This window comes from Grimontia sp. SpTr1 (assembly GCF_947387585.1).
Lineage (GTDB): Bacteria > Pseudomonadota > Gammaproteobacteria > Enterobacterales > Vibrionaceae > Enterovibrio > Enterovibrio indicus.
In genome coordinates this window covers 1-115,343 of the sequence record NZ_CANDOD010000004.1, presented here as the reverse complement: position 1 = coordinate 115,343, position 115,343 = coordinate 1, and the positions used below count along the sequence as shown (strand labels likewise).

Below are 115,343 nucleotides of genomic sequence, written 5' to 3'. Positions count from 1 at the left end.
GGATAATGATCAGGTTGTCGGGTTTATCGCACATGATGATGAAGAGATCGCGTGGTTGTACGTTGATCCCACAGCTTATCGTCGTGGTGTCGGCAAAGCATTGGTCAATGCCGTGATTGGCTCACCTGCACGTACTTTCTCAATTGAAGTGTTAAAAGGGAATATTACTGCGCTAAATTTCTATCAATCTGTTGGGTTTATTGAAACAGGTATCGCCAGCGGCCGCATGCCAGGTAATGAAAAGTTCCATGTCACTGTCCATACATTGGATAACGCGAAATCTACCTAACGTGCCAAAAACAAAGCCCGGATAACCGGGCTTTGTTTGGATTAGCAATCAGTCTTGGTATTCAGTCTGATCTTCAGGGCGTAGTTTTAGCTGCACACCCATCAGGAAATTACGCAGGATCTGGTCTTTACACTGACGGTAGTGTTTATTGTCAGGCTTGCGGAAAAAAGCACTCAGTTCATGCTTGCTTAAGCGGAAGTTCGCCAGTTCCAGGATCTCCAAAATATCTTCCGCTTTCAGGTTCAGCGCAATACGCAGCTTCTGAAACACCATGTTGTTGCTCAGATGGGCATCAGGCTGAGGTTGTTCACCGTCGCGTTTACCGCGTTTTAGGTTGATCAAACCGTTCAGAAAAGAAGAAAGCTCGATGCTGTTCATTTGCACGAACGCTTCGTCTTCATCTCTTTTCATCCAAGCCGCCACTTGTTCAAGCGTCACGGTTACATCAGCCAGCGCGAAAATTTCCACAACTTCTTTGTCTTTAAAGTCGAAGGTATAGCGAATGCGGCGCAAGATATCATTATTGGTCAAAGCAGATCCTAGTCTTAGGTGGTCCGGCGTAATCAACACGATTTACCGGAGAGGCGGGGGAGTCTATCAGAGTTCCAGGCTTGCACCTAAGGGAATCATCCCGCGTACAACCCCTGTTTTACAGGAAAAAAAGAGAGCCCAAGTGACCTTGGACTCTCGTTCTTTTGAATCAGTGTCTTGCGACGTTTGAAGGCCTAGATGTAGTAAGCTTCAACCGTGCCTTTCAGTGTGATCAGCAATGGCTGGCCACGACGATCCAGTGCTTTAGGTGAAGGAATTTTGATCCAACCTTCGCTGATGCAGTACTCCTCAACATCAGTACGCTCTTTACCGTTGAAGCGAATGCCGATGTCGTGCTGGAAGCATTCTTCCACAAAGTGTGGGCTACGTGGGTTACCAGAAAGGTGGTCTGGCAGCGCTGGCTTTGAAGTTGTGTCGTTCATTATATTGACCTGATGTCATTTGAAAGTGCGCCATTGTAGAACATAGATGGGCTCTAGCTCAATCGGCATCATTGCACTGATTTCATGTCGCCGAAAATGAATGGTTTGCATCGTGATGGCTGGATCTATTCAATCCAGCACCAACTCTAAGTCGACGAAACTACGTGTTTTACAGAGGCTATCGAGGATCTCTTTCCGTACTATCACCAAATCATCGCTTTTGTGTTTAAACACTTCCGCGGTGAAGCACACGATGATGAGGTAACTACTGCCGACTTTCATCGCCAGTAGTTCTTTGCATTGAATGTCCCTTGCGCTGAGCAGCTGACGAATGGTTGTATCGATTTCACGCTGCTCATCTTCATCTTTAAGGCTACCACCCATTAACTCATGAAACGCGCACCGTATTAGATCAGCAGGCTGTGGCATCATCGCTATCCCCAGCAGCACCACAACAATGGCATCTCCAATGTAATGCAGAAAACCCCACGCCCCCTGAATATCCACGAAGATAATGGCAATCAGCGCAATACCAATTGCCGCAGAAAGTACGCCATCCACCAGCGAAGACTTTGCCTCCGCATCCAGTAACATACTGTTGTATTGCACTTTTTTGTTTTCATTTCGGTAGTAAAACGCCAGTCCCAGACATATCGCCACCATGGCCAGGGTATAAATCATGATCGGCCCTATCACTAGCGGAGGCGTCGGCTCCCCTTCTATGTAGCCAAAGATTTTGCCAATGTTGGTTGTGATAGAAGAGAGCAACACACCAAGGATCATGATGCCTTTGAACAGGGTATACATGGACTCGCCAGCAAATTTTCCAAAAGGAAAGTCGTCCGTCACCAGCGCTTTAACGCGGGTCAGGCGAAGGGCAACAATTGAAGAAAGAAAAAGGATAAAAGAAAGGTTACCGTCCAGTAGCAACGCTTCAGAGCCTGAGAGGTAATAGGTCACCCATCCTGAAAATGCCATCACCAAATTAGCCATAATACTGACTTTCAGTGCCCTTTCTTCAGTGACAATCAACGCAGTGTCTTTCATAAGTGTCCGCCCTATCGACTCACTTCTTTGCATCCTTCATCAGTTGTAGTTGCCGAGGGTGGTATTTTCCGTCTGGTAAGTGAGCCAGAAGACAGGTTTGTTCTTGCGATGAATCTTTGGGTAGTTTTGATGCGGGGTTAACGGCTTTGACAATGAGAGATGTTGATTAAGTCTCCACCAAAACTCTTACCAAGAAAGCCCAAGATAAGGAGTCAGGAAGGTTTCAACCTCATCCCGTGCGAGACCAACCTCAACATGCACGCCACCCTGCTGCAACATCGCAATACCCGCGCCATTGTTTCGCCGATCTGGGTCGAGTAGCGAAACGACCACTTTGCCTATCCCTGAATTCAACAAGGTTTCGGCACACGCTGGCGTTCTGCCAATAAACGAGCAGGGTTCAAGTGTGACGTATGCTGTTACCGTTTTAATATCGATATTTGAACTGAGCTTCCCGAGTGCTTCCACTTCCGCATGATGGCCGCCAATAGGTTGTGTAAACCCTTCCGCAACAATATCGCCATTGGCGACAAGGACGCAGCCCACAGGAGGGTTGGGTTGGCAATAAGGCAGTGCATTTTTTGACACATCGAGCGCTCTAAGCATGAATCGCTTTTCGTCTATCACGTCCTGTTTCCTGCTTCTTTTCCCGTTGGAATGATCATCTCCGTCGACGCGCCTGACGTTCCTCGTTGAAAATGACACTGCCCCCCCAATCTCTTTACGCGTGATTGAATAGACGCCAGTCCATACCCGTGATCACTGTCATCTTGTTCTTCACTGCATTTTCCGTCGTCTGTAATCTGAATATGTAGTGAATTTGATTCCATTTGGCAACAGAACATCACTCTGGTCGCGTCCTTTGCATGTTTGATCGTGTTGGTTATAAGCTCCTGAAAAACACGCAGTAAGTCCAGCTTTTGTTGGGCGCTCAAGTGCATTTCTTCGTCACAGATATCAAGGCTCCACGCTAAGTCGATACCAGAGGCCTCCAAGACGGGCTCGATGCGTGAGCGCCACTGACCAAGGAGCACGGTAAACTGGGTTTCAAACAACGGGTTCCGGCTATCAAGAATCAGTCTGAGGTCATTGAGACATTGCTGCGCTTTGAGTTGGAGATCTTCCCGGCCAACGCTCTTCACTCTTAGCAAGGTGATCAGCTCTACCAACTGGCTACCCAATCCATCGTGCATGTCAGATAACAGGTTTTGCCGTTCCGTCAGCAAAGCACGTTGCTTCTCACTTTCGTGGGCTATCGACTGCTCTTGCTCAAAACGTTTTACTGCTTCAACGACTTTGTCTTCCAACGTTTTCTGCAACTCTTCACTCTTGTTTAGGGCGCTCACATAGCGGTACATCAGCAAGCCACAAAGTGTCAGAAAGATCAGTAAGTTTGCATGTATACTCAGCGGAAAATACATATCCAGAAGCTGCATGCCATCCAGTGAATCCAACACCCCAGCATAAACACCCACCAGACCGGATATCGCCAAGATAAGTGCACTGAGGCTGTGTCGTAAGCATGCCTGCCACAGCAATATGCCTCCGATATACACAGCGCTCAACGCCACGAATCCCCGCAAGAAGCTCTCGTTAAATCGCCACCATAAATACTGAGGATCCCACTCATATAACGCAAAGGAGGCAACCACCAGCAAGAGGGAAACACACACAAATCCGTACTCAAGTTTTCTCCCCTCAATGCCATACCAGCGGTGGAGAAACAGCACCATAAACAAGGTGAGCATGGGTTGGAGTGAAACAGACAGCATCCAATAAATGTGCTGGGAAATGGGCAAATTGGAAATCGTGAACGTCATATTGGTCAACGCCCAGCAGACCGTACCCAGCGCGAAGTAGAGATATTCGCTGTTCTGACGACGAAACCACCAGAGCATCAGGTAAAACATCGTGATCACTGGCGTGAGCCAGAGCATCACTTTATGAACGCCTATCTGAGACCAGTACAAACGCTGATAAACAGGTTTCACCTCTTCAGGCGTACCCGCGTAGATTTGAGGAAGCCGCAACCCACCACTGGATCCAATATCTATCGAGACAGCTAGGTTCTCTCCGTCAAATAATCGATTGGGGAACTCGTGATAAACAGGCTGATAGCGAAAACGCGGCATCATACGTTCGCGGGAGTAGGACACAGGCGCGGTCTGCCAAATTAACTCCCCTCCAGTGCGCATTACCAAGGTATCTCTGAATGGCGGCAACAAAATCGCCGTGGTATCTCCACCCGCTTTTGGCAGTACCAAACTGTATTGCCCATAGGAAAAACCGCTACCAAGGGTGTAGTTATGCGGCAGGGAAACCTCCCGGTATGTGGGCTTACCGTCTTGCTGAATCACCTGAGTCGCCACATCAACAACGGGCAAGTTGATATGGTTAGTCACCTCAAGTCCCTTCACCATTATCAGCAGCATGATTGCAGGCAGCACGAGTACCAACACAAAGCGAAATACTGCATTGGTTAGCGCCTTTCCAGAGTGCATCGCAGACATTCTTTGGTGCATTAGATCCTTAATACCCCCTAGAACTTGGGATGGTGATTATTCCTGTCAGATTTAGGCTGTTTGGTAACCACTTCGCCCAAGGAGTTACCCATGAAATTCGCAGCCGTTACCGGAACAAACGGGAAAACCACCAGCATTGAGTTAACCCGCCAACTACTGAACCATATCGGCGTGTCCGCAATGACATGGGGCACGTTGGGGCTTCGCCACCAAGACATCACCGAGTCCCTGCCCTGGTATTGCAACACCCCTGAACGAATCCATGACCACGTGAAGGAGGTGATGGTGCAGTGGCAAATCGACGTCTGCTTGATGGAATGCTTCAGCAGGTTACTGATTTTAGGACAGTACCAAAGATTCCAATTTGACTGTGGGGCTTTTACTAACCTGTCTCACGATCATCGCGATTACCATAAAACCGAGACAGACTACCTCAACGCTAAACTCAAACTCACCGCTCATTGCAAACCGGGCGCAAGCATCTGGCTCCGCCATGAAGAGCCACACCGCGAAGCATGGTTTGATGCATGCATTCAGCACGGTTGCCTACCAAAAACCTTCAGCAGCCAAACGCGGGAAAGCGGGTGGTATGGCGTGCTCAACCATCACCAACTGACGTTGTGTTTGGCCGGTGAACACTGGCAAGGCCGCGCACCGTTCTTGGGGCAGCACAATGTCTTCAACTTGCTGACTGCCTTGGGCCTGATCGACAGCCTTTGTGGTTATCATGCCATGAAAAAAGCCCTTGCATTTATCCCCTCTCTCACTCTGCCACCGGGTAGGTTGCAAGCCATTCCAGTCAAAGATAAACGGCGGATTTTTGTCGATTTTGCCCACAACCCTGATGGCCTGGGTCAAACGCTTTCAGCGTTAAGAGAACACTATCAGAAGCCCTTAACCGTCGTGTTTGGGTGTGGGGGCGATCGGGACAAAACCAAACGCACGCCTATGGCAAAAGAGGTGGGGAAATATGCCCAACGCATTTTTATCACTGGTGACAACTCACGGACTGAGCCGATTGAGCATATCGTTTCCCCCTTGCGCCAGACCTTGCCTCATGCGCGTTTTGTGAAAAACCGGGTCGAAGCCATTTATCAGGCACTCTCTGGCCAAACTGATGAGGACATTCTTGTCGTCGCGGGACGAGGACATGAAACCTACCTTCCCGGCGCTTCACCTTTGCTACCTCCCTCTTTCTTCAATCAGCCGTTGTGCGATGCCGACGTCATCAAGATTTGCCTGAAGCAAATACAACAGCGCTGAACCTCACTCCAAAAAGCCTGTTATCACGACATCTTTCTCTCAACACCTCTAAGGAGGAATCTATGCGAGTTGCAGTTATTGGCGATTCCGTCATGTGGGGACAAGGGATCCCCCGGCATCAAACCTACGCAAACCAACTGGTTGCTTGGCTTTCCCGAGAGCTTCGTATTGGCGCTTCCATCAATGACATGCACCAACCCATCACGGGTGACTACAAAGCCCACTCAGGCGCGATTATTGGTAAAAAGAACGAGCATCATCGTCGCCCAGCATTCGACACCCACCTGCCACAACCCACGTTTTTTGGTGAACTGCCTGCGGCTTACCCCACCATTACTAAACAATTAACGGAGCTGGATCGCCCCGAGAACATCGATCTGCTTCTGGTGAACGGCATAGCCAATGATGTCGGGTTTAAATCTGCAGCTACAGACTACGAGAAAACGGTTGAAAAGCTCGACGACCTGATTGATGAGCGCTTGGTGCCCTTTCTCAGAAAAGTCAGATCTCAATGTCCTAACGCACAAATCATATATACCGGATATTTCCCTTCGGTTTCGCCGCATTCGCGTTTTGAGAGTCTGGAACAGTTTACCGATGTCATGCATGAGTCAGGTTCTGTGCTTCAGGAGATTTTAGATTTTCGAACAGGAAACCGTTTTGCTGATGCAGCTATCGACTTCGCCAAAGCACTGTCTCCCGTCGATGATGTTCTGGGTTGGATGGCAGAAGGCCTGCAGACACCGGCAGACACGCTTGAACAAGCCAAGCTCAATGGCTACCTGTTTTATATCGCCATGGAGCTGGGAGCCATGCGCGCAGTCAATAAGGTTAACAAAGAACTCGCTGACACCCGCAAAGCCCCTATCTGGTTTCTCCATCCTGGTCTTGCAGCGACTCAAGCCATGTTCACAAGACGCCCACAAGTATGGGGATGGAACGGGGATGGAACCGTCACCAGAGAGCGCAATAAACTCTGCCCCAACTACCAAGCTGGATTGGAATATTCGGTAGCAAACGGTTTTGAGATTGAACAAAACCTCTTCTCTGCCGTGGCATGTCGTAAAGCCCACATGTTGCACCCCAACAAAGCAGGTGCGAACCAGTATTTTTCTAGGCTACGTTCGATGATGACAGATCATTACAACTTCAGCCTGCGAAAAGTGATGAACAACATCGCACCTGGCTATAGCCTCCGCAAAGCGACCCAAGAACTGGGCATTCCCTTCTATGGCTCCCTTCGAAACCTCATCCCTCATCAAACCCTGAATATGCTGGGAGCTACCCTGACCGTTCAGGCAAAAACCCGCGCCAAAAAGCTCACCTTCCAACTTCATTACAGCAACCGAAAGTTTCCATTGGTCGTCAAAGCCGTCACAAATCAAGGTGCGATGACGCTATTCGCTTCTGAGCAGGTGGTGCTTGATCTGGAAGCGAGATTACCCATCCGATCACTCAACAAACTCTCACTACGCTGCGCCACATCTGGCGTCAGGAAAGTCAGCAACGTCAATTTGCAGGTGATGATCAACGGCGCGGGCTTCGCCTTTGATCTCGAAGACGCCGCAGCTGCATTAAGACCACAGGGTATTCCCCTTCCATTCGGCCTCAACGCAACCCAATAACAGTAAAAGGACACTCATTATGGCGACAGACATCAAGCTTCAAAGAACCCGTATCGACAACATCGCCCGCATGATCCGGTTTGGTGAACAACTGGACACCAACAGTGGTGGCGGCATGGTGTTGGATCGCGACACACTTTTTATCACGGAGAATATCACCCGCTTCCGCGGTGGCAGCCAGCGCACCTTCATTACGCCTGACAAGGTTTCGACAACCAAGGTCACCAGTAAAGAAGCCTTCACTGAGCAGTTGGATTGCCGAAGGGATTTACGAATCGGCATGCTCGCATCAGTGACAGAAGCAGTTGATAACGAACCCGGCTCTCTAAAAGTGATTACCCCGAAAGACTCACCCGACATTCACATCGACGGCCGAACCAGCACAGTCAAAGCACGACATTTCAGCCGCACCTCAGATGAACGGCTAAAACAGGACATTAAACCCATAGTTTCAGCCCAGCAGTTACTTAACCAAATCGAAGGCGTGACCTATCGGTGGAAAGATACCCATCAGGCAACCGAGGAGTTTGGCCTGATTGCCCAGCAAGTAGAGACTGTGATCCCCTCACTGGTTGACGAAGACGAAGACGGGCTGAAAAGTGTCGATTACGAAGGCTTGATCCCTTTGCTGCTTGAATCCGTCAAACAGCTCCACGCACAAGTTCATCAGCTTGAAACCCGCATTATTGAGCTGGAATCGGCGTCATCCCAGCCCTAATCCCTAACCCTAAATGGAGGCCCCCATGAGTCAGACAGAACCCATGATCAAATTCGATGACGGTGGCAACGCCAGTCTGCTCCGTTACGACTTACCTGCATCGACAGCATTCACTTATGAGCAGGTTTCTGAACTTGTGATACCAAGCAAATTCAAACGCAAGAAAAGTACCGACAGTACATCCAATCAGGAGAAAAGCGCTAAAAACGTGGTGCCTATGACCATGATGGCCATGAAAGCCCACGCCATCAGCCCACTTTGGCATGCAGTGCTTGCAAACGAAACGGATGAAAAAATAAACGAGCAACTCATTCAACCCGCACCAGTGAATGACGTTATCGAGGACACCCCCATCCAAAACGAAGCAATAGTGCAAACCGCCGTCCAACCACTGGACTACGTCATCAATAAGTATGGTATGGCGCAAGTACAGAACATGCTTGAGAACGGCTATGTCATCGACAGCTATGTTGGCATTTCAGGCATCCCTAACTATGACCTCTACCTACCCAATTTGACATCAGTTCCAACAATTCGTCTGGTGGAAAAGATAACAGTCAGAAACTATCTCGGTGATTATGGTGCAGGCCGAGTGGTGGATTCCTTCTCCTTGCTACCAGGGGAAGAAGTCGAACTTTCCATCCGCAGCTTTGAGCAAACCAAAACCAACCGCTCGGAAACCCAAAGTATTCTTGATGCGCATAGTTCAGATACCCAATCAGAACTGACAGAATCACTGGATAGGGAGAGTAAAACCGAGTTTTCAGAAGACACGCAGGATAAATGGCGTCTTGAAGGTCGCACCGACTACCGGATGAAAACCAGCGCCAAAGTGGATATCCCTGTGGTGGGTAGTGGTGGCGGCGAGAATGAGCTGAAAATATCAGTCAGTGGTGGCTATGAAACCCAAACCAATACCCACCGCGCCAACACACAGAAAACCGCAGAAAGTGCACTGAAAAAACACATCGACAAGGTGAATGCGAAACGCGAAGTCAATGTTCAGGTCGATCGCAGTAGCAGCCACACTGAAGAGAACGAGTTCAGTGAAAAACGGACGATTCGCAATATCAACGTCAGCCGCACCCTGAACTTTGTCGCACGACAGATGAACCAGGAATACCTGTCTACTTTCGCATTGACCGGTGCCTATCTTGAAGTCGACTACGGCACGCCCGCCAGTATCAAACGCTACGAGCTTTATGAACTGGACGCTTTGTTTGAAGACTGTATTGCTGATCGAGACTACCGGGAAGATGTCACCAAAGTCCTCTACCGAATGCTGGCCTCTATCCGTGACCACCAAGGAAATACCCGAAGCCTGATTAAACAGGAACACATCGAAACGCCAGAAAAAAAAGCGCTGCTAAGCGTTGATCATCAAGTGACAACGCCCGTATCTGAAATCGGCGGCAAGCCCATTGATGTGCCGGGTATTGTATTGGCGGTTAACCAAAACATCCTGCAAACATCCGGTGTCGTCGTGGAAGCCCTGCTTGGTCAATCCAACGCGCTAGACCCTTACTCTATGGGTCTGCAAGCTAACGAAGTACGACGCCGGGAGCTCGAAAACAGTGGGCGTAAACTGAAAACCCATGTGATCAATGCGCTGATTGATATCGCCAACCAACCCGAGCACAAAGAGAACGCTATTGCAGCGATTTCAGCACTCCAGACCATTCACAACGATTGCTGTGAGGAAGAGAAAGGGGATAGCGCATGACGGATACACTCACCAACTCATCTTCCCTTATCACAGGGTCGACCAACCAAAGTCCGGTTGCCCCTTTAGGGCAATCTTTGGTGACTCCGAAAGAGGCTGCCCCGCCTAATCTCGGCACATCCAAATTTAAATTTCATTTGCTGGATATGGAATATTCCAATGGTTTGCTGACCTTTTCTGTGCTGCTGGCAAACTTTGCTGTTCGCCAGCACAAGCTTTTACCGGGTCAGAAAAAATACCTTGATGAACTGGTTTCTCTTTTTAAAGCCTATGGGGATGCTGCAAGAGTGACTCACCTTATTGGCAGAGCGAGCAAAACTGGCCCTGAAGGTAAAAATAAAACCTATGCCAAAAAGCGGTTGGAAAGTGTTAAACAATATCTGGTGGGACGATGCCCAAACCTGCAAATCCTGAAAGAATCTTCTGATGGTTCATCCTCTCCCACTCACGTGAAAAACGAAGCATCACAATTGGACTGGAACCGTTCGGTGGAAATCCGAGTTTCTGTGCTCATTCCAGAGCCCAAACTTCCCAAACCGAAAAAACGTAAAGTGCCGATAATAAAAGATGTATGTAGCCAGGGCTCATCTCATAAATGGCGCTTAGAAGTTTCAATCATGCTGAGTTTTGACGTCATCATCGGTGTGGTGCTGCTCGTTGGTAAGCTCCACAGACTAAGTGGCGATGATATGCCCCTTGAAACAAAAGATGTTTACGTAGTGGGAGCCACGGCGAATATACCTTTACCTATCAAACATCTAAAACACATTAAGAAGCTCAAACACATCAAGGAAGTCAGAAAAATTGTCCCCCTTTTGACGAAACCCAAAAAACTGGCGAGTTACCTGAAACACTCAAAATTAGGTGTGAGTACCAGCGTGACCTCGTCAGGGGGAAAGCTCGAATTTGTTACTGGCAACCGTTTTCACTGCTATCGATTTGATGATTTTGAGGGCAGTGTAGGAATGGCATTTGCCTCAGTGGGGTTTATTGCAGGAGGGGGCGATCTATTAACGATGAAACTCCCCTCAAACTTTCCTCAAAGCGCTGATTACTGGTTCAAAATTGGCGGTATAGGTGCTGTAAGAGGAGGTTATGACTTTCTCAATGTGGGTGCCGGCATTGGTGCTGGATACTTATTTGTTGAGTAAACATCAAAGCAGTCCCTGTTGGTTAGCTTCAAACACCGCCTCACAGCGACTGCTTACTTCAAGCTTGCGGTAAATGGCCTTAATATGATCATTTACCGTGTAGTGAGAGATACCCATCGCGCTTCCAATCTCACTGGTTTTTAGTCCCTTTGCCAGTAGCGCCAGCACTTCGTTTTCTCGGTTAGTTAAAGGATTATTCAGCGGCGTTTGCGTTCCTACCTGAATTTGATTTAACACATGTGCTGCCACCGCCGCACTCATGGGTGCACCGCCCGCCAACTGATTTTCAATCGCTTCTTCAATTTTCTCAAACGGCGTGTCTTTTAACAGGTATCCGCGGGCTCCCGCCTGAATCGCACTTAGCACATTGGTTTCATCACCAAAAATGGTCAGCACCATCACCTCAGTGTCAGGGTGGTTTTTTCGCAGGTAGTGAATCAAATCCCGGCCATTGCCATCGGGCAGGCCTAAATCGACCAGCGCCAAATCGTACTCATTCTGTTCAGCCAACATCAGTGCCTCTGCCAGTGAACCAGCGCAATCACAATGGGTTATCTTATAGGAGGAGGCCAACTGCCCCAGAAACTGCTGATAGGCGGGGATATCTTCCACAATTAATAAACGGGTCACATGCCACCTCTTACTTCGGCAAAACAGAAGGAAAAAGTATCTAAGAATCAAAGCCGGATGGGTGTAATAAGCGCAAGACTGAGCACAATCTTACCTATACGTAGATCACTTAAAGAAATGGATATTTCAGACTAGAAAGTCTCACCCTCTATTACCTTGGGTTTCCTATATCGCGACTCTTTTCAACACGCTAGCATCTATGCTCACGCCTTATAAAGTGAAAACATCTGACGCGAATTGACTCCAAGGAGCTGGCATGTTTTTCACCAAACGATTCTTTCCCTATTTTCTTACTCAGTGCCTCGGCGCGCTGAATGACAACATCTACAAAAACATTCTGTTGTTGATGGTGACCTACAGCTTTATTGATTCACTTCCTGTTTCGGTCGATCTCTTCGTCAACCTTGCTGCTGGCCTTTTCATTCTGCCTTTCTTCCTGTTTTCTGCGCATGCTGGCGCGATTGCCGACAATATGGATAAAGCCAAACTCATTCAGCGTTTGAAACTTGCAGAGCTCGCCATTATGGGCTGCGCCGCTGCAGCCATCTTGACGCAAAATGCGTTACTGATGTTGGCTTTGCTTTTTATGACGGGAACCCAGTCGGCGTACTTTGGGCCTGTTAAGTACGCTCTTTTACCTCAGGCTCTGAAGGCCAATGAACTGGTAAAAGGCAATGCCTGGGTCGAAATAGGCACTTTCCTCTCTATCCTTATTGGTACGCTCAGCGCAGGTCTGCTTCTCGCCATTCCTAGCGGGACATTCATTGCAGCGTGTCTGGTTGTTTCGCTGTCATTGATTGGCTTTTTGAGTAGTGTGAACATTCCATCTTTGCCCGTTTCCAACCCAGAGAAAGTGCGTTTTTCTCCGATTTCAGGCATGAAGAACACGCTTAAAGTCGCCAAAAAACAACGCGGGATCTGGATGTCGATTCTCGCCATTAGTTGGTTCTGGTTTATGGGTGCAACCTACCTGACGCAGTTTCCGAACTTTGCCCGTGAACACCTGCACGCAGACAGTACCGTGGTTTCGCTGCTGCTCGCCCTGTTCTCTATTGGTATTGCCGCAGGTTCTTTTATCTGTGAGAAGCTGTCTTTCAACAAAGTGGAACTGGGCATTCTTCCTTTCGGTATTCTTGGCCTGACACTGTTCAGTGCGGATTTGCTTTGGGCAGTTCCTTCCGTTGAATCTTTCCCCGAGCAGTTTTATGGCGTGCAAAGCTTCATCGCTCAATCAAGCCATCTGCGTGTGATGTTTGATCTCTTTATGGTGGGTGTCAGTGGCGGCGTGTTTATTGTCCCGCTGTATGCATTTATTCAGTCTCGCGCTAAAGACGGTGAGTGCGCGCGCTCTATCGCAGCAAACAACATTATGAATGCGTTGTTTATGGTGGCCTCGGCACTGGTTTCTATCTTGGTATTGAGCGTATTGGATTTCTCGATTGTCGAATTGTTCGCACTGATGGCGGTAGGGAACTTCATCGTGGCAATTTACGTTTACCGTCAGGTGCCTGAGTTCACACAACGTTTCATCAGTTACTTATTGAGCCACTGTCTGTACCGCGTATCGGTTAATGGCCGCCAGCATATTCCTGAGCAAGGCGCAGCCTTGATTGTCGCAAACCATGTCAGCTATGTAGACGCATTGCTCCTGATGGGAACATCAACCCGCCCAGTGCGTTTTGTGATGGATAAATCCATCAGTGAAATGCCGATACTGAAATACGTTTTCCGTCATGCGGGTGTCATTCCTATCTGCTCGCCCCGCAAGTGCGAGAAGACCTACAACGCGGCATTCGAAACCATTGGGCAGGCATTAAACAACGGCGAAGTCGTCTGTATTTTCCCTGAAGGCCGTTTAACCTCTGATGGTGAACTTGGCGAATTCAGACCCGGCGTGGAGAAAATTCTCGCTCAATCACCGGTGCCGGTCATCCCAATGGCATTGAAAGGATTGTGGGGCTCCTTCTTCAGTCATAAAAACGGCCATGCACTCACAACCCGCCCAAGACGGTTTTGGTCAAAGATTGAAGTGAATATTGGTGAGCTGTTAAAACCGAACGCATTAAACCGTCACTTGCTGCAAAAGGAAGTACAGAGCTTACTGGTGTAAAAACAAAAAATGCCACCCGGTTGAGGTGGCATTTTTCATATACCCAAATGGTTAAACAGCAGCAGGCATGACCTGAACACGAAACAGTCTGCGACAACGCTCCAGGAAAGAGCCATACACCACACCCAGTAAGCCGGAAAGCAGCGCGTTTGAAGCGACGGCTGTTGCGATTTGACTTGGTTCAGCGCCAACGGTAAACAAAATAGCTGCATACACTGGCGACTGGAAAGCCACATAAGCCACAAAGTCCGCCACGCGCTTCATTGTTTTGGTCGAAGATAGACGTTGCGAGAACTTCTGCACATTGTCTCGGAATACACCGTAAGGCCAGGCAATCAGAATATTGACTGGAATCGACAACAGTCGCGAAGCCAAAGATTGTTCGAAAGACATACCAGACACGAAGATCTCGACCATCATGCCAGTGACGAAGCAGAAAACGACCATGGCAAACATATCAGCCACGACGCTGCGAACGCGGTTAGCGCCACCCATTTACTCACCCCAAAATCGCTAAATCAAAACGGCTAAAACAGCCAAAAATTCAATAAAAAAACGGGTTGGAGAAGTGCCGTTCACGCCGACTTTTTCACCTCCGTTATATCGGCTATTAGAACAAAACTCTGTTGGATTTAGGCGCTATATTTAAAATTAAAACCAGTGTTTTATTCTAATTATTAAGACAATAATGGCTCATGTGACCACAATAAATCTGGCACATGTTAAGCCCATTTGATCACAATCTAGTCTGGCTTTCGGGACAGGTCTCTGGCCATGATCAGCGCCAAGCCTAGTATCTGGAGGAAAAGGGCAAGGTTTCGGTAGTTAGAGATACTGCTCACAATTTCACGGTAGGAGTCTGCTAACTGTAGGTTATCTAGATATAGCGTATCTATCTTGTTTCGCAGAAGATCTTGCTGCTGGTCAATACCGAGCATGATTTTGTTGATGTTGGCCATATCCAAGGGTGTATCTGTCATATCAGAAAACGGTGAAAGCAGTTGGCTAACGAGCATCTCTGGGAGCTCTCTACCCTCTTCTTGGGTGGTAAGAATGATGAGCAATGTTTCCCTTCGGCGCTCAAGGGCATCAACTTGCTGCCAAGTCAATTGAATAAGTTGATTGTTGCTGCTCTGGGTTTCTTCCACCACCGCCGCTTTCTCTCCCAAACCGTCAATCACAAAGTTGGTCATCAGCGCGGCGATCACATTCATGACCAGTCCTGTCGCAACAATCACCCACGTTGGCAGTCCTATTTGCACCTTGTTACTCCCTAAAGACAAAGCTAACGCTCTGCCTTCATGTATAGCGCAAAAACAATGCGTTAGGGGTCTCACTTCTACCCAATGATCAGAGAAATTCGCTAGAAATGAAAAAGGCCAGCATTTCGCTGACCTTTAAGGCTCGTTTGATGGGAACTTTATGCGCTTTGCGCCACTGGCATCACTTGCGCCAGTTTGAGGTAGGAATGCAGTTCGCCGTTTTTGTACTCGATGGCCGAATGAATGTTCACCGATTTATTGGCAATGACCCGACTACGGTAGGTGTTGTCGTTTTTCACGATTTCCAAATCGAGTACGCCTTGTTCCAGTTTCCACCAACCTTTGGTTGGTAGGCGGTTGAACAGGGTAAATTCTTCAAGGGTGCCGTCTTCTTTGAGCAGCAACTCAGTTACATAGCCCGCACTGCAGGTTTTAATCCAGCGTTGGCCTTTCACTTCCGATACCGAGAAAGAGCGCTTACTGGACATCCAGTCAAAAAGGGCGATGGCATCGACATCTGACACGTCGGGAAGTTGTTCAATATTCAGCATGGCTGCGGTGCCAGATTCACGCAGAAAAAGCTGTAAGTACGAGCTGTTTACCTGTTTTTGCATCTCTTACGTCACTGTCATTCCTTGAAAAAGATGAAGATAACCGCAAGCTACGCCCTCTTCATCCCTCTTTTTGTAGGAATGTTAACCAGCGCCGAAAACAGGCCGGAATCCGATAGTCAGTGTTTGATAATGAGGCGTTAATTCAGGAACCAATATCACTAAATGAAAGGGGAATTGCGCTGAATCAAAAATGAGCAATGCATCTCACTGGAGAGGCACTGTTGTGTGAACTATCTTTAAAACGAGTGGGTTCACTATCAGGTGAGGATTATGCGCTATCTCGTTGTTAAATCAATAATTATAACTTCGGCTCTGGTATCTGGTTTTGCCTTTGCTGCAAAAGATAAGTTGGGTGAAGTGGTTACAGAAAGAAACGAATCAATCTGCAAGCAGAAGTTCACGCAAGAGCTGTTTACTCAGCAACGAATTTTCAGCTCTGATCGCAACGGCTCCGATAAACGCCGTATAGCAGAGCGAAAAATCGAAGCTGCCCGCCAAAAATACAATGATACGGCAAGCTTTTGTGATGCATACGACGAGCTACTCACTTTCAATCCAGAAACGCTGGATCGCCGTCCTGGTGACGCACAATTCGATTAGTGACTCTTTATTAGCGATACCAGTCGAAGTTAGACAATTAACACAAGCCACTGATAAAGTGGCTTGAAATATTTCTAACGACAGGTGTCGCCATGTTCGCTATATCAAAATCGTTTTCTTCAAAACCACTTCGCGCGCTGATCGCTGCATCTGTTTTCGGATTTGCTTTGGCAGGCTGTTCAGATGATGAAGTTGGTGATGTCAGCTTAGGCCTCTTCACGACCAAAGACATTAAGATCCAAATCTTTAACGACCCAGAAGTGCCCGGCGTGACTTGCCACATCAGTCATGTGAAAGCAGACCTCGATTTTTCTGATCCGTCAGATATGGGTATCTCATGCCGACAAACCGGTGAAATCACCCCAGAAATGATTGCAAATGTGGATCGCTCTAAATCCGGTGAAGTGGTGTTTACTGCGTCAAAGAGCATCTTGTTCAAATCCATGAAAATCCGCCGCATCTTTGATTCTAAAAACCAGACCCTGATGTACCTCTCTTACTCCACCAAAGAAACACAAGGGAGCCACAAACACAGCCTCTCAACGGTTCCACTTTGGGGTACTAAGGCGTGGCAAGCGCCTGCAGAAGATAAATAAAACGCTGCTTGCTCATCCTTCTGGTGAGATTTTTAATGAAGGATGAGCACGCTTGCCTATCAGCAAGGTAGACTGCGCTCGTATCGTCCAACGATGTAAGTCACGTATCCGACTTTGAATACTCCCGCGATCACGATGGTCACTATGTGAGCGATGGTTTGATGGAAAATTGAAAAATTGTCCGCAAATGGGAAGCTGATGAGTAAAGAGCTCACCATTATCAAGCCCGACATAATCATCAACACGCCGCCGACCTGCGTAACCTTTTTGAAGTTAATGCCTCGTTCATTTCCAGATTGGATTACTACTTCCATAACCTCCTCCTTTAAAGGTGCATTTCAAATGCACTTTAAATAATAAAGGCTCTCCCGTCAAACTAATGCGAATGATTTTCACTCATTGGTAGGCCAGCTTGCTTTCTTGTTTTGGTATAAACGTTGGGTTTGGCGAAATACGCCGTTAATATACCGCTGTCGCATTCAACAGAGTAATTACCATGACCGCTTTTCCTTCCAAAAACCTCGTCGAGCAACAAACCACAGAATGGCTCGAGAAAGTCGTCATTGGCTTAAACCTCTGCCCGTTTGCCGCCAAGCCGCAGCGTAACAAGCAAATCAAGGTTGCCGTATGTGATGCCCAGGATGATCAGGAAGTGATGGAAAGCATCATCACAGAATTAACATTGCTGGAAAAAAGCGACGTGGCGGATTTAGAAACCACCATCGTGGTCACTCCGAATCACTTTCTGGACTTTGATGACTACAACCAGTTTTTGGATGTCGCAGACATGCTGATCGATCAGTTTGGCTGGCGCGGTATTTACCAGATTGCGAGTTTCCATCCCGATTATTGCTTTGCAGATGTCGAACCTGAAGATGATAGCAACCTGACCAACCGTTCACCGTTCCCGATGTTTCACCTGATCCGTGAAGCCAGCATTGAAAAAGCGCTGAAGCACTACGGCGGGGACGCGGAAGATATCCCTCAAATCAATATCGACCGCGTTTGCAGTTTGTCCTCAGAAGAGAGAAAAGCGCTGTTTCCTTATCTTTTTAAGGCGCACTGATACAACTAAATTCTGCCAAAACTTCATCTGCTAAAGTCAGTGTCAAAGCATCACCATCAGCGAGTTTACCCACGCCCTTTGGTGTACCTGTCAGCACAATATCACCCGGTGCCAGTGTAAAGTACTGGGTGAGATGGCAAATCAAATCGACCACAGGGTTAATCATCAGGCTGGTGTCTCCGCGCTGGGTTGGCTCGCCGTTGATGTCCAAACCATAAGTAGTCGCGGCCAGATCTATGCCTTCAAAAGGTACGAACTGGCTTTGCACGCAACTGGCATCAAAGGCTTTTGCCAGCTCCCAAGGCAGCCCTTTTTCTTTCAGTTTGCTTTGGGCTTCGCGGCGCGTCAGATCAAGCGCAACCCCAACCCCAACAATCGCGTCAAATACTTCTTCCGCCGTTGCCTTCTTCAGCGGCTTGCCGATTAATACTGATAACTCCGCCTCATAATGAATGGGCGCTAAACGTTCACTGAGTGCTAACGAGGAATCGGTGCCGACAATTGACGTCGCCGGTTTAATAAAGAGCACTGGCTCATCAGGGATAGGATTATTGAGCTCTTTGGCATGCTCAACATAGTTTCTCCCAATACAAACCGCCTTGCCCGTGGTCAACCCTGCAACCTTTCCGCCAACCCATTGATGTGAATACATTCGTGACTCCCTGTCATCTAAAATAACCGTGCCATATTATCAAACATCTTTAGGGGCTGTTGATCTTTGGTGGTTAAATTTTGTTCTCGCTATAAGCGTTTTAGGCGCGGCGAGGTGTGTGCCGCCTAGTTATTCTAAGCAAACACACTTCAACAAAGCATAAAACGCTTAGAGCAGAACCCTTCGGGCAGCTTTTGTGGGGAATTTATGCAGCGTTATCGGCTTCTCATGTAGGCTAGCTACACATCGAAGCCTCTGCCTTGCACAAAATCCCCACAAACTGCTGCAAAAATCATCACCAAAGGTCAACAGCCCCTAGTGATGATGGCGGTTCGATCCAATCTTGTTAATTCTTATGCCATCTTAGCCACGATTAGTTAAGTGAGTGTTGTATTATCGCGTAATCGTCCGTCTTTTTGGCCTTGAATTTCAGCGGTATTCGGTAGACACGGACGAGTCAGTAAGTCATATAAAAGGATAAAATATGAACCTCGATTACTTTGCGCTTGGGCTGCTGGTCTTTGTCGCTCTAGTGATTTTCTACGGCATCATTGTCATTCACGACATCCCCTATGAAATCGCGAAAAAGCGGAATCATCCGCATCAAGATGCCATCCACCATGCTGGCTGGGTGAGTCTGTTTACCCTTCACGCGCTTTGGCCCTTCTTATGGATTTGGGCAACACTTTGGCGCCATGATCGCGGCTGGGGAATGAGTGCGTTGGAACATAATCAGGAAGCCATGCAGAGCGAATTCAATGCGCTGAAAGAACGCATTGCTCTGCTGGAAAAAAAGCTCGAGGAAAAAGCACAAAGCGTGGAGACCTCAACCACCAGCGGCGACAAAGACGGGGAGGAAAAATAATGGATTTACTCCTCATTCTGACTTACACCGCACTGTGTGTCGCTATTTTCAAAATCTTCAAAATCCCTCTGAATAAATGGACCGTACCGACTGCGGTATTGGGGGGTATCGTGCTGATTGGCACATTGATTCTGCTGATGAACTACAACCACCCGCACACGGCGCTGGGCGGTAATGTGTATGTCACCACGCCAATCGTACCGAACGTTCGTGGACAGGTTGTCGAAGTGCCCGTTCAGGCTAACCAACCGCTCAAGCAGGGCGATATCCTGTTTAAGATTGACCAGACCCGTTTCAAAGCCCGGGTAATGGAAGCAAAGGCAGCCCTACAGGACGCGCAGCAATCTGTACTGACCCGTCAGGCCGCTTACTCAACGGCTAAGGCCAATACCCTCAAAGCGTTAGCTGAACGGGACAGAACAAAGAAAGAGTTTGAGCGTTACCAAAAAGGTGCAAAGAAGGGAGCGTTTACTGCTTCTGATGTCGACAACAAACGTCAAATCTATCTGGCTGCGGAGGCCTCTCTAGAAGCCGCAGAAGCGGAAGAAGATCGTCAGCTTCTGGGTATTACCTCTCAAATCAATGGTGTGGACACCACGGTAGCGAAAGCACAGGCTGCACTGGAACAAGCACAGTTTGATTTGGACAGCACTATTGTCCGTGCACCCACTGACGGCTACGTGACTCAAGTGACGCTGCGCCCAGGTATGATGGCCGTTCCTATGCCGCTTCGTCCGGTGATGACCTTTGTGAATGAAGACCGCACCCGATATGTGGGCGCGTTCCGCCAAAACAGCCTGCTACGCCTGAAACCGGGTTTTGAAGCCGAGTTCATCTTCCGTGCTCTGCCGGGCAAAACCTTCCAGGGCAAAGTCGTCGAAGTGCTGCCTGCCATTGCAGAAGGTCAGATTCAGGCGCAAGGCATGTTGATGGGCGACAAGATGTTTAGTGACCAAGGCCGTGCACTGGTTGTGCTGGAGATGACAGACGACATTTCTGAACATATGCTGCCGAACGGCACCAATGTCGAAATCGCCGTTTATTCAGACAGTTTCCATCATGTCTCTATCATGCGTAAGGTTCTGATCCGTATGAAGAGCTGGCAAAACTACCTGTACCTCGACCACTAATCCCCCCTCTATGCTGGCTCAACCAGAAGGTTGAGCCAGCACACATTTCCCCGCCCATGTATCACTCTTAATAAAACAAGATCTTAGATGGATTTTTCCACCTATTCGCAGCAATTGATAAGACCTAGCTAGCAATTTATTAAATGGCACGTTGTTGGATTTACTGGTCAGGTTAAGGCTTAGAGTATCGACATTATTGTGAAACCAATTGAACGAGAAGAATGAACTCCTTTGACTTTGATGTCCCAGTTTCTTGTGTCATTTTTGACTGTGACGGCACCTTGGTTGATAGCGAAGTGCTGTCCCAGATGGCGATCGTTGAGATTTTCTCAAACTACGGCGTGAAACTGGATTTGCAGGAATGTCTTGATAATTTTCAGGGTGGCAAACTGGCAGATATCCTGATCCAGACCTGTGAGCGCTATAACCTGAAAATTTCGATTGATGAACTGGAACATCTCTATCGCCAGAAGTGTTCAGAACTGTTTGCTGACCACCTTGATCCGGTCGATGGCATACCGGAGCTACTCGATACGCTCAAAGAGGTCGGCATTGACATGTGTGTCGCCTCAAATGGGCCTGTTAATAAAATGAAAATGTCTCTGGACATGACAGGCTTACTTCACCATTTCCGCGACCATCTCTATAGTGCATTTGATGCCAACAGCTGGAAACCTGCCCCCGATCTTCTCCATTATGCTGCCATGAATATGGCAGTACTGACTCAGGAATGCCTGTTTGTCGATGACACGCTATTGGGGGTAGAGGCAGGAATCAATGCAGGTATGCGCACGGTTTATTTCAACCCGGGAAACAGAGAAAACATTGAGCATCCTCTCGTGATTTCGGTCAGCTCAATGAAAGAACTACAGGCGCTGATGGAACGCCTGCCGCTGTCAGACTGCTGGGCGTGATCACACTGAAGTGATCAGTATGCCGTCATCAATCATCTTACCGAGAATTTCAGAGCCTGAACTCCCACTGATACCTAAATCCTGGCTCAGTTGATCCAACGACTTATTCTCAAAGACAATCACCTGACTGTCCGCTTCTCCCTCAAGGCCAACGGTCAGCGTCGCTTTACCCTCTTTGTCTGAAAGAGAAACCAGATAATCTTCAATACTTTCGTTGTTCAAGCCATCCAACAAATCGGAAAGGTCTAACACGTCCATACTCACGTCGAAGTCCGTCAAGGTGTCGGTCGCCAAGGAATCAGCATCACCACGGAGGAATTGGAATACGTCGCGCCCTTCTCCACCGGTCAACTCATCGTCGCCCGCCCCGCCAATCAAGAGATCTTCACCAAGACCACCGTCCAGAATGTCGTTGCCACCATTGCCTTGGAGGGTGTCTGACTCATCACGGCCCACCAGCAAGTTTGCGTTTTCATCCCCTGTCAGCTCGGTGGTATTGATCAGATCGCTCAAGTCGGCATCTGCATCGGCGTTGTCATCCACCCGGATGTCCAGCACGCTCTGAATCCGCAATCCACTCTCGTTGACCAAGGTATAGTTAAAAGACTCTAACACGTCGTCACTTGGTACATCGGTCACCAATTGATAGACATAATCACCTTTTGTATGGGACTCGTCGCTTTGCCCATAAATGGTCAGCGAGCCGTATTGGGTCTCAATGATCATCACACCTTCAGAAGCGTGATAAGTGGCACCTTCAAACTGCACAGATTCAAACAACCAGGTTCCGCTTAAGGCATCATTGTCGAACAGGTTCCCTGTGGCGATGTGTGCATTCACGTCACCATTTAGCCCCGACGTTTGAACCGTGGCGATATCTGCCACCACGCGGGAACTGTCGTCATAACTGAGAGTAAGCTGTGCCTGTACACTGTTACTGTCTGAATCAGCCAGTGTGTAGGTAAAGATTTCATCTTTGACGTCGTGAGTGGTGAGTTCAGCGAAGATCGTTTCAACCGTGAGGTTTTCAACATCCAACGCCACATAACGGAAGGTGTTATCGGCCGGCGCGGAAAGCGACAGCTTGCCGTCCGTTAACGTACTGGAACCTGTGCCAACGACATTGCCCGACACGTCATAGAGGAACCAGTCCACCACTTCATTGTCGGCTAAGCCTGAAACCGTCAACGTCGCTTCGTCGACTTCATCATCGAAACCATAAATCGAAGCCGAATAGTCCCCGCCTTCATCCGACGTATCGAAGGTGAACATGTCTGCAGTGAGGTCATCTTTATCAACACCATTGAGCGTCAAAGTACCGGTATCAAGGGTGATGAAGGTATTATCTCCAACCTGCTCAATGCCCAGCTCTGCAAAGGTATCAATCGTCGATGCGTTCTTGATAATAATGGTGTCGTTGTTGGTATCGAAATCCATCACTGTGTCATTGCCAGATTCAAACACCACGGTGTCTGAGCCTTTACCGAGTGTGAGCTCATCATCACCCGCGCCGCCCACCAATCGGTCATTACCACGGCCACCGTCTAGCGTGTCATTATCAGCGCCGCCATAGAGATGGTCCTCGGCATTGTCGCCTGACAGGGTATCGTTACCCGCTTCACCGTAGATTTCATCCACACCGTTACCGCCAGACACTGTGTCATTACCCGCGCCTGCGTAAACAATATCTGCACCGTTCCCTGCATCAATCGTGTCGTCGCCATCTGTGCCTATAATCGCGCCTTCTTCCACTTCGTGCTCGACAATCCCTTCATGTGAAGGGTGATGCACCTCATCCAAGTCCAGCCCGTTCTCTGCATCACCACTTAAGAAGGCGGCACTTGTCAGGTTGCAACCATAGAAGGTGACCCCATTGGTGCTACCAAAAGCGGTGTTCAGTTCGCTGGCGTAGAATTCTGTCTGCACAGATGAGGTGAAGGTGTAATCGCCGTTGGAAGAGACCGTCAGTTGTCCTGAGTCCGCGCTGATGGTGACACTGCCATCAGTCAGCACGTAATCCACACCATCGTAGGTCACTTGGGTCACGTTGACAGAGGAAGGTGACGTCAGGGTATCTGCACCACTTCCATCACCATTGCTGCCAGAGATAACGTTACCCGTCGCCGTCGAAGACGCAGCAATCTCGTCACTGTCATTGGCGGCAACAATATCGTCTACCCGATTAACGGTGACACTCACATTTTCCGAGTCGACATAGGTTCCATCGCTCACCCCTACCGTAAACGACAAGCTTTCCAACGGATCGGCAGCACTGTCGCTATTAATCGCCGCTACGCCTGCTGCGGTCAGCAACACCTGATTCCCGACGAGTGTGAAATAGCCAGCGCCATTATTACTGAGGCTGTAAGTTAGTATATTCTCATCAGCATCAGTCGCCGACAGGGTCGCAACCACATCATTTTCTGCGACGTTTTCTTCCGTCAGTTCGTTGACAGAGACAGTCAGCTCAGGTGCATTGTCATTCACGCGGGTGACAGTCACGTTTGCATCATCGCTGCCTGTGCGGGAGCCATCTGAAGCTGTGACAGTAAAGTTGATGGCGCTGATTTCGGCCCCATCATCGTTGATCGCTTCTACACCCGCCGCAGTCAGCTTTACTTCATCGCCATCAATGATCACCCAATCTGCATTCGCGCCTGAGATGGTAAAAGTCAGCTCATTTTCGTCTGCATCGGAAGCGGAGATAGTCGCCACCACGGTATCAACAGAGACGGATTCTTCCTCCACACCGACCTCGGTCAGGGCGATCACGGGGTCATTATCATTCACACGGGTGACGGTCACGTTCGCATCGTCGCTGCCTGTGCGGGAACCATCTGATGCCGTGACAGTAAAGTTGATGGCGCTGATTTCCGCGTCGTCATCGTTGATGGCTGCAACACCCGCCGCAGTCAGCTTTACTTCATCGCCATCAATGATCACCCAATCTGCATTCGCGCCTGAGATGGTGAAAGTCAGTTCATTTTCGTCCGCATCAGAGGCAGAGATAGTAGCGACCACAGTGCCGACCGACACAGACTCTTCCATTACATCGGTCTCGTTCAGGGTGACAACAGGAGAGTTGTCGTTTAAACGCGCGACGGCTACCGTATCACTGGCAACGACGGTATACGTTCCGTCAAATGCCTGAACTGAAATCGGTATGCTGGATATCGCATCGACGCCGTCTTGATTGATAGCGGCAACGCCATCTGCAGTCAGGTATACACCGTTCCCATTAAGCCGGAAGTAGCCGTCATCATTGTTCAGCAATGTCAACGAGACATCATCTGCGTCCTCATCTATCGTTGTGATGGTCGCCACCAGCGTTGATTCTGTGACCGACTCTTCGGTCAAATCTTCAACAGCAAGGGAAAGTGTTGGTGGAGTGTCGTTATCACGACCAACAAGAAGCGTGGCAGAGGCATCCGTGGCATTCTCCCCGTCACTGGCCTGAACAGAGATCGTCAGGGAGCGGATATCCAAACCGTCATCCTGTACCGCCGCGACGCCATCCGCGGTGAGGGTTACTTCGCCGTCTGCAAGGAGGAAGTAGTTATCCTCGTTGCCAACCAATGACAGGGTGACATTATCTCCATCCGCATCAGCAGTGCTCACAGTCGCCACAACCTGCCCGACGGTGACGGCACTTTCAGAAATGTCACTGGTGGAGATGTTCACGGTAGGGCCGTTGTCGTTCACTCGAATGACTGAGATTGTGTCGGAAGCACTGGCTTGAAAATCACCGTCAGAGACGGTCAGAAAGATGCCCAATGATTCGATGTTCAGGGCATCATTATTGATCGCTTCAACACCTGCTGCCGTCAGCAGCACTTCACCATCTCCTAGCGAAAAATAGCCGTTATTGTTGTCTGTCAGTGTGTAGCTTAGGGTGTTTCCATCAGCATCGGAGGCCGAAAAGGTCGCAACTACCATGCCTTCAGAAACAGACTCCTCAGTCACATCAACCGCTTCCAACGTCAGCGTGGGAACGTTGTCGTTCACCTTGTTAATCGCAAGCACGCCAGATGCCTGCTCACTCAACTCACCGTCATCGGCCTCGACCACAATCGACATACTTTCCAAGCCGAGGGCATCATTGTTAATCGCATCCACGCCAACCTGAGTCAGCACCACATTGTCGTCCTGAATGCGGAAATATCCGTCTTCGTTATCAAGCAGATTGAGGGAAACGGCATCATTATTCGCATCCGTCGTGGTGATCGTCGCCACGACCTGATCTTCAATGACTGACTGTTCTGTGACCGTCAGCATCGAGAGCATGATAGAAGGCGCCTGATTGGAATCAGTGGGTGATGGCTCTGGAGATGGCGTGGTTGGTGTGGAACCAGGAGTCGTGGGGGCTGGCGACGTCACATCCGTAGTGTCAGTGGTTTGTGTCGCTTCGTTTAATTGTTCAAAGAAAAAACGTTGCAGTGAAGAGAGGGAGCTAAGCTGAAATGCCGTCAGATTGTTTGCATTCAGTGATTCGACATTTTCACTTTCCTCACTTTCTCCTTCTTCCAGCAGCTCAGTCAGGCTTGGGCGTGAGCCAGAACCTTCCACAACCACATCACCGGCAACAAAGAATGTGGATGAACTGGTGGCTTGGCCAGCAGCTGGATCTGCGTTTTCGCTGGGGTCCTCCCCTTCTTCGACGCCGCGCCGAGCTGCATTCACGTCCTCGTTAGCATCAGGTGGCGTTTCAAAGCGAAAGCCACTGTTGGCATTCACCTGAATTTCCCTTTCACCATTTTCTTTGAGAACCGCGCTACTGCCGTTTTCCGTGACTAGCACTTCTTCCGGTTTAAGCTCTGCGTATTGTTCTGCAGCCCTTACGCTGCCATCCGGTGCAAAAATTAATGCGTTACCATCCAGTTGCGTAATAATCATTTTGCCGGCCATTGTGTTGCCCTCATACTCGGATCAACGGCTTCCTGCCTGTTGAAGCGGGTAAATTTCGTGCTAGACGCACTTCTCCATTACTAACCGTAGTGCATATGTCTTGTGACTGGATCGCGTGATCTTAATCCTAAACTCAGTCTTTTGGAGGAGAAGGGATGAGACGACAACCTGATGGCTAGATAGCTTGTTGATATAAAAATAAAAAAGGGACGCTTCAGCGTCCCTTTAACAACGATAAGTAGGATTATGGCAAGGTCTTCAAACTCTGCTCATAATCATCAAATGTCTGCATCACAGTGTTTTCCGCACCGCCTGTCGCTTTACTCACAGCGATAATTGCAAGACCCGCCAGAACGAAGCCAGGGACAATCTCATAGATATCGAAAATCCCGCCAGTCAGTTGTTTCCAAACGACCACGGTCACACCACCGACAATAACACCAGCCAGTGCGCCGTTGCGGTTCATGTCTTTCCAGAACAGGCTCAACAACAAGGCTGGACCGAACGCAGCACCGAAACCAGCCCAAGCGTAAGATACTAAGCCCAGTACCGAGCTTTCTGGGTTCATCGCCAGCATCAACGCAATGATGGAAATACCTACCACGGCGAAACGACCAACCATGACCACCTCTTTGGTCGATGCATCAGGACGGAACACTTGTTTGTAGAAATCTTCGGCCAGAGCAGAAGATGACACCAGCAACTGGGAATCCGCTGTGCTCATCACCGCCGCCAGAATTGCCGCCAGCAAGATACCTGCAATCACAGGGTGGAACGCCGCGTTCACCAGATACATAAAGATGGTTTCGCCGTCTTCCAGTTCACCACCGAGGTGTTGATCAACGTACAGGATACCCACCAAACCAATCAGGATTGCGCCTGCCATAGAGACAGCACTCCAACCCACGGCGATACGGCGTGCTGTAGTGATGTCCGCATTGGTACGTGTTGCCTGGAAACGTGCAAGGATGTGCGGCTGACCAAAGTAACCAAGCCCCCAGGCCACCAGAGAGATGATCGCCACGGCAGTCAGAGGCTCACCGTTAACATCTTGCCAAAGGGTCAGAAGCTCAGGGTTTTTCGCTTCCAGCGCAGCAGGCAAGTCAGTGAATGAGCCATCCAGCGTTGCAATTGGCACGATCATCAGTGCTGCCGCCATCAAAAGGCCTTGCACCAAGTCAGTCCAGGATACTGCCAGGAATCCACCAAACAAGGTGTAAGAAACCACACAGACAGTGCCGATGACTACCGCTGTGGTGTATTCAAGGCCAAAGACTGTCTCGAACAGTTTACCGCCTGCAACCAAGCCTGAGCTGGTATAGAAAAGGAAGAACAGCAAAATGAAGAAGGCAGAAATGGTCTGCAACAGTTTTGATTTATCTTCAAAACGGCGAGACAGGAATTCGGGGATGGTCAGTGCATTGTCTACTTCGATGCTATAAGTACGAAGTCTTTTGGCGCAAATCAACCAGTTTAAGTAAGTACCCGCTAACAGACCACCTGCAAGCCACAGCGATTCAATACCCGCTGCGTAGGCATAGCCCGGCAGACCAAGCAGCAACCAGCCACTCATGTCTGACGCACCGGCAGATAATGCCGCTGGCCAAGGCCCCAGTGAACGCCCACCAAGGAAGTAGTCTTCTGAGTTTGACGTGCGCTTGTAAGCGTATACGCCGATTGCGAGCATTAGAATCAGGTACACGATAAACGTGGCGCTGATTGCAAAGCTGTTTTCAATCATGTTTTTTCCCTCAATAACAAGGCACAAAGATTGAGGATCATAGATCTCCAGTGCCTAATTCCGATTATTTAAAACCGTCAGCAACAGAAAACCCAAGGTCTCTGCTTTGCCAGCAGAGAACCGAGGGGCTGTTGATTTTTAGTGGTTAAATTTTGTTCTCGCTATAAGCGTTTTAGGCGCGGCGAGGTGTGTGCCGCCTAGTTATTTTAAGCAAATACACCTCAACAAAGCATAAAACGCTTAGAGCAGAACCCTTCGGGCAGCGTTTGTGGGGTATTTCTGCTGCGTTATCGGCTTCTCATGTAGGCTAGCTACACATCAAAGCCTCTGCCTTGCATAACCCCCCCACAAACTGCTGCAAAAATCACCACCAAAGGTCAACAGCCCCTTGAGCTTCATCACATCGGGTTACTTGGGTTTAATGTTCGCCACTACCAAGTTCCAGCAGGGTGGCATTGCCCCCTACCGCAGTGACGTTTATGGTTCTCGTCCGCTCGGTAATAAAGCGGAGTAGATAGGTTGGCGAAGCGACAAGAGGTAATTGGGTTGCGTTGTCTTCAGCGACAAACTGCACCAACACACCATCTCGAGCTGCCAGTTTTCGGTTCATAGCAATCAAGGTTGCTGAATTCGCCACCGCGGCCACACCACAAATCGGTGCAGAGACAATGACATCTTCCGTTGTTTCGCCATCAAGCAGTGAAACAAGTCGGTTTGGTACACTGGCTTTCACCAAATCGCCAATCAGCGCCTCAGCTTCATGTTTCAACGATGCTGGTACTGACAACAGCGCGCAATTACCTGCAACCAACGCGGCCGTCAATTGGCCTGCCAACGCAACGACAGACAAAGACTCATCGCCTGTCACCAGAAACAGTCCACGGCCCGCTGTATAGAGCTCGTTGGTTTCACCCGTTGGACCAGGCATATCATGGACAGGTGCAATCAGAGCTTCTGCCTGATTAAGGTGGAAGCGAATGAGGTCTGCTGCAGGCTTAAAATCACCGCCACGTTGCCCTACATTGTCCGCCCAGTTGCTGAGCAGCAACACACGCTCCAGTACACCCAGATTATTCCACTCTTCCCAAACAGCTTGGCTCTGCGCCGCCAGCGTCGATACTTCATTCATTGCTTGCGTTCCTATTACCTTGCTCATGCCACAACCTCCTCTTTCGTGAAGCGATAGAGATAGTGAGGTCCACCTGCTTTTGGCCCAGTTCCTGACAAGCCTTGTCCACCAAATGGCTGCACGCCGACCACCGCACCAACCTGATCGCGGTTGATGTAGCAGTTACCGACTTTGGCGCGGGATTCAATGTAGCGGTAAGTGCTTTCGTTGCGGCTATGAACACCTAACGTCAAGCCAAAGCCTGCGTTGTTGATGTCATCAATCACGCTGTCGAGTTCGTCAGCGTGGTATCGCACCACGTGTAAGATTGGGCCAAAGTGCTCTTCTGAAAGCATTGAGATACTGTCGATTTCAAACGCCACAGGTGCAATATAAGTGCCTACGCGGGTTTCGCTTTTCATTGGGGCTTTGGCAATGAATTGGCTGGTTTTGAACAATTCGTTGATGTGGTTCTGCAACTTCGCCTGAGCCGTTTCATCGATCACAGGGCCAACATCGGTCGAGTGAAGGTAAGGTAAGCCAATACGCATTTCCGCCATGGCACCTTTGATAAGATCAATCACACGATCTGCCACATCCTGCTGCACATAAAGCACGCGAAGGGCTGAACAGCGCTGGCCTGCAGAAGCAAAAGCAGAGCGAAGTACATCGCGTACCACTTGCTCAGGCAGTGCAGTACTGTCGACCAACATAGCGTTCTGACCGCCCGTTTCTGCAATAAACGGCACCGGCAAGGCGTCGCGGGAAGCAAGCGTCTGGTTAATGCGCTGCGCTGTCGGGGTCGAACCGGTGAAGGCAACACCTGCGATGCTGTCATCCCCCGTCAATACACTGCCGATTTCTGCGCCACTACCCGGCAACAGATGGATCACACCGGCAGGAATACCTGTTTCCAAGAGCAGCTCAATGGTACGGAACGCAATCAGTGATGTTTGCTCAGCCGGTTTGGCGACAACGGTATTGCCCGTTACCAAGGCAGCTGAAATTTGACCAATAAAGATCGCGAGTGGGAAATTCCAAGGGCTGATACAGGTAAACACCCCACGGCCTTCACGTCGCAAAGTGACCGACTGGCCATCGAAACGGGTGAAAGATTGCAAGTCGCCTTCAATCATCTCCGCCTGAACCGGGTAGTAACGGAGGAAGTCTACAGCTTCACGCACTTCGTCAATGCTGTCGTGAATAGTTTTGCCCGCTTCACGGTGACAAAGTGCCACCAGCTCGCCCAAATTCTCTTCAAGCAAGTCAGCCAGCTTAAGTAAGTACTCACCTCTTTCTTTGGCAGAAAGTGCTCGCCAACTATCGACATTGGCTGCGGCGACATTCAGCGCTTCTTTGGCTTGCTCTGGCGTCGACCAGTTGATGCTACCCACTTTCAGGCGGTGATCGTAAGGAGCAACCACTGTGTGAGCATCACCTGTCAGGCGTTCACCATTGATGATAGGTCCCGCACTCCAGGTTGCATCCATAAAGGCCTGAACCTTGGCATCATAGGCTTCCCATTCGCTTTCAATGTCGATCGCAACACCTTTGGAGTTCTGGCGTGATTCGCCAAAAATCTCAGAAGGCTGAGGAATTCGCGCATTGTGCAGCGTTGGACGTGACGCCAATGTATCAACCGGATGTTGAGTCAAATCAGACACCGGACATGCAGCGTCGACCAAACGGTGAACGAACGAGCTGTTGGCACCATTTTCAAGCAGACGGCGAACCAGATACGGCAGCAGATCTTTATGGCTGCCCACTGGCGCGTAAATACGTACAGACTGACCAAACATTTCTTTAGCATGGAAGTAAAGTGCATCCCCCATGCCATGCAAACGCTGAAACTCATAGTTATCATGCTGAGCCATGGCTTTCACTGCCGCTACGGTTTGCGCATTGTGGCTGGCAAACTGCGGATAGATAAACCCATTCACATGCTCAGAAAGCAGGAAGCGTGCGCAGGCAAGATAGGCCACGTCGGTGCCTTCTTTTCGGGTATAAACCGGGTAGCCAGGTAAGCCCGCTTGCTGTGCCAACTTAATTTCGCTGTCCCAGTAGGCGCCTTTCACCAGTCGCATCGGGATCACGGTGCTGTGCTCTTTCGCCAACGCCGCCAGCCAGGTAATCACGGGCAGGGCACGTTTAGAGTAAGCCTGAACCACCAGACCAAACTGACCCCAGCCTTTGATATCTTCGTGAGTGAAGAGTTTTTCAAAAAGCTTCAGTGACAGTTCTAGGCGATCCGCTTCTTCTGCATCAATGGTGATCGCCACACCCAACTCCCTGGCGCGCTTCAGGAGGCGAAGCACAGTCTCAGCCATTTCGCCCATGACGCGGTCTTCGTTCGCCACTTCATATCGCGGATGCAAAGCAGACAGTTTGATGGAAACAGAAGGTGATGGCCCGTTACCTACAGACAGTTGCTGGGAAACAGTTTCAATCGCCACCATGTAATCATTGAAGTACTTTTGTGCGTCTTGGGTAGTAAGCGCAGCCTCACCCAACATATCAAACGAATAAGTGAAGCCTTTCTGGCGCAGTGGTTTACCGTTTTCCAGCGCTTCGTTGATTGAACGACCGAGGACAAATTGGTGACCCATGACTTTCATGGCTTGATGCATCGCCTGACGAATCACAGGCTCAGACATCTTGTTAACCAAACGATTGAGTACCTTTCCTGCACCGCCTTCTTTGCGCTCATCGATGGTGACAACTTTACCGGTGAGCATTAGTCCCCAGGTCGAAGCATTCACAAACAAAGATTCGGAATTTTTTAGGTGAGCTTTCCAGTCTGCCACGCCCAGCTTGTCACGGATCAAGGCATCAGCGGTTTTCGCATCCGGCACACGCATCAATGCTTCTGCCAGACACATCAGCAAAATGCCTTCACGGGTATCCAGACTGTATTCGAGAAGAAGTGCATCAATCATCTGCACGGCCGTTTTATCCGCACGCACACGCTCAATCAGATCAGCCGCTTGGGTTTCCGTCTGTTTTCGCTCTTCATTAGAAGGTGTTGCAAGTGGGAGCAGTGATGCGAGCAACTCACTTTCATCGACACAATAGTGCGAAGAAATATGAGGCCATAGCGCGGAAGCGGGTTGCTCAAGGTAACTTGGCACCAGCACATCGGTCGCTTTTAACATAAGCAGATTCCTCTCTCCATCAACCACGAGGCAGTGGTATATGTTACTAATATGTTAGATTAAAGACCGATTCTAGGTATGAGGTGCCGATGAGTCTTTCAAAATTCTGCGGCATTATTGCAAAAAACTCCGATGATTAACAAACAGAGAACCACGGCCAATGCGTGCCGATAACAACTTTTTGCATATGTTGATGATTTAGATCAGGGTTACTGCTCAGTGCTGCTGGCGAAAACGGGAAGGAGATACGCCAAACACACGGGTAAACGCAGAGGTGAAACCGCTTTGGGAGGCAAAACCACAGCTGTCTGAAATCTGTGCCAAGTTCAACTCGCTGGTGCTAAGCAGTTCCTGCGCGAGTTCAAAACGTTTCTTCAGCACATATTGATGCGGGGTTACGCCCACTTGGGATTTGAATAACTGATGGAACTGGCTTTCTGCCAGAAAAACAGAACCTGCCAGCTGAGCCACGCTGATCTTGCGACTGATATGTTGGCGAATGTAGAGATCGATGATATCCATGTTCAGACGGTGACCATGACGTCGCGGCGCGATTTGCTCACGGAAATGACGCTCCATGACGCACAGTAAGGTATCGGCACAGGCGCGTCCCAACATGACATCATGTGGGTTGGCGATCATTTCAGACGTCAACGCTTTCACCAACGTCTGCGCCTGACTGTCCAGTTGAAAATAGGCATCACGGTCGAACAGGCGCTCTATTTTGTCTTTCATGCTGAGTTCGCCGTGCAAGACAGACTCAGGTAAGTTGATCACCAAAATTTCGTTTTGCCCGACGCCAGAAAAAGCATGGAGCTCGGACTCGGAAACGAGGCACCCCTGACCCGGCCCGACAAGACTGCCGCGCCCGGAAAGTTCAAACTCAGTTTGGCCTTGCAAACCAATCACCACCTGACGGTATTCGTGCGCATGCAACGACGGGTGATTAGGTAAAGCAATAACCTGAGAGTGCTTCAGTTCGGATGCCATAGTTAACGATTGTAGTAGGGAAACTTCAGCTATTCTGCCACGCTCTAGCGGAAATCGAGAAGAAAAATCGCCTCGGAAAGATGATCAAGAGAGGGCCAAACTACGGAGGTTGTCATTTCAATACCAAAATTGTGCAGGATCTCAACAAACAGACCATTGCGATCACAGGTGAAATTTGCTTCCGACGATAAGTAAGGCCCAAGATAATCTATAACTCATTGTAAAATATCATTTAAATTCACTAACCAATCAGAAGCATGATGTAACGAATCACTTGATCATGCTTTCGGTAATTTGAAGGCATGATCTTTCCGTGATCATCGTTCCGGTGAAAAGGATCTTCCTTGTTTCATCGCAAAGGTTAACTAAGCCGCGTTATCCGGTTTAATTTATCCTTCACTCAGTATTGATATATCAAACGTCAAAAATATGACGATAAATAATCAAAATGCGTCAATTAAATGATATTTTTTAGCTATGATTGTTTTTACCAGACATTATTTCCTAAAACACAGAAAGCGGCTAAAATTTATTGAGTTATCACTCAAAAGATAAGCATTGAATAATAACGATAAGCGTCAAATAATTAGTAACATTAACAGGCTAATTGGCATTTACGTGTTAATCTAGCTAATTGGGACAAAGCTAATAAATACCGGGTTTTGCCGAGATACAGTAATGAGCAGGATGTCTTGGCGTAGTAAAGGTGTTTATGATTTCTGAGAATAAGCAAGGGACATATGAAAAGTAATCGCATCGCCGCGTTAGTATTCGCGTTATCGCCGATACTTCTTAGTAGTCAATCGCTTGCCAATGGGGCCAATGCGGCAACTGACGATCCTGTCGTTGCGCTGGAACAGAAGCTAGCCGATAAACGAAGTGAAATTAGCGTTCACGCTGAAAACCTCCAAACGCAACGAGATAAACTGGATGCTTTATTAAGCGAGCGTGAAACGCTGGCCACCAAAGCTATCGAGTTAGAGAAGAAACGAAATCTCGCCCAAGAACGTCTTGATGAGCAATTCCGTCGACTCCTCGAAAACCCAGATACCGATCTCACCCAATATAAAGATGATTACCAAGCTGCGTGGAGCGCAGTAAAAGATAATCAGTCTTCCACTCTAACCAATGATCAGGCCATTGCCGAACAGCAGCGTATTGTTGAAGGCGAAAACCGTCAGAAACAATTGCTGGTTAGCGCGTTGGAAAATCTGCAGGAATCCAAAAAAGAAGCCCGTGTTAAGCGTCTTCGTCAGGAACTGACCTTCGCAGATACTATCGAAGTGGTTCACACCATTACCTGTAGTGATTCGATGACGCTGGCTGCATGTTCAAATCAGGGCAAAACCCTGACCATGCAAAAAGCCGTTAATACCTTCCAGGCTCAGGTGCTGGATAATGTGACGGAATCGACCACTGCAAAACTCAACGCCAACCGCGTGTCATTCAATATCCATGTGATGAACAATAACGTGGTCGACAGCGGCTTTAGCGGCAACAATCGTTACATTACCCGTATGCAAGCGGAAATGCGCAGCCAGCCTGACGAAAACGCAGCATGTAAATTGCTGGATTTCGCTGAGCGCTACTGTGTGGAGAACTCTTTTACTTCCGCCAAAGCAGCACCGAAGCAACAAGCAAAACGCTGGGTTAATGTAAAAATCCGTTCAAACCGTTATGAAGACAATGTCACCATCAACGGTGTGACTTACGGCTCAACGCCAGTAGAGATCATGCTGCCAGCAGGCCAACACCAGTTGACCGTTGAGAAGCCAGGTTTCGAACCGTACAGCCGCCAGATGTTCATGAACAAGGATTCTACGGTTTGGGCAAACCTTCGCGAACAGGAGAACCGTCCACAGCCGGGAAAGCGTTTCGCTGACAAACTCTCGAATAATCGTCAGGCACCTAAAATGGTGGTGATTGGTGCAGGCCAATACCGCGTTGGCTTTGAAGCCAAACAACCGGTGGTTGTCGACCAACCCTTCTCTATTGCAGCGACGCCCGTCACTGTGAAACAGTTTGGAGAGTTTGTCGCCGCAACAGGCTATGTGACGGACGCCGAAGAAGGCCAGGGATGTACTTCTCTGATCAACGGCGAACCAAAACAGCTGCTGAATCACAACTGGCGCAAACCTGGTTTTGACCAAGCTGAGAACTCACCTGTTGTCTGTATCACTAAAGATGATGCACAAGCCTATTCTAAATGGTTGAGTACGCAAACCGGGTTCAGCTATGCCCTCCCAACCGAAGTTCAGTGGGAAGTGGCAGCGCGTGCCGGCAGCGACTCTGACTTTTGGTGGGGCAACGATATTGGTGTTGGTAACGCCAACACTGGCTGGAGCGGCACCGTTTGGTCAAACAGAAGCACTTCGCCTGTCGCAAGCTTCCCTGCTAACCCATTCGGTGTGTATGACACTGCAGGTAATGTGTGGGAGTGGGCAGAAAGTCAGACACCTGTCGCCCGTGGCGGTGCTTGGAGTTTCTCACCAAGCAGCGCGCGTGTTGCAGAGCGTCTAGAGCTGAAATCAGATATTAGCGCCAACTACCTTGGCTTTAGGGTCGTGAGAAACATCTAGTTTCCAACGTCTCTTTATGTCCCTAAAAGCCCGCGATTGCGGGCTTTTTCATGCTTCACAATTATTGGCAGTCCCGCCTGAACATCCCAAAAAATATCAACAGAAAAACGAGATCAAGGTCGCTAATAACAAATAACATTGTCAGTTATTCACTTAATTAGTACATTCCCCCCCTGTCCGAATTTCTGGCTCCTCAGTATAGTGAGAGTCAAACAGGCGCATATTGCAGTATGCGCCTGTTTTATCACTGAAATTTACCTCGGTGACCCATCAGACAGTGTGTGATTACCCTTGAGCACAGTGTCAGGTGGCCTCTTCTACACGTCGTACAGGAAACTACTCTAGTGAGTGAGATCTTGTCTTTACCGGCTCCTACGAGCCGGTTTTTTTATCTAGAGACTTCGGATATTCCTGATCATTACTTCGAAGTAACCATATGATTAATATGCTTTTAATGTCATAAGTAATCACTTACAATACGATGTAACTTAAATCTATCGCCACCCAACGATGAACGACATATCCCTGCCACCTTCCATGCTGATATCCCTGTTTGAGCAACTCCCAGGCTGTTGGGGCTGTAAAGACACCCAGTCACGTTTTGTTCACGTCAATCTTGCCTATGCCAAGTTAGTCGGTGCTGACTCACCCGAGGCCCTAAGAGGGAGAGGCGATGAAGAACTTCCTCATGCGATTGCCGACTGCGCCGCTCTGTTCAAGCAACAAGATCGGCAGGTGATTGAAAGTGGTCGTTATATGCGGGTGCTCAACATCCACCCTTATCCCAATGGTCAATGGCAAGCTCATGTGTTTACCAAAGTGCCTTGGTATGGTGATGATGGGGAAGTATTGGGAACAATTTTTCACGGACAGGCACTGAACGACAATCCGATACTGGAAGTTGGTCAGTGGATTTGCAAAGCTGCAGGCATTGAACCAGTTGAGCCCCAGCCCGCTGCAAACACACAAGGAAGTGCATCACTTTCCGCTCGCGAATCAGAAGTGCTCTTCTTCCACCAGTTCGGTAAAAAGCCACAATTTATTGCGCAGTCTCTAGGTGTGTCGGTCAAAACCATTGAGAACCATTTCGCTAACCTGCGCGTCAAACTGGGTGCAGCAAGTAAAACCGAGTTGGTTGATAAAGCGCTGGAAAATGGCGTGGGGTGCAAAATCCCAGACTCACTGTTGAAGCAGCAACTGACTCTGGTGCTTTCAGAATAGCTTTTAGCGATATATACCCGATGTTAGGCATAAGAAAGCAGCGCAAAAGCGCTGCTTTCTTATTGGCTTAGAGCAGCGGAATTATGGCGCCAAGCGCTCAATATCCCACTGACCATCCTGTTCTTTCTGGAAGACAAAACGATCGTGCAGGCGATGTTCACCACCTTGCCAGAATTCGAAAGACTCTGGCTTCACGCGGAATCCGCCCCAAAAGGTTGGCACTGGCACTTCGCCCTTGTCGAACTGTTGCTTCAGCTCCATGTATTTGCTTTCCAATGCTGAACGCGCGGTAATACGCTCGCTCTGACGGCTCGCCCAAGCGGCCAATTGGCTCTCTTTAGGACGGGATAGAAAATACTTCATTACTTCAAGCTTGCTGAGTTTTTCTGCGGTCCCTGTGATATGTACCTGACGCTCAAGTGGATGCCATGGGAAATGGAGGCTGATACGTGAGTTATCTGCTAATTGTTTAGCTTTACGACTGCCGAGGTTGGTGTAAAACACAAACCCGTCGTTGTCGACATGCTTCAACAACACAATGCGTTGAAATGGCTGCCCATTTTCGTCAACGGTGGCAACAGTCATCGCCGTTGGGTCTGGCAGCTTGGCCTCAATGGCTTGTTTGAGCCAATGCTCAAAGAATTGAACCGGGTTTTCAGGCAGGTCTTTGCGTCTCAAACCGCCTTGGTTATATTCTCTGCGAATATCGTACAAATCCATTGTGGTGCTCCGAATACGTTTTTACGTCATTGTGATGGGGCATGCGTCTTTTCTCAAGCGAATTTCCGCACTCTACAGGCGGTTGGCGCTCATCACATCAACCAGTTATGGAACCTATTTAACAGGGAAGCTATGCGCCGTCGTCTTTTTATCTCACTGATCACAGCTATTGGCGTATTACTGACTGTATTGGTCGGTGTTTTCACCTACTCCTCAGTCGAAAAGCGCTTCACCACAGAAATTGAGTATGACGTCAATCAGCTTCAAGAAAAACTCTCTGCAGAGCTGTCCCGTTACAGTGAAATCCCTGTTGTTCTTTCTGCTGATCCAAGATTGAAACGTCTTCTACGTGTGCCGAAGAGTGAAAGATTACTGAATGATACCAATCTTTTGCTGGGTAACTGGAATACGCGCCTTAAAAGTGACGTGCTCTATCTGATGGACAAAAACGGCCTCACGCTGGCAGCCAGTAATGCCGGAGACGCACAAAGCTTTGTGGGACACAATTACAACTACCGTCCTTATTTTCAGCAAGCAATAGAAGGCAAGAAAGGGCGTTACTATGCATTGGGGGTGGTGTCTGACAAGCGCGGCTATTACTTTTCTTATCCCGTTTGGGATGGCGAAGAAATCACGGGTGTGCTGACCCTAAAAGTCGACCTTTCTATCATCGACAGCATCTGGGATCAGCAGAAATTTGACTATTTGATTGCCGATCCACTCGGAGTGGTTTTCTACAGCTCGCGCGACGAGTGGCTATATCAGTCCCTTTCCATTCTGTCTGACAAACAAAAAGAAACGATTCGTGACTCCCGACGTTATGGGGACTCGTCTTTAAGTCATCTCACAAGGTTCAAAGCACTGGAAGATATTGAAGCGCAGGACGCTCTCCATCTTGGCTTGCCCAATAGAGATCGCGAACGTGTGCTCGTCTCCAATACCGACCTTGGCACTGCTGGTTGGCGGATATACGGTTTTATTCCCACCAGCAATGCCTGGCCAGTGGTTACCCAGTCTGTCCTGATTTTCGCTACCTTCTACGGCCTGCTGGTTTTGGTGCTTACCGCTTGGCTCCAAACCGTCAAAACCCAGCGAAAACTTGCAAGGCTCAACGATGAACTGGAGCAAAAAGTGGCCTCAAGAACCGCGAGCCTTGAGGAAACCAACACCAAGCTGCGTCAGAGCATTCAACAATATGAAGACACACAAAAAGCCCTGCGCCAGACGGAAAATGAACTGATTCAGGCGGCAAAGCTGGCCATGCTGGGCGAGCTCTCTGCCAGCATTAATCACGAGATCAACCAACCTCTGGCCGCCATGCGCACTTATACCGAAAACAGCATCAAGCTAATGGAAAAGGAACGCTATGAGTCAGTCAATGGCAACCTTAACCAGCTCAATGAGCTGATTGGCTTGGTCGCAGACATTGTCGCGCGTTTTAAAATCTTCGCCCGTAAACAAAACCTCGAAGGCAAAGCACGCTCTTCAGTTGATGATGCAATTTCAGCATCACTGAAGTTATCAGCGGCAAGCTTTATCAAAAAAGGTATCCAGATCGCTTGCCACATCCCAGAGAAGGGACTGGTAGTGAATGCGGACACCGTCCAGCTTGAGCAAGTGATTTTGAACCTTCTGAACAATGCGTCACAGGCAGTGGCCAATACCCCTTCACCAGAAATTGGTATCAAGGTAGAAACCTTTCTTGATCGCGTATCCATCCATGTGTGGGACAATGGACCCGGCATTGATAACGACACCAAGAAGCATATTTTTTCACCCTTCTACACCACCAAAAAAGAGGGGCTCGGATTAGGGCTGACCATTTGCCGACGGATAGTTGAAGAGTTTGGCGGCAGCCTTCAAATCAGCGACCATCCAACCGGTGGCGCTGAGTTCACCATCACCCTTCAACGTCTTTACGATGGAGATACCCCGCAGTGACACCGGAAATATGGATCATTGATGATGAGCGCACTATCCGTGATGCGCTGAGCCAGACCCTGGAAATTGAAGGGTTTCACTCCCGCGCTTTTGCCGCCGCCAAAGAGGCACTTGAACAGCTAACTCCAGCGTTTGAAGGCGTGATTATCTCAGACATCAACATGCCGCAAATGGATGGCATGACGTTCTTAACCAAAGCCTTGGAAATCGACCGAGAGCTTTCAATTGTCATGCTGACCGGACACGGGGATATTTCTACTGCCGTTTCAGCCATGCGTCAGGGAGCTTACGATTTTCTCGAAAAACCATTCTCAACCGATCACCTGCTTGATGTCCTCAAACGAGGGGTTGATAAACGTCAGCTGGTGATGGAAAACCGCGAGCTGAAAAGGCAACTGGAAACGCAAAGTGCACCAGGACCAAGGATTTTGGGGAACGCGGATTCGGTCAAACAGCTCAGGAGAACGATCTTCCATTTGAAAGATCAAGACAGCGATGTACTGCTTCAAGGGGAAAGAGGAACAGGGAAAGAGCTGGCTGCACGCTTTATCCACGATCAGGGGACCAGACAGGACGAACCCTTTGTTGCACTGAAATGTCGCCAGGTCCCCGAAGCCTTGGTTGCGATGGAGCTGTTTGGATCCGAACAACAAGCGTATGCCACCCTGCCAAGTTATAAACACAGTAAGGTGGCAACGGCGGGTAAAGGCACCCTTTTTCTCGATGGTATTGAAGCGCTGCCTGCCAACGTACAGGAAAAACTCGCTGACCTGACAGAATCATCAGGCCGCCCGCGTATTATTGCGTCAACCCGCGTCGATTTGACTGCCAGCATTGCCCAAGGGCGATTCAATCAACGTCTGTTCCAGAACCTGTCTGAAACCACATTGGCATTTCCACCGCTGAGGGAGCGCAGCGAAGATGTGATCACCCTTTGCCAGAACTTCGTGCGCACCACCGCATCTCGCTTTGGTGTTGCCCCACCTACTTTAGACGCTGAGCACAAAGAAAAACTGCTACAACACTCATGGAAAGGCAATGTGCGGGAGCTTCAAGCGTACTCAGAACGCTGGGTGCTGATGGGAGAGCAATGCCTGACGAATGAAAGCGGGACAGAGCATGAAAAAGAACGCGACACACTGGCAGATCGCATTTTGAAAGTGGAGCGAGCTATTTTGTTCGATGCCCTAAACAGACATAACGGCATGCTCAAAGAGGTGCAAAATGAGTTGGGGCTGGCCAGAAAGACCCTCTACGAAAAGCTTAAAAAGCATCACCTCGACAAGCAGAGCTTTAAAGGATAATCCTCCAACCACCTCCTCGGTAGCTGGGCCTTGTTTTTGGCAGACCTTTAATATGAACCTAAACACTTAACCCTTCAAAAAGTCAGGAAAAATACGCAGCAAAACGAGCGGAAAATCCTACGTTTTTTTCACTTTTTAAAAGAAATTTTTTCCACACCACCAACACCCCTTCTTCGCGCTAAAGCCGCATGAGGCCTAAGTTACGGAATACTCGCCAGTTTCTCGCCAGTGAGAAACTGGCTCTTGCTCATTCTCGTTACACTGCTCCCGATTAGTGAGAATCTCATAGATAAACTACTCTTTTATTAGGGCATGTTGGCATTTCTGGCCTGCAACTCTTTTTGTCTTTCTTGGATATTTTAGTCGGCATAACAATGACAAAATCAAATAAACCGGGATCTAAGCTGCCAGCCAGCGAGCACCTTGACTATATTGACGACAAAACCGCAGCTCTTTTGCTTTCAACCCCTAAAAGTGCGCGAGTCTTGCTATGGGTCATCGCTCTTTTTATTACGATCAGCGCTATCTGGGCGGCATTTGCCGAACTCGACAAAGTCACTGTGGGTCAAGGGAAAGTGATTCCGTCGTCTCAACTTCAGGTGGTACAAAACCTTGAAGGGGGGCTGGTTAAAGAACTGCTGGTCCGTGAGGGAGACATCGTCGAAGAAGGACAGCAATTGCTGTTGATTGATGACACCATGTTCCGTTCTGACTTCCGCGAGCGAATTCAGGAGCTCACCAGTTTGCGGGGCGATTCTGTCACGCTGAAAACGTTGGTGGACTCAGTAGTGGTCGATCCAGACGTCGAGGTTGAAGACTGGCAAAAGTCAGTCTCTATCAATCGCGTAGAGCTTGAATTTGATCCAACGTTCGTTGAGGAGCACCGTGCAGTGGTTTCCCGTCAACGAGCCGAGTACCGTGAAAAGCTCAACAACCTTCAAAACCAGTTGTCCGTCACGTCGCAGCAAATTCGCCAGAAACAACAAGAGCTCATTGAAACCCGGGCGCGGGTGCAAAACCTTCGACAAAGCTACAATTTTGCCCGCGAAGAATACAACATCACCAAACCATTAGCTGATGAAGGCGTGGTGCCACAAATCGATTTGCTGAAACTACAGCGACAGGTGAACGACACCAAGCGCGAACTGTCTTCAGCAGAATTGTCACTCCCCTCTATTACTTCTGCACTGCAAGAGGCCGTGTTTAAGCACGTTGATGTCGCGCTGAAATTCCGTGGTGAACAGCAGGAGCGCCTCAATGATGTAGAAGACAAACTTCTTGCCATGACGGAGACCCGCGTCACCCTTGCTGACCGTGTACAACGAACTGTGGTTGTCAGTCCGGTCGATGGCACCATCAAGAAATTGCACGTCAACACGGTTGGTGGCGTCATCCAACCAGGAATGGATTTGGTTGAAATCGTACCGAGTGAAGACAACCTGCTGATCGAAGCCAAAATCGCCCCACAGGACATTGCTTTCCTCCGCCCAGGGCTTGAAGCCATCGTGAAATTCAGCGCCTACGATTTTACCGTCTACGGCGGTCTGACAGGCATTTTGGAAACTATCAGTGCAGACACAATTCAGGACGAAGAGGGAAATAGCTTCTATCTTGTAAAAATACGCACTGAATCCAATAACTTGGGTGCAGGTGAAGAGCTACCGATTATTCCTGGAATGACAGCTTCTGCTGACATCATCACGGGTAAACGCAGCGTGTTGGACTATCTGTTAAAACCCATACTGCAAGCGCAGAAATCCGCGCTGAGAGAATAAAGATTTAAAAAACCAGCCCATAAAAAGAGGCTGTGACATAACAATAATTTGCGCTAAATGCTGCCTTTATAGGGGGATGTGTTTTGAACTGGAAAAAGCTTTTGATCGCTTCTGCCATCAGCTCACTGTGTGCGCCTGCGTGGTCCATGTCTGTGGAACAAGCCGTCGCGACCACTATCGCCACCGATCCAGAGCTGAAAAGTGCATTTAATGACTTCATGAGTAACAGGGAAGGCATTGATGCGGCCACGGGTGACTACCTGCCAGACATCAACCTCAATGCAGGCGTAGGTTATGAGCGTATTGATAACTCATCCACCCAAGCCAGTGGTGACATGGACTTCAACCGTCGCGACGCCAGTATCAGCCTGACCCAACTCATCTGGGATGGACAGACCGGAGATAACATCGACCGCACTGAGTTTGAGGCGGAAGCGCAGCGCTATCAATTGCTCTCCGATGCGCAGGATAAGTCGCTGGCAGTGACGGAAGCCTATGTGGCTGTGCTGCTTGCCAAACAGCTTCTCTCATTGTCTGAAGCCAATGTCGAAGTCCATGAAAAGATGCTGGCAGACATTCAGCGGCGCGCAGAATCGGGCATTGGTTCCACTGCTGACCTGTCACAGGTTCAGGCACGTGTTGCACGTTCTATCACTAATATGCTGGCTGCCAGAAGTAATATGGATGACGCGCAAACCGAATTCCTGAGAATTGTCGGCGTCGACATCAAAGACCCTGTCGACCCAGAGGTAGATGCTCTCTATCTACCCCAGTCACAAGCAGAAGCGTTAGAAGTGGCTTTTGCCAACAATCCGGTAGTCAAACTGGCGACCTATGACATCGATGCGGCACGTGCCCAGTATCGACAAAACAAAGGCAACATGTACCCATCGTTTACTTTCGAGGCCAGCCAGAGCTGGAGTGAAGAAGCAGGTGGTGTCGAAGACGAAGTGAACGAGCTCAGCGCCATGCTGCGGGTTCGATTCAACCTATATAACGGTGGCACCGATGCCGCCAACATGCGTCGCAGCGCGTATCAATTGAACAAGTCGAAGGACATTTTCGACAACGCCTCGCGACTTTTGGGAGAGGGTACACGCTTGGCCTGGAGCGCGTACCAGCTAACCGAGCAACAAAAGAAATATCTTGCACAACACGTAGATGCGGCGTCTGAAACCGTTATCGCCTACGAAAAGCAATTCAAAATTGGCCGCAGAACCTTACTGGACCTGCTCAATACTGAAAATGAACTGTTTGAGGCAAGGCGATCATATCTCGATGCGCACTACGCGAACATTACGGCCAAATACCGTGTACTCAACAGTATGGGCACCCTGCTGGATGCGCTGCGTGTCGATGTACCGGAGGAATGGCTTGAACCTGTGATAGACAAAGAAGGTTAATCCATGAAACACGTATTGCTATTCAGCAGCATTCTCCTTGCCATTGGCGGCTGCTCACTTTCCGCTGACCAACCTCCTCTTGCTGAACAACGCGCCGATTTATTGGACGATGATAGTGACGGTGTGATCAACGCGCGCGATTTATGTGACAACACGCCAGACGTGGCAATCATCGATAACGATGGGTGCCCGAACTACCTTTTGCTTGAAAGTGACAACTCATTAAGAATTCAGTTTGCAAACGACTCTGCAATTGTAGAACCCGCTTACCGTGAAGCACTGGACAAAATGGCTGGATTCCTTAAGCTTTATCCCGAAACCTTTCTAGAACTTCAAGGACATACAAGTTCTCCAGGGTCTGACGACTACAACAGGGGCTTGTCTGTCCAACGTGCCAAAGCAGTTCAAGCACAGCTCATAGAAAGAGGCGTTCCAGTCGATCGTCTCACCATTGTAGGCCTGGGTGAAGGCGATCTCATGCTGGCCGACAGCACAGAAACCACACAGCTTGTGAATCGACGTGTTGTAGGTCGCGTGAAAGGATTTAAAGGGGAAATAAAGGAAGCATGGACCATCTTTACCCAGCGGGGACAATAGTGGCTGAGGTTGCCTGATGCGAAAACGGGCGACCTTACTCCTCATGTTCCTGTTGCCATCTATCGTAACATTCGCACTGAGTGATACTGACAGTCAGTGGATCAACAAAGTAGCGTCATTTTACGGCGAAAGAGCGGGAAAACGAGTCGCGGCATGGCGTGATGTTGTCGCGCAGTCTGCCGATCTTTCAGAAACGCAAAAGCTTGAAGCAGTGAATAACTTCTTCAACCAGCTCTATTTTGTGAATGATATCGATTTGTGGGGAAAGAAGGACTATTGGGCGACACCATTGGAGTTTCTTGGCAGCGCGGCAGGGGACTGTGAAGATTTCAGTATCGCGAAATACTTCACGCTCAGAGAGCTCGGCATTGACGATAAAAAGCTTCGTCTTGTTTACGTTAAAGCCATCAAACTCAATCAATTCCATATGGTTGTTGCCTATTACCCAACTGCTTCCTCCGAGCCTGTCCTACTGGATAATATCGACCCAGAAATTAAAAAGGCCTCAAAACGACGAGACCTACTTCCTGTATACAGCTTCAACGGTAGCAGGCTATGGCTCATGAAAGAACGTGGTAAAGGTGAGCTTGCAGGCAAATCATCGCGACTGGGATTGTGGAACGATCTCCGGGCGCGCATGGGGTCTGTAAAGCTGAACAGACCGATCAAAAACTATGATGGGTAAATGTCTATGACTTTATACCGGCAATTGTTTACATGGATGTTGGCGATATTCTTCCTGCTGATTCTGGCAGTGACAGGTATTGAGCTAAACACCACTCGTAATTTTCTGCTGACTCAGCAATCGGCTGAGGTAAATAACACCATTAACTCGATGGGCCTCGCCCTCGCGCCTTATCTTGAAGACGACGATAAAGTCGCTGTGGAATCGGTGATCAATGCACTGTTCGATGGCGGTTTTTATCAGGAAGTCCGTCTGAAAATGCTCTCCGATGGCAGCGAAATTATCCGCGAATATCCGATACATGTAGAAGGCGTGCCAGACTGGTATACCAACCTGGAACTCTTCCCTGTTATTACGGAAGAACGCACCTTTACCAGCGGCTGGTTACAGCTTGCAGAAGTCACCGTGGTTTCACACCCGGGTTACGCTTACAAGGAAATGTGGCGTTCCACCATTCAACTGGGTGTATGGATAGGTATTTTGTTTGTTATTGCGATGCTTATTATCGCCATACAGCTCAGCCGTTCACTGCGACCACTTGATACCATCACCAAACGTGCAAAAGAAATTGCCCGTAATAAGTTTGGCGAACCGATACCATTGCCACCGACTCGCGAGCTGAAAACCGTGGTTCGCGCCATAAACCAAATGAGCAGCCAGCTCGAAGCGTATTTTGAGCAACAAGCCAAAGAAGCCGACCGCCTGCGTGAGCACGCTTACCGTGATACTGTTTCTGGTTTGGGTAACCGTAGCTTCTTCGTTGGCCAGCTTAAATCTTGGCTGGCAGAATCAGCCGTCGGTGGTCTGGTGATGGTGAAAGTTGACCTGATCACAGATACCTACCGCAATCAGGGTTTTGCCCAAGGTGACACCATTGTTGGTCAGTTTGCCAAGAAGCTGAACACCACCCTGACCGATGCTGACTGCACTGCGTCGCGTATCTCGAAAGACGAATTTGTGATTCTGGCACCGAACAGCACAGGTGAAGATCTGCAAATTATCGGTGAAAGTATCATGGCTATCGTGAACGATATGCAGCATGACCCAATGGGGATTACTCCACCGAAAGTGGCTATCGGCCTCGCGGTTAACAGCTCAGATAACCGCGATGCGAGTGTTTTGCTGGCGCAGGCAGATAACGCCCTGACTCAAGCACGCAATACGCCGAATCACCCAATCTCTATGATTGACCAAACGGCGAATGATGCTTCGATGGGTAAACAGCAGTGGAAATCACTTATCCTTGATGCCATGGCGCACGACTGGTTCAAGTTCAAGTTCCAGTCAGCCTCATCCAGTGATCAGACAGTTATTCACCAGGAAGTCTTCTCCGCAATTGAGAAAGGTGAAGACTACTATGGCGCTGCGCACTTCCTTGGTGCTGTTGAGCAACTGGAACTGGGTGAGTCATTCGACCGCTACGTGGTGAGTCACATGATTGATCGTTTGGGTGATGACCCGAACCTTGGTCCGGTCGCAATCAACCTGACCCAGAACAGTGTCACCAATGCTTCCTTCATTCGCTGGCTGACTACGACGATGCAGAAGCACCGCAACATGGCGGGGCGCCTGTTCTTCGAAATTCCGGAAAGTGTGTTTGTACGCTTCCCGGATCACGTCAGCCTGCTGACCGAGGCGGCGCACCGCTTCAACTTCGGGTTCGGTGTGGACAACTATGGCCGAAACTTCCAGTCGCTGGATTACCTGAATAAATTCAAACCTTCATACGTGAAGATTGATTTTGCTTACACCAGTAATCTCGACGACGAGTCGCAAAGCCATGTGCTAGCTTCAATATGTCGTACGGCACACAACCTGAATATCACAACCATCGCCACGCGCGTAGAAACGGAAGCCCAGCTCAATAAACTGTCTGAGCTGTTCGTGAATGGTTTCCAGGGCTTTATATTCGAGAAGAAATCAGAGAATCATGGTTAAAGACCCCCTGCTGCAATCTTTGGTTTACGTCAGCCGATACTTCGGTCAATCAAACTCGCCGGATGCGTTAGTGTCCGGCTTGCCGATTTCTGACGGATACCTCTCCCCCTTCCTGTTTCCCCGAGCTGCGGAGCGGGCGGGGATCGATGCCAAAGAAAGCCGCCAGGCGCTCAAAGATTTGTCGCCGATGCTGTGTCCTTGTGTTTTGTTACTCAAGGACAATCAAGCATGTGTGCTTCAAAGCATCAATCATGAAACCGGTGAAGCGGAAGTGGTTGAACCGCTCACCGACACCACGCCTGCCGTTCGCCCTATCAGCGAACTGGAAGAGGATTACCTTGGGCGTGTTTTCTTGCTGAAAAAACAGTTCCGCTACGACGAGCGATCTCCCGAAATTCTTAAAGAGCGTCAGGGCCACTGGTTCTGGAGCACCCTTTGGGAGTCCCGCTCGATTTATCGTGATGTGCTGATAGCCTCCATTTTCATCAACGCTTTTGCTATCGCCACCCCACTCTTTTCGCGCATCGTCTACGACAAAATTGTGCCCAATTTGGCGTTTGACTCACTTTGGGTTCTTGCCACCGGGGTCTTCGTCATCTTCCTGTTCGATCTTGTGCTCAAGATGCTGCGAAGTTACTTCATCGATATCTCAGGGAAAAAATCGGACTTACTGATCTCTTCCAGAATCTTTGAGAAAGTCATGGGTATTCGCATGGAGGCACGCCCGCCTTCTGTCGGTGCCTTTGCTCGCCATATGCAGGAGTTCGAATCCATACGGGATTTCTTTACCTCTGCTTCTGTCTCGGCCTTGATTGATTTACCCTTTGCGTTCTTCTTCCTGTTTATCATCTGGATTGTGGCTGGGCCTCTGGTTATTGTGCCCATCGCAGCTGTGCTGATTTTGATGATCCACGCCGCTATCATCCAAAAGCCATTACGCCACACCATTGAAGAGGGCTCTCGCCTGTCTTCCCAAAAGAACGCCAACCTGATTGAAAGTCTGGCGGGCTTGGAAACCATCAAGCTATTTGGCGCTGAGAGTCAGTTCCAATATCGCTGGGAAGAAGCTGTGGCACACATGGCAAACTGGGGGATCAAAACCCGCCGCCTGACTGACTCGGTTCAAAACGCCGCGGGCTTTATTCAACAGTTCGTCAATGTCTCGATGATAGTGTTTGGTGTGTACCTTATCTCTGCGGGTGACCTGACCATGGGTGGATTGATTGCGGCAACCATGTTGAGTTCCCGTGCCGTTGGTCCAATGGTTCAACTGTCCTTGCTATCCACGCGCTACAATCAAGCCAAGTCCGCCATGGAAATCATCAGCCAGTTGATGGATATGCCTTCCGAACAGGAAGAGGGGAAACGCTACATTCACCGCCCTATTATCCGTGGCAAGATTGAATTCGACCGCGTGAACTTCAACTACCCCAATTCAGAAGTGGCCGCACTCCGTGATATTTCCTTCACTATCCTTCCCGGAGAGAAGGTGGCTATTATCGGACGTATCGGTTCAGGCAAGACGACACTCAGTCGCCTGTTAATGGGCCTGTATCGCCCTACAGCGGGTTCAGTACGTATCGATGAGACAGACATCAGCCAAATCCACAATATCGACATACGCCGTAATATAGGCTGTGTCCCGCAGGACCCTATACTGTTCTTTGGCTCTATCCGTGACAACATTACTCTAGGACGTCCATTGGCAGACGACAGAGACATTCTTGACGCCGCCAACCGTTCTGGCGTCACCACCTTTACGCAGCGAGATCCTGCAGGCCTTGAACGTCAGGTGGGCGAAGGAGGCAATCAGCTTTCCGGCGGTCAACGCCAATCTATTGCTATCGCCCGCGCCATGTTGGGTCGTCCTCCTGTGCTTTTAATGGATGAACCGACCAGTGCTATGGACAACCGCTCTGAGCAATACATCAAGCAGCAAATGTCGTCACTTCGCCGCGACGAAACACTGATCATCAACACACACAAAACTGGTATGCTGGATGTCGTTGACCGTATCATTGTGGTCGAACAGGGAAGCATAGTGGCAGATGGCCCGAAACTGGCCGTATTGCAGGCTTTAAAAGACGGAAAAATTCAGAAGGTTGGATGATAAAAACCGTCCCTGCTAGACAATAAAAAAGCACCGATATCGGTGCTTTTTTTTGTGTCTGACATTTTACAGTGTAAATGACGGTAACTAGGGGCTGTTGATCTTTGGTGGTTAAATTTTGTTCTCGCTATAAGCGTTTTAGGCGCGGCGAGGTGTGTGCCGCCTAGTCATTCTAAGCAAATACACCTCAACAAAGCATAAAACGCTTAGAGTACGGGACGCGCAGTCGAACCCTTCGGGCAGCGTTTGTGGGGAATTTCTGCTGCGTTATCAGCGTCTCATGTAGGCTAGCTACACATCGAAGCTTCTGCCTTGCATAAAACCCCCACAAACTGTTGCAAAAAATCATCACCAAAGGTCAACAGCCCCTAAAGTTTAGGTATACACATCAGGAAGAAGATTTTTCAATCGTGACTTCTTTGCCATTCGTGACAAATTTACAGGCGCCATACTCGTTCACCAAGTTGGCGGATGTGTCCCCAATCTGACAATAAACCCCTGGGAAGCAGTTTTTATACACTTCAATCACATAGCGGCGGTACAAGGTACTGAGCTCAGAGGAGCTGTTTTCCATCTTAGCTTTGATTTCCGCAATGCGTTCAAAGTGATGCGTTTTAGTCCACGCCAAACGCTCAATAAGTTCTTCAGGACGCTTGTTTGCCGGTTGCTGAAGCAGTTTCATCTCTGCGTCTTTCACCTTCATCAACTGCTCATGCTCGTGATCCAGCTCTTTAGAGAGGTGTAGCGTGTCTGCCATTAAATCACTGAGGCCTGTAAAGGCATGAACATTGGTATGGACACCGGAGGCTGCCCCAAGCGTAAGCACCTTCACGCCACACTGGGCCACATGCGTACCGCCCGTTAAGGTTCCCGTCCGTTTATTGGCATCACAGACGACAAGATTGCTCTCTGTAAATGTGCGGCAATGCATCGCATGCTGGCTGATATTGATATCACCTCTGGCTTCTATACGGGCGTACTGAGCGAACTTGGCCACTATCGAGCCTTTGGCTTGCAAGCTGGTGGTGATCTCTTGTTCGGATTGAACCTGTCGGCCCAAAATACCATTGTGAATGATGATATCTCCACCCGCCGTTAGCGTTGCAGATTCCACCACACCACCGACAGTAATTGACCCCGTCGCGTTGACCTTCATGCCTGCATTCACATCACCGTTAATGACGACACTGCCTTCAAAGTCCACGTGGCCCGTCGCGACGGTCACCGACTTCATACACAGGGCATTGTCCACTTCCACACCGTCAGGGTGCAAAAGCGGTAAACCTGCGACTTCAGCTACAATCACATTTTCATCATTGCTGCTGAATTTACTGCCTGGGTAGAGCTTTAGTGGTACATCATTACCTGGCGTGGTCGGAAGGACTTCGCCCGTAACACGGAAACCTTCAATCCCCTTTGTCGGTGGAATGCGCTTGGCGAGCGGTTGCCCTTCTTGAACCGTGATCATCTTACCCAAGTCACGCATATCAACGGTGCCATCTTCTCGCTCTTGAGGGCGGAGCACGCGGGATTTGCTGTCTTGAACCAGATATGCAAGCTTGGAGTCGTCACCGGGAATTGGCCATTTGCCGTTGGCAATCGGCACTTCGAGGTACTCGCCCGGCTTGAGACGGGCCGAAGCGGTGAGCAATTTTTGTAGGGTTTGTTTCTTTACACCACGCACAATTTGGGACGCTTTCAGCGCGGCAAGGAGATCATTGCCTTTGATGGGGTTACCACCACACGCGCCATTGACGCGCAGGAATGCCGTCATTTTTTCATCGTCAAAGCGTGCGCTGACCGTCGCATCACGACGTTCAGCAACAACGACATCGTCTGGCTCCCCCTTCCACTCGTCGGTGGAAGCGTTAATCTTGACCAGCACCGCTTCGATGGTTTGCTCAAAGCGGAAGAAACTGGCCACTTTATGTTGGATAAGCCAATCAACGATATGCTTTTTTTCGATTTGGGGCGCGTCTTGGTCTGCCTTAGGTACTACAGTCATGTAGACCCTGCGACCATCGTTAGACAGCCGCAAAAGCTGTTGCAGCATGTAATCCCCTAAATAAATACACTAAAACTACGAACGAATATCACACTCGTATTCTACCTAGATGAAACACTTCAAAAGAAACACCACAACACTCAAGTTAGAATCAGATCTCATTAAACTAATGACGATTGACTCAATTAAGATACCTGTGTCATATAAATGAATTATAGAGAGTTTTGGCTATTCTGCCCTCCTCTCATTAAAGTTTAATCCTACGTTGTGAAGTACAAAAAAAGCACACTGGTTCAGTGTGCTTTTAAATCAGGAAGTTAACGATCCAGAATGCTAAGGAGATAGCTTCTGATGCTCTTCATCTGATAACCATTCATCTAAGCTGAAACCATAACGAAACTTACCATCAGATTCATCGTTACAATAGACCAGAGTGCCTTTTAGTGAAGGAATATCAACAACTTTCAAAAAGTAATTGGCATCAATATCGACACTTTCCTGGGTCAACAATCCCATTCCACTACGACTGATATCCCGAATAACGACGGGATGACCAAAATCTTCTTCATCATGTTCATCCAAGGGGTGGGACGTAACATACAAGCGGGCGTGAATACCGCCGCCACCAAGTTCGATTCTTTCCTGGAAGCGTTTGCACTCACCTTCTCCCCCTGATTTTTCAATCAGGGTATCGCAGAGTTTTTCATAATCGTTCATTACACTGCCTCCCCGACATCAGCCTCTTCCCTCTTTTGTGCTCAGCGGCCAACTAATGGTAAAGCACTGAGTTTCTCTGCAGCAGAGTACAAAGTATATTTGCTATTCAATACATTGAATGTATTGAATGTTAGATAAATCTTATCCAAACCTCTGAGAAATTTCACGTTCATTTACAGTGTAAATTTATGCTCTCTGAGAGAGTTCTTCGACACGTCTTTGCCTGATTGCAAATCGACGACGTTGGAATGTCTCGAAACGTTCTGCTTTTGACGTGATGACTTGCTCTTCTGAAAGACCGACTTGTTCAATGATTCTCTGTACGCTGGAAAGGTTACCAATGTCTAAGGCGAAATGCGCATCTGATCCCGTCGAGGCATAAGCCCCTTTCTCCTTTGCAAGTTCAGCAATAGTAAGGCAGAACGGTTCACTGCCTTTACGCGAGCCATTCAAAGAGGAATTGTTTAGCTCGATAGCCACACCATGTTGAACGGCAGCATCAACCACAGCCTCTGCATCAATGGGATAATTTGGATTTCCCGGGTGTGCAATGGCATCAATTAACTGAGTTTCCATCGCGCGAATCATTGCTTGGGTATGCGCCTCTTTAGATTGAGCCCGAAAAACCGCCTCATGCAAGCTGGCATTAACCCACTCCATCCCAGCATAAACATAAGTCGGCATATCTAATTCGCCATCGGCATTCATAATGTTGGCTTCTACGCCACGAAGAATACGCACATTGTTAAGGTGATCAGGGATCACCCTTTGATTAACAAAATGCCAGTGATGTGGCGCGCCAGGCATAGAGCTGGCATGGTCCGTCACACAAAGATGGCTTAAACCTACCGCCTTGGCGTGTGCAGCATTCTCTAAAATGGTGCTGTAGGCATGCCCGCTAGCAAGAGTATGGGTGTGGGTATCAACGACGAGTTTCATTGTATGTCCTTATTGTGCCAACTGCTGACGAGTCCAATCACGCATTGCTGATTCTGTATCTTTGCGTCCACGAAAGCCGAACTCTTCTGCGACATCAGCCCAAGACTGTCGTTGGAGAAGGCGTGCAATCATCAGTGAACGCATTTCGTCAGGTTTATTCTCTGCAGGCTTAGAGGCAAGCCGATGCATGAACCATTGCCATAAACTTCCCGTGACTAAATCGTATCCCAGATTACCCTGTGCAAAAAGACGAACCTGGTGAAGTGCAGTTTCTGAAGGCGTCGCGACGACATCTGCGCCTGATAGCAAAGCAGGGATCAACACCGTATCCATGTCCGAAAACTGTTCAGCCATCTGATAACTCAGGTTGAGATAGAACAAGTGCTGAATGCCAACGAACCAATCAGGTTTGTGTTGAATTGGCTTTGCCATTTGAAGCGAGTAGGTACCGCTCGCAGCATCTCTTTGTACACCCAACCGCAAAGGCTGATACCCCAATGAAGACCAGAAATGCCAAAGTCCATGGTTGGCGCCAAAACTGGTGCCAACGATCTGGATGTTTTCTCTGGCTGCCGTTTCCTCTAACTCGCAGATCAACTGCCTGCCAATACCCCTATTCCTGAACTCCGGTAACACGGCAATACGAACAATGCGAAGAAGGGCGCTTGTCAGCACCTCTACATTCCCGGTGTGAGTAGAAAGACTTTGTGCAAGGAGATGACCTTTGAGACGGCGTTTGCCATTGAGGACAGCTTGTGCCAAATCACGCTCAAAGCCCCCTTCTTTTGATGCCAGTAGCGCCCCGACTAAAATGTTGCCACAGTATGCGCCAATCATATGCTGGTCTTGGCCATCAAGCAGCTGAACCAAATCATTGGGTGAGGTTTGGTAATGAGCAGTCACCAATAAAGAGAACAGCTGTTTTAACGTGTTTTCATCATTGGCAAGGTTATCCGCATCAAGAGGTCTGATGGTGACAGCCTGCTCCGATGTATTAGGCAATAAAGGCTCTGCATCAAACAAAAATGCGCTGAACAGCCACAACTCAAGAGGGTCATTCTCAGCCCAGCGGACCGGCTCTGTAAGACAGACTTCACGCCACCCTTTAGCCTCGTCATTTAGCATATTTCTAAAGCGGGTGCTGAACGCACGGCCGGTACCTTCATAACCATGTTCCGTCGAAGAAAAGACAACTCGGCTAAATCCTTTCAAAATTTTCGACAACATCGGAAGGGGAATCGCGGCGGCTTCATCAACCAAAAGAAGGTCGCATGGCGGCTTATCTCGAAGCAAGGCATCAGGCGCGATAAAGGAAAGTTCGCTACCGTTGTCTGACACAAGTGAAAACCTTCCCTTCTTAGCCAGCCCTCCTCTTTCCGCTGCATGCGAAAATAGAGTTTCAACATTCGAAAAGGTTGGAGAAGTCACGACGACTTGTTTTTTGGCCTGACTCATCACTTCAGAGGCAGCGATACCCATTGCCGATGATTTACCCCGTCCACGGTCAGCCACCAAAACCGCTGGGCGACGGCGATGTCCTTTCAATACCTTCTCTATGGCCTCAATTGCCGTTTGCTGCGATTTTGTCGTCCTTGTTTCCTGATCAATCCCTTCGCACTTCTCGATAGCAACATCCATCGTTGGCAACGATGATCCGCCGTGCTGACGGAGAAACGCAGCAGAAGGGTGCGCCCCAAAACGGAGAAAACGTTGATAAAAACGGCTACGAATTGCGCTTTCTTCGTCCACGATCAAAAGCAATAAAGCACCACCTCGCACGCATCCTGCGGCAGCACAAAGCTTGTCGACGTCCAAACCTTGCCGAAGATCGAGAGCAAGAGTCCCGGTTTCCTGCCCTAACAGCTGCTTGGCTTTGCTCCAGGGAAAGGCATCTACCCCCTTCAATTCATCACTTATCACCGAATCTAAGTCACAGGCAGAAAGCATTTCCTTTAAGAACGTTTCGTCTCCCGAGAGGAAAACCGGAAATCTGGCAAAGCCTGATTTTGCCTTGTCTTTAAGTATCTGCAGTAATTGAAGAGGATCAGTGGTCACAATCTTTTCGTTTATCAATGAATACCCATCAATGATAACGGAAATACGATAGCGGAGAGAGAGTTAAAATGTGGTTGCTCTAAATCGAAGAAAAAAAACGCGCCGAGAGGCGCGTTTTAGTGTCGTTATCAAATTACGCAAGACGGGACTTGATAAACGCCAGAATGGCATCAGCGTCTTCATCATTAAGCTTTTTCAGATTAATTGAAATCGCATCACCTTTTCGGCGGTAGCTTGCGCGGCCTTTGATCAAATCAATTGCCGGCGCTTCAGGTTTCGTCGCTTTTGGTTTCAGCGAGTCGCACCATTGCTCCAAAACCAAGGTCACCTCGCGGGTAATACGGCTCACCCCCGTCGCTTCAACGGTTTGCCAAACCGGCGTACCTTCAAATTTGGCATCCAACGCCGCTTTTTCTTCATCCGTCAAAGAGAAGTAAAGCTTGTGCAGCTTAACGATGGTAGGGCGGCCCAGTTCAGCGACACTTGGGTAAGCTTGTAGCAGTGATAAAGGAAGCGCTGCGGCTTTCAATGCGCCACTGACCAGCGCTTCACTGCACTGACAAACCTTCGCTAACTCTTTCTGATCAAGCACATCACCGCGATCCAGCATGGCCTGCATCTCTTTACCACGCTCATAAAGCGACAGCGGTTTGTGCGCATTGGCCACATCCGACAGGAATTTCGCATGCTTGCTGTTGATGCCTTTAGCGACATAAATCAGGAAGTCTTGCTTGGCGAGAATACAGGACATTCGACGGCGGCTACCGTCCAGTACTTCAATCTTATCGCCTTCCAGCCAACGACCGACAGCAGGATATTGCTGACCACGATCTTTCAGCGTGGTGAGAATATCTTGTAGGGCGAGTTCATTGAGGAAAGATTGCTCACGAGCGTTTTCCGAGAACACGGATGTGCGGTTAGCGACATCCGCTGCTGCCACACGCACCAGTTCAAATTCCACAGTGGCTTCACCGGCAACAGAAAGTTCAATCACCGCTGCTTTATCAGAAGCGGCTTTTTGCGCTTCCTGAGCCGAGGTAGCGCGACGTTTATCCGCTTTACCAAACAGACGCGCATTCAGTTCTGACGTTTTAATAGCCATTTATCACTCCTGGTTTCGCTGCGACCAATGGCTGTGAAGCACCCGCTCCAGCTCCAGCCCGGCACGATGAACCGCTTCCTGCGCCGTTGATAGGGTCTTTTTACCACCCTCAAAGTCTTGGGCAGTGAGATCAAATACTGTGCTGTAAGTATCGGCACAGGTTTCAAATGCTCGGCTACGTGGAATCGTCGCCATCATAACCTGATCACCAAGCAGATAGTTCATTTCTGTCAGCACCGAGACCTGCTTCTTGTTGTCATCTTCAAACATAGTAGGCACCAGGCGTACAAACTCAAGACCCGGCCAATCCTCTGGGAACATTTCGTACACGGTTGGCAAATGCTGGAAGAAGTTAACGGTAGAAGCCCAGTCCAGACGCTTTGCTGCACAAGGGATCAGCAGCGCATTTGAAGCATACATGGCATTCCAGACCAGTGGGTCGATATGTGGACCCGTATCAATCATGATGACGTCAAACTCATCGGCAATCACATCGATCACTTTCTCTTTCAGCAACTGAACAATGTCCAGCGAGCCATTGGTCGCCAGGCTCTGCCACGCTTCAGCGTTGAACATAGCATCTTCAGGGAACGCAGCAATCGTCTTCAGATTTGGGTACTGCGTAGGAAGCAGTACGTTCTTCATCATGAACTCTTTGTCAGGTGTCTGTGGCGTGTTATCTAACATCACATCCACAGCAGAATAGATACCTTCCTGCTCAGTAATGCTGATCTGAGGGTTCAGGAAAAGACGAAGCGAACCCTGTGGATCCAAGTCAATCAGACAGATGCGGTAGCGTTTTTCAAGGTTCAGTGCCATGCAAGCAGCCATATGAACGGCACTCATTGACTTACCGGTACCACCCTTCTGGTTTTGAATATTGATGACCCAAGGTTTGTAGCCAGCACCTTTGCCTTCATGGAAAGCAGGGATTTTCGCGGCTTCCATGATCTGATGAGCTTCATCCAGTGTGATGGAGTAGTGGTTCGCATTGTTTTTAGTGAACTGATGGCCAGACTCTTCCATACGGCCAATGGCTTCATCCAATTTACGACGTGTCAAACCTGAACGTGTTTCCATCAATGCTTTTGACATAGGTGGAAACAGTTGATCGTGACGTTCCTCCATCACGATTTCAATACGGTCCGCTTGAACCTGCTTTGTTTGCTCTGCAATAGTTTGCAGGTTTTCTATTGTCTTTTCCCTATTCATTTTTCTTTTCGCCATAAAAGAGAATTAAACAAATTGTACAGCAAAATACATCACGCACAATAAATAGCTGAACATACTGCAAAATAATTAAGATCTTGCTCACTTTATGTCAAGATGATGAAAAATCGCACAAATAAATTGTGACTTATGACAGGTCTAAACACTCAGATTTAAAGTGTTACAGTGTCACCCTTTTACAATGTAAACCTGAATTAAAAAGCAATAATAAGCTAAAAGCACCGGAACGCTGAAAAGATACGTCTAATTTACGGTCGATGTTATTTCAACATAAGTGTTCGCTGATTTCAGATTGAATACCTGATTCTGGTCGACAGAGTCACGCTATTGCATCTCTTCTTGATCATCGTTTCGGAAGCATGATCAAGTTGAAGATGGAAACGTTATTGGAATGATGTAAATTCTCTGCTCATCCTTGATCATGCTTTCAATCGCAGAGTACTGAATAGGAAAAATGATCAAGGTGAAAATCAGAGGAATAATTCGCCAAAGAGTTGGGCGATCGGATCGTCATTTTCCGAAAAGATGATCAAGTAACAGTCAGCATATTGATCATCAAGTTGAAGTACCGGAACGATGACAACGTGGCGCCAAATTACGGCTGATGCCTTTTCAATACTGGCTTTCTCCAAAAAATCAATGACGTTAAGCCTTAAATGGCAAGAGCCGGGGCTCAGCCCAGTCTCATCCAAAATGCATAAACACTCACTTGATCATCGTTTCGATTACCGGACACATATATAGGAACGGCTAAAATACGTCTAATGTCAGTTCAACTGAACAGATACCCAGTATGCGGGGGACGCAATATCAGTGCTGAACACGTAAATTGGGACAAAACGATGTCGAAAACACGCTCCCCTGATCATTTTTCCGAATAGAAAAGGGGGATAGGAGTGTTCAAAACAGCGAGTTTTCACCATGTATAGAAAAACCGCTGTGGATAAGTTGTGAAAGTACCATGATCATGCTTTTGGACATTCGATGATCACACTTTCGATTCATTGATGATCATCGTTTCGGCCTTATAATGATCATGCTTTCAATGCTTTATTGATCATCTTTCCAAGGACACCCTGATCATTGTTTCGAGAGGGGTGAAGTTTATTTTTAATAATAACAATGCGTTACGACCATCTCCTTGCCCGGATCATAAGATCATATAATCAATTAGATCTATTTAAATCAAAAAGATCAGTTTAAAAGCCTCTACAAAAAGATCTTTCTTTCTTTCATTTTTTCTTTTAATCTTTTCGGAAAGATGGCGTAATTACGGGCATCTGTATTCTTATAACACATTGGCTTAACAAGGAGCTGTGGCGAATGGCCTCAAGTCCCTCTGAAAAAATATTGATCACAGCCCCTCGATCCCACAAAGACGGTCACCTGTTTGAAGTTCACGGCCAACTGGTAGATTGGCTTCCACAGTATGAACACTTCAGAGGTGTCACCAAAAGTATTCTGGAACTACTCAACCTCATTTCATTGCGTGGCTTTTCTTCGAAAGATGGTCTGGTTTCAACCACAGAATTGGTTGAAGCAACAGATGGCCAACTTACCCGTGCAGCTATACAGCAAAGACTGCGCGCCGCTGTGCAGATTGGCCTGTTTACCCAACAGGGCGTACGCTTTGAAGAAGGTCTTGCGGGCAAAACCATGCTGCACCGCTTTGTAAACCCTAGCCAGCTGATTTCTGTCTTGGGCTCTGCAGGCCTTCAATCCGAAAAAACCAAAGTCATCGCAAAACAAAAGCGCTCCAAAGCGTTGGCACAAAACCACGTGAACAAGCAGTTACTGCATGAACACGGTCTTGGCACCCCGCCAACCATGCCTGATGAAAAAGATCAGATCCTGATTTCTCCCACCAGCTGGGCAGGTATTATCGATCAGGCTTTGGCGCCCCCACGTACCAAGAAAAGCTACCAGAAATCTATGGTGGCGATCAGTGGCACCAAAGCGATCATCGAGACACGATCCTCTAAATCGATCATGACAGTGGACGATCTGATGACCTTGTTTGCGCTGTTTACCCTAACGGTGCAGTACCACGATCACCATCTGCCAAGTTATGAATTGCAAACCCAGAAAGTGGGTAACAAAACACCGGTTTACATCACGGATATCCTTTCTTTGCGCGGAAAGAAAGACAGCGGACCGGCCCGTGATTCCATTCGGGAAAGTATTGATCGTATTGAATTTACCGATTTTCAGCTTCACGAACTGACCGGACGCTGGCTTAGCGAAAACATGCCGGAAGGTTTCAAGAGTGATCGCTTCCGTTTTATCGCCCGCACGATCACCGCATCGGAAGAAGCACCAAGGGAAGGGGAGGATGGTGAGATCCGCATCAAGCCAAATCTCTATATCATGGTTTGGGAGCCATCGTTTTTTGAAGAATTGATGACCCGAGATTACTTCTTCCTGTTCCCGCCAGAGATTTTGCGCCAGCATACCCTGGTATTCCAGCTCTACAGCCTCTTCAGAAGCCGTATGTCGCGTCGATTGGAAGATTCCATGACATTGAGCGACTTGAACCAGAAAATGGCGAGAAACATCGAATGGCGGCGTTTTTCGAGTGATCTGATCCGTGAGCTTCGTAAGATGGCGAAGAAGGAAACGATCGCCGACGGCGTGTTTGCCGTAAATCTGTATGGTTATCACCTGACGCTTTACCGGTTGGATGACGACAAGAAGCATCCGGACTATCGCATTGACATCAAGTGCAACGTGGATGAAGTGATCCGTTTCTCCCGTGCCAAGACCTACAACGAAGGGAAACGATCGCTTGCGCCGACCATGCCAAACCCGCTGCGTAATGAGATCTTGCCGAAGCAGGACCTTGATCAGCTTTCCGAGATCATTGATGGCGAGTTTGAGCCTATCCAGCGTAAGGAAAAGCGTGGCGGCCGTTTGGGTCGACGCGTGAAGTTGCGTAAGCACCTGGTGGAAATCAATGCCGATGAGTTGACGATCACCTTGTCGAAGTACACGTCACAGGAAGCGATGCAACGCGGCATTACGGCGTTGTCCGCCATGACAGGACACCCCGCGGCCACTATCGCAGAAGAGTGCCAGTCCTACATGGATAAGCTTGATTATTTGCGCGTAGACGGCGACATCCTCTCTTACGAAACATTGAGTAAAACGATCGAGTTCTACAACAGCCAGCAGCAAGATAAACACCTGTCTATCGAGCGCTTGATCTCTGGCCTGGCAGTGCGACGCAAGGTTTGTCGTCAAGTTTATGACGGTCATTTAGACAGTGCTGTGCTTGCTGTTTTGGACGAAGTTGCGTCGGGTGTATAGAAAAATTCACCCTTTATTGACAAAATTCTGACATGCCAACCTTCGATGCCGTCTAGGATTATCTACGAATAGATACCTTTGTCCTATTGGCATCTGGGTTCGCCCGATGCATTGATTTGCTAACCCTTTGACGAGCCTTCTGGCTCGTTTTTTTTTGTCCAGCATTTCGGCAGATGTCGGTAATGCACGGTCAGTCACATTCCCACATGTTGCAAATATGTAATCGCAATGCTAGCGTTTATCTAACTGCCGCAGATATCGGCTGGCCGCCCACGATGGCAAAGCTAACGCAATATCTACTTCCTAAAATACTTCTAAGAAATTGGTTGTCACCCGGAAGGGATGCGGGCTACGAGTGGGCCGTTGCGTGCGTATTTTCACCGGTCAATGATCCTAAGGGAACACAGTGACATCCATGATCCTGACTGATTCAGACATCAAAGCCTTCAAGCGACAGGCCAAAATGCAAAAGCGCCAATTGCAGTGTTCTCACATGCAAGCGCTGGACGCGGTCGCACGCCTGCAAGGTTTTGAAAACTGGCATCAGGTTCTGAAAATCGCCGAGCGATCTGACAAAGCCCTGTCACAGGGCGACACGTCGACAACACAGCGCGTATTGCTCGATAACTCACTGTACACCTCTGTTCCTGTTGGATGGTTGATTGGTCGAAAATCCTACCCGGATTTCTCTTCGTCCAATGACGCCGCGCCTTCTGCCAATGCAAACGAACTGGAAGTGCCGACCTCTCGCTGGCGGGGAGAAAGACACGGGTAAACCCGGGATGACGCGACAGGGAGTTTTTCATGAAACGTGCTATCTTCGGAGCCGTCGTTGCTTCAAGTTTGCTGAGCGTGAGCGCTTATGCTGAAACCATTTCCATTTCCTGCGGCGCTGTCGGACAGGAGTTGGAGCTTTGTCAGGAAGGCGTATCCGCGTGGGAGAAAGAAACCGGACACACCGTTAAAATTGTTACCACTCCAAACTCAACCACTGAGCGCCTGGCGCTTTACCAACAGCTGCTGGCTGCGGGTGCCAAAGACATTGATGTGTTCCAAATTGATGTCATCTGGCCGGGGATCCTCGGCAATCACTTTATCGATTTGAAACAGTACTCCAATGGTGATGAGGAAGCGCATTTCCCATCGATTGTAGCGAACAATACGGTGAAAGGCCGTCTTGTCGCAATGCCGTGGTTTACTGATGCGGGTGTGCTCTATTACCGGACCGATCTGCTGGAAAAATACGGTGAGCAGCCACCTACTACATGGGAGCAGTTGACCGCGACTGCTGAGAAAGTGCAAAAAGGTGAACGGGAAGCGGGCAATGACAAGATGTGGGGTTTCGTTTGGCAAGGCCGCGCTTATGAAGGCCTGACCTGTGACGCACTGGAATGGGTAGCCTCATACAACGGCGGTACCATCGTGGATGAAGAAGGCAAAGTCACTATCAATAACGACAATGCCAAACAGGCTCTGACCACAGCAGCAGGGTGGGTGGACACCATCTCTCCACCAGGTGTGCTCAACTATGGTGAAGAAGAAGCCCGTGGCGTGTTCCAGACCGGCAATGCAGTCTTTATGCGAAACTGGCCTTATGCCTGGTCTCTGGGTAACAGTGATGACTCGCCAGTGAAAGGTAAGATTGGGGTGGTTGCACTGCCAAAAGGCGGTGAAGAAGGTCGCCATGCGGGTACTTTGGGTGGCTGGCAGTTATCCGTATCAAAATACTCAGAGAGTCCGGAGGTTGCAGCGAGCCTGGTGATGTTCCTGACCTCGTTCAATGAGCAAAAACGCCGAGCGATCAAAGGCTCATACAATCCGACTATCGAAACGCTTTATCAGGATGAAGAAGTCCTGGCTGCGGCGCCTTTCTTCGGTAGCCTCTACAACACCTTCGCCAACGGCACCCCCCGTCCTTCAACGCAAACGGGTGCGAAATATAACCAGGTGTCGAACGCCTTCTGGAACGCAACACACAGCGTGCTCTCCGGCAACAAAGATGCCGATGCTGCGCTGACCAAACTCAACAAAGATCTTAAGCGCATCAGTCGCAACGGTCGTTGGTAAGTGTTGATCTGGCTGTCAGGCTCCCTAAACGCCTGACAGCCGCTTCCAGAGGAAAATTGTATGGAACAGACCAGCGCACTCACGCGTAAGCGCGTTCGCGCCGCCTGGTGGTTTCTGACGCCTATGATGATCACCCTTGCCATGGTGGCAGGGTGGCCGTTACTGAGAACCTTCTGGTTCAGTATGACCAATGCCACTTTGGATGGCAGTGGGGTAGCGGAATTCATTGGCTTCGATAACTACTTTATCTACGAAGACGGCGAATTTTACGGCATCTTGTTTGATCCCACCTGGTGGCAGGCGGTGTGGAATACCCTGTATTTCACCATCGTGTCTGTGAGCCTGGAGACAGTATTCGGGATCGTGGTCGCTCTGGTGCTTAATACCAAGTTCAAAGGGCAGGGATTGGTTCGTGCCGCGGTACTGGTACCGTGGGCTATCCCAACGATTGTCTCCGCCAAAATGTGGGGCTGGATGCTTCATGATCAGTTTGGGATCATCAATGACTTTCTGATGACCTTGGGGTTGATTGCAGCGCCACTCGCCTGGACGGCGGATTCTGATCTCTCGCTCAATGTGGTGATCGCGGTAGACGTGTGGAAGACCACACCGTTTATGGCCCTGCTGGTGCTTGCTGCCTTGCAGATGCTGCCGTCTGATTGCTACGAAGCCGCCAAGATTGACGGTATCCATCCGGTCAAAGTCTTCTTCAAAGTCACCCTGCCACTCATCATGCCTGCCGTTATGGTGGCCGTGGTATTCCGTGCCCTTGATGCGCTCAGGGTATTCGACCTTATCTATGTGCTCACGCCTTCCAACGAGGCCACCATGTCGATGTCTGTGTATGCAAGACAGAACCTCGTGGACTTCCAGGATGTCGGTTATGGCTCAGCCGCTTCCACGCTGCTGTTCCTGATCGTCGCGCTCTGCACCATTGCCTATCTCTACGTTGGGCGTAAAAGCATGAACGAGGGCAACTGATATGTCGAAGAAATGGTATTTGCAGGTAGGTTTCTACCTCTTGGTTGCTGTGATTGTCGTGTTCTCGGTGTTCCCGTTTTACTACGCCATCGTGACCTCCTTTAAGTCTGGTTCAGCCCTGTTTCAGGTGGAGTATTTGCCATCATCGTTTGACTGGAGCAATTACGCCTCGGTGTTTTCCGGTGGAGTGTTTGAACGCAACCTCTTGAACTCCGTGCTGGTGTCGACCGTTGTGGTGGCCATTTCGCTGCTGCTGGGTGTGACGGCGTCCTATGCGTTGGGACGTATCCGTTTCCGCGGCCGCAATATCGTGCTGCTGACAATCCTTGGGGTGTCGATGTTCCCACAGGTGGCAGTACTTTCTGGCCTGTTTGAGCTCATTCGCGCGTTTGGGCTTTACAACTCCATGCCGGGTCTGGCGCTCGCCTACATGATCTTCACGCTGCCGTTTACGGTTTGGGTGCTGACCACCTTCATGCAGCAACTCCCTCTTGAACTGGAAGAAGCTGCGATTGTGGATGGCGCAACCCCGTGGCAGATCATCACCAAAGTGTTGATGCCGCTGCTATGGCCAGCATTGGTGACCACAGGTCTGCTGGCGTTTATCGCCGCGTGGAACGAGTTCCTCTTTGCCCTGACTTTCACCCTGACCAATGAGCAACGCACGGTTCCTGTGGCGATCGCACTGATTTCCGGTGCCGGTCAATACGAACTGCCGTGGGGCACCATCATGGCGGCTTCCGTCATTGTGACTGTGCCGCTCATCGTTATGGTGCTGGTCTTTCAACGTCGAATCGTCTCCGGCCTCACTGCCGGTGCAGTTAAGGGATAATCAGAAACATGAAACAACAAGAATCAACCTGGTGGCGCGGCGCGGTTATTTACCAAATCTACCCACGCAGCTTTTACGATGCCAATCAGGACGGGATCGGTGACTTGCCGGGTATCACCCAGCAACTGCCTTATGTGGCGGCGCTCGGCGTAGATGCCATCTGGCTGTCGCCCTTTTTTACATCGCCCATGAAAGACTTCGGCTACGACGTATCCGATTACCGCGATGTCGATCCGCTGTTCGGCACACTGGATGACTTTAAGCAGCTGGTGCAGGTTGCGCACGAACTGGGTCTGAAAGTGATGATCGATCAGGTTCTCAGCCATACTTCGGATGAACATGCCTGGTTTCAGGAAAGCCGCGTGAGCCGCGATAACCCGAAATCTGACTGGTATGTCTGGGCTGATCCAAAGCCTGACGGTACACCGCCAAACAACTGGCTCTCCATTTTTGGTGGCTGTGCCTGGCAGTGGGAAAGCCGACGTCAGCAGTATTATCTGCACAACTTCCTCGTCAGCCAGCCTGACTTGAACTTCCACAACCCAGAGGTCGTGGAACACCTGTTGGATACCGTGAAATTCTGGCTCGATTTGGGCGTCGACGGTTTCCGTCTCGATACGGTCAATTTCTACATGCATGACCGTCAGTTGCGTGACAACCCTGGGTTGTCGGCAGGAGACAGTAAATCGCTCGGCGTGCCGGGAACCAACCCGTATTCAATGCAAAAACACCAGTACGACATTTCGCAGCCGGAAAACCTCGGTTTCCTGAAAAAGCTGCGTGCATTGCTCGATCAGTACGATGACATCACCACTGTTGGGGAGATCGGCGACGATAACCCACTGGCACTGATGGCTCAGTACACGGCAGACAACGACAAGCTGCATATGGCTTACACCTTTGATTTGCTCAACATTCACCGCAAGCCGGATTACCTGGCGTCCGTGATTGAGAAAATCGAAGGGGCCATCAACGATGGCTGGGCGTGTTGGGCGCTGTCAAACCACGACGTGGTGCGTTGTATCACCCGTTGGGGGGCAGAAGAAGCAGACCAAGTGGCTTACGGCAAAGTGTTGTTGGCTTTGGTCACCTCGCTCCGCGGCAGTGTCTGTCTGTATCAGGGGGAAGAGCTTGGATTGCCTGAAGCGGATATACCGTTTGAGAAAATTCAGGACCCTTATGGGATTCCTTTCTGGCCGGAATACAAAGGTCGGGACGGATGCCGTACCCCAATGCCTTGGGTTGGTGATGAAGGTAACGCAGGTTTCAGCTCTGCCGAACCTTGGCTGCCCGTTGACCCACGCCACAACGCGCTGGCGGTGGATAAGCAAGAGCAGCAAAGCGACAGCATGCTGGCGCATTACCGCACTTACCTTCGCTGGCGTAAGCAGTTCGCCGCGCTGGTGGATGGCGAGTTGAGTGATGTGCAGTCCAATGCACAGGGGCTCAGATTCGTCCGCTACAACGACGAGCAACGTCTGCTGGTGGCCTTTAACCTGTCCGATTCAGACATGACTATGTCCCTGCCGGAAGGAAACTGGCAGGCGCTGGAAGGTCATGGATTTGCATTCAGGCTGGAAAATGGATCGGTCACCCTCCCGCCGTATCAGGCGGCATTTGCAACGACATAACAGGGTAAGGACGCAATATGGCTGAGGTCATTTTAAATAAAGTTAACAAGAAGTTTGGCAAGGTACATGTCACCAAGGATGTGGATCTTCACATCGACAAAGGCGACTTTGTGGTGTTCGTTGGCCCGTCAGGCTGTGGTAAGTCGACCCTGCTTCGATTGATCGCAGGTCTTGAAGATATCACCACGGGCGATCTGAAGATCGATGGTCAGGTCTGTAACGATCTGCCGCCACCGGAGCGTGGTATCGGCATGGTGTTCCAGTCTTACGCCCTGTATCCGCACATGACGGTTTACGAGAACATGGCGTTTGGCTTGCAACTGGCGAAAACAGAAGCCAAAACCGTGGACGAGAAAGTGCGCGAAGTAGCAGCGGCGCTGCAACTGGAACCATTGCTGGAACGCAAGCCGAAAGAGCTTTCCGGTGGTCAGCGTCAGCGTGTGGCGATCGGCCGTGCAATTGTGCGGGAGCCAAAAGTCTTCCTGTTCGATGAGCCATTGTCGAATCTGGATGCGTCGCTTCGCGTGCAAATGCGCATGGAAATCGCCCGTCTGCACGAACGTCTTGGCGCAACCATGATCTACGTGACTCACGATCAGGTGGAAGCGATGACACTCGCGACCAAGATCGTGGTGCTGGATGCTGGCCGTGTTGAGCAGGTGGGTTCTCCGCTTGAGCTATATAACCACCCAGCGAACACGTTTGTGGCCGGCTTCATCGGCTCACCGAAGATGAACTTTCTGACGGCGGATATCGTGGAAACCGGTGAGATGACGACCCGCGTTCAGATCCACCGTGGTCAGGAAGTGGAAGTCTCTGCCAACACGATCGGGGCCAGCGTCGGGGATCCTTGCGTGATTGGGATCCGTCCTGAGCATATTCGTTTCGGCGAGAAAGATGCGATCCAGGAAGGTGGTGTGGAGTTGAGTGTTGTCGAGCAATTGGGTAACGAGTGTCTGATGTACTTCAACACCCCGCAAAGTGCTGAGCCAGTGGTGATTCGCACCGAAGGGCAAACCAATATCCGTGCAGGTGATAAACGTTGTATCGAGTTTCCAGCGGATTATTGCCACCTGTTTGATCGCGACGGAAAGGCCTTCAAACGCTCTATGGTGGGCGAAACCAAACCGTCACTGGTCGTAACGCCGTAATAGACGGATAATGGCTTAAAACGCAAAAGAGGCAGGATTTTAATCCTGCCTCTTTTCTTTGCTCAATGGAAGCGAATCAGAGCGTTGAAGGGCCCGTACCGGAGTAGTGGATACCGGAAAGCTCTGCCATTTCTTTATTGAAAGTCGCCAGATCGCTGTGAGTGAATTTACTCAGATGATCGTGGCCACAAGCGCGTGCCATCACCTGCATCAGATGGGTTGATGCGGTAAAGAAGTTGTAGAGTCGCTCGGAAGCCGCCTCTACATTCAGACGCTTGCGAAGTTCTGGATCTTGCGTCGCAATACCTGCTGGACACATGTTGGAATTACACATGCGCGCACCGACACAACCAATCGCTTGCATCGCACTGTTGGAGAGGGCAATGCCTTCCGCGCCCAGAGCCAACGCTTTCACAAAGTCACTCGGGACGCGAAGCCCGCCAGTAATGATCAAGGTAACGTCATTCACGCCCTGCGCATCGAGGAAGCGTCTTGCGCGGGCCAGCGCCGGAATGGTTGGCACACTGATGTGATCTCGGAAAAGGGTCGGAGCAGCACCTGTGCCACCGCCACGCCCATCTAGGATGATGTAATCAGCGCCTGCATCCAGTGCAAAACCGATATCGGCTTCAATATGGTTGGCACTCAGTTTAAAACCGATAGGAATGCCGCCGCTTTCACGGCGCACTTCATCCGCGATGCGCGCAAAATCCGCGGGTGTTTTCAGATCAGGGAAGGTGGATGGCGAGATGGCATCTTTCCCTTCTGGAATACCGCGCACCTGTGAAATCTTTCCATGGTTTTTGATGCCCGGCAGGTGACCACCTGTACCGGTTTTCGCACCCTGACCACCTTTGAAATGGAAAGCCTGAACATCGCGCACTTTGGAAAGCTCAAAGCCAAACTTGGCACTTGCCAGTTCATAGAAATAGTGGCTGTTCGCAGCGTGTTCTTCGGGCAGCATGCCGCCTTCACCCGAACAGATGCCAGTGCCCGCTTTTTCCGCACCGGTTGCCAGTGCCACTTTGGCTTCTTCTGACAGCGCACCAAAACTCATGTCAGACACAAACAGCGGTGTGTCGAGTTTCAGTGGCTTCTTCGCGCGGGGACCAACGATAAGTTCGGTGCCAACAGATGCGTCATCCAAGAGTGGTTTCGTTGCCATTTGCGCCACCATGATCTGGATATCGTCCCAGGTTGGGAGTTGGTAGCGTGGCACGCCCATGGAGGTCATCGGCCCGTGGTGACCAAATTTTTCCAGCCCTTCTTTTGCGAGCTGGTGGATCAGCTCAACATAAGGTTCTTCCTTGGTCGCTTTTGGCGCGGGGGAAGCGCTTTCTCTTTGAACCGGCGGCATTTCTTTTCCGACATCCGTATCCGCATAGCGGGTATGGGTGCCATCGCAGAAAGGCTCATTTCCAGTGTGTTTACAGGCGCAGAACCAAGCTTCGCCATCTTTGTCGGCCTTGTAGGCCAGAGGCGTGAATTCCGTCCCGGCATGGGAGCCGTCACAATAGGGTTGCTTCTTCGAGCGTCCGCAGCGGCAGTAGTAATATTCTTTACCTTTTTCGAGCTCGACTTTGATCGGTTTGTTATTGGATACAACAGGGTCTGTCATGACTTACTCCTTTAAGCGACATTGCTTCAGACGACCAACGTGATTGGCGTTTTTCACGCCTATTTAGGAATAGTGTCGAAGATCGTCAGATGTATACCCAAACAACCTGAAGGTGTTCGTATTCAGAGGTCATCAATGCGTTCAATTCGAGGCAAATTCCGCGAGGAATAGTCATTCTATTTCCGTGGAGTTTAACGAAGAAGTGGGCGCATTGATGGCCTCCCTTCGGGCGAGTTGACTGACGCCGTACTCTTTGTTGTTCCTTTTTGATGGAGATGGCTACACCAGCAAAGGAACGCCGCGATCACAACGCCAGTCAAACTCGCTGAATCCTGCATCTTCAGGCTGTTTGGGTATAAGTATGGCCTGTTTTTCAATACCTAATGCGCAACAAGTATGAGTCAAACCTAAATTAGTTAGCTGCGAACCAATTCGCCTACCCATGCTTGCCAGGGGAGAAGCTTAAGCACCCCATGGTTTTCGGGCACTGCATCGGCCATATGCGGAAGCGAAAGGGATTTTGCGTCAGAGGGCAGGTTGAGCCTGACAGTTGCCTCGTTGTTTGAGGCATTGAGTGCAATGATGAGGGTTTGCTCCTCATGGTGGCGTTCCAGCACCATCAGCGTCTGGTTGTAGGCCAGCACGCGGCAAGCACCATGCTGCATGGCGACATGTTGTTTGCGCCAATAAAGCAAGGCGCGGGTAAAGTGCAACACAGAGCTTTCATCCTGTTGCTGTTTATCGATGGCATATTCTGAATGCGTCGGGTCGGCTGGCAACCAAGGAGGTGATGCGCTGAAGCCGAGGTTTTCCGCCTCACTGAGCCAGGGCATTGGCGTGCGGCATCCGTCGCGACCCACATAATTGGCGATAACCTGTTTACCGAATAAATCCCTGCGTAGAGAAGGAGGGACATCGGCCTCTGGCAGTCCAAGTTCTTCGCCCTGAAACAGACTGATCACCCCTTGCAGCGACATCAGCATAGTCAAAAGTAATTTTGCTGCCTCTGGCTGATTATTGGCGTCCTGCCAGCGACTGACGGTTCTGGCTATATCGTGGTTTCCCGTGCTCCAGCAGCCTATGCCGGGATGCACCGACTTCATAAAATCATCGAGCTGCTCACCCACCTGCCCAACACTGTGGCAAAGACTCAGCGATTCGAAAACATTGGCCGCATCCAGGGCGTCACTTTCACTGGTGTAGCGGTCAATCACCGCGTAAGGCGATGGGTCACTTAGAGAACCCAGTAGCCACTTTTTATCGTCGTAACCATCAGCAATCACCCGAAGTTGCTTGAGCAGGTGAATGTTCTCTGGTCGGCTGATGTTGTATCGCTGGCTTTGGTAACGATAGGGATCGGTACGGGCGTCATCTTGCCAGCCCAAATGTCGGGGTGGGTTGTTGCGAAGCTTATCGTCATGAAGAAACAGGTTCACAGAATCCAAGCGCAGGCCACTTACCCCGGTATCTAACCAAAACCGCACGCTTTTATTGAGTTCTCTCACCACATCGGGATTGCGGTAATTGAGGTCAGGTTGGTTGCTTAACGTGTTGTGCAAATAGTACTGCCCGCGCGTGGGGTGCCAACGCCAAGCAGATTCTCCGAATATGGTGAGCCAGTTATTCGGGGGTGTGCCATCGTTTTTCGCCGGTGCCCAAATATACCAGTCCGCCTTAGCGGAGGTTGCGCTGGCACTGCTTTCAATAAACCAAGGGTGTTTGCTGGAAGTGTGGTTGGCGACAAAATCCAGCATCACGGAAAGCCCACGGTTTTTGGCTTCCGCTACTAACTTGGTGAATGTCGCCATGTCACCGTATTCAGTGTTGAGTCCGCGGAGGCTGGTAATGTCGTAACCAAAGTCGCTAAGGGGAGATTCAAAGACAGGGGAAAGCAATATGCCATCAACACCCAGCCAGTCAAAATAGTCGAGTTTTTCAATGATGCCCTGCAGATCGCCGATGCCATCACCGTTGCTGTCATAAAAGCTACGCACATAAATGTGATAGAGAATAGGTGATGCGCTGGGTTTCATTGTTTTTGTTTTATTCCTTAACGGGTTAACCCTTTCAGCGTAGTGCAATTTGTCGGGCTTTTAGGGTGTTATCTTGCTTTACACTGTAAATATGGCGTCTCAATCCACGAATTTTCATTAGCGCTTAATTATCACCAAGTTGCAAAAACAAACTTTGTATATTTGGGGTTATCTCCAACGCTGTCTAAGATTTGAGTATTAGTCACAAATGTGAGCTTTTGACTTCCAATACTCAAGGTAGGACAGAGACATGGGACTTTTCGGAAACAGCAACGACAGCGTCATCAAGCAAGTACTGGACAAAGCCAACGATGCAGTGCTTTACACAGACAGTAAAAACCGTGTGAGCTACATCAATGCAGCGGCAGAACGGCTTTTCAATATGTCTGCAAAAGATGCGAAGGGGAAAGATATCTCCTCATTCAATCTTGGAAGCCTGAATACAGGTTCATTTCAAACCCAGCTCAACGGTCAAGCTTGGGTGGAAGTGAATGTCTCCGAAATTGCAGTGTCTGGCGGCAAGGGCTTATCGGTTTTTGTGAAAGATATTTCCAAGGAATACGGTGAACGTCAGCGCAACGAGCAAATGCTGGAGCAATCTGTGAATGCGGTGGTGTCAATTGATGGTCAGAACAATGTCACCTACATGAACCCTGCTGCAGAAGCCCTTTGGGGATACAGCGCTGATGAAGTTGTTGGAAAGAACGTGAAGATGTTGGTGCCAAAGGAAATCCAGCAGTTTCACGATACCTACGTGAACACCAACCGTCAGAGCCGTGTTGACATCATTGTTGGTACGAGCCGGGATATCGAGTTAGAGCGCCGCGATGGTAGTCGGATTTGGGCGAATCTCTCCCTGTCACGTGTCGAAGTTGGGAACGAAGTGGGTTATACCGCATTTGCCCGGGATATCACCAAAGAGAAGCTTGCCAGTGAGGAGACGGAGCAGGTACTTCGTCAGGCTATTGATGCTGTGGTCAGTATTGATGCCGACAACAACGTGACCTTCTTTAACCCTGCTGCCGAGGAGCTATGGGGTTATTCGGCGGATGAAGTGGTCGGCAATAACGTGCGCATGCTGGTGCCAGATGAGTTTCAGGCCAACCATGACAACTATGTCAACACCAACCGCCGTACCGGCAACGACAAAATCGTCGGTAACGCCCGGGAGTTGGAAATGCAGCGAAAAGATGGCAGCCGAATTTGGGTGAACTTCTCGCTCTCCAAAGTCGATATCGGGGGCAATATCGGTTACACCGCCTTCGTCCGAGATATTTCTGCCCAGCGCATGGCACAGGAATCTATCAACCAGACTTTGTCACAAGCATTGGATGCGGTGGTGACCATTGATGAAAACAACATCGTGACCTTCTTTAATCCGGCGGCAGAGTTGCTTTGGGGCTATTCGTCGGAAGAAGTGATTGGTCAGAATGTGAAGTTACTGGTGCCACCAGAAATTCAGTCTAACCATGACGCGCTCGTGAATTCAAACCGCGTCACAGGGAACGACAAAATTGTCGGTTCGAGTCGGGAAGTGCCGATCCACCGTAAAGATGGACAGCTTTATCACGGCCTTTTGTCTCTTTCCAAGGTGAAGATTGATGGCAAAACCATGTACACCGCCTTCGTGAAAGATGTGACAGCTCAGGTTGAGCAGCGTGATGGCATGGGCGAAATCATGGATGGGGTGGCGAAATCCAGCTCAGAGATTTCCAATATTGCTAAGGTCATCGACGGCATTTCCGAGCAAACTAACCTGCTCGCGCTAAATGCGGCTATCGAGGCTGCGCGTGCCGGGGAACATGGCCGAGGTTTCGCAGTGGTCGCCGATGAGGTGCGTCAACTCGCGACCCGTTCTTCGGAATCGACCAGTGAAATCAACCGTCTGTCTGACGATACCCAAAAACTGCTTACCGAACTTTCAGAAGTCCTCAAAGTGGCGACAGGCCAATAAAACTCAAGACTGGGGACAATATGTCCCCAGTCTTAACAATGAAATAGTTTTCCTTCCTACTGCATATACCCTCTAGCGCACTGTATTCAAAGACTTTGTGTTGTTCAGTGAGTCAATAAAGAGACACGCTAAAAGCGATGCTCTCCTAGACTTGTGGGGAGTACATTTTCAATTCCGGCTCGGCATATAAAAAGAAGCTGGAAAAGCGAGGACAACGTCATGGAAAAAAGCGAAACAGATATTGTTCAGGAAGGCGAGAAAGGGACGTTTGAGTGGCGTGCTTTCTTCTTTATCGCCGTCTTCCTGTTCCCCATTCTCAGCGTGGTATTGATTGGTGGATATGGTTTTCTCATCTGGATGAGTCAGGTGTTCTTTTTTGGCCCTCCGGGTCACGGCTAACAGCGAAGCACATACACTGACCCAATCAAGAGCAAACAATCATGAAAGAATTTATTAGAAAACTTTGGGCGACTCTGCGGCGTCCTGCTACCAAAATCAGTCTCGGGACTTTGACGCTCGGGGGCTTTATTGCTGGGGTGATCTTCTGGGGTGGTTTCAATACCGCACTGGAGTTGACCAACACTGAACAGTTCTGTATTTCCTGTCACTCCATGCGTGACAATGTATACCCAGAGCTGCAGAAAACTGTCCACTGGTCTAACCGTTCCGGTGTCCGTGCCACTTGTCCTGACTGTCACGTTCCGCACAACTGGACCGATAAAATTGCCCGTAAGATGCAGGCCAGTAAAGAGGTATTTGCCCAGGTCTTCGGCGTGATTGGTACGCGGGAGAAGTTTCTCGATAAGCGGCTGGAGCTGGCACAGCATGAATGGGCGAGGTTCAGCGCCAATGGCTCGAAAGAGTGTAAGGCCTGCCACAATTACGCCAGCATGCAGTTTGACAAGATGAGGCCAACGTCGCGCTTCCAAATGCAGCACGCGGCGCAAACCGACCAAAGCTGTATCGACTGCCACAAAGGCATCGCTCACGAACTGCCAGCGGAAATGGATTCAACCGGTGGCTTGATCGGTAAGTTGATTTCCCGTTCTCACAGCACAGACTTCAACAAAGGTGCGCCGATTTACAGCATCAATTTCCTGGAAATGTATGTTGATGAAGGCCTGCAACAAGATGGTGGTGTGCTCGAGCCTGCTTCTATGGTGACCATTCTTGAAGAGAACGACAGCGCGGCGAAAGTCACCCTCACTGGCTGGCGTAAGATGAAAGGTTTTGGTCGTGTGATTTACGAAGACTTTGGCCTGAATATCGCCTCCGCCGCCTTATCGAAAGAAGTGGCACAAAGCCAGACCGATATCCGCACTTTTGAAACCAAAGAAGACGACCTAACCGGCCTGACCTGGCAGCGCGTGGAGGTAGATCTTTGGGTGAAAAAAGCTGACTTCCTTGACAGTATCGATCCAATCTGGACGGAAGCAAAACAGGCTTACGACACCAACTGTAGCTTGTGTCATACCCAGCCTGATGTGGCGCACTTTGATGCCAACACCTGGCCGGGCATGTTCGACGGCATGATGGGCTTTGTTAACTTTGATCAGGCAACTCAGGCTTTGGTGCTCAAGTACCTGCAGAAACATTCCAGCACCTTTGTAGAACACTGAGAGGGATAACAGCATGACAATCAATAGACGAACTTTCCTTAAAGGCATGTTGTCTGTCAGTGCAACGGCTGTCATTGGTCCCAGCCTTCTCGTTGCTACAGACGCACATGCCAATTCAGAACTGCTGGAGGGCACTTGGCGCACCTCTGGTTCTCACTGGGGTGCATTCCGCGCCCGTATCGTCGGCGGTGAAGTCGCCGAGGTGGTTGCGTTCAGCCATGACAAACACCCGACTGAAATGTTGGAAGGGGTGAAAGGCCTGATTTATAACCCATCCCGTGTGCGCTACCCCATGGTGCGCCTTGATTGGTTGAAACGTGCCGAAGGCTGGAACACCACACGCGGTGATAACCGTTTTGTTCGCGTGACATGGGATCAGGCGCTTGATCTCTTCTATAGCGAACTTGAGCGTGTGCAGAAGACTTATGGTCCATCAGGCGTGCTGGCAGGACAAACCGGCTGGCGTCAGACAGGTCAGTTCCACAGTTGTACGACTCACATGCAGCGCGCGATGGCGATGCACGGCTTCTTCGTGAAGAAAATCGGGGATTATTCGACAGGTGCCGGACAAACCATCATGCCTTATGTGCTGGGTTCAACTGAAGTATACGCGCAGCAAACCTCGTGGCAGTTGGTGTTGGATAATGCCAAGCAGATTGTGATTTGGGCGAACGATCCGGTGAAAAACGCTCAGGTTGGCTGGCAGTGTCCAACCCATGATGTGTACGGCTACTTCGATCAACTGAAAGACAAAGTTGCCAGCGGTGATATCAAGGTGATCTCGGTTGACCCTGTGGTCAGCAAGACCCAGAAATTCCTTGGCTGTGAGCATCAGTACATCAATCCTCAAACCGATGTGCCTTTCATGCTGGCATTGGCGCACACCCTTTACACAGAGGATTTGTACGACAAAGAATTCATCAAGGTTTACTGCCTCGGCTTTGAACCTTTTATCGATTACGTCATGGGTAAAACCAAAGACAAAGTTGAAAAAACGCCGGAATGGGCATCCAAAATATGCGGCGTAGAAGCTGATCGTATTCGCGAGTTTGCCCGAATGCTAGCCAGCGAACGCACTCAATTGATGTTCGGCTGGTGTGTGCAGCGCCAGCAACACGGTGAGCAGCCTTATTGGATGGGGGCAGTACTGGCGAGTATGCTCGGCGGTATTGGCCTTCCGGGCTCAGGTGTTTCTTACGCGCACCACTACAGCGGTATTGGTGAACCAGCGACAGGAGCTGCTGGTCCTGGTGGTTTCCCTCGAAACCTCGACCCTGGCATGGAGCCGAAATACAACAACAGTGACTTCAAAGGCTATGCGAGCACCATTCCGGTGGCGCGATGGATAGAGGCGATTGAAGAGCCGGGTAAAGTGATCAACTACAACGGCAGCAAAGTGAAATTGCCGCCGATCAAGATGGTTGTGGTGAGTGGTAACAACCCATGGCATCACCATCAGGATCACAACCGGATGAAGAAGGCCTACCACAACATTGAAACGGCCATCACCATCGACTTTGCGTGGACGGCAACCTGCCGCTTCTCGGACATTGTGTTGCCAGCCTGTACCCAATTTGAGCGTAACGATATCGACCTCTACGGTGCGTATTCAGCAACGGGTGTCCTTGCTATGCACAAGCTGGTGGATCCGCTCTATCAATCCCGGACAGACTTCGAGATTTTCAAGGGTTTGACTGCCCGCTTTGGCTTGAATAAAGACAAAGAGTACGCGCAGGAAATGACTGAGATGCAGTGGGTTGAGAAGCTCTACAACGAGTGTGTGACAGCCAACAAAGGCAACTTTGAAATGCCTGACTTTGAAACCTTCTGGAAGGATGGTTATGTCGGCTTTGGTAAGGGCAGTACTTTTGTCCGTCACGCTTTGTTCCGTGAAGATCCTGAGCTCAATCCATTAGGCACGCCTTCTGGCTTTATCGAAATCACCAGCCGCAAAATCGGCGGATTTGGTTACGAATACTGTCAGGAACACCCTATGTGGTTTGAGAAAGCCGAGCGCTCTCACGGTGGTCCGGGGTCAGAGAAATTCCCGGTGTGGTTGCAATCATGCCACCCGGATAAACGCCTGCACTCACAGATGTGTGAATCGCCCGCGCTGCGTGAAACCTACACAGTGCAGGGTCGCGAGCCTGCCTACATCAACCCTGAAGATGCTAAAGCGCGTGGCGTGAAAGATGGCGATCTGATCCGCGTGTTTAACGATCGTGGACAGCTGATTGCCGGCGCCGTGGTATCGGACGATTACCCACCGGGTGTTATCCGTATTCAGGAAGGGGCATGGTATGGCCCGACAGGATCTGAAATCGGTGCAATTGATACCTATGGCGACCCAAATACGGTGACGCTGGATGTCGGCACTTCTGAGCTTGCACAGGCTTGTAGTGCATACACTTGTTTGGTGGACTACGAGAAATTCAAAGGCGAGGCGCCAGCCGTGAATGCCTTCTCAGGCCCAGAGATCGTCTCGTTGTAAATCTGGGATCAAAACTGTCTTGAGAGCCGCATTTGCGGCTCTTTTTTTGGGCGCAATCCGACCCTTGTATACACTTTATTGAATATAAAAAGATAAAGGATATGCAATGTGCGGTCGCTTTAACGTCACCGATGACCCTTATATGCACGCGCTGTTGGATAGCTTAGGCGTAGATTTAGGCCAACTTCCGATTAGGGTGGGTAACGACATTGCACCCACCGAAACGGTCAGTATTGTGGTGTCGAATGGAAAAGAGACGGTATTGAAAGAAGCCTGCTGGTGGCTGCTGATGCATCATGAAGATGGACGCATTCGCCCACTCACCAAATACGCCAGCTTCAATACCCGTAGCGATAAACTCAATGTCCAAGGCAGCGCAGGTTTTGATGCTTTTCGCCAGACGCGTTGCATTATTCCTGCGTCAGGTTTTGTCGAAACCCAGCAAGGCAATGCCTATGCGATGGATCCCGTGGGGAGTGCCATTGCGTTTGGTGGTTTGTTTCGGCGCTGGATTGATGGGACAACCGGAGAAGAAGTCCTGTCATGCTCAATCGTTACTTTGCCGCCACACCCTAAAATCGCGCCTTACCATGCGAAGTCGATGCCGTTAATACTGCCGCCCGACCCGGATATTCAGAGAAAATGGTTGGCAAGCACCGCAGTGAATGTCGGGGAATTGGAAGCACTGCTCTCGCCGCAATTACCACTGCCATTGAAGGTGACGCCGATAGAAAAAGCGTCTAAGCGTAACCCGATAGGCGAGAGCGTGTTATTGGCAGCTGACTAGGCGGCCATTTTTGATTTCATGGTGTCTGCCACTATGTGTAACAGTGCCACCCAAGCGGCGCGAACTTCTGGAGTAAATTCATCGCCCAGACCGATTTTCAGGGTATGCAGTAAGGCATTGCCGACCGGCGTAAAGTGACTTTTCTTTACCCCGTAGCCTTCATGACGTTGCGCTAACTGATGCAACACAGGCACCAAAGATTCAAGGTCGTTCAGTCCATTGACCGCGGCATGGAGCATCGCCATCAATTTTCTGCCCTGTTGTTTAATGTCCCCTTTAAAGAGCCTTTTAAGGGAAGGATCGTAAGAGAATAAGGTGTCATAAAAAATCTCTGCAGCTTTGAGAGAAATAGGTTCCACCTTGCTAAAACTGGTTTGGATCAGTGTGATTTGTTGTTGTGTTAGCGACATTGCAGTATCCCCAGGGTCTGTTGACCTTTGGTGATGATTTTTGCAGCAGTTTGTTGGGATTTTATGCAAGGCAGAGGCTTCGATGTGTAGTGGCCTACATGAGAAGCCGATAACGCAGCAGAAATTCCCAACAAACGCTGCCCGAAGGGTTCTGCCCTAAGCGTTTTATGCTTTGTTGAGGTGTATTTGCTTAGAATGACTAGGCGGCACACACCTCGCCGCGCCTAAAACGCTTATGGCGAGAACAAAATTTAACCACCAAAGGTCAACAGACCCTTGGACCTTTAATGGTGATGGTGCATTTTGTATGGATCTTTGTTCATATAAACAAGCGTAGAAAAACCTGCTCACATGTCCAATTGATAACTGGCTCAATGCATCAGATCGCCAACAAAATGAAATACGATGCGTATTTGGGGAAGGAAACACAATTTAAAGCTGATAATAATCAATATACCCAAACAACCTGAAGATGCCGGATTCAGCGAGTTTGACTGACGTTGTGATCGCGGCGTCCCTTTGTAGGTGTAGTCACCTCCATCAAAAAGGGACAACAAGGAGCACGACGCCAGTCAACTCGCCCGAAGGGAGGCCCTCAATACGCCCACTTCTTCGTTAAATTCCACGGAAATAGAACAACTATTCCTCGCGAAATTTGCCTTGAATTGAACGCATTGAGGGCCTCTGAATGCGAGCATCTTCAGGTCGTTTGGGTATAATTAACGTTTTCTGTTGGCTATCCTTTTAGGGCTGCGGTAGCTTGATAATGGAGAAAGAAAAGACTGCGTAAACGCGGCGACATGAAAAAGGAGAGACATGTTAAAGCTTGATGATATTTGCTTGCGACCCGCCCGGAATGATGAACGCGATCATTTGTGGCATTTCATTTATGTGCAAAACGAGTGGAAGGCACACGATGCCCCCTATTTTCCGCTCGAGCATCAATCCCGCTTTCAATTCCGACGTCATCTGTTTAAGCGCCTGAAAGAAGCGCAAACCGCGATGGTGATTGACTATAACGGCGAGGCCATTGGTTACCTTTCCTGCTATTGGGAAGATCAGTCGACCCGCTGGCTGGAAGTAGGTATTACGCTTTTCACTTCCCAATACTGGGGAAAACAACTCGGACGTAAAGCGCTGACCCTTTGGATCACCCATCTTTTTGAGCGTTATGACGTCGCCCGTATCGGCCTGACAACGTGGTCGGGTAACCCGCGTATGATGAAATGTGCCGAAGCGCTTGGCCTTCAGGAAGAAGGGCGGATCAGACGGGTTCGCTACTTTGAAGGCAAGTACTACGATTCGCTCCGTTATGGTGTGCTTCGCGAAGAGTGGCAGGCGCAAAGTAAAGGCGATGATACACTTCGCTGTGTTGGATAGCTTTACACTGTAAACATGGAATCTCATATTCACTATCTACGCAAAGGGCAGGGGCGAACGCTCTTGCTTCTTCATGGTTTGGGTTCGAGCAGCGAAGACTGGCAGCATCAAATCGACGCATTCAGCGACCGGTTTGATGTGATTGCACCTGACTTCCCGCTGCACGGCGCCTCACCCGGCGACATTGATACCTTCAGCTTGCCTCACTGTGCAGTCATCATTGCTTCACTGATTGAGCAGCTGGAACTTCGCGATGTACTGGTGGTTGGGGTTTCAATGGGCGGCATGGTCGGTATTGAGTTAGCCACCCGTTTTCCTAAGCATGTTGCAGGGCTATGTGTAGTGAATGCGCTCGCGGAATGTCGCCCGAGAAAGCTCAATGAATGGTGGATGCTGGCTTCAAGACGCTTTTTACTGAAGTTTGTTAGCGTCGAAACCATTGCCAAACTGATGGCGAAGCAACTCCTACCGGGAGATGGTCACGCCCAAACTCGGGATGAGGTGATCAGTCGCTGGTCGAAAAACCACAGGGAAAGCTACATTGCGGCCTTTAATGCCGTGGTGAACTGGGACGCATTGAACAAACTCTCCAAGCTGAAATGTCCGCTGTTTATGCTGACCTCAGAGTTTGATTACACGCCGGTCGCGTCGAAAAAAGTACTCGCTTATCTCTATCCTGATGGGCAATTCGCTTGTCTTCCCAATGCCAGACATCTTGTTCCGATTGAAAAGCCGACTGAGTTCAACGAAGTGCTCAGTCATTGGCTGATTGAACGAACCTAGCGCACCTTTCTCATCCCTTTGGATTGTTCTGCTTCACTCAACTGCTAGAATTCTCGCAACGCATTTCAAAGAAAATGCGATATATATCCAAACGACCTGAATGCTGCATCTTCAAGTTGTTTGGGTATCTACCCAAACAAAAAAGAAACCAAGAGAGTCACCATGAAATTGGAAGCAGTCGACTTCAACGCGCCAGACGCGGCTGAACGTTTTGTTGAATCCCTACGCTCAACAGGATTTGGCGTTCTGAAAAATCACCCAATCAGCCAGAATCTGGTGTCGTCAGTGTATGAAAACTGGCAAGGCTTTTTCGATAGCGAAGAGAAAATGCAATATCGATTCAAGCCAGAAACACAGGACGGATTGTTCCCGGCAGAGGTGTCTGAGGTGGCAAAAGGCCACAAGAAAAGAGACATCAAAGAATTTTTCCATTACTACCCTTGGGGTCAGTGTCCGGATGACCTGAGAGAACAGCTGCAAGGCTACTACGACGAAGCGAACGGTCTGGCGAAAATCCTGCTGGGCTGGGTAGAAGCGCACTCGCCGGAAAATGTATCTTCACTTTACTCGCAATCCCTCTCGAGCATGGTGGATGGCAGCGAGCAGACTTTGCTTCGCGTACTGCACTACCCGCCAATGAAAGGTGATGAAGACCCAGGTGCTATCCGTGCTGCCGCCCATGAAGACATCAATCTGCTGACTATCCTTCCTGCGGCCAATGAGCCAGGCCTGCAAGTATTGGGTAAAGACGGCGAGTGGTTGGATGTGCCTTGTGATTTTGGCTACCTGATTGTCAACATTGGCGACATGCTGCAAGAGGCATCTGGCGGCTACTTCCCGTCAACCACACACCGCGTGGTCAATCCAGAAGGGGCTGACATGACTAAGTCCCGCATTTCCTTGCCTTTGTTCCTGCATCCAAAGCCAGAAGTGGTGCTGTCTGACCGCTATACGGCCAACAGCTATCTGATGGAACGTCTGCGCGAGTTGGGCCTGATCTAACGCTTCAATTCCAAGCTAGATTTATATACCCAAACGACCTGAAAATGCCTGAGTTCAGAGGTCATCAATGCGTTCAATTCGAGGCAAATTTCGCGAGGAATAGTGGTTCTATTTCCGTGGAATTTAACGAAGAAGTGGGCGCATTGAGGCCCTCCCTTCGGGTTAGTTGACTGACGTCGTGCTCTTTGTTGTTCCTTTTTTATGGAGGTGACTACACCGGCAAAGGAGCGCCGCGATCACAACGCCAGTCAAACTCGCTGAATCCTGCATCTTTAGGTTGTTCGGGTATAAGCCGGTGACACGATTCGTGCACCGGCTTTTTTGTTGCTCCAGATCGGGCTTCTTTCTCCCAGAAACCATTAAGTTAGCTTTTTCGCTCAATTGCGTGTCTCAAGAGGAAGATTAGGAATTTTCAACTAGTATTCTATGAGAGGAACAGGAGTCTCAAAAATGCAAAACTCTTTCATGTCACCACTGAAACGAGCCATAAGCAGTATTTTTGGCTTCGATGCAGAACTCGAGTCGGAGGCGAACGCCAAGATCGCCGCCTTGGATAAGTCTCTCGCCATCATCGAATTTGATACCACAGGAAAAATTCTCTCAGCCAACGAGAATTTTCTGAAAGTGATGGGTTATACCCCGGACGAAATCATCGGAAAACATCATTCCTTGTTCGTGGAAAAGGCATTTGCCAGTTCCAGTGAGTACAGGGATTTTTGGCAAAGACTGTCAAACGGTAAGTCAGTGTCCGGTGAGTTCAAGCGAATTGGCAAAAACGGTATCGATGTCTGGATTCAGGCAACTTATAACCCTGTTTATTCGCCCAAAGGAGGTGTCGTGAAAGTGGTGAAATTCGCGACCGATATTACTCAGGAAAAAAATAAGAACCTCGACACCTTGGGGCAGATTAAAGCCATTAACCGCAGTCAGGCGGTGATCGAGTTTGACCTTAAAGGCAATATCCTGCGTGCCAACGAAAACTTCCTGGTTGCCATGGGGTACACCGAAAAAGAGGTGGTGGGCAAACACCATTCCATTTTCGTGGAGCCTGCGACGGTACAGTCTGGAGAATACAAAGGCTTTTGGGCAAAACTGGCCAAAGGTGAATACCAAAGTGCCGTATACAAGCGTGTTGCCAAAGGCGGCAGAGAAGTTTGGATCAGTGCTTCGTACAACCCAATTTTCGATGACAATGGCAAACCATTCAAAGTGGTGAAGTTCGCGACAGATGTGACCGAACAGAAGATGCGTAATGCTGATTTCTCAGGTCAAATCCGAGCTATTGGGAAATCGCAGGCTGTGATCGAATTTGAACTGGACGGCACCATTCGCACCGCCAACGAAAACTTCCTTAACACTGTCGGCTACACACTGGAAGAAGTGCAGGGTAAACATCACTCGATGTTTGCCCCCCCAGGATTGAAAAACTCCCGGGAGTACAAAGAATTCTGGAAATCGCTTGCGGCGGGTGAATTCTTTTCCGGGGAATTCGAGCGCGTCGGAAAAGGCGGCCGCCAAATCTGGATTCAGGCTTCTTATAACCCGATTTTTGACCTTAACGGTAAGCCATTCAAAGTCGTGAAGTATGCGTCTGACATTACCGATCAAAAACTGAAAAATGCCGATTACGAAGGCCAGATTGAAGCCATAGGCAAATCTCAGGCAGTGATTGAATTCAACATGGACGGCACCATTCGCCACGCTAACGAGAATTTCTTGGCAGCGATGGGATACTCCTTGAGCGAAGTGAAAGGGCGTCACCACTCCATGTTTGTTGCCCCTGAATACAAAAACTCAGCCGAGTACAAAGCCTTCTGGGACAAACTCAACCGCGGTGAGTATGAGTCTGCGGAGTTCCAGCGCTTTGCCAAAGGCGGCAGGGAAATTTGGATTCAGGCTTCATACAATCCCATCTGCGACGCCAGTGGCAAGCCATTCAAAGTGGTGAAATATGCCACAGACATTACCGCTAAAAAGCGGGCAGTGGCAAAAATCAGCGCGTGTTTGGTGTCTCTGTCGAAAGGGGATTTGAGCGTATCTATTCCTTCAAAATTGGATGAAGAGTTTGAACCTGTCAGGGAAGCACTGAATTCCACCATCGAGCGATTGAACGAGCTGGTGGTGGATATCAACCGCACGGCGACGTCTGTCAGTAACGCTGCCCGTGAAATCAAGGTGGGTACCAGTGACCTGAGTGATCGCACTGAATCGCAAGCGAGTAGCCTTGAAGAAACTGCTGCCAGCATGCAGGAAATGACCTCTACGGTGCAGCAAAATGCCGATACATCGCAAAGCGCCGTTAAGCAGGCCAGCGAAGCCACCAAAAAGGCTGAGCGAGGCGGCTCGGTGGTGGAAGATGCGGTCAACGCCATGGCTGAAATTGAAAACTCCAGTAAGCAGATTTCAGACATCATTGGCGTCATTAACGAGATTGCTTTCCAGACTAACCTGTTAGCACTGAACGCCGCGGTTGAGGCGGCACGCGCTGGTGAGCAAGGCCGCGGTTTCGCGGTGGTGGCCGGTGAGGTGCGTAACCTTGCCCAGCGAAGTGCCAAAGCCTCGGTGGAGATCAAAGACCTTATCAATGCCAGCGTTAACAAGGTCAAAGACGGTACCCACCTGGTGCGTGAGTCGGGTGAGAACTTGGTAGAAATTGTGGATGCTATTCGCAGTGTATCGTCCATGATCGACAACATGAGCACGGCAACACAGGAACAGTATCAGGGGATCGGTGAAATTAACCGAGCGGTCACCGAAATGGATAACATGACGCAGCAAAATGCCGGGCTTGCTGAAGAAGCAACCGCGGCGAGTGAAAACATGCTGGTGGAAGCAGAAAACCTGCAGGAGCTTGTCAGGTTCTTTAAAACCCGCAGCGCCTGATCTTTCGCGGATAACTAAATAAGCCGGACTCATGTCCGGCTTATTTATTTGTTGCGTATCTTATTGACGAGCTAAGGTTGTGGAAGCTCTCTGCATCTCGTCGTCTCAACGTCTATTTGTCGTTATCGCCGTCATAGAACTCGAATTCAATGTCGTCGTCATCGTCTTCCACATCGTCTTTTGCCTTCGATGCGAACTGGAATTTTGGTTTTGAGGGTGGGCTTTGCACCTCGATATCGTCATCCAGTTCGCGATAGCTGTCATCACTGAATTCGAGGAAGCCATCATCCTCGTCGTCAAGCTCCTCTTCAAGAAGGGAAGCGTCTTGTTCATCTGGAAGGTCAAAGAAGGCGACCATTTCCGTCATGTCTTGTGAAAGGCTCCACATGCCTTCACTGGCGGTGGTGACTTGCTCGACCAGCGCTGCGTTCTTCTGGGTGACGCTGTCCATTTTGGTGATCGAGAGATTCACTTGCTCGATGCCAACACTTTGCTCTTGGGCAGCGTCAGAGATTTCTGCCATTTTGCCGCCCATCTCTTCCACCATAGAAACGATTTCTGCCAGGGTCTTTCCTGAGTTGCTGACATATTCTGCCCCAACTTCTACTTTCTTGTTGCTGGCTTCAATCAGCTCTTTGATCTCTTTGGCTGCGCTGGCTGAGCGTTGGGCCAAGCTTCTGACCTCGCCTGCCACCACGGCAAAACCCCGGCCTTGTTCACCGGCGCGGGCAGCTTCAACAGCAGCATTGAGCGCTAGCAGATTTGTCTGGAAAGCGATCTCATCAATCACGCCAATAATCTCCCCAATTTCGCTACTGGCTGTACTGATATCTTCCATGGCGTTGATAGTGCGGGTAATGGCTTGACCGCCTTCTCGGGCTTTAGCCCGTGCTTTCATGCTGACCAGTTTGGTGGAAAGTGCGTTTTCAGCGCTCTGTTTCACTGTGCTTGTCATTTCTTCCATGCTGCTCGATGTTGCCTGCAGTGAGGTTGCCTGTTCGTCTGTGCGAAGGCTCAGATCCTGATTCCCTGCCACAATTTCCCGTGATGACACAGAAACCGTCCCTGCTGTTTCACGGATACGACGGATCACATCGGTGAGCTTGTCGATGGTCAGGTTGGTGTCTTTCTTGAGCTGGCCGAGTCGACCCGTGTAGTTTTTCTCCATGCGTTCTGTCAGGTTACCCCGCGCCATCGCCGCCAGTATGCGTTGCATGTCTGCCAATGAATCATCAATGTTTTTGGTCAGGGTGTTGAGCCCTTCAGCGAGGTTGTAGAAAAATCCCTGTTTTCCGCTCATCTCAATACGGGCACTGAAATCGCCACGCGCTGCTGCGGAAATGACATTGTCGATTTCCCGTTCAATAGCCACTTCGCTGGTGCGGTCAGTCCATTCGATCACTGTGCCTATGCGTTCACCCTCGTCGTCAAACATTGGCTGAGCACTGATAGCCATCACTTTGGTGCCGACAAAAAACTCACTGGTGAAAGCTTCTGTGATGTTTTCCAGTACTTGTCTCTGATGGTGAGGATCTTTGTGGAACAGGTCGATGGATTGACCGACCACCGAACTAGGGTCGAAGTCTGGAAGTTCTTGCCTGAAATCGTCCGCGGCAGTTTGCAGCATCTCTTTCGCAGCGTTATTCAGGTAGATGACCTGGTGTTCACTGTCAGACATCATGATGTTGTTCGAAACGCAATCCAGCGCTTGTCTGACTCTGGCATTCTCTTCGGCAATGGTTCGTGCTTCCTGCTCAAAAGCCTGTTTAACAAACTCTGCCCTCTCGGCGTTTTCCAATGACGCGTTGGTGGCCTCTTTGATTGAATGCAAATCGCCCTTGTAGTCGCCGTTGATGCGAAGGCTCAAGTCGCCTTCCGCAATGCGTTCCATGACCCTGTTTATTTCGCTGAGCGCGTTTTGGGTTTCTGTCATCAGCGTATTGAATGCTTTGGCGGATTGGCACACTTCATCTGAGCCCCTGACGGGCAGACGGATGGAGTAATCGCCTTCCCTTGAGACGGCTTTCAAGCTTCGCGTCATATTGATAATAGGGCGCGTCACTGATCGGGTAATGGTCAGGGCGATGATTGCCCCCACGACGACGCCAATAATACCGGTAAGCTTTAAAACCTGTGTGATGGAGGCGTTCATTTCCGCCAGTTGCGCGACTTCTTTATTAAGCTGTGCCCGTTGCAGGGCATCCAGGTCTTGCACCAGTTGTTGTGAAAGTACAGAGAGGGGAGAGGCTTTGGTTCCCAGCAGATACTGCGACATGTTCCAGCGTTTGGACTCACGTAATTGATACATCTTGTCTACGTCATCGGCAAAGCGGTCACGCAGCGGTGAATAGCTGTCAAAGAGCTCCCGTTGCTCTCGGGTTAGCAGGTAGCGCTTACTTTCAATGTCATAGAAAGCGTTACTGTTCGCGGTCCAATGCTGGAAATAGGTGGCTTTGTAGTTCTGATTGCCACTGATGAGGTATGAGCGGGCGGAGGCAAAAGCGAGAGAAAGCGAGGCACTTGAGTGGGCAAAGACACCGAGCAACTTCTTTCTCTCAGGTGTAGACGGTAGAGATTGTTCCAGTTGGGCGAGTTGATTGATGTCATCAAGCATTCTCATCGCGACGGGAGAAATATCCAATTTGAACATCTTCATCGCGGGTTGCTCATCTTCGGTATGGGCAATTTGTTCTGCTTCGTCCTGAGCACTTCGGTACTGTTTCAGGCTGACTTCCAGCGCGGACAGTTTTTCGGCATAGCCCACGATATGTTGATTGTTTAACGTATTTTCTTTGAGGACAGCCATTTGCTGGTCAATGCTGTCCCAAACTTCCTGACGCTGTGTTTTCAGCTTTTCATCGCCCAGCACCAGATATCCGCGCAAAATGGCAAGAGACTTATTGATTTCCCCTACCAGACCGCTGGCAGCCAATGTGCTGGGAAATGTTGAATTGACCAGCTCATTTTCCAATGCCTGCAGGTTGCGTAATCTGTCATTTGAGATGACCACGGCTGTGACAAGAATGGCCAGGATTAATCCAAAGCCAAATGCCAAGCGTTTACCTATCGTGATGCGAAATATTTTATGGTTCATCTTTGCTCACTCTATCTGCTGCATTTACTCGCTAAGGAGAACAATCAGTTTGCGGTCGATCAGGTCGACCATGGCATAAACATCTGACGGTGTTTTTGGGCGCTGATAAGTCCGGTTGCTGTAGAAGTCACCAAAGCTGTTTTCGGGTTCCATGACGGAAAGGGTGGCGGCAATGGTGTCAAGGCAGGAGCCTGCTAACAGAAAAACTTCAGCGGGGATGGCTTGCGCTTTTTCGCGGGTGACACGTTCAACAAGATCAATGCCGTAGTCGTCGGCGAGTTGGTCGATGCGGTTGGCTAGTTGGCTCAGGGCGACGAAGACTTGCTCGGGTGTGTAGCCCTGCACGGGAATGATTTTTCTTGGCAATGAAGAGGCGAGTTCAGGTTTGTATCGGTAGGCATAGTGCATCACGATGGCATCAACATTTTTAACCAGCGAGAACACCTCGGTAGGGGTCAGCTCCCCGTAACGGTCCGAATAACCATAGGCCTTGGTGTCATGTGTATTCGCAAAGGCTGGGCACGCCATAAAAATCACAAGACTTAGATAGCAGGCTGTAACCCACCTGCCGAAACACGGCATCTGACAAAGCATCTGGTTCTTTAATTGCAGCACTTCTTTCATCACCACATTTGCCATTTCTGAGATTGATACGATTGAATCAATAACGTGACTTTGGTTCACATTTAAGTCTAGACCGATATGGCAAAGCGTGTGGTAGCAGGCTTTTCTCTAACTCCCTGTTTATGAAAGAGTCCTTGGAGGTTGAAGAGTGGGAGTTTGAAAAACAAAAAGCCGCATTAAAAAGCGGCTTCGTCGGCAGCGGCAATTTGCTGTAGCCAGCGCCCCAGTTTCAAGATTTCTGGCTGCCTTGCGCGGTGTTTTTTGTAGACGAAATAGAGGCTGTCTCCGGTAGGAATTTCATGCAGGGGAATACGTACCAGCTGTTCGCGGTCTATCTCGTTCATAAAGTAGTGGTTGAGCAGGGTGACGCCATGGGAATAGCGCGCCGCTTCTGTCGCGAGCAACATATGGCTGAAGGTGTGAATTTTTACGTCTCTGGGCAGTGTGTAGCCTCCGACCTTACACCACTCTTTCCAGTCGTTTTCCATCAAGGATCTTACAGACAGCAAAGGATATTCCCAAAGCGCATCAGGCAAGGGTTTGTCTTTGATTTGTTGCCAGATTTTGGTGCTGCACACAGGGTAAATGTATTCGGTATACAAAAGCTCGTATTCGTAGTTTTTACCGGGCGCAAAGTCGGTGATAAAGCAGTCGCCCATTTTGTCTGAGAGATCCGGGCGATGAGCGTACATCTCAAGGGAAAGATCGATTTCAGGGTGCTTGGTGCGAAAATCTGAAAGTTGGGGCATGAGCCATTTCACCGCAAGCGAGCTAAACACTGCCAGACGAAGATTGCCAGAAACCCCCTCTCGAACCTGAAGACTGGCGCGGGCAATGGCCTGGAGTGGGTCGCCAATATCGTCATAGTAACGTTGCCCCACCGGGGTTAAGTGCAAGTTCCGACCCTGGCGTTCAAAAAGGGACTCTCCCAGAAAATCTTCCAGTAAACGGATCTGGTGGCTGACGGCACTTTGGGTCACGTTCAAAGACTCTGCTGCGCGCGAGAAGCTATTCAAGCGGGCAGTGGCTTCGAAATATTGAACGGCTCGGAGCGGTGGAAGTTTCATTATCTAAAAAACTCATAGAACCTGAATAATCATCATTATACGTCATGAAAAACTGCCGCTACTATAAGGATTCTGTGAGCTATGTTGCTTTTTCTCGCTTAAAGGAGGAATTAGGTATGCGCAATATCTCAGTAGGTTTCGCCATGACGTTGCTGGTGATAGGAAACCTCAGCGCAACGTTTTCCGATGCGCTGGTCAAAACCATGGAAGGAGGGCCAGACGGCGCCATCTTCCAGTTCGCGCTGTTTCGTCAGGTATCTGCCGTGCTCATTTTGCTGCCTTTCTGTTTGACGGCACCTGTGAAGAATTTGACGTTGGGACTGAAATGGCACGCACTGCGCGCGCACATTTGGTTGCTTGGTGTGTTCTTTGCGATTGTGGCACTCACGACCATGCCACTGGCAACAGCGAATGCGATTTTCTATGCGGCACCCTTGGTCATGCTTCCGCTTGCGGCGATCTTTTTGAGAGAGAAACTCTCAGTAGCATCTATCATTGCTGCCGTGGTGGGGTTTATTGGTGTATTAATTCTGGTGCGTCCAACCGAGTTTAGCTGGGCGGCGATGTCCGCACTGATTGTGGCTGTCACGCTGGCCATCAACAACCTGTTGATCCCGAAAATTCCGCGCGTTCAGACGGTGCCACAAACTTTGCTGCTGCATAACTTGATTGGTATTCCAGTCGCGTTCGCATTGGCACTTTATGAAGGTATGCCGTTCAGTCTGGACTTGTTCTGGCGTGCTGCTGGCTCGACCGCTTTCATTCTGGTTTACGCCGCGACCTGTGTGATCGCGTATCGCGCAGCAGAAAGCAACAAGATTGCCAGTGCCGAATACAGCGGCTTGGTGTGTGCGGTTGGTGTGGGCTTGGTTTTCTTCGGTGAAGTGCCGGATATGCTGATGGTGGTGGGTACGACCCTGATTGTTGTACCTCTGCTTTGGCTGGCAGGACGTGAGAAACGAAAGTCGCGCAAAGCCAAAGCGGCTGCACTGGAAAAAACGCCAGAAGAGATTGCTGAGCCAGCATAACTGAACGAAGAACAGAGAACCTAAAACGCTCCCACGCTTGCAAAACCGAGGGAGCGTTTTTTTATCCCCAGCCGCAAAACGAAATGCATTTTTCTTAATTTGAATACTGGAAGGCGAAATGCTGGGCAGATTGGTTGAACTGCCAGAAGACAGTCAATAAAGTGAGGCAAAACAAAAGAAAAGTGAGGGTAGGGATAACCCCTTCACACGGTTGGCAAAGGAATCTCTCATGTATAAATACGTCTTCGCAGCGTTATTGCCAGTGATCTTCGCTGGCTGCTCGTCTTCAGAAAAACCGACCTTTGATATCGCGGCTCAGCAGGAGAAAGAGCAGGACGCCGCGAAAAAAGGAGAAGTGCTACCGGAGCCCGCTTCTCTGTATTTTGTCAGTAGCAACGACTCACAAGACTACGATCCCGAGTGGGACGATACTCAAAAAACTAACCAACAGAAGCTGCTCATTGCCAACGGCGACCATGAAGTCACTCTCTTCACGGATCATCTGGAATGCAAAGACCCGATGGGGCTGAGCATGGAAAGTCTGGGCACCAAGAGCATGACCATGCCGCGGGGCGAGAAAGTAACGTTGAATGTGTCTTTCCACGCTAACAGCTTTGCCGCGGGTGGTGCGTCTTGTGTGAACACCTTTACCTTCAACGTCGATGAAGGGAAAAGCTACACAGTGAACCATAAATTCAGCTTGGAAGACGGCCTATGCACTGTGTCGGTGTTTGACGATGAAGCCAAAGCCGCGATTGATGTGTTTGCCCGCAAAGGCCCTTACCTTTGCACTCCTGAAGATCTGAATGAAGACAACGCAGCCCAACGTATTGAGTTGAGCGCGGGTCGCTTCTAATCCTTTAATTTCGCCGGAATGTTAGCGACCAAGTAACTAATGAGCGCTTTCAATCTGGCGGGTTGGTGCCGATCTCTGTGATACAGCAAATAGAGTGGCACCTTATCCACCTTCCATTCTGTAAACACCGACTCGAGTTTTCCTTCTGCTTCATAAGACGTGCAATATAGTGCGGGCAAGCGACATATCCCGTTCCCCTGAAGCGCCGCGTTCAAAAGCACGTGACCGTTTTTACATTGTAAATGGCCGTGTACTTCCACATCGGTATGCTGCTCTGGGTCGTCGGATTTCACGTATCGCCACTTGGTGACAGACCCGGTCAGACAGTCATGTTGTTGCAATTCTTTTGGGTGTGATGGCCTTCCTTTGCGCGCGAAATAGTCCGGAGAGGCGTAGGTGCCTATCTTGATTTCTCCCAGCTCACGGCCAATCAGCAATGAATCTGCCAACGCCCCCATTCGAAGCACTAAATCAAAACGGGACTGCACCAGATCAACCCGTTCTGAGCTGAAATCAAGCTCGATACTGATCTCCGGGTTTTCGGCGCAGAAGGCGTGTATCACATCGCCAATCAAAGACTCTCCCAAGATGCCGCCAACACAGTTCACCGCAATATGGCCACGCATCTGATCAGCATCGTTGCTGGCGAGAGTTATCGCTTCATCCAGTTGTGACAGTGCAGCCCGGCAGCGGCTAAAGAAGGTTTCTCCTGCCGCGGTTAAGCGCTGAGATCGGGTCGTACGGATGATCAGCTGTACACCCAACCTGGCTTCCAATTGGCTTAACTGGCGAGACATATGGGCGCGGGAAGCATTCAGCGACTCTGCGGCTTTCGAGAAGCTACCGGTCTCTGCGATGGCTACAAAGGCGCGGATGTCACTCAGGCTTTCGCCGAGGATTTCTTTATTGGTGTTCATTTGGTAACACTGAGTTTTATTGTGACATATATATCAACAATGATGACTTATTTAGAATGCAGCCTCAACCAAAACAACAAGGTCTTTGAGGAAGAACATCATGAAAAAGTTGGCTGTCATTACAGGTGCAAGTTCAGGTATCGGTGAAGCGATCGCAAAACAACTGTCCGCACTGGGTCACCCGCTGCTGCTGGTGGCGCGCCGTGTCGAGCGTTTAGAAGCGCTGAACCTGCCAAACACCCTTTGTCGTAAAGTCGATGTGACTGACAAAGCCGCATTCGAAGCAGCAATTAAAGAAGCCGAGGCGGAATACGGCGAGGTAGACCTACTGGTGAACAACGCAGGTGTGATGCTGCTGGGTGATGTAGCGACACAAAATGCCGCAGAGTGGCAAACCATGTTCAACGTGAACGTTGTTGGCTTGCTGAATGGCATGCAGGCAGTGCTTGAGCCAATGAAAGCGCGCAACGGCGGCACTATTGTAAACATCAGCTCAGTGGCTGGCCGCAAAACCTTCCCGAATCATGCGGCTTACTGCGGCACTAAATTTGCGGTTCACGCGATTTCTGAAAACGTGCGTGAAGAAGTGGCGGACGCCAATGTTCGTGTCATCACCATCGCCCCTGGCGCGGTAGAAACCGAGCTGCTTTCCCATACCACCAGCGATGAAATCAAAGCAGGTTACGACAGCTGGAAAGACGAAATGGGCGGCGTTCTGGCTGCAGATGATATCGCCAGCACCGTTTGCTATGCGTACTCCTTCCCACAAAACGTGTGCGTGCGTGAGATTGTGATCACCGCTACACGTCAGCAGCCTTAACTGGAAAGTCCAGGAGTTTCGCAGCGCCACTGATTGTGGCGCTATCAATACAAAGGGGAAGGTATGCAGATTTTCAACGCTGATTTCATCTTAGTTTGGAGTGATATCGTGCGAGTTTAAAAGAACCTGAGTATTGGTGTGTCCCTCCTCAGTAAGTTGGCTGAGCGCGATAGAAGTCCTCGTTGAACGCCAAACTGCCCCACATAGCATGAGCGTGAGCGCAAATTACCGTTTTTTCATCCACGAAATCTTCAGTCAGCGTGTCTGATTCTGGGTGATACTGATAAGTAGATATCCCTAGTTCGGGCCTCAGAACAACGACTTTATTATCTGCCGTCATCCAACCGAAATTTTTACCCCTTTGCATCATGGCACGTTGATTTTTTGTAGGGACGTCTTTGGTGAGGTCGTAACCTATCATTGGATTGATGCTGCTGATACCAGCGAGTGACAGTAGTGTCGGGGGTAGATCAAGTTGGCTGGTTAAACGGGAGTCAAACCTTGGCTCAATGCCGCCACCAAGAATAATAGCGGGGATCCTGAAGTGACCGATGGGGACTGGCAAATCTCCGGTTGCCCTAGCATCATGGTCTGCCACAATCAGGAAGATGGTATTGTTCCAGTAGTTTGACTTTTTGGCTCGTTCAATAAATTTGCCTACTGCATAGTCTGCATATTTTACGGCGTTCTCCACCGTGTTTTTGGGGCTGTTAAATGGCGTTATCTTGCCATCAGGATACTCAAAAGGGCTGTGATTCGAAGAGGAGAACACCAAACTGAAGAAGGGTTTGTCCTGTTCCTCTAACTGAGTAAACAGCGTATCTGCTTTATCATAGAGATCTTCGTCTGAAGCCCCCCAAGATCCAACAAACTTTGGCTCGTCGAATGTTGGAAAGTCCTGAATATCAGTAAATCCGTTTCCTAGGAAAAAGTTCTTCATGTTGTCGAAATGGCTTTCCCCACCATAGATGAATTGAGTGTGATACCCCTGAGATTTTAGTAAATCAGCGATAGTAAAAAAGTTGGTCTGACTTTTTCCTAGTTTGACGACAGATCGCGCGGGTGTCGGTGAGAAACCTGTTGTCAAAGCTTCAATACCTCTGACAGAACGGGTGCCAGTGGCATACATACGGCTGAACGCCCAACTCTCATCAATCAGTTGGTCAAGATAGGGTGACGTATTTATGCCTCCTAAACGGCTAATATAGCGGGAACCATGACTTTCAAGCAGCAGGATAACGATGTTCTTGGGTTTCCCTTGATAGGAAGCCGTACGCTTTGTAAGCGTAGGGGCATTCGCTGAAATAAACGCTTCGTTCTTCACCAGCATATTTTGTTGTACTTCTCTAATGATTTGTTCTTCACCCATTGGTGGGTAAAACTTGAATGCATTGGCTTCTGAACTCATTTGTTTGGCGGCAAATATCAGGGAATAGGATGAGTTGAGTGTGAGGTCATTGATTAGTGGATCGGTTGAAAATGACACCATGGCTGGATTAAGGGGACGATGTCCGAAGCTGGATCGCGCTCCCATGACGCCAATAGCAACCACACAAAGCGCTATCAGAGGGCGCCAGTACCATTTGGGATAAGAGAGGTGACTGACTAAGCGCTTTGACCAGCGCCAGCCCAGTATTACCGTAGAGACTGACACGACCAAGCCGATGAAGAGTTCTAATTTGTAGCCACTCCAAAGCATGCCAAACACTTCTTTGGGATAAATCAGATATTCGATAAAGAGGCGGTTGGGGCGTAGGTCATATTCAATGATAAACGGAACGGTGGCGACTTCCATGTAAACCACAAGCCAAAGTCCGGCAGTGATCCAGATACGCAGGGTGAAATGCCATATCCTCCCCAATAAATGCTCACCTGAAAGTAACGAGGATAGTAGTGAAGGCAGGATGAGCAGATAGGAAACACTTGAAATATCAATACGAAGTCCGCTTACCAGAAGGTGCCCCCACCCCTGTGCTGCATTGACTCTATCTATCTGCCAGACTGCGAGTGCCATTCTGGAGATGAGCATCAGTAATAAAACGACGAGTGCTGTTGCTGCAATGGGGTACAAAGGCCCTAGGTACTTTTTGAATTTGTTCATCAGAATACTCATATCACTTCATAAACTGCGAGAAATGAAACTGCGCACTATTCATTCACGATAATTTGGATATGAATGAATCACACGCTCCATAAATAAGATGTCAGCGGTTATTAGAAATACCGAAAATACGTTCTATGGTTTTGTTGGGAGCTCGACGGGTTCTTCTTAGCGGAGGTCGAATTGGGTAAAGTGAGATGGCAGGGTTGCTATAACCGTAAAAAAAGCCACCTTTACGGATGGCTTCTTAAAGATATTTTGTTATCGCTTATGGGCTACCCATACCCGAGAAAGAGCGTAGGGAGTATCAGCGATATTGCGGGCACAAAGGTGATGATAAGCAGTGCGCCTATCAACACGGCAACCCAAGGCAAAATACGCCTGGCTATCCGCTCGAAGGGTATTTCCCCCACCTGTGCGGCCATAAAGAGGTTTGCCCCCAAGGGTGGAGTAACAAAGCCGATGGCGAGCGCCACGATCATCACAATACCAAAGTGCACCAAATCAACCTGTAGCTTGGTTAACACAGGCAACAGCACTGGCGTTAGGATGACAATGGAAGCGAGGGTTTCGAGGAAGGTACCGATAATCAGCAGTAAGACCAAAATCGCCACCAGCACCAAGTATTTGTTCTCTGTGATTGAAAGAACAAACTGTGCTAGCTCTGTCGGAATTTTCTCTAGCGCGATGATACGACCGAACGCCACAGACGCACCGATGATCACCAGCACCGCTGACACCAACATGGCTGATTCCAGCATTATCTTTGGCAGTGCTTTGAGCGGTAATTCGCGATAAACCAGACAAGATACCACCAAGGCATAGACGACTGCCACGGCAGATGACTCCGTGGGGGTGACAATACCGCCGTAGATCCCGCCCAGAATCACCACGGGCATAATCAGCGCTAGCTTCGCTTCGTTTAGCACGTGGAAAATCTCTTTCCCAGTGGCGGCTGGCCGTTGCTCTGCCATGGTTACCTGTGTGGCCTGCTTGCGATACAGGTAGTTGTAGGTCATCAGGGTTAAAGCAATAACAAGCCCCGGCAGGATCCCTGCCATAAAGAGGGCGGTCACTGATACCCCTGCCGCTACCGCATACACAATCATGACCACAGAGGGTGGGATCATCACACCCAAACCTCCGGCACTGGCGACCATTGCACCAGCATAGGCACGGTCATAGCCACGTTTCACCAAGGCTGGAATCATGGCCAACCCGACTGCTGCCACAGTGGCAGAGCCTGTGCCTGAAATGGCTGCGAAGAACAGACATGCCATGATGGTTACCGTACCTAAGTCCCCCGGCGCACGTCCGAACAGGGTATCGGCGACTGCGATTAAACGCTTGGAAATACCGCCTTTACTCATCACATTACCTGCCAATGTAAACAACACCACAGCAATCAGGGTGAAACTGTTGATGCCACTGACAAGTCCTAGCGCATAGAGGTCGGGTTTTAAAAACGGTATGTACATGATTGCCACGAGAGAGGCTGAGCCAAGCGCAATGCCGATGGGCACGCCAATCAGGAGCATGACAAAGAAGCTAAGAAAGAGGATCAGAGAGGTCATTGTGGCATCTCCTCATTCTGGTACATGGAGATATCGCCACGTACCCCAATCAGATAGAGAGAGTAAAGCAAACGCAGCGCACACAGGAGACCGGAAAAAATGATCGCTGCATAAAGCACAGACGTTGGCCACTGGGTGGCAGATAAGGCTTTACCCCGGGCAATGGCTTGCTGGGTGATCTCGATGCCCAATACGCAGACCGTGATGGAATAAATCAGGAAAATCGACTCACTGACAAGCAAGATCATGCGCTTGAACTTAGCGGGAAACTTATCGACAAAAAACGTCACGCGCATGTGCCTGTGCTCACGAATGGCATAGCTGATGCCAAAGTAGATGAGATACACAAAACAGATCCTTGCGATTTCGTTGGCAACAACGATGGATGTCGAGAAAGCGAAGCGCGCTATGACGTCCGCAAAAACCATGATGATGATAGTGAGCAGGCTGGCGACAATCACCGTGGGCTCAAAGTATTTCTCAAGAGCTCGGAACATACTGCCTTCCTTGTGCTTTTCTTGCTGGGTTTGGGATAGAAGCGGGCTTAAGCCCGCTTGCTAACAGGGAGGGTTATTGCGGGTTCAGGTTCGACATGAACTCGTCATAAAAGTCGCTACCGACTTTCTGTCGGATATCCTGCTCAATCGCTGCATTCATGGTTGCCCCCAAACGCTCACGATCTGCCAACGGAAGTTCGTTCACCTTGAGCCCTTTTTCTTTCAGAGCGGCCAGCGTTTCGTTGTTGGTTTTCATGGTGAGGTCGCGCTCAAGCACGATGGTTTCACGGGCGACTTCGTCGATAAGCTTGCGGTCTTTATCACTGAGATCGTTGTACCAATCCAGATTCGCCATCCAGAGCTCAGGCCAATAGATGTGGTTTGTCAGGGACACGTAATCCTGCACTTCGAAGAAGCGTTCTACGAGCATGGAAGACAGTGCACTTTCCTGACCGAAAATCAGGTTCTGTTGAAGGGAGGAATAAATCTCACCCCATGCCAGCGCAATCGGTACGGCATCAACAGAGCGCCACGCTTTAATCGCGATAGGGTTGTCTGCTGAACGCATTCGTAGACCTTCAAAGGCCTCGTAGCTGTCGAGCGGGGCGCGGTTGTTGGTAAAGCTTCGAAAGCCCAGCTCCATAAAGCCCATGGATTTGAGACCTTGCTTTTCCATGGCTTTAGCGAGTGACTGCCCGGCCTCTCCGTCGAGTACATTACGCGCGGTGTCTTCGTCTGCAAACAGCAAAAACTGGTCAAGCACAGCAAGCTCGTTAACGGTGGAGGAGAGATGCACTGACGCGCCAGTGGCCATGGTGATATTGCCGGATTGAACCAGCTCGGTCATTTCGCGCACTCCACCAAGCTGGCCGCCTGGATAGATTTCCACTTCAATCTCGCCGTTAGAGCGTTTTTCGATTTCCTTTTCGAAATAGAGCAGCGATTGGTGAATTGGGGAGACTTCCGGTGTGGCATGGCCTATTCGAATCGTAGTGTCGGCAAAGGATGCGGTAGAGGTGAGTAGCCCGGCTATGACAGTGATCATCAGTGACAACTTCATGGTGTACTCCTTGTGTTTAGCCGTATTGCGTTGATTGTGAGGAAATGGGCAGCAACATGCTGCCGTTGGAAATCAGGTACGAACGCGTTCGAACTCTGCCCAAGCCTGCTCAAACCGCTCGAAATCAAAGCCTTCTTCTTTGGCGGCTTGCAGGACAATTTGCTCATTGCGGAGCAAAGTTTCTATCGCGTCTTGAAGCTTGGGAATGATGTCTTTGGGAATGACGACAGCACCGTGCCTGTCTGCATGGATCAGGTCGCCTTCATTGACGGTCAAGCCAAACACGGAAACGGGCTCGCCAATGGATTCGATGTGCACGAACGCATGACTTGGACCAATGGAACCTGCCAGAACCGGAAATGCGTCGGGCAAATCGCCCAAATCCCGCATCACGCCATTGGTGAGCACGCCTGAAATGCCAAAGCCCTTGTGCACATTGGTATTAATCTCGCCCCAGAAAGCGCCCACTGCGTTGGGATAATCCAAGTCTTCAATCACAGTGACCGAGGGGAAAGGGCCTTGCGACATATATTTGTAGTACTGCATGCGCAGCGCTTTAACGTCTTCCGGCGGTAAGCTGGAAGGCTCAATGGCGGCAATCTGCGCCGTTTTCGCATAGCCCACCATGGCTTTGCTTTCAGGATCAGAAGCGAGCAGGGTGCCACGGGAGTATTGGTCAAAGCCGCGTTGACCTTGCGCCACTTCGATGGCATTGCAGACAGTGGGCGTGTCGACGCTCAACAAGAGCTTATAGAGTGGTTTATCCATTAACGTTTCAACCAGGCGTTCAGTGCGCGCGTGGTTGCCTCCGGTTTTTCAAGCGTGGGCAGATGCCCGGCAAAAGGAATGACGACAAAGTCTGCATGTGGAATCAGCGACTTCATGGTGTCGTGTCGGTCTCTCGGACAGAGCTGGTCGTCTTCTCCCATCAATATCAGGGTAGGAACGGTTACCGCGCGCAGTGTGCCCTGCTGATCCGGGCGATCGCGAAGGGCGAGAGACTGGTTAATAAAGCAGGTATCACCGAGGTTGGCTGCCATCTCAAGGCACAGCTTTTCGATATCAGGGCGCGGGATGTCTCGGTGAACGTATTTGGGGATCATGACCTCTTGCATCACGTCCAACATTTCACCGTTAGCGGTGCGAGCAAGGTGCGCTTTCCTGCCCTCTTTCACTTCGTCAAGTTCAGCGCGGGGGTTGGTGTCCATCAAAGCGAGTCGGGTGATACGCTCCGGTGCCTGACGAAACACTTCCATTGCCAGTATGCCACCCATTGACAGCCCACCCAGCGCGAACTTCTCGGGGGCATTTTCCAATACTTCCGCTGCGAGCGCCGACATGCTGTCATGACCATCGATATTCATCACGATCACTTCACGTTCTTCGCCCAATGAAGCAACCTGATGCTCAAACAGGCGGTGATCGCACATCATGCCGGGAAGCAGGACTAATGGCTCATTCATACGTTTTCCCCAGTCCAAGTCAGGCCTGCTGGGTCATCAGTGCGTGTGACGCGAAAAAGGCTGGCTTCACCGGAGGCAGTGACCTTGAGTGAGTAGTCGGTACCTCCGGGAAGCCAAATAGTGTCTCCAGGATTGAAGATTTCTGTCTTGCCTTGCCAACTGACAGACCAATGTCCTCGCATCACCATTAGGACCACGTCTTTTTCTGCGTGAAGTGTTTCGGGCAGCGGTGACTGACGGGAAAGAAAATCGACTTCAAAACCCGGTTTGTCGATTAATAACCCATGCTCACCAATCACTTTTACGGCTCCCTGAGCAGCCATTGCCATCATGTCCCAGTAACGGGCAACGTAGTGTTTGACGACGGTGGTGGCATCAGGACGCAACAGGGCATTTAGCCAGTCCTGCTCTGGCAATGGCATCTCGAGCTCATCATCGGGCAGAGCTTCGTCTTTCTTGGTGTCATACAGGCGACCCGTTTCACCCAGCACTAAACCGTGGGCTTGTGCTGCTTCGCGAACGTGCGGTGCCCAAATGACGCCGCCGCCGGCATCATCGCCACCCAGTATCGACATGATCATTCCGTAATCGCTACCGATGTTTTCAAAGCCACGGAATAAGCGGGTAGGAATGTTGAAAATGTCCCCTTCTTCGAGGATGACTTCACCGTCTTCTCCGGTTTCTCCCCAAAAGAAACGCCAGCGTCCTTTCAGGACAAAGAACACCTCCGCCGTGTTGTGGGAATGCAGAGAGTTGAAACAGCGGGGAGGTTGGCCTGCCGCGCCAATATTGAAGCCCGGCGTGGCTTTGATGTGGACGTGTTGATCAGGGCTTTCAGAGACGCCACCGCCAATAATGGTGAAATTTTCTTTTTCAGAAGAACCTGGCGTGTGCGCGTCGATAAAGGCTGTACGACACGGGATCAATTCGCCGAATCTCACCCATTGAGGCTGTTCCATTATTTTCTCCTTGTAGGCGCGAGCCTGATAACTGACTTCAACCTGTGTGAAGCGCGATCTGTTTCCATATCGCCGTTTCATCAAACAACACGAATTCGCGTCTGATACCGTAAGGGCCAAATTCCACATGCGCTGCTGCCATCAAGTAAACATCTGCACCGCTTGGCTGACCGAAGTGGCCCCAACCCTCATGCTTTCCGTGAAGGGAAAAGCGGATCGCCGCGCGGGGTGGCATCATTGGGTCGTCGCGCCCAATCTGGTGTTCAATCTTGAATGTGGCATTGGGGAAGCTGGCGCGAAGGCCAATCCAGAATTGGTCGATTGCGCCCCATGAGTTGACTGTCAGCCCACCTGGATATTCCGCCTGACAAGCGCGGTCATAATCATCGGGAATGCAGGAAAACTCGGCATTCATCATGCGGGTTAACACCTCGGCGTAACGCTGTCCCCATTCGTTGTCGTTCCCCTTACCGAGATAAGGGCCTTGCTTGTCCATCGCGGGCGTGAAGGGGCGGGCGCAATGTTCGTGTCCCCCCTGATCGGCGATTTGCTGAATAGCGAAAGCTTTGGGGTCGTGCCCTAACTGACGCACGATGGCGCCCAGATCCCGGATGAGCCATTCGTCGTTAATTTGATTGTTGATGGCGTGGCAGTCAGCAATGATGCGGTAACGAAGCTTTTTGCCCGTTGCTGCGCCGAATTGTCCATCGCCCATGTGCGTTGCTTCGGACAAAATACGGTGTGATGAGAGCATGCCGTCTTCTGGCGTTCCGCTCCAAATAACATCTTCGCCATACAAGGTTCTGTCTGGGAATTCATTGAGTGTGCCAGCCGTTTGGGCAATCACATCTTTGTTGCCAATGGTCAGTCCGGCAGGGGAGCGGACGACGATGTCTTCACCATAGTAATCATGAAGCGAAGCGAGATTGCGCCCTTCCCAAATTTCATGCGTTATTGAGATGATGTAGTCGGGAAAGTCGACAAACTTTTCGTCAAAGCCCTTCATGATGTGTATCCCTTCGGTAATCTGGCTGAGCCGCGGACGATCAACGGCGAACCAATAGCAACCTTCTGAGGTGCATCGTTCTCATGGCTGATCTGTTGCAGCAAAATTCTGACGGTTTCACTCACCATGATGTCGGCGCGTTGCGCCAGTGTGGTGAGGTTGTAAGCAGGCCATGAAGCGGCGGGAACATCATCAAACCCAATCACGGACACGTCTTCTGGAATGCGTAAGCCGAGCTCAAAACGGATGGTGTCCATGACGGCCAAGGCCATGTGATCGTTGGCGACAAATACAGCGTCGGGCGGATCGTTCTTGAACATCGCGCGGGTTGCCTCACGAGCTTTGTCCATGTCGAACATGCCATCGCCTCGGGAGTGAACATCAATACCTGCCTGCTGCAATCCTGCACGGAAACCAATTTCCCGGTCACGTTGGGTGGATGTGCAATCCAGCCCGGCAATGTAGCTGATTTTTTTATGGCCACCTGCGACAAGAAACTCTGCAGCAGCAATGCCGCCACTGAAATTGTCAGAGGTGACAGAAGAGAAATCATCGCCTTGTTGGGAGCGGTTAAAAAGAACGATAGGCACACCCACTGAGCGACAGCGTGCAGCGAGCTCCGAGGATAAATCGACGGATGCGGCGATGATGCCATCGACCTGATAATCCAGGATCTCTTCAATCACTTCTTCGATAACACTATCGGAGTTGTTCGCCATGAAGATCAGGACGTGGTAGCCCTGCTCCTGTAGCTGATTGGAGAGCTTTTCCAGCGCGTCGGGATAGAACTGGTTATTGAGGTAAGCGACAACCAAGCCAATGACCCGGCTTTTGCCCGAGACCATGGCGCGAGCTAAAACGTTTGGCCTGTATCCGAGCTCTTCTGCGGCCTTCTTGACCTTCTCGATGGTTTTTTTCGACGCCGAACCGCCCGGTGTAAACACCCGGCTGACGGCGGACTGGCTGACGCCTGCGCGTTTGGCGACGTCGGTTGAGGTGACTTTATCGTTTGCCATTATTCTGCTGTCCAACCTCCGTCTACTTTCAGCGAGGTTCCTGTCACCATGGCTGAGGCATTTGAAGCGAGATAAACCACAGCGCCCATCAAATCTTCCACTTCGCCAACGCGGTCGAGTTTGATGTGGCTTTCTATCCAGGCGCGCTTTTCCGGGTCCGCAAACGTCGATGCAGTGAGGTCGGTTTTGATGAAAGTGGGGCAAACGGTGTTCACGCGAATGCCTTGTTTCCCCCACTCGATTGCCATGGCTTTGGTAAATCCTTCGACGGCATGTTTGCTGGCGCAATAAACGGCGCGATCAAGACCACCCACATGTGCCATCTGGCTGGAAATTGAAATCAGGCTGCCCGGCTTGCCCGCGGCAATGAGCTTTTTGGCGGCAAACTGGAACAGGAAATAGGCCGCTTTCACATTCAGGTTGAAGACCTGGTCGTAGTCATCGGACTGGGTATCAACAGCGGGTGAGTGCTTGGCCAGGCCTGCTGAGTTGAGTACCACATCAAAAGGTTCGCGGGCGTTCATTTCACGCTCCAACGCAGCAAGATCTGTCATGTCTAAGGGCAGCGCTTCTGCATGTAACCCTTCGTCGGCCATGGCTTGCTGAAGGGCAATGAGCTGGTCTTTTCTACGTGCCATCAAGGTGACATGTGCGCCTGCTCGCGCCAGAGCCGTGGCGCACGCGAGACCGATCCCTGACGATGCGCCCGTGACTAATGCACGCATGCCAGTGAGATAAAATGAAGGGGTTTTGGGCAGGGCAATGGTCATAATACTTCCTTTGGTAATTCGACCGCGCGGTGCGGTCTGGCTTTGTTGAATTCCTTCAGTCTGCCAAAAACGTCTACGCCGAGCTGGGCGTAAACATCTAAAAGGTCAACCAAAACCCAGTTTTCAGCGATCTTCCCATCTTCGATACGCCAGAAGTCCAGACTGCGCAGCGAGACCTGTTGACCGGAGGGGGCGATTCCCAGCCAGCCATCGGCACTGAGCGTTTGTCGCATGTTTGGCCAGCCCGTGACCGCGACATAGTTGTCTTGTTCGAACAGGTGAATATCCGTTTCACTGTGTACTTTTCCCCTATCAGGCATCGCGTTGAGAAAGGGGATTTGATGCCAATGACGAAAACCTGAAAGCCCACGGCAAGTGCCAATACCCGCTGGGCCATACCAAGTCAGATTTGGGTGCCAATAATGTGTTAAGTTCATCACCTCGGGGCCACCTTGGGTGGGGTGACGGATCAGGTCATTAAGCATCGCTAAAACAAGCTTGGCGTTGGATGGCGTATCATCCGTTTCAGGCGATAACGCTTTCACACCATCTTGGGTCGCTGGCCCCGGAACCAGTCCTTCCCGTCCTAACGACGGCGCCATTGGCCAGGCATTGGCTTGCATCATCACTTCGACCACATCCCAGATGGTCTGCACCTGAACGATGCGATCATCAGCAATCTGATAGAACTCGTGATAGCGCATGTGGGTGAAGTGCCCGGTGGGTGGAATATCCAAAAACGGACTGAGAAAGGTGCCGCAGTAATAGCCGCAGCAGCCAATCCATTGCTGACCGTGTTGGTCTTTTCCACGAATGACGATGGCATCCCGACGCTCAAGATCCGGCATGGCTTCAAGCAAAGGCTGATAGCTTTGAATAATCCATTGCGACGCACCTGTCATGTCCCCAAAAGGGTAGCTCATGTGGATTACAGCATTGGGGTCGAACAGCCCTTCGGCGGCGGCTTCCAGCGCGCCAAGTTCGGCGTTTCTCTGAGACTGACGCCAGCGAGAAAAGGCGTCGGTAATGCGGTGATTTTCCATCGTCACGGACGCTTATCCTCTTGCCGCAGCTTCGCCGTATGGCACGTCTTTGTTGCCATAGCGTCTTACTCGCACGTTGCACTGCTCCGCATGGCCAACAAAGCCCTCGAGCATGCAAAGACGTGAGCCATATTCACCAATCAGGGTTGCGGCCTCATCGGTCACGATTTTCTGGTAGCTGTGTGTCTTGAGGTACTTGCCTACCCATAGTCCACCGGTATATCGGCCAGCTTTCTGGGTCGGCAGGGTGTGGTTGGTGCCAATCACCTTGTCACCGTTGGACACATTGGTACGTGGGCCAAGGAACAGGCCGCCATAACAGGTCATGTTGTCGAGGAACCAATCGTCCCGGTCGGTCATCACCTGTACGTGCTCATAGGCTTTTTCCTCAGAAACGGCGAGCATTTCCTCGTAGGTATCGCAGAGAATGATCTCGCCATAATCACGCCAACTGACACTGGCGGTGTCGGCGGTGGGCAGGATGTTCAGAATACGTTCGATTTCCGCCATGGTTTCGGTCGCCAGCTTTTCACTGGTCGTGACTAGCGCAGCAGGTGAGTTGTAGCCATGCTCTGCCTGACCGAGAAGGTCTGTCGCACACATTTCGGCGTCCACGGTATCGTCAGCGATCACCATGGTTTCTGTTGGCCCGGCAAAGAGATCGATACCCACGCGCCCGAACAACTGGCGCTTCGCTTCTGCCACAAAGGCATTACCCGGACCGACGAGCAGATGCACCGGCGCGATGGTTTCGGTGCCCAGCGCCATCGCACCCACAGCCTGAATGCCACCTAACACATAGATTTCGTCGGCGCCGCCTAGATGCATCGCTGCGACAACTGCAGGGTTAGGTTCACCATTAAACGGCGGTGTACAGGCAATTACGCGTGGCACGCCAGCAACTTTGGCGGTAGCGACAGACATGTGCGCTGAGGCCACCATGGGGAATTTTCCACCCGGGACGTAACAGCCCACGCTTTGTACTGGAATGTTTTTGTGTCCAAGAATGACCCCTGGAAGCGTCTCCACTTCCACATCACTCATTGACGCTAACTGCACTTTAGCGAAATTAGTGACCTGCTCATTGGCAAAGCGGATATCTTCCATGTCTTCTGGCGAGACTTTGGCGATGATGGCTTCGATGTCTTCTTTTGAAAGCAGGAAAGATTCGGGTGCGTAATTGTCGAATTTGATCGCCAGTTCACGCACTGCTGCATCACCTTCTTGTTCAATTTTCTTCAGGGTATCTGCGACGATCTGGACGACTTTTTCGTTGTCGCTCTCTCTATCAGATTCCGATTTCCCTGATTTTAAATATCTGACTGTCATGTATTTTTCCTCTAAAGGCGGTAGTGCGTGAGAATTAAGAAGCCGGTGATGGCGGGACTTTTTCGTTGCGATCAAATGCTTCCCATCCTTCGCCGTTAAAAACATCGACGCCGAGTTGGGCGAGTACATAGGGAAAGTCCACCATGACCCAGTTGTCGACGATTTTGCCGTCCTGTACTTTCCAAAAATCCATGTAGCGGATTTCGACTTCTTTTCCGGTCGGTGCCACGCCCATGAATGTGCCGGTATGCTTGGCGGTTTGATGACCAAATGCGGCTGCCCACTCACCCATGTAAAGTCTCGCCTCGTCTACGCAAACTTTGTCTGAAAAGGCAGCCTGAAAGGGTTTTTGCCAGTTCCTCTGAAATGCTTCCAACCCATGTTTGGTGCCACAACCCTGATTACCGAACCAGCGAAACCCTTGCGAGAAGAATTCGCCGATGTCGGCAATGCGGTGATCGTTAAGGCCATCGACCATCGACTCGATAACCTGACGGGTTTCATCCGTCTTGGTCATGTCTGTGTCTTTGGTGAGCGTGGCCTGTTCGGGTCTTGAGCCTTTCATTTAAGCTGACTCCGGTTGAGAGAGCCGTTCGCCCGTTTCTGCGTCGAAAAGATGACAAATACTGGCGGAAATTGTGGCGGAGAAAGGTTGGCCAATGTCGGTGACATACTCTTTATCCGCTTTGACGGCGACGAGTTCATCATTGACCTTGACAGTGATCATGGTGGCATCACCCAACAGCTCGATGGAGAAGACCTTGGCGTTAATGCCGCTGGACGTTTCACTGCCATCAGTGACAACGGCATCTTCAGCACGGAACCCCAGCGTGATGTTGCCGGAAAGGCTTGTATCCAACCCTGTGATGGTGACGTTCTCTGCGGTAAACACTCCGCCCGCAATCTTGCCTTTCATCAGGTTCATCGCGGGTGAACCAATAAAACTCGCCACAAAGGTGTTGGCTGGGTAGTTATAAATCTCTGTCGGTGTGCCCACTTGCTGCACGTTACCTGCGCTCATTACCACCACACGATCTGCCAGCGTCATGGCTTCAATCTGGTCATGGGTGACGTAAATCGTGGTGATTTGCAGCTCGTGGGAGAGGTTCTTGATTTGCGCCCGCGTTGAAACGCGCAGTTTTGCATCCAGGTTCGAGAGCGGTTCGTCCATCAGGAACACGTTGGGCTCGCGAACAATGGCGCGTGCCAAAGCGACGCGCTGGCGCTGACCGCCGGACAGATCCGCTGGGCGGCGGTGTAGGAAATTAGTGAGCTCGACCATTTCCGCTGCACGCATCACTTTTTCATCATGGGTGGCCGGGTCGATGTTGCGAACTTTCAGCGGAAAGCGGATGTTCTCGTACACGCTCATGTTGGGGTAAAGCGCATAGCTTTGGAAAACCATGGCGACGTCTCTGTCTTTCGGCTCAAGGTCGTTCACTACCTTGCCATCAATCAATATTTCCCCGCTGGTCGCTTCCTCTAGCCCGGCAATCATGCGCATGGTGGTGGTTTTACCGCAGCCTGATGGTCCAAGTAAGACCAGAAACTCCTTGTCAGGAATGGTCAAATCGAAATCTTTGACGCCGATAAAATCACCCCAGCGTTTATCGATATGACGCAACTGCACTTCAGCCATGATTGCTCTCCACGTTGAACGAAACTTAATGGGTACGTATTCAAAATAAGCAGAGAAATATGATTTTTAGAATATGAAAAATAGTGATGTTTGAGTGCTGTCACACAAATAAATTTACTTGGTATTAATTCTTAATAATAAGAAAATCAATAAAATCATTGTTTTGTAAATGAATGATAAATATCATTATTTTAATATATTTGTCATTTTTCAATAAGTTAAAAACAAATATGGCCGCGCAATTTTCACTCAAGTTAGAAAGAAAGATTTCTTGATAAAAAAGAATAAAACTACAAACCTTCTTTTTGCATACGTATCTATTTCTGTCTGGATTTGAAGTCAGGCAAGTTAGTGAGAGACGCAATCGTTAGTTATTGCTTATCGGATGAAGTAGGAGAGCAACATGAATTGCAGCGTAAAAGGGATAGCCATGGCGAGTTTGCTCGCTATCACCCATCAGGTGACAGCCGCAGACGGGTGCGGTGCAGGGGAAGGAAACGTCAACATATTGTCGAATGACTTTCCCGCATTGCACGCGGTAGCAGCGCAGGCTGAGGGATGTGCCACGGACAAGCTGAGCGTGACCAAAAACCAAACCAAAGACCACCGTGACCTACAAAACGCCGCGCTGAAAGCGAATCCTGCCAAGTACTCCACAGCCGTTGTATCAACCAGTTCTATTGTGCCGTTACTGAATGAAGGTCTGATCCAGCCTCTCGACGACATGGTGGAAAAATACGGGCAAAGTCTTCAGCCGTCACAGTTGATCAAGATTGATGGCAAGGTGATGGCTGTGGCCTTTATGGCGAATTCGCAACACCTCTTTTACCGCAAAGATATCCTCGAAGAAGCGGGTGTCGAACCACCGAAAACCTTTGAGGACATGATTGCTGCAGGCAAGAAAATTCAACAGATGGGACTGATGAAATACCCTGTCGCTCTGAATACCAAAACCGGATGGAATCTCGGTGAAGAGTTTATCAATGTCTTTAGTGCCACCGGAGAGAGCTTCTTCAAACCGGGCAGTGCGATTCCGAACCTTAACAATGCCAATGGTGTGAAAACGCTCAATACGCTCAAAGCTCTGACGCAGCTTTCTAACCCTGACTTTTTGACCTTTGATTCCAACAGCACCCAAGCTTTGTGGGAAGACGGAAAAGTCGCGCTGGCACTTTTATGGGGCTCGCGGGCGACTGCGATTCTGGATGGTGAAGGTTCCAGCCCAGAGATCGTCGCCAACACAGTACTCACCAATACGCCAGTATTCTCTGGTGGCAGTACACCGGGTGCGACGCTCTGGTGGGACGGATGGACAGTAGCCAGTAACCTTTCCCCGCAAGACGCCGAGGCAACGTTCAAAGTCATGACCCATGCCATTTCGACAGAGATGATGCAGGCCAACCAAGAAAAAGCGGTGTGGTTGATTGAAGGCTATGAGCCGGATGCGTCCGCAATGGGAGTAATTGCAACGGTTCAAGAGCAAGCTAACCCTTACCCTATGTTGCCTTACATGGGTTTGCTGCACTCCGCGTTAGGTGCAGAACTGCCTGACTTCCTCTTAGGTAACGAATCTGCAGAACAAGCGCTTAAGGATGTAGAAGCGGCTTATATGACCTCTGCACGAGAGCAGGGTTTTCTGTAATCACTTAGCTTCTGTCATTGAGACGGTTCTCTGGCAACAAGGCCCCGGAGGGATTCGGGGCTTACCGAACGAAAGGTGGAGCTCATGCCACATCGCACATTCTTAAAATTCATGTGGCCATCGTTATTGGTCATGTTTTTGCTCATCGCCTTGCCGATCGTTTCTGTATTTGTTCAGTCGCTTTATGTGGAACACGAGCAAATTGTGTTGGAAACGGAAAACTGTGGTCCGTTTGGCTGTAAAACCACGGTTGCGGTTGATCGCGAAGCGACAGACAAACTTCGCGAAGAAGAGCCGCTCGGGCGTTTTAACGGCATGGATACCTACACTAACCGAAGCCATCTGGCTTTTCAGGAGTTAGGCGAAGCGTGGGATGCTTCATCTTCCATGGGTGACTTTGTCGATCGCATGATGAACCTGCCGTTTTACAAAGCGCTGGTCTTTACGCTGGCGTATACCTTCATCGTCACGCCGTTGGTCATCGTATTGGGGCTGGTGGTGGCGCTTTGCGTGAACGCATTGCCCAAGTTAGTGAAAGGGCCCACGATCTTCCTTTCGTTGCTCCCCATGATTGTGACGCCATTGATTGGCTCACTGATTCTGTTCTGGATGATTGACGCCGATGGCGTTATCGGGGCGACCCTACAAATCTGGTTTGATGACGACAGTCTGTCATTGAAAGCCTCGCCGACACTGACCTGGATAACACTCTTTATCTACGGCATTTGGTCGTCGGTGCCTTTCTCTTTCATCGTCTTCTACGCTGGTCTTCAGACCGTGCCGACCGATACGCTGGAAGCCTCAATGATTGATGGTGCATCGCGTTGGGAGACGATTCGTTTTGTCGTGATCCCGCATATGGCACCGCTGGTGACTTTCGTCGCCTTGATGCAGCTGATGGATAACTTCCGGGTGTTCGAGCCCATTGTCGGCTTTGCGGCCGAAGCGCACGCAACATCGCTCAGTTGGCTTATCTACAACGATTTGCGTGGCACGGACTCTCAGCTTTTTGGTTCTGCTGCGTCCACATCCATGCTCACCATTCTGGGTGTGGCGATTCTTCTGATGCCTGTGTTCATTCGAACCTGGCGCGATTTCAACCGTAAGTCAGCCTAGGAGACCATCATGGAAGAAGTACGTAAGAAGCCTGTCTGGCTAAAAACGGTCTCGATTGCCTTTGTCATTGTTTGGCTACTCATTGCCGCAGGCCCGTTTCTTTGGACTGCTTGGGGCTCATTCAAAGTGCAGGCAGATTTCTTCTCCAAATCTGATTGGATGAACGCGATTTACGGTGTAAAGACCTTGCTGGAAACGGGCTCCGAGTTCACGGGGCAAGGTTACTATGGCGCATGGATTGAGCAGGATTTCTGGCTCGCTGCCATCAATACCTTTGTGGTGGTGTTTTCCGTGGTCATCATTTCCCTGACCATTGGCACCTTGGGTGGTTACGCGCTGGCTCGCTCCGGTTTTCGTTACTCGCTATGGATTTTAATGATTGCCTTGGTGCTTCGCGCCATGCCGCACATCACCTTGGTTTCGGGTTACATGCTGCCATTCTTCGAATGGAATTTGTGGGGGCATCTTGGCACCACCATTATTGTGCTGGTGGCCATTAACCAACCCTTCACGCTGTGGATGCTTCACTCTTTTTTCCTCAACATTCCAAAAGACATGGATGAGAGCGCAATGGTGGACGGCTGCACCCGATTCCAAGCCTTCAAGCACGTGATTATCCCTGTGATGTGGCCGGGCGTGATCACCACAGGTTTGTTCAGCTTCCTGCTGGCCTATAACGACTTTGCCGTTACGGGCATGCTGCTCAGTCAGGAAAACCAAACCATGGTGCCGAAGATTGCCAGCTTCCTTGGCACCACGCAGGTGGAAGGTAACGTGATGTTTGCGGTTGCTGCGGTGGTGTCGGCGATGATCCCGCTGTTTTTCCTGGTTCTCTTCTTCCAAAAACAAATTGTGTCTGGCTTAACTGCTGGTGCAGTGAAAGGGTAGGTGGTGTTGTCAGTGCTACAACAAGCGAAAGAGAAAGTGTGGTCGTTTTATCAAGCATTGGAGGCTGCTTCAGGCGATGAGTTGGAAGCTGTTTTCGGCGAGTTTTGCTCGCCGGATTACCGCTTTCGGGGCTGCCATCCCTTTAACGAAATCGACAATGCCAGTGATGTTATCAAGACAGTCTGGCAGCCATTGAAAGTCTCCTTCCGCGCGCTTCAGCGTCGTCAGGATATTTTCATGGCAGGTGAAAATAGCCTCGATGAAGATGGCAGTGTTTGGGTGGTGTCGATGGGCCATCTGATGGGCTTGTTCGATCAACATTGGCTCGGCATACCCAGAACAGGCCGCATGGCATTCTTGCGCTATTGTGAGTTCACACAAGTCGTGGACGGCAAGATCGCTCAGTCTGCTTTCTTTGCGGATATCCCCGGTGTCATGGTCCAAGCGGGGGTGAATCCTTTCCCACCGCAGAGTGGCGCGCAGCTTATACAGCCTGGGCCGATGACCCATGGTGGCATCATGACAACCCTTCAACCCGCACAAGAAGGGGCGAAGACGCTTGATGTCATCAACAAGATGATTTCCGACTTGGGCAATTGGGACAACAAACTGAGTCTGGAAGAAGAGCTGGCGCTCACCTGGCACGACGACATGATTTGGTGGGGGCCAACGGGTATCGGCGCTAGTTACACCATCGAACGCTATGCCAAGCAACATTCGGGTATTTTCAGAGCCAGCTTTTCCGACCGCATCTTCAACGGTCATGTCTGTAAGTTCGCCGAAGGGCATTTCGGCGGATTCTTCGGATGGCCGAATCTTAGCCTGAAACCCTCGGGTGGCTTTATGGGGATGGCGGCGAGTGACAATTACTTCGACATGCGCGTGATTGATATCTACCGCCGCGATGGCGATAAGCTGGCTGAAAACTGGGTGTTTATAGACTTACTGTATTTCTTCCACCAACAAGGCATCGACATTCTGGCGAGAAACCAACAGCTGAGTGCGGATAGTCAGAGTGATGTGACCAATAGGTTTTACTGACTTCTGCATATTGGCAATGGTATGGGCTAAGCACGGCCTTTGAAACAGCACAAAGGCAGCACGGGCGAGTAGGGTGGTGTAGCGTATAATTGGACAATTGTGGGTTAGGGGTTGTACCCGTAGCAGCTCACTTCGGATAAGTTGAGTTTGGGCAAAGAATGGATTTTAAGGGTCGGCTGCTCAACACTTCTTCTTATTTGTTAGGCTTAACGTTCTCCATTTATCTGCCTTGCAAAATCTGCGTGAAAGCTGATTAGCTCAATACCATCAATTGCTTTTATTGATGCATTGTTGCTTTCAACAGTACAGAAAGGCGGATAAACGAATAGCAGCTGACCAACCTTTAGCTCCAAATCGCTTGGAATATTCAATCTTTCAATTGGGTCCTCTTCTACCCAAGCCAAAAACTGCTCCCAAGTACAACCAAATTCATCAATCTCACCAGTTTCAGCATTCAACTTAACTACCAAGTTATCTCGAATAAGGAATTGATCGCCAAAGCAATCCTGAGCAATCGGAAAATCGCTTGCTTTAACTTCTCGATACAAGTTGTGGAGAGCAAATTCACCTTCTAAAAAGGTATTAACATTTAGCAAGCGTTCTTGTGCATCATGAGAGCGAACCTGAAGACCACCTGAATATAATATTTTCATAGTTTCCCCTGTAAGCCTAACGCCCAAAGCAAGCGCGCGTTTACGCGTCGCTTTGCCTTTGATTGTTATGTGCTAATTGCCGAAATACACTCTTCGCGAGCGCTCCATACCCTATCAAATTCAGCCTCACCAAATTCTCTGCGCACGTACTCTCTATGATATTCCTGCTTCTCAGCTCCTATTCCCTGAGGTTCAATAACTTTCTCAGTCAGAAATTCAGCGATTTCCTCTTCAGCCTGAGCTCCATGTCTAGTCAAGTCGATCCTACTTCCACTATACCGCAGATAGCAGTGTGCCTCAGGTATGTATGCTAATCCATATTCACTTAGAACATCCCCAACACCTGGAGTATTATTCTCGTGCATGAGATAAATGCCAACAATAAGATCAATATCTAAAGCCAGCTCGTTCGACAAAGCCTTCAACAGTGCATGCTTGGTACTACAAGCACCTTTTCCTTCAGAAAGTACCAAATCCCAATTCGATCGATCACTCGTCCTCCCATAAGGAAGCTTCCATACATATTCACAGGCCTCATGAAAGTCAGAAACACCAACCTCCCGAAACATATTTGAATACTTCCCTGATTTCAGAAGTTCTCTATTTGGAATAGATTTATACATAATTCTCTCTTTGCACATAACGTCGCAATAACGGGCGCTTATCAAACCGCCCAAAACCGCTTTAATACCTTGTATTCACAACACTTTGAAAAGCTTTCGCATTGACAAAGCGTCCCGCGTTGATTGCCTTGTTATATGCAATTTTTTATGGCATCAAATTCTTTCGCTGCCATGGTTGGTATAAACTCCGTCACTTCATAGTCAGCCACATTCGAGATATAAAATGGATCTTCTTTTATTATCGAGTCCACTTCTGCTTTATTAATAGCATTTACAAGTATAACTCCTCCTGTTCGAGGAACTTTTCGCCCTGAAGCAATAAACTTACCTGCCGCATAATACTTTTCAAGGAATGTAACGTGAGCTTCAATATATTGATCAACTTCTGATAATTCCGCTTTGTATGTTAAGGATACGATAAACACTTAACTCTCCATTGCATATAAAGCCACAAACGGCCGCCGCAGTAAGCAACGGCCTGCATTTCAAAGCCGATGCTTACTGCGGTCGGTTGCTTTGTCTTGTTAACTGCTGTATTCGTTGGCAGCACTAATATTAAAAATGAAGTAAGCTGATTTAATATACCACTCACTCCACGGAACAGTATTTTTGAAGCCAGAAAACATGTAGTAGCCATTTTCGTATTTTGCTTCCATTATTTCATCCAATGGAAACTCCGGTTCTGGATGAGGTTTTGGAGCCTTAGTATCATCCCAGAATTTTGCGACTTCTTCTGATACATACTCAAAACGTAATTCCGCCTTTTCGATTGACCAGTCTTTACCATTCGATTGCGGGTGGTTACTACTCAAGAATGCGCCGCTGATATTAAGTACTAGATCTCCATCATCACGAGACACACTATCTATTGATGCATCATGAAAGTGAATAAGCTCAAATTGTTCGTCAATCTTCATAGGCAGTTAACGCCTTACTAATGGGCGCATAAATGCTTGGCTAAAATTAGCGACGAAGGAGCGCAAGCCAAGCGTTTTGCGTCCTTTTGAGTAACTTGTTATGTGCATTACTCATATTTTTTCAATACTTCAAAAATCTCTTCTGACAAAGTATTAAATTTACTTTGAATAGAATCTGATAAAACCATGGTATTGTCAAAATCTGGGTTAGCTAGCATTACAATTTCAAAGATAGACCACTCTGGCATTAAGTTTTCGTTTACCCAACTAACACCCTGTAACTTTCTCCAAAAGTTGATCTGTACATCTTTTGTTTGACCCAGCAGCCATAACTCGAAACGTGCTTCTTGGTGATTAAGCACAATTGCCAATTTGAGCTTACGTTTTTTAAGGAAATCGTTTTGCAAATAAAAGTAAGTAAAGTCGATATAGCCGTGCAGTATATTTGCAACCGAAAACTGACCCTTATAGTTTTTATTAAACTCTGTTCTGAGACCTTGTATGATCCCAACAAGGCTTTGATAAATTTCTTGTATTTCCCCGCTAGCAAACACTTTTTTGTAGGAAGGGATCCTGTCATTGATATTCTTTACTGACATTTATCTGTAATCTCCGATCCTTACTGGCACATAACAACTTATTAGCGGGCATAAAGCCCGTTTAGTACAAAATCGAGACGCCCGATTAGTCCGCGTACACTTAAG

General features: G+C 49.6%; 95 protein-coding genes (1 of these 95 running past the window's edge). 46 read left to right on the top strand and 49 right to left on the bottom strand.

Translation table 11 applies throughout. The annotated features are described in order from the left end of the window. Nucleotides 1–289: the 3' portion of a GNAT family N-acetyltransferase gene (locus QL223_RS09050; RefSeq protein ID WP_039849623.1), read on the top strand. The gene continues 167 nt to the left of window position 1, outside the view; 289 of the gene's 456 nt are visible here — the last part of the coding sequence; its start codon lies beyond the left edge, outside the window; its stop codon occupies nucleotides 287–289. 48 nt (nucleotides 290–337) lie between these two features. Here the strand turns inward: QL223_RS09050 and QL223_RS09045 are convergent, their stop codons facing one another. The 5 genes from QL223_RS09045 to QL223_RS09025 all read right to left on the bottom strand — a co-directional run bounded on the left by QL223_RS09045 (nucleotide 338) and on the right by QL223_RS09025 (nucleotide 4,832). Then, nucleotides 338–820, bottom strand: coding sequence for a DUF1456 family protein (locus tag QL223_RS09045; RefSeq protein ID WP_002536577.1), 483 nt, complete (start codon nucleotides 818–820; stop codon nucleotides 338–340). Between the two features lie 194 nt (nucleotides 821–1,014). Then, the gene (locus tag QL223_RS09040) at nucleotides 1,015–1,263 is read right to left on the bottom strand and encodes a DUF3297 family protein (RefSeq protein ID WP_002536576.1); all 249 of its coding nucleotides are present in this window, start codon (nucleotides 1,261–1,263) and stop codon (nucleotides 1,015–1,017) included. Between the two features lie 129 nt (nucleotides 1,264–1,392). Then, nucleotides 1,393–2,310, bottom strand: a complete 918-nt coding sequence (locus tag QL223_RS09035) for a cation transporter (RefSeq protein WP_281544535.1) — start codon at nucleotides 2,308–2,310, stop codon at nucleotides 1,393–1,395. Nucleotides 2,311–2,496: 186 nt separating this feature from the next. Continuing rightward, nucleotides 2,497–2,937 carry a bifunctional diaminohydroxyphosphoribosylaminopyrimidine deaminase/5-amino-6-(5-phosphoribosylamino)uracil reductase RibD gene (locus QL223_RS09030; protein ID WP_255350074.1) on the bottom strand — a complete coding sequence of 147 codons (441 nt, stop codon included), beginning with the start codon at nucleotides 2,935–2,937 and terminating at the stop codon, nucleotides 2,497–2,499. Next, nucleotides 2,934–4,832 (bottom strand): ATP-binding protein, encoded by a 1,899-nt coding sequence (locus QL223_RS09025; protein WP_281544534.1) that lies wholly within the window; start codon nucleotides 4,830–4,832, stop codon nucleotides 2,934–2,936. The genes QL223_RS09030 and QL223_RS09025 overlap by 4 nt, the downstream gene beginning before the upstream one ends. Nucleotides 4,833–4,922: 90 nt before the next feature. On the opposite strand from QL223_RS09025, the gene QL223_RS09020 reads away from it, so the two are divergent. From QL223_RS09020 to QL223_RS09000, 5 genes are all read left to right on the top strand, one after another. Continuing rightward, nucleotides 4,923–6,095: a Mur ligase family protein gene (locus QL223_RS09020; RefSeq protein WP_281544533.1), complete on the top strand. Its 1,173-nt coding sequence runs from the start codon at nucleotides 4,923–4,925 to the stop codon at nucleotides 6,093–6,095. A gap of 62 nt (nucleotides 6,096–6,157) precedes the next feature. Beyond that, on the top strand, nucleotides 6,158–7,720 hold the full coding sequence (locus tag QL223_RS09015) for a hypothetical protein (protein WP_281544532.1): 1,563 nt from the start codon (nucleotides 6,158–6,160) through the stop codon (nucleotides 7,718–7,720). Nucleotides 7,721–7,739: 19 nt separating this feature from the next. Next, nucleotides 7,740–8,438 (top strand): tail fiber domain-containing protein, encoded by a 699-nt coding sequence (locus QL223_RS09010; protein ID WP_281544531.1) that lies wholly within the window; start codon nucleotides 7,740–7,742, stop codon nucleotides 8,436–8,438. A 25-nt stretch (nucleotides 8,439–8,463) separates the two neighbouring features. Continuing rightward, the gene (locus tag QL223_RS09005) at nucleotides 8,464–10,161 is read left to right on the top strand and encodes a hypothetical protein (RefSeq protein ID WP_281544530.1); all 1,698 of its coding nucleotides are present in this window, start codon (nucleotides 8,464–8,466) and stop codon (nucleotides 10,159–10,161) included. Continuing rightward, nucleotides 10,158–11,312, top strand: coding sequence for a hypothetical protein (locus QL223_RS09000; protein ID WP_281544529.1), 1,155 nt, complete (start codon nucleotides 10,158–10,160; stop codon nucleotides 11,310–11,312). The genes QL223_RS09005 and QL223_RS09000 overlap by 4 nt, the downstream gene beginning before the upstream one ends. Nucleotides 11,313–11,315: 3 nt before the next feature. On the opposite strand, the gene QL223_RS08995 is transcribed toward QL223_RS09000, so the two are convergent. Further along, the gene (locus QL223_RS08995; RefSeq protein ID WP_281544528.1) at nucleotides 11,316–11,942 is read right to left on the bottom strand and encodes a response regulator transcription factor; all 627 of its coding nucleotides are present in this window, start codon (nucleotides 11,940–11,942) and stop codon (nucleotides 11,316–11,318) included. A 256-nt stretch (nucleotides 11,943–12,198) separates the two neighbouring features. Between QL223_RS08995 and QL223_RS08990 the strand changes: the two genes are divergently transcribed. Further along, nucleotides 12,199–14,052: an MFS transporter gene (locus QL223_RS08990; RefSeq protein WP_281544527.1), complete on the top strand. Its 1,854-nt coding sequence runs from the start codon at nucleotides 12,199–12,201 to the stop codon at nucleotides 14,050–14,052. A gap of 51 nt (nucleotides 14,053–14,103) precedes the next feature. Here QL223_RS08990 and QL223_RS08985 read toward each other — a convergent pair whose 3' ends face one another. From QL223_RS08985 to QL223_RS08975, 3 genes are all read right to left on the bottom strand, one after another. Next, nucleotides 14,104–14,547 carry an L-alanine exporter AlaE gene (locus tag QL223_RS08985; protein WP_002536562.1) on the bottom strand — a complete coding sequence of 148 codons (444 nt, stop codon included), beginning with the start codon at nucleotides 14,545–14,547 and terminating at the stop codon, nucleotides 14,104–14,106. 248 nt (nucleotides 14,548–14,795) lie between these two features. After that, nucleotides 14,796–15,314, bottom strand: coding sequence for a hypothetical protein (locus QL223_RS08980; RefSeq protein ID WP_046307725.1), 519 nt, complete (start codon nucleotides 15,312–15,314; stop codon nucleotides 14,796–14,798). A 158-nt stretch (nucleotides 15,315–15,472) separates the two neighbouring features. Next, nucleotides 15,473–15,928, bottom strand: coding sequence for a hypothetical protein (locus tag QL223_RS08975; RefSeq protein ID WP_281544526.1), 456 nt, complete (start codon nucleotides 15,926–15,928; stop codon nucleotides 15,473–15,475). A gap of 270 nt (nucleotides 15,929–16,198) precedes the next feature. Between QL223_RS08975 and QL223_RS08970 the strand changes: the two genes are divergently transcribed. Together QL223_RS08970 and QL223_RS08965 are read left to right on the top strand one after the other, a co-directional pair. After that, a complete protein-coding gene (locus QL223_RS08970; RefSeq protein WP_002536559.1) occupies nucleotides 16,199–16,528 on the top strand; it encodes a hypothetical protein in 330 nt (109 codons plus the stop codon). A 92-nt stretch (nucleotides 16,529–16,620) separates the two neighbouring features. After that, on the top strand, nucleotides 16,621–17,124 hold the full coding sequence (locus QL223_RS08965; protein WP_281544525.1) for a CreA family protein: 504 nt from the start codon (nucleotides 16,621–16,623) through the stop codon (nucleotides 17,122–17,124). Between the two features lie 59 nt (nucleotides 17,125–17,183). Here the strand turns inward: QL223_RS08965 and QL223_RS08960 are convergent, their stop codons facing one another. After that, the gene (locus QL223_RS08960; protein ID WP_002536558.1) at nucleotides 17,184–17,438 is read right to left on the bottom strand and encodes a hypothetical protein; all 255 of its coding nucleotides are present in this window, start codon (nucleotides 17,436–17,438) and stop codon (nucleotides 17,184–17,186) included. Nucleotides 17,439–17,620: 182 nt separating this feature from the next. On the opposite strand from QL223_RS08960, the gene QL223_RS08955 reads away from it, so the two are divergent. Next, nucleotides 17,621–18,190: a DUF1415 domain-containing protein gene (locus QL223_RS08955; RefSeq protein ID WP_281544524.1), complete on the top strand. Its 570-nt coding sequence runs from the start codon at nucleotides 17,621–17,623 to the stop codon at nucleotides 18,188–18,190. Here QL223_RS08955 and QL223_RS08950 read toward each other — a convergent pair. After that, nucleotides 18,177–18,842, bottom strand: a complete 666-nt coding sequence (locus QL223_RS08950; protein ID WP_281544523.1) for a fumarylacetoacetate hydrolase family protein — start codon at nucleotides 18,840–18,842, stop codon at nucleotides 18,177–18,179. The genes QL223_RS08955 and QL223_RS08950 overlap by 14 nt on opposite strands. 484 nt (nucleotides 18,843–19,326) lie before the next feature. Between QL223_RS08950 and QL223_RS08945 the strand changes: the two genes are divergently transcribed. The 3 genes from QL223_RS08945 (at nucleotide 19,327) to yieH (ending at nucleotide 21,751) form a co-directional block, all read left to right on the top strand. Then, the gene (locus QL223_RS08945; protein ID WP_281544522.1) at nucleotides 19,327–19,707 is read left to right on the top strand and encodes a DUF3302 domain-containing protein; all 381 of its coding nucleotides are present in this window, start codon (nucleotides 19,327–19,329) and stop codon (nucleotides 19,705–19,707) included. Beyond that, nucleotides 19,707–20,837 (top strand): HlyD family secretion protein, encoded by a 1,131-nt coding sequence (locus QL223_RS08940; protein WP_046307738.1) that lies wholly within the window; start codon nucleotides 19,707–19,709, stop codon nucleotides 20,835–20,837. The genes QL223_RS08945 and QL223_RS08940 overlap by 1 nt, the downstream gene beginning before the upstream one ends. A 221-nt stretch (nucleotides 20,838–21,058) precedes the next feature. Continuing rightward, nucleotides 21,059–21,751, top strand: coding sequence for a 6-phosphogluconate phosphatase (gene yieH, locus QL223_RS08935; RefSeq protein ID WP_281544521.1), 693 nt, complete (start codon nucleotides 21,059–21,061; stop codon nucleotides 21,749–21,751). On the opposite strand, the gene QL223_RS08930 is transcribed toward yieH, so the two are convergent. From QL223_RS08930 to QL223_RS08910, 5 genes are all read right to left on the bottom strand, one after another. Next, complete coding sequence (locus QL223_RS08930; RefSeq protein ID WP_281544520.1) at nucleotides 21,752–26,644, bottom strand: hypothetical protein; 4,893 nt, start codon at nucleotides 26,642–26,644, stop codon at nucleotides 21,752–21,754. A gap of 256 nt (nucleotides 26,645–26,900) precedes the next feature. Then, entirely contained in the window at nucleotides 26,901–28,397 is a 1,497-nt protein-coding gene (gene putP, locus QL223_RS08925) for a sodium/proline symporter PutP (RefSeq protein ID WP_002542610.1), read from the bottom strand. Nucleotides 28,398–28,815: 418 nt separating this feature from the next. Next, nucleotides 28,816–29,553 carry a hypothetical protein gene (locus QL223_RS08920; RefSeq protein ID WP_002542609.1) on the bottom strand — a complete coding sequence of 246 codons (738 nt, stop codon included), beginning with the start codon at nucleotides 29,551–29,553 and terminating at the stop codon, nucleotides 28,816–28,818. Continuing rightward, nucleotides 29,550–32,657, bottom strand: coding sequence for a bifunctional proline dehydrogenase/L-glutamate gamma-semialdehyde dehydrogenase PutA (gene putA, locus QL223_RS08915; protein ID WP_281544519.1), 3,108 nt, complete (start codon nucleotides 32,655–32,657; stop codon nucleotides 29,550–29,552). The genes QL223_RS08920 and putA overlap by 4 nt, the downstream gene beginning before the upstream one ends. Nucleotides 32,658–32,873: 216 nt before the next feature. Then, a complete protein-coding gene (locus QL223_RS08910) occupies nucleotides 32,874–33,647 on the bottom strand; it encodes an AraC family transcriptional regulator (protein WP_281544518.1) in 774 nt (257 codons plus the stop codon). 740 nt (nucleotides 33,648–34,387) lie between these two features. On the opposite strand from QL223_RS08910, the gene QL223_RS08905 reads away from it, so the two are divergent. After that, the gene (locus tag QL223_RS08905) at nucleotides 34,388–36,226 is read left to right on the top strand and encodes an SUMF1/EgtB/PvdO family nonheme iron enzyme (protein ID WP_002542606.1); all 1,839 of its coding nucleotides are present in this window, start codon (nucleotides 34,388–34,390) and stop codon (nucleotides 36,224–36,226) included. 510 nt (nucleotides 36,227–36,736) lie between these two features. Continuing rightward, the gene (locus tag QL223_RS08900) at nucleotides 36,737–37,447 is read left to right on the top strand and encodes a helix-turn-helix transcriptional regulator (RefSeq protein ID WP_002542604.1); all 711 of its coding nucleotides are present in this window, start codon (nucleotides 36,737–36,739) and stop codon (nucleotides 37,445–37,447) included. A gap of 81 nt (nucleotides 37,448–37,528) precedes the next feature. On the opposite strand, the gene pdxH is transcribed toward QL223_RS08900, so the two are convergent. Further along, on the bottom strand, nucleotides 37,529–38,167 hold the full coding sequence (gene pdxH / locus QL223_RS08895) for a pyridoxamine 5'-phosphate oxidase (RefSeq protein ID WP_002542603.1): 639 nt from the start codon (nucleotides 38,165–38,167) through the stop codon (nucleotides 37,529–37,531). A 132-nt stretch (nucleotides 38,168–38,299) separates the two neighbouring features. On the opposite strand from pdxH, the gene QL223_RS08890 reads away from it, so the two are divergent. The 8 genes from QL223_RS08890 (at nucleotide 38,300) to QL223_RS08855 (ending at nucleotide 49,920) form a co-directional block, all read left to right on the top strand. Beyond that, nucleotides 38,300–40,108 carry an ATP-binding protein gene (locus tag QL223_RS08890; RefSeq protein ID WP_002542601.1) on the top strand — a complete coding sequence of 603 codons (1,809 nt, stop codon included), beginning with the start codon at nucleotides 38,300–38,302 and terminating at the stop codon, nucleotides 40,106–40,108. Further along, complete coding sequence (locus QL223_RS08885; RefSeq protein ID WP_002542600.1) at nucleotides 40,105–41,412, top strand: sigma-54 dependent transcriptional regulator; 1,308 nt, start codon at nucleotides 40,105–40,107, stop codon at nucleotides 41,410–41,412. The genes QL223_RS08890 and QL223_RS08885 overlap by 4 nt, the downstream gene beginning before the upstream one ends. A 374-nt stretch (nucleotides 41,413–41,786) precedes the next feature. After that, nucleotides 41,787–43,187, top strand: coding sequence for an HlyD family type I secretion periplasmic adaptor subunit (locus tag QL223_RS08880; protein WP_002542599.1), 1,401 nt, complete (start codon nucleotides 41,787–41,789; stop codon nucleotides 43,185–43,187). A gap of 83 nt (nucleotides 43,188–43,270) precedes the next feature. Beyond that, nucleotides 43,271–44,590: a TolC family outer membrane protein gene (locus QL223_RS08875; protein WP_039850649.1), complete on the top strand. Its 1,320-nt coding sequence runs from the start codon at nucleotides 43,271–43,273 to the stop codon at nucleotides 44,588–44,590. A 3-nt stretch (nucleotides 44,591–44,593) separates the two neighbouring features. After that, complete coding sequence (locus QL223_RS08870) at nucleotides 44,594–45,187, top strand: OmpA family protein (protein WP_002542596.1); 594 nt, start codon at nucleotides 44,594–44,596, stop codon at nucleotides 45,185–45,187. Nucleotides 45,188–45,203: 16 nt separating this feature from the next. Continuing rightward, a complete protein-coding gene (locus QL223_RS08865) occupies nucleotides 45,204–45,872 on the top strand; it encodes a transglutaminase-like cysteine peptidase (RefSeq protein ID WP_039850648.1) in 669 nt (222 codons plus the stop codon). After that, nucleotides 45,873–47,810 carry an EAL domain-containing protein gene (locus QL223_RS08860; RefSeq protein WP_239644015.1) on the top strand — a complete coding sequence of 646 codons (1,938 nt, stop codon included), beginning with the start codon at nucleotides 45,873–45,875 and terminating at the stop codon, nucleotides 47,808–47,810. Continuing rightward, on the top strand, nucleotides 47,803–49,920 hold the full coding sequence (locus QL223_RS08855) for a type I secretion system permease/ATPase (protein WP_002542593.1): 2,118 nt from the start codon (nucleotides 47,803–47,805) through the stop codon (nucleotides 49,918–49,920). The genes QL223_RS08860 and QL223_RS08855 overlap by 8 nt, the downstream gene beginning before the upstream one ends. A 388-nt stretch (nucleotides 49,921–50,308) precedes the next feature. Here QL223_RS08855 and QL223_RS08850 read toward each other — a convergent pair whose 3' ends face one another. The 6 genes from QL223_RS08850 to QL223_RS08825 all read right to left on the bottom strand — a co-directional run bounded on the left by QL223_RS08850 (nucleotide 50,309) and on the right by QL223_RS08825 (nucleotide 57,950). Continuing rightward, the gene (locus QL223_RS08850; protein WP_002542592.1) at nucleotides 50,309–51,973 is read right to left on the bottom strand and encodes a FapA family protein; all 1,665 of its coding nucleotides are present in this window, start codon (nucleotides 51,971–51,973) and stop codon (nucleotides 50,309–50,311) included. A gap of 285 nt (nucleotides 51,974–52,258) precedes the next feature. Further along, nucleotides 52,259–52,642: a PilZ domain-containing protein gene (locus QL223_RS08845; protein ID WP_046308208.1), complete on the bottom strand. Its 384-nt coding sequence runs from the start codon at nucleotides 52,640–52,642 to the stop codon at nucleotides 52,259–52,261. A 186-nt stretch (nucleotides 52,643–52,828) separates the two neighbouring features. Further along, nucleotides 52,829–53,581, bottom strand: a complete 753-nt coding sequence (locus tag QL223_RS08840; RefSeq protein WP_281544517.1) for a phosphatase — start codon at nucleotides 53,579–53,581, stop codon at nucleotides 52,829–52,831. A 9-nt stretch (nucleotides 53,582–53,590) separates the two neighbouring features. Beyond that, nucleotides 53,591–55,636 carry a GNAT family N-acetyltransferase gene (locus QL223_RS08835; protein ID WP_281544516.1) on the bottom strand — a complete coding sequence of 682 codons (2,046 nt, stop codon included), beginning with the start codon at nucleotides 55,634–55,636 and terminating at the stop codon, nucleotides 53,591–53,593. 133 nt (nucleotides 55,637–55,769) lie between these two features. After that, nucleotides 55,770–56,738 (bottom strand): ParB/RepB/Spo0J family partition protein, encoded by a 969-nt coding sequence (locus tag QL223_RS08830; RefSeq protein WP_281544515.1) that lies wholly within the window; start codon nucleotides 56,736–56,738, stop codon nucleotides 55,770–55,772. Between the two features lie 3 nt (nucleotides 56,739–56,741). Next, a complete protein-coding gene (locus tag QL223_RS08825; RefSeq protein ID WP_002542587.1) occupies nucleotides 56,742–57,950 on the bottom strand; it encodes an AAA family ATPase in 1,209 nt (402 codons plus the stop codon). A gap of 1,341 nt (nucleotides 57,951–59,291) precedes the next feature. Here QL223_RS08825 and QL223_RS08820 point away from each other — a divergent pair. The 7 genes from QL223_RS08820 (at nucleotide 59,292) to ugpC (ending at nucleotide 67,936) form a co-directional block, all read left to right on the top strand. After that, complete coding sequence (locus tag QL223_RS08820) at nucleotides 59,292–61,274, top strand: replication initiator protein RctB domain-containing protein (RefSeq protein WP_002542585.1); 1,983 nt, start codon at nucleotides 59,292–59,294, stop codon at nucleotides 61,272–61,274. A 415-nt stretch (nucleotides 61,275–61,689) separates the two neighbouring features. Next, nucleotides 61,690–62,049 (top strand): hypothetical protein, encoded by a 360-nt coding sequence (locus tag QL223_RS08815; protein WP_281544597.1) that lies wholly within the window; start codon nucleotides 61,690–61,692, stop codon nucleotides 62,047–62,049. Between the two features lie 29 nt (nucleotides 62,050–62,078). Beyond that, nucleotides 62,079–63,341: an ABC transporter substrate-binding protein gene (locus QL223_RS08810; protein WP_002542583.1), complete on the top strand. Its 1,263-nt coding sequence runs from the start codon at nucleotides 62,079–62,081 to the stop codon at nucleotides 63,339–63,341. A gap of 60 nt (nucleotides 63,342–63,401) precedes the next feature. Then, nucleotides 63,402–64,322: a sugar ABC transporter permease gene (locus QL223_RS08805; RefSeq protein ID WP_251881138.1), complete on the top strand. Its 921-nt coding sequence runs from the start codon at nucleotides 63,402–63,404 to the stop codon at nucleotides 64,320–64,322. Between the two features lies 1 nt (nucleotide 64,323). Further along, nucleotides 64,324–65,154, top strand: coding sequence for a carbohydrate ABC transporter permease (locus tag QL223_RS08800; RefSeq protein WP_002542581.1), 831 nt, complete (start codon nucleotides 64,324–64,326; stop codon nucleotides 65,152–65,154). 8 nt (nucleotides 65,155–65,162) lie between these two features. Continuing rightward, nucleotides 65,163–66,785, top strand: coding sequence for an alpha-glucosidase (locus tag QL223_RS08795; protein WP_281544514.1), 1,623 nt, complete (start codon nucleotides 65,163–65,165; stop codon nucleotides 66,783–66,785). A gap of 17 nt (nucleotides 66,786–66,802) precedes the next feature. Then, the gene (gene ugpC / locus QL223_RS08790; protein ID WP_281544513.1) at nucleotides 66,803–67,936 is read left to right on the top strand and encodes a sn-glycerol-3-phosphate ABC transporter ATP-binding protein UgpC; all 1,134 of its coding nucleotides are present in this window, start codon (nucleotides 66,803–66,805) and stop codon (nucleotides 67,934–67,936) included. A gap of 76 nt (nucleotides 67,937–68,012) precedes the next feature. Here the strand turns inward: ugpC and QL223_RS08785 are convergent, their stop codons facing one another. Next, nucleotides 68,013–69,554 carry a glutamate synthase-related protein gene (locus tag QL223_RS08785; protein ID WP_281544512.1) on the bottom strand — a complete coding sequence of 514 codons (1,542 nt, stop codon included), beginning with the start codon at nucleotides 69,552–69,554 and terminating at the stop codon, nucleotides 68,013–68,015. A gap of 416 nt (nucleotides 69,555–69,970) precedes the next feature. Further along, a complete protein-coding gene (locus QL223_RS08780) occupies nucleotides 69,971–71,587 on the bottom strand; it encodes an alpha-amylase family glycosyl hydrolase (protein ID WP_281544511.1) in 1,617 nt (538 codons plus the stop codon). A gap of 250 nt (nucleotides 71,588–71,837) precedes the next feature. On the opposite strand from QL223_RS08780, the gene QL223_RS08775 reads away from it, so the two are divergent. From QL223_RS08775 to QL223_RS08755, 5 genes are all read left to right on the top strand, one after another. Continuing rightward, nucleotides 71,838–73,541, top strand: coding sequence for a PAS domain S-box protein (locus tag QL223_RS08775; RefSeq protein WP_002542572.1), 1,704 nt, complete (start codon nucleotides 71,838–71,840; stop codon nucleotides 73,539–73,541). A 219-nt stretch (nucleotides 73,542–73,760) separates the two neighbouring features. Beyond that, nucleotides 73,761–73,940 (top strand): periplasmic nitrate reductase, NapE protein, encoded by a 180-nt coding sequence (locus QL223_RS08770; protein ID WP_046308195.1) that lies wholly within the window; start codon nucleotides 73,761–73,763, stop codon nucleotides 73,938–73,940. 41 nt (nucleotides 73,941–73,981) lie between these two features. Next, nucleotides 73,982–75,160: a pentaheme c-type cytochrome TorC gene (torC, locus tag QL223_RS08765; RefSeq protein WP_281544510.1), complete on the top strand. Its 1,179-nt coding sequence runs from the start codon at nucleotides 73,982–73,984 to the stop codon at nucleotides 75,158–75,160. 13 nt (nucleotides 75,161–75,173) lie between these two features. Beyond that, nucleotides 75,174–77,651 carry a trimethylamine-N-oxide reductase TorA gene (gene torA / locus QL223_RS08760; protein ID WP_281544509.1) on the top strand — a complete coding sequence of 826 codons (2,478 nt, stop codon included), beginning with the start codon at nucleotides 75,174–75,176 and terminating at the stop codon, nucleotides 77,649–77,651. A gap of 106 nt (nucleotides 77,652–77,757) precedes the next feature. After that, nucleotides 77,758–78,438: an SOS response-associated peptidase family protein gene (locus QL223_RS08755; RefSeq protein WP_281544508.1), complete on the top strand. Its 681-nt coding sequence runs from the start codon at nucleotides 77,758–77,760 to the stop codon at nucleotides 78,436–78,438. On the opposite strand, the gene QL223_RS08750 is transcribed toward QL223_RS08755, so the two are convergent. After that, nucleotides 78,435–78,848: a globin family protein gene (locus QL223_RS08750; RefSeq protein WP_002542566.1), complete on the bottom strand. Its 414-nt coding sequence runs from the start codon at nucleotides 78,846–78,848 to the stop codon at nucleotides 78,435–78,437. The two genes, QL223_RS08755 and QL223_RS08750, sit on opposite strands and share 4 nt — an antisense overlap. Nucleotides 78,849–79,664: 816 nt before the next feature. Between QL223_RS08750 and QL223_RS08745 the strand changes: the two genes are divergently transcribed. The 4 genes from QL223_RS08745 (at nucleotide 79,665) to QL223_RS08730 (ending at nucleotide 84,896) form a co-directional block, all read left to right on the top strand. Next, the gene (locus QL223_RS08745) at nucleotides 79,665–80,228 is read left to right on the top strand and encodes a GNAT family protein (protein WP_046303930.1); all 564 of its coding nucleotides are present in this window, start codon (nucleotides 79,665–79,667) and stop codon (nucleotides 80,226–80,228) included. 15 nt (nucleotides 80,229–80,243) lie between these two features. Further along, nucleotides 80,244–81,011, top strand: a complete 768-nt coding sequence (locus QL223_RS08740; RefSeq protein ID WP_281544507.1) for an alpha/beta hydrolase — start codon at nucleotides 80,244–80,246, stop codon at nucleotides 81,009–81,011. Between the two features lie 162 nt (nucleotides 81,012–81,173). Next, on the top strand, nucleotides 81,174–82,013 hold the full coding sequence (locus QL223_RS08735) for a 2OG-Fe(II) oxygenase family protein (protein WP_281544506.1): 840 nt from the start codon (nucleotides 81,174–81,176) through the stop codon (nucleotides 82,011–82,013). A gap of 450 nt (nucleotides 82,014–82,463) precedes the next feature. Continuing rightward, nucleotides 82,464–84,896, top strand: a complete 2,433-nt coding sequence (locus QL223_RS08730) for a methyl-accepting chemotaxis protein (RefSeq protein WP_281544505.1) — start codon at nucleotides 82,464–82,466, stop codon at nucleotides 84,894–84,896. 112 nt (nucleotides 84,897–85,008) lie between these two features. Here the strand turns inward: QL223_RS08730 and QL223_RS08725 are convergent, their stop codons facing one another. From QL223_RS08725 to QL223_RS08715, 3 genes are all read right to left on the bottom strand, one after another. Then, the gene (locus QL223_RS08725) at nucleotides 85,009–87,990 is read right to left on the bottom strand and encodes a methyl-accepting chemotaxis protein (RefSeq protein ID WP_281544504.1); all 2,982 of its coding nucleotides are present in this window, start codon (nucleotides 87,988–87,990) and stop codon (nucleotides 85,009–85,011) included. Nucleotides 87,991–88,014: 24 nt separating this feature from the next. Further along, nucleotides 88,015–88,614 (bottom strand): hypothetical protein, encoded by a 600-nt coding sequence (locus QL223_RS08720; protein WP_281544503.1) that lies wholly within the window; start codon nucleotides 88,612–88,614, stop codon nucleotides 88,015–88,017. A 176-nt stretch (nucleotides 88,615–88,790) separates the two neighbouring features. Continuing rightward, the gene (locus QL223_RS08715) at nucleotides 88,791–89,681 is read right to left on the bottom strand and encodes a LysR substrate-binding domain-containing protein (protein WP_002540600.1); all 891 of its coding nucleotides are present in this window, start codon (nucleotides 89,679–89,681) and stop codon (nucleotides 88,791–88,793) included. Between the two features lie 116 nt (nucleotides 89,682–89,797). On the opposite strand from QL223_RS08715, the gene QL223_RS08710 reads away from it, so the two are divergent. Next, the gene (locus QL223_RS08710; protein ID WP_281544502.1) at nucleotides 89,798–90,709 is read left to right on the top strand and encodes a DMT family transporter; all 912 of its coding nucleotides are present in this window, start codon (nucleotides 89,798–89,800) and stop codon (nucleotides 90,707–90,709) included. Between the two features lie 229 nt (nucleotides 90,710–90,938). Next, the gene (locus QL223_RS08705) at nucleotides 90,939–91,565 is read left to right on the top strand and encodes a hypothetical protein (RefSeq protein WP_281544501.1); all 627 of its coding nucleotides are present in this window, start codon (nucleotides 90,939–90,941) and stop codon (nucleotides 91,563–91,565) included. On the opposite strand, the gene QL223_RS08700 is transcribed toward QL223_RS08705, so the two are convergent. Next, complete coding sequence (locus QL223_RS08700) at nucleotides 91,562–92,482, bottom strand: LysR family transcriptional regulator (RefSeq protein ID WP_281544500.1); 921 nt, start codon at nucleotides 92,480–92,482, stop codon at nucleotides 91,562–91,564. The genes QL223_RS08705 and QL223_RS08700 overlap by 4 nt on opposite strands. A 100-nt stretch (nucleotides 92,483–92,582) precedes the next feature. Here QL223_RS08700 and QL223_RS08695 point away from each other — a divergent pair, with 100 nt between their 5' ends. Then, nucleotides 92,583–93,302, top strand: a complete 720-nt coding sequence (locus QL223_RS08695; RefSeq protein ID WP_002540605.1) for an SDR family oxidoreductase — start codon at nucleotides 92,583–92,585, stop codon at nucleotides 93,300–93,302. Between the two features lie 148 nt (nucleotides 93,303–93,450). Here the strand turns inward: QL223_RS08695 and QL223_RS08690 are convergent, their stop codons facing one another. From QL223_RS08690 to QL223_RS08625, 14 genes are all read right to left on the bottom strand, one after another. After that, nucleotides 93,451–95,403 carry an LTA synthase family protein gene (locus QL223_RS08690; RefSeq protein WP_281544499.1) on the bottom strand — a complete coding sequence of 651 codons (1,953 nt, stop codon included), beginning with the start codon at nucleotides 95,401–95,403 and terminating at the stop codon, nucleotides 93,451–93,453. 275 nt (nucleotides 95,404–95,678) lie between these two features. Further along, nucleotides 95,679–96,977 (bottom strand): TRAP transporter large permease, encoded by a 1,299-nt coding sequence (locus tag QL223_RS08685; RefSeq protein ID WP_281544498.1) that lies wholly within the window; start codon nucleotides 96,975–96,977, stop codon nucleotides 95,679–95,681. After that, nucleotides 96,974–97,474: a TRAP transporter small permease gene (locus QL223_RS08680; RefSeq protein WP_281544497.1), complete on the bottom strand. Its 501-nt coding sequence runs from the start codon at nucleotides 97,472–97,474 to the stop codon at nucleotides 96,974–96,976. Before QL223_RS08680 ends, QL223_RS08685 begins: the two co-directional genes overlap by 4 nt. Nucleotides 97,475–97,547: 73 nt before the next feature. Continuing rightward, entirely contained in the window at nucleotides 97,548–98,534 is a 987-nt protein-coding gene (locus tag QL223_RS08675; protein WP_281544496.1) for a TRAP transporter substrate-binding protein, read from the bottom strand. A 72-nt stretch (nucleotides 98,535–98,606) separates the two neighbouring features. Then, nucleotides 98,607–99,302, bottom strand: a complete 696-nt coding sequence (locus QL223_RS08670) for an RraA family protein (protein WP_281544495.1) — start codon at nucleotides 99,300–99,302, stop codon at nucleotides 98,607–98,609. Next, complete coding sequence (locus QL223_RS08665; RefSeq protein WP_281544494.1) at nucleotides 99,302–99,997, bottom strand: alpha/beta hydrolase; 696 nt, start codon at nucleotides 99,995–99,997, stop codon at nucleotides 99,302–99,304. The genes QL223_RS08670 and QL223_RS08665 overlap by 1 nt, the downstream gene beginning before the upstream one ends. Then, on the bottom strand, nucleotides 99,994–100,956 hold the full coding sequence (locus tag QL223_RS08660) for a cupin domain-containing protein (RefSeq protein WP_281544493.1): 963 nt from the start codon (nucleotides 100,954–100,956) through the stop codon (nucleotides 99,994–99,996). The genes QL223_RS08665 and QL223_RS08660 overlap by 4 nt, the downstream gene beginning before the upstream one ends. Before the next feature lie 37 nt (nucleotides 100,957–100,993). Continuing rightward, a complete protein-coding gene (locus QL223_RS08655; protein ID WP_002540620.1) occupies nucleotides 100,994–101,962 on the bottom strand; it encodes an ester cyclase in 969 nt (322 codons plus the stop codon). After that, nucleotides 101,959–102,978, bottom strand: coding sequence for a LacI family DNA-binding transcriptional regulator (locus QL223_RS08650; protein WP_281544492.1), 1,020 nt, complete (start codon nucleotides 102,976–102,978; stop codon nucleotides 101,959–101,961). The genes QL223_RS08655 and QL223_RS08650 overlap by 4 nt, the downstream gene beginning before the upstream one ends. Next, entirely contained in the window at nucleotides 102,978–103,748 is a 771-nt protein-coding gene (locus tag QL223_RS08645; protein WP_281544491.1) for an SDR family oxidoreductase, read from the bottom strand. Before QL223_RS08645 ends, QL223_RS08650 begins: the two co-directional genes overlap by 1 nt. Further along, on the bottom strand, nucleotides 103,745–104,791 hold the full coding sequence (locus QL223_RS08640) for an ester cyclase (RefSeq protein WP_281544596.1): 1,047 nt from the start codon (nucleotides 104,789–104,791) through the stop codon (nucleotides 103,745–103,747). Before QL223_RS08640 ends, QL223_RS08645 begins: the two co-directional genes overlap by 4 nt. Before the next feature lie 12 nt (nucleotides 104,792–104,803). Beyond that, entirely contained in the window at nucleotides 104,804–106,120 is a 1,317-nt protein-coding gene (hisD, locus tag QL223_RS08635; RefSeq protein ID WP_281544490.1) for a histidinol dehydrogenase, read from the bottom strand. 34 nt (nucleotides 106,121–106,154) lie between these two features. Then, entirely contained in the window at nucleotides 106,155–106,685 is a 531-nt protein-coding gene (locus QL223_RS08630; protein ID WP_281544489.1) for an ester cyclase, read from the bottom strand. Continuing rightward, the gene (locus QL223_RS08625) at nucleotides 106,686–107,759 is read right to left on the bottom strand and encodes an ABC transporter ATP-binding protein (RefSeq protein WP_281544488.1); all 1,074 of its coding nucleotides are present in this window, start codon (nucleotides 107,757–107,759) and stop codon (nucleotides 106,686–106,688) included. 403 nt (nucleotides 107,760–108,162) lie between these two features. Between QL223_RS08625 and QL223_RS08620 the strand changes: the two genes are divergently transcribed. From QL223_RS08620 to QL223_RS08605, 4 genes are all read left to right on the top strand, one after another. Further along, the gene (locus QL223_RS08620) at nucleotides 108,163–109,401 is read left to right on the top strand and encodes an extracellular solute-binding protein (RefSeq protein ID WP_281544487.1); all 1,239 of its coding nucleotides are present in this window, start codon (nucleotides 108,163–108,165) and stop codon (nucleotides 109,399–109,401) included. 84 nt (nucleotides 109,402–109,485) lie between these two features. Next, complete coding sequence (locus tag QL223_RS08615) at nucleotides 109,486–110,517, top strand: sugar ABC transporter permease (protein WP_002540629.1); 1,032 nt, start codon at nucleotides 109,486–109,488, stop codon at nucleotides 110,515–110,517. A gap of 9 nt (nucleotides 110,518–110,526) precedes the next feature. Then, a complete protein-coding gene (locus tag QL223_RS08610) occupies nucleotides 110,527–111,405 on the top strand; it encodes a carbohydrate ABC transporter permease (protein ID WP_002540630.1) in 879 nt (292 codons plus the stop codon). 3 nt (nucleotides 111,406–111,408) lie between these two features. After that, the gene (locus QL223_RS08605; RefSeq protein ID WP_281544486.1) at nucleotides 111,409–112,446 is read left to right on the top strand and encodes a nuclear transport factor 2 family protein; all 1,038 of its coding nucleotides are present in this window, start codon (nucleotides 111,409–111,411) and stop codon (nucleotides 112,444–112,446) included. 206 nt (nucleotides 112,447–112,652) lie between these two features. Here QL223_RS08605 and QL223_RS08600 read toward each other — a convergent pair whose 3' ends face one another. From QL223_RS08600 to QL223_RS08580, 5 genes are all read right to left on the bottom strand, one after another. Continuing rightward, nucleotides 112,653–113,099: a hypothetical protein gene (locus QL223_RS08600; RefSeq protein WP_002538519.1), complete on the bottom strand. Its 447-nt coding sequence runs from the start codon at nucleotides 113,097–113,099 to the stop codon at nucleotides 112,653–112,655. Nucleotides 113,100–113,164: 65 nt separating this feature from the next. Next, entirely contained in the window at nucleotides 113,165–113,722 is a 558-nt protein-coding gene (locus QL223_RS08595; RefSeq protein WP_281544485.1) for a hypothetical protein, read from the bottom strand. 131 nt (nucleotides 113,723–113,853) lie between these two features. Then, nucleotides 113,854–114,147, bottom strand: a complete 294-nt coding sequence (locus QL223_RS08590) for a YciI family protein (RefSeq protein ID WP_062706538.1) — start codon at nucleotides 114,145–114,147, stop codon at nucleotides 113,854–113,856. Nucleotides 114,148–114,246: 99 nt separating this feature from the next. Beyond that, nucleotides 114,247–114,639, bottom strand: a complete 393-nt coding sequence (locus tag QL223_RS08585; RefSeq protein WP_281544484.1) for a hypothetical protein — start codon at nucleotides 114,637–114,639, stop codon at nucleotides 114,247–114,249. 107 nt (nucleotides 114,640–114,746) lie between these two features. Then, a complete protein-coding gene (locus QL223_RS08580; protein ID WP_281544483.1) occupies nucleotides 114,747–115,238 on the bottom strand; it encodes a hypothetical protein in 492 nt (163 codons plus the stop codon). Nucleotides 115,239–115,343 lie beyond the last annotated feature (105 nt).

Excerpts from the sequence above, each read along its gene's own strand:
- QL223_RS09040 (WP_002536576.1), bottom strand. The coding sequence starts at position 1,263 with ATGAACGACACAACTTCAAAGCCAGCGCTGCCAGACCACCTTTCTGGT.
- QL223_RS09035 (WP_281544535.1), bottom strand. The coding sequence starts at position 2,310 with ATGAAAGACACTGCGTTGATTGTCACTGAAGAAAGGGCACTGAAAGTC.
- QL223_RS09025 (WP_281544534.1), bottom strand. The coding sequence starts at position 4,832 with ATGCACCAAAGAATGTCTGCGATGCACTCTGGAAAGGCGCTAACCAAT.
- QL223_RS09020 (WP_281544533.1), top strand. The coding sequence starts at position 4,923 with ATGAAATTCGCAGCCGTTACCGGAACAAACGGGAAAACCACCAGCATT.
- QL223_RS09015 (WP_281544532.1), top strand. The coding sequence starts at position 6,158 with ATGCGAGTTGCAGTTATTGGCGATTCCGTCATGTGGGGACAAGGGATC.
- QL223_RS09010 (WP_281544531.1), top strand. The coding sequence starts at position 7,740 with ATGGCGACAGACATCAAGCTTCAAAGAACCCGTATCGACAACATCGCC.
- QL223_RS09005 (WP_281544530.1), top strand. The coding sequence starts at position 8,464 with ATGAGTCAGACAGAACCCATGATCAAATTCGATGACGGTGGCAACGCC.
- QL223_RS09000 (WP_281544529.1), top strand. The coding sequence starts at position 10,158 with ATGACGGATACACTCACCAACTCATCTTCCCTTATCACAGGGTCGACC.
- QL223_RS08990 (WP_281544527.1), top strand. The coding sequence starts at position 12,199 with ATGTTTTTCACCAAACGATTCTTTCCCTATTTTCTTACTCAGTGCCTC.
- QL223_RS08985 (WP_002536562.1), bottom strand. The coding sequence starts at position 14,547 with ATGGGTGGCGCTAACCGCGTTCGCAGCGTCGTGGCTGATATGTTTGCC.
- QL223_RS08975 (WP_281544526.1), bottom strand. The coding sequence starts at position 15,928 with ATGCAAAAACAGGTAAACAGCTCGTACTTACAGCTTTTTCTGCGTGAA.
- QL223_RS08970 (WP_002536559.1), top strand. The coding sequence starts at position 16,199 with ATGCGCTATCTCGTTGTTAAATCAATAATTATAACTTCGGCTCTGGTA.
- QL223_RS08965 (WP_281544525.1), top strand. The coding sequence starts at position 16,621 with ATGTTCGCTATATCAAAATCGTTTTCTTCAAAACCACTTCGCGCGCTG.
- QL223_RS08960 (WP_002536558.1), bottom strand. The coding sequence starts at position 17,438 with ATGGAAGTAGTAATCCAATCTGGAAATGAACGAGGCATTAACTTCAAA.
- QL223_RS08955 (WP_281544524.1), top strand. The coding sequence starts at position 17,621 with ATGACCGCTTTTCCTTCCAAAAACCTCGTCGAGCAACAAACCACAGAA.
- QL223_RS08950 (WP_281544523.1), bottom strand. The coding sequence starts at position 18,842 with ATGTATTCACATCAATGGGTTGGCGGAAAGGTTGCAGGGTTGACCACG.
- QL223_RS08945 (WP_281544522.1), top strand. The coding sequence starts at position 19,327 with ATGAACCTCGATTACTTTGCGCTTGGGCTGCTGGTCTTTGTCGCTCTA.
- QL223_RS08940 (WP_046307738.1), top strand. The coding sequence starts at position 19,707 with ATGGATTTACTCCTCATTCTGACTTACACCGCACTGTGTGTCGCTATT.
- yieH (WP_281544521.1), top strand. The coding sequence starts at position 21,059 with ATGAACTCCTTTGACTTTGATGTCCCAGTTTCTTGTGTCATTTTTGAC.
- QL223_RS08930 (WP_281544520.1), bottom strand. The coding sequence starts at position 26,644 with ATGATTATTACGCAACTGGATGGTAACGCATTAATTTTTGCACCGGAT.
- putP (WP_002542610.1), bottom strand. The coding sequence starts at position 28,397 with ATGATTGAAAACAGCTTTGCAATCAGCGCCACGTTTATCGTGTACCTG.
- QL223_RS08920 (WP_002542609.1), bottom strand. The coding sequence starts at position 29,553 with ATGAGCAAGGTAATAGGAACGCAAGCAATGAATGAAGTATCGACGCTG.
- putA (WP_281544519.1), bottom strand. The coding sequence starts at position 32,657 with ATGTTAAAAGCGACCGATGTGCTGGTGCCAAGTTACCTTGAGCAACCC.
- QL223_RS08910 (WP_281544518.1), bottom strand. The coding sequence starts at position 33,647 with ATGGCATCCGAACTGAAGCACTCTCAGGTTATTGCTTTACCTAATCAC.
- QL223_RS08905 (WP_002542606.1), top strand. The coding sequence starts at position 34,388 with ATGAAAAGTAATCGCATCGCCGCGTTAGTATTCGCGTTATCGCCGATA.
- QL223_RS08900 (WP_002542604.1), top strand. The coding sequence starts at position 36,737 with ATGAACGACATATCCCTGCCACCTTCCATGCTGATATCCCTGTTTGAG.
- pdxH (WP_002542603.1), bottom strand. The coding sequence starts at position 38,167 with ATGGATTTGTACGATATTCGCAGAGAATATAACCAAGGCGGTTTGAGA.
- QL223_RS08890 (WP_002542601.1), top strand. The coding sequence starts at position 38,300 with ATGCGCCGTCGTCTTTTTATCTCACTGATCACAGCTATTGGCGTATTA.
- QL223_RS08880 (WP_002542599.1), top strand. The coding sequence starts at position 41,787 with ATGACAAAATCAAATAAACCGGGATCTAAGCTGCCAGCCAGCGAGCAC.
- QL223_RS08870 (WP_002542596.1), top strand. The coding sequence starts at position 44,594 with ATGAAACACGTATTGCTATTCAGCAGCATTCTCCTTGCCATTGGCGGC.
- QL223_RS08865 (WP_039850648.1), top strand. The coding sequence starts at position 45,204 with ATGCGAAAACGGGCGACCTTACTCCTCATGTTCCTGTTGCCATCTATC.
- QL223_RS08860 (WP_239644015.1), top strand. The coding sequence starts at position 45,873 with ATGTCTATGACTTTATACCGGCAATTGTTTACATGGATGTTGGCGATA.
- QL223_RS08855 (WP_002542593.1), top strand. The coding sequence starts at position 47,803 with ATGGTTAAAGACCCCCTGCTGCAATCTTTGGTTTACGTCAGCCGATAC.
- QL223_RS08850 (WP_002542592.1), bottom strand. The coding sequence starts at position 51,973 with ATGCTGCAACAGCTTTTGCGGCTGTCTAACGATGGTCGCAGGGTCTAC.
- QL223_RS08845 (WP_046308208.1), bottom strand. The coding sequence starts at position 52,642 with ATGAACGATTATGAAAAACTCTGCGATACCCTGATTGAAAAATCAGGG.
- QL223_RS08840 (WP_281544517.1), bottom strand. The coding sequence starts at position 53,581 with ATGAAACTCGTCGTTGATACCCACACCCATACTCTTGCTAGCGGGCAT.
- QL223_RS08830 (WP_281544515.1), bottom strand. The coding sequence starts at position 56,738 with ATGGCTATTAAAACGTCAGAACTGAATGCGCGTCTGTTTGGTAAAGCG.
- QL223_RS08825 (WP_002542587.1), bottom strand. The coding sequence starts at position 57,950 with ATGAATAGGGAAAAGACAATAGAAAACCTGCAAACTATTGCAGAGCAA.
- QL223_RS08820 (WP_002542585.1), top strand. The coding sequence starts at position 59,292 with ATGGCCTCAAGTCCCTCTGAAAAAATATTGATCACAGCCCCTCGATCC.
- QL223_RS08815 (WP_281544597.1), top strand. The coding sequence starts at position 61,690 with ATGATCCTGACTGATTCAGACATCAAAGCCTTCAAGCGACAGGCCAAA.
- QL223_RS08810 (WP_002542583.1), top strand. The coding sequence starts at position 62,079 with ATGAAACGTGCTATCTTCGGAGCCGTCGTTGCTTCAAGTTTGCTGAGC.
- QL223_RS08805 (WP_251881138.1), top strand. The coding sequence starts at position 63,402 with ATGGAACAGACCAGCGCACTCACGCGTAAGCGCGTTCGCGCCGCCTGG.
- QL223_RS08800 (WP_002542581.1), top strand. The coding sequence starts at position 64,324 with ATGTCGAAGAAATGGTATTTGCAGGTAGGTTTCTACCTCTTGGTTGCT.
- QL223_RS08795 (WP_281544514.1), top strand. The coding sequence starts at position 65,163 with ATGAAACAACAAGAATCAACCTGGTGGCGCGGCGCGGTTATTTACCAA.
- ugpC (WP_281544513.1), top strand. The coding sequence starts at position 66,803 with ATGGCTGAGGTCATTTTAAATAAAGTTAACAAGAAGTTTGGCAAGGTA.
- QL223_RS08785 (WP_281544512.1), bottom strand. The coding sequence starts at position 69,554 with ATGACAGACCCTGTTGTATCCAATAACAAACCGATCAAAGTCGAGCTC.
- QL223_RS08780 (WP_281544511.1), bottom strand. The coding sequence starts at position 71,587 with ATGAAACCCAGCGCATCACCTATTCTCTATCACATTTATGTGCGTAGC.
- QL223_RS08775 (WP_002542572.1), top strand. The coding sequence starts at position 71,838 with ATGGGACTTTTCGGAAACAGCAACGACAGCGTCATCAAGCAAGTACTG.
- QL223_RS08770 (WP_046308195.1), top strand. The coding sequence starts at position 73,761 with ATGGAAAAAAGCGAAACAGATATTGTTCAGGAAGGCGAGAAAGGGACG.
- torC (WP_281544510.1), top strand. The coding sequence starts at position 73,982 with ATGAAAGAATTTATTAGAAAACTTTGGGCGACTCTGCGGCGTCCTGCT.
- torA (WP_281544509.1), top strand. The coding sequence starts at position 75,174 with ATGACAATCAATAGACGAACTTTCCTTAAAGGCATGTTGTCTGTCAGT.
- QL223_RS08755 (WP_281544508.1), top strand. The coding sequence starts at position 77,758 with ATGTGCGGTCGCTTTAACGTCACCGATGACCCTTATATGCACGCGCTG.
- QL223_RS08750 (WP_002542566.1), bottom strand. The coding sequence starts at position 78,848 with ATGTCGCTAACACAACAACAAATCACACTGATCCAAACCAGTTTTAGC.
- QL223_RS08745 (WP_046303930.1), top strand. The coding sequence starts at position 79,665 with ATGTTAAAGCTTGATGATATTTGCTTGCGACCCGCCCGGAATGATGAA.
- QL223_RS08740 (WP_281544507.1), top strand. The coding sequence starts at position 80,244 with ATGGAATCTCATATTCACTATCTACGCAAAGGGCAGGGGCGAACGCTC.
- QL223_RS08735 (WP_281544506.1), top strand. The coding sequence starts at position 81,174 with ATGAAATTGGAAGCAGTCGACTTCAACGCGCCAGACGCGGCTGAACGT.
- QL223_RS08730 (WP_281544505.1), top strand. The coding sequence starts at position 82,464 with ATGCAAAACTCTTTCATGTCACCACTGAAACGAGCCATAAGCAGTATT.
- QL223_RS08725 (WP_281544504.1), bottom strand. The coding sequence starts at position 87,990 with ATGAACCATAAAATATTTCGCATCACGATAGGTAAACGCTTGGCATTT.
- QL223_RS08720 (WP_281544503.1), bottom strand. The coding sequence starts at position 88,614 with ATGAAAGAAGTGCTGCAATTAAAGAACCAGATGCTTTGTCAGATGCCG.
- QL223_RS08715 (WP_002540600.1), bottom strand. The coding sequence starts at position 89,681 with ATGAAACTTCCACCGCTCCGAGCCGTTCAATATTTCGAAGCCACTGCC.
- QL223_RS08710 (WP_281544502.1), top strand. The coding sequence starts at position 89,798 with ATGCGCAATATCTCAGTAGGTTTCGCCATGACGTTGCTGGTGATAGGA.
- QL223_RS08705 (WP_281544501.1), top strand. The coding sequence starts at position 90,939 with ATGTATAAATACGTCTTCGCAGCGTTATTGCCAGTGATCTTCGCTGGC.
- QL223_RS08700 (WP_281544500.1), bottom strand. The coding sequence starts at position 92,482 with ATGAACACCAATAAAGAAATCCTCGGCGAAAGCCTGAGTGACATCCGC.
- QL223_RS08695 (WP_002540605.1), top strand. The coding sequence starts at position 92,583 with ATGAAAAAGTTGGCTGTCATTACAGGTGCAAGTTCAGGTATCGGTGAA.
- QL223_RS08690 (WP_281544499.1), bottom strand. The coding sequence starts at position 95,403 with ATGAACAAATTCAAAAAGTACCTAGGGCCTTTGTACCCCATTGCAGCA.
- QL223_RS08685 (WP_281544498.1), bottom strand. The coding sequence starts at position 96,977 with ATGACCTCTCTGATCCTCTTTCTTAGCTTCTTTGTCATGCTCCTGATT.
- QL223_RS08680 (WP_281544497.1), bottom strand. The coding sequence starts at position 97,474 with ATGTTCCGAGCTCTTGAGAAATACTTTGAGCCCACGGTGATTGTCGCC.
- QL223_RS08675 (WP_281544496.1), bottom strand. The coding sequence starts at position 98,534 with ATGAAGTTGTCACTGATGATCACTGTCATAGCCGGGCTACTCACCTCT.
- QL223_RS08670 (WP_281544495.1), bottom strand. The coding sequence starts at position 99,302 with ATGGATAAACCACTCTATAAGCTCTTGTTGAGCGTCGACACGCCCACT.
- QL223_RS08665 (WP_281544494.1), bottom strand. The coding sequence starts at position 99,997 with ATGAATGAGCCATTAGTCCTGCTTCCCGGCATGATGTGCGATCACCGC.
- QL223_RS08660 (WP_281544493.1), bottom strand. The coding sequence starts at position 100,956 with ATGGAACAGCCTCAATGGGTGAGATTCGGCGAATTGATCCCGTGTCGT.
- QL223_RS08655 (WP_002540620.1), bottom strand. The coding sequence starts at position 101,962 with ATGAAGGGCTTTGACGAAAAGTTTGTCGACTTTCCCGACTACATCATC.
- QL223_RS08650 (WP_281544492.1), bottom strand. The coding sequence starts at position 102,978 with ATGGCAAACGATAAAGTCACCTCAACCGACGTCGCCAAACGCGCAGGC.
- QL223_RS08645 (WP_281544491.1), bottom strand. The coding sequence starts at position 103,748 with ATGACCATTGCCCTGCCCAAAACCCCTTCATTTTATCTCACTGGCATG.
- QL223_RS08640 (WP_281544596.1), bottom strand. The coding sequence starts at position 104,791 with ATGGAAAATCACCGCATTACCGACGCCTTTTCTCGCTGGCGTCAGTCT.
- hisD (WP_281544490.1), bottom strand. The coding sequence starts at position 106,120 with ATGACAGTCAGATATTTAAAATCAGGGAAATCGGAATCTGATAGAGAG.
- QL223_RS08630 (WP_281544489.1), bottom strand. The coding sequence starts at position 106,685 with ATGAAAGGCTCAAGACCCGAACAGGCCACGCTCACCAAAGACACAGAC.
- QL223_RS08625 (WP_281544488.1), bottom strand. The coding sequence starts at position 107,759 with ATGGCTGAAGTGCAGTTGCGTCATATCGATAAACGCTGGGGTGATTTT.
- QL223_RS08620 (WP_281544487.1), top strand. The coding sequence starts at position 108,163 with ATGAATTGCAGCGTAAAAGGGATAGCCATGGCGAGTTTGCTCGCTATC.
- QL223_RS08615 (WP_002540629.1), top strand. The coding sequence starts at position 109,486 with ATGCCACATCGCACATTCTTAAAATTCATGTGGCCATCGTTATTGGTC.
- QL223_RS08610 (WP_002540630.1), top strand. The coding sequence starts at position 110,527 with ATGGAAGAAGTACGTAAGAAGCCTGTCTGGCTAAAAACGGTCTCGATT.
- QL223_RS08600 (WP_002538519.1), bottom strand. The coding sequence starts at position 113,099 with ATGAAAATATTATATTCAGGTGGTCTTCAGGTTCGCTCTCATGATGCA.
- QL223_RS08595 (WP_281544485.1), bottom strand. The coding sequence starts at position 113,722 with ATGTATAAATCTATTCCAAATAGAGAACTTCTGAAATCAGGGAAGTAT.
- QL223_RS08585 (WP_281544484.1), bottom strand. The coding sequence starts at position 114,639 with ATGAAGATTGACGAACAATTTGAGCTTATTCACTTTCATGATGCATCA.
- QL223_RS08580 (WP_281544483.1), bottom strand. The coding sequence starts at position 115,238 with ATGTCAGTAAAGAATATCAATGACAGGATCCCTTCCTACAAAAAAGTG.